The sequence below is a fragment of the Planctomonas sp. JC2975 genome, from assembly GCF_012985205.1.
GTDB lineage: Bacteria > Actinomycetota > Actinomycetes > Actinomycetales > Microbacteriaceae > Humibacter.
The window spans coordinates 2,179,443-2,293,155 of the sequence record NZ_JABEKS010000001.1; the positions used below are offsets into that span (position 1 = coordinate 2,179,443).

The window sequence follows — 113,713 nt, forward strand, 5'->3', positions numbered from 1 at the left end:
ACGACCACCTTGCCCGAGCCCGTGAAGATCAACGGCGCCACCGTCACGTCGGCTCCGACGAAGATCGTCTGGACCGCCGATGCCGGCACCCAGGTCGGCCCCGGCCAGTTCCAGGAGTTCAGTGTTTCGGCAGGCATCGTGCCGAACACCGGAAAGATGGTGCTCCCGGCAACGCAGACCTATTCGGACGGCAGCGTCGTGAAGTGGGACCAGGCGACACCGGCATCGGGCAAGGAGCCGGAGCATCCGGCGCCCACGCTCTACATCAACGACCAGCCACCCGGCGACTCGACCCCCACGATCGTGAGCAGCTCGACCGTACCGGTCGCCTCCGGCGCGTCGACGACGAGCACGCTCGGGATCGGTCTGGGCCTCGGCGGGCTGGCGCTCGGCGCCATCGCCCTCGTGATCTCGGTTCTCGCGCTGACCAGGCGTCCGAGCGCTCAGGCCGCTCCGCGGGCAGATTCATCGGAGGGCGGAGAAGGCTCGGGCGGGGGCGAGGCCTGATGCCGCGTCGGTCTCGGCTTTCGGGAGGTGGATCAGACCACGTACGGGCGACACGTCGCATCCGCCTTCCGAAGAGGCGGAGCCTTGGCGCCGCGGCCGCGGTCGTCGCCCTCGCGGCCGCCGCGGTCGTCGGCGCGCTGACCTCGGCCCCCGCGAGCGCCCACGACTACCTCGTGGACAGCTCGCCGAAGGCGGGATCGACGCAGACGACCCCGATCGACAGCGTTCGTCTCACGTTCGACGACGTGGTGCTCGACCTGGCGACCTCGGGTCCAGGAGCGCTGCTGCAGGTGACGGGTCCCGACGGAGCGTCCACGCACTTCGAGACCGGATGCCCGACCGTGCAGGACCGCAACGTCACGGCTCCTGTGGCCCTCGGTGGCCCAGGAAAGTACCTGGTCACGTGGCAGGTCGTCTCCGCGGACGGTCACGTCGTGTCCGACTCGATCGTCTTCACGTACGCACCGCCGTCAGGAACGACTGTCGCCAAGGGCTCGGCAACGAGCCCGTGCAAGGGTGCTGGAGCCACCAGCACCGCGAAGGCGAGCGCGGGAACAGCGCAGGGGACCGTCGACTCCGGCGCGATCGTCATCGTCGTGGTCATCGCCGTGGCGATCGTCGTGCTCGCGCTGATCGCGGTGCTGGTGCTGGTCCTCACCCGACGGCGCGCCCGGTGAGGCGCCCGCCTCCCCCGCATACTGGAGAAATGCCCATCCATTTCCTCACCGGCGCCACCTCCGGCATCGGATCCGCCCTCGCCCGCGCTCTGCACGGGCGAGGGGACGAACTCCTGCTGCTGGCTCGGAACGACGAACGAGCCGCCGAGCTGGCAGCGGAGTTCCCGGGCGCGAGCACCGTGGTGGGCGACCTCGAACATCCGGAGTCTCTGGCGGAATCCGTCGGTGAGCGGATGCCGACCCGCCTCGACTCCGTGCTGCACGTCGCAGGAGTGGTCGACCTCGGTCCTGTCTCGGCGCTGCCATCCGCGGTGTGGCGGCGGACGCTCGCCGTGAATCTGGAGGCCCCTGCCGAGCTGACCCGCCTCGCGCTGCCGGCGCTGCGCGAGGCATCCGGTCGGGTGGTGTTCGTGAACTCGGGGGCAGGGCTGAATGCATCGCCGCAGTGGGGCGCGTATGCGGCGAGCAAGTTCGGGCTGCGTGCACTGGCTGATTCGCTCCGTGCCGAGGAGCGCGAGGCTGGTGTGCGCGTGACGAGCGTGTACCCCGGCCGGACGGCGACGCCGATGCAGCAGCGGGTGCACGAGCAGGAGGGCGCCGACTACGACGATGCCGACTGGATTCGCCCCGAATCGGTCGTGACAGCGGTGCTGACGGCGCTCGACCTGCCTCGCGACGCTGATCTGACGGAGCTGCGGGTGCGGCCGGGACGCTGAGCCGCGGCGCAGCGACGCCAGGCCGGCCGAGAGTCGGCGTACGAGCCTCGGTCGGCATCACGTGGAGACACGTCAACCTGAGGATTTTGTTGCTGTTCCGGATGACGCCCGCGGCGTACGGTGTGCTCACCGACCATGGCGTCCGAGATCCGTGGCGGCTGCACGACCCAGCCGGTGCCGTGCCTGCACGAGGAGAACGACGACGTCCACCGACACAGCACCGCAGAACCCGGGGATGCTCTGGCATCCCGATCCCGCCGCCCACGACTACGACGCGGCGGCCTCGTATCTGGCCCTGACCATCCGGGCCAAAGACGCACGTCGCATCGCCGACCGGTTGCGTGCGGCGAAATCGACGTCGTTCAAGGCCAAGGACATCTTGCGTGCGTCCGCGCTTCCGCTGCTTCCGCGGGACAATCCGGATGTCGCGAAGCAGCTCGGGCGCATCGCCGTCGGTGAGCCGCTCTCGCCGTGCCTGATCGTGCGCGGCGACCTCGCCGGCGGCCGCCCCGCCCAGATCGCCGACGGATACCACCGGGTGTGCGCATCGAACTACATCGACGAGGACGCTGACATCCCCGTCAGGATCGTCGGACTGTGAGCATCGGATGAGACTTGCGCAGCGTCCCGGCGACAGCACCCGTGTGTATCCCGAGCTCTCCGGCCGGGAGCGCGAGTACGTGCACTCCTTCAACGACCTGCGACTGGAGTGGGTTCGGCTTCTCGCCGAGTTCCTCGGCACATACCTGCTCGTGCTGACGGCGGCGGGCGGCGGCGTGGTGGATGCCCTGACGCACGGCGCCGTGGGATCCGCAGCGGCAGTGACGGCTCCCGGACTCGTGGTGCTGGCCGTCATCCTCGCGACGGGTGCTGTCTCCGGCGCACATCTGAACCCCGTCGTCACGATCGCGTTCGCGTTCCGCACCGATTTCCAGTGGATGCGGGTTCCCGGTTACGTGTTCGCCCAGCTCGCAGGAGCGGCGGCAGCGGCGGCGACGCTCGCGGCGGTCTTCGGCGTGCACGGGGCGGCGGGGCTCACGGTCCCCGGCCCGCAGTTCACCGACACGCAGGCCGCCGTGGTCGAGGGGCTCCTGACGTTCGGACTCGTGACGATCATTCTGGGCGCCGCCTCAGGAGCGCAGAACGTGGGTGCACTCTCGGCCTTCGCGGCCGGCGGATGGGTTGTCCTCGCCGGGTTGTGGGCCGGTGCGGTGAGCGGGGCGTCGATGAACCCCGCGCGATCGATCGGCCCGGCGCTGGTCAGCGGCGACTACGCCCATCTGTGGGTCTACATCGTGGGACCATTCGTGGGATCCGGACTCGCGGTGGCCGCCGCGTTCGGCCTTCGCGGACGCGGCGGCGATGCGGTGTCCAGACGCGCGGCACAGGGCGCGGGACCGAATCGCACGTCTGGCACGTAGCCGTCGCGCAGCGACTGACTCTCCGCTGCCGATCCCTTCATCCGTGCTCGTCCACCGCCTCGGAAGGTGGAGCAGAGGCCGATTCTTCGTGAACGTTCCGTTCCGATTGCTTCTGGACGGACATCCGTAGTTCGGAGTTCGAACGGTCGGACTATATTTGTTTCACATCAAGCAAATAGTTCAGTCGTTACGCCGTTCTGGAGTTCTGTGACCACCGCCACCACACCGCCGCCCTCCCGCGCCCTGTTCACCAAGGACCACCCTCGCTACAAGTGGGTCGCCCTGAGCAACACCACCCTCGGCATGCTGATGGCGACGATCAACTCGTCGATCGTCATCATCTCGTTGCCCGCCATCTTCAAGGGCATCAGGCTCAACCCGCTCGAGGCGGGCAACGTGAGCTACCTGCTCTGGATGCTGATGGGCTACATGCTCGTCACCGCCGTGCTGGTCGTGACGTTCGGGCGCCTCGGCGACATGTACGGTCGCGTGCGCATCTACAACCTCGGCTTCGTGGTGTTCACGATCGGATCGATCGCCCTCGCGTTCGACCCGTTCACCAACGGCGCCGGAGCCATGTGGCTCATCGTATGGCGGCTCGTGCAGGGCATCGGCGGCGCCATGCTGTTCGCCAACTCGACAGCGATCCTGACGGATGCCTTCCCGGCGAACCGCCGCGGCATGGCCCTCGGGATCAACCAGGTCGCCGCCATCGCCGGAAGCTTCATCGGCCTCATCGTCGGCGGTCTGCTGGCCGTCGTCGACTGGCGTGCTGTCTTCTTCGTGAGCGTGCCGATCGGCATCATCGGCACCATCTGGTCGTACATCTCCCTCAAGGAGGTGGGGACCAAGAACCCCGGCAAGCTGGATTGGCCGGGCAACATCACGTTCGCCGTCGGCCTGACGGCACTGCTCACCGCGATCACGTACGGCATCCAGCCCTACGGCGGCAACTCCACCGGATGGACCAACCCCTGGGTACTGGGCGGGATCATCGGCGGCGCCCTGCTGCTCGTCGTCTTCACGTTCATCGAGCTGCGCGCGAAGTCGCCGATGTTCAACATGCGCCTGTTCAGGATCAGGGCGTTCGCGATGGCGAACCTCGCCGGACTCCTCGCATCGGTCGGGCGAGGCGGCCTGCAGTTCATGCTGATCATCTGGCTGCAGGGCATCTGGCTGCCGCTGCACGGCTACAACTATGCGGACACTCCCCTCTGGGCCGGCATCTACATGCTGCCGATCACGATCGGGTTCCTCATCGCCGGGCCGCTCTCCGGCGTGCTGTCCGACAGGTTCGGCGCTCGGCTGTTCGCGACGCTCGGCCTGCTCATCGTGGCGATCACCTTCGTGCTGCTGCTGCTCATCCCGGTGAACTTCGAGTACTGGCAGTTCGCCATCATCACCGGCCTCTCCGGAATCGGATCCGGCATGTTCGGGGCGCCGAACCGCACCGCGATCATGAACAGCGTTCCAGCGAATCAGCGAGGGGCGGCATCCGGAATGGCGGGCACGGTGCAGAACGCCGGGACGTCGCTCTCGATGGGTCTGTTCTTCTCGCTGCTCATCTCGGGTCTCGCCGCGTCGCTGCCGAGCGCCCTGTACGACGGGCTCACCTCGCACGGCGTTCCGTCGGCCGCCGCGCACAAGATCGCCGAGCTGCCGCCGGTGAGCAGTGTGTTCGCGACGTTCCTGGGCTACAACCCGATCGAGAGCCTGCTCGGGCCGACCGGCGTGCTCGCCAAACTGCCCGCCGCAGATGCGGCCACGCTGACGGGCAAGGAGTTCTTCCCCCAGCTGATCCAGAATGCGTTCCACGACGGACTCGCCGTGGTGTTCATCGCGGCGGCGATCATGTCCCTGATCGGCGCGGTCGCGTCCTTCAGCCGCGGCAAGAAGTATGTGCACGCCGACACCGCTCCTGTGCGCCTGCACAACGAGCCCGGCGGAAGTGCGGATGCCTCCGACAAGGCATCCGCTTCCGTCGCCGCGACGGCGGCCGATGCCCCCGCAGCCGCCGTCACGAGTTCAGCCACGGCCGACGCAACCCCGACCGGCGCGCCCTAGGATCGACGGATGCCACGCCCTGACACTCGCACCGCGGACGCCGATTCAGCCGACGTCCACGCGGCAGGCGACCGGGACGAGACGGCAGCGCGCCTCGCGGTCGTCGTCGGACGGATCAACCGCAGGATCCGCGCCGTCGGATCCCACCTCACCCAGGCGCAGCTGTCCGCTCTGTCGAGCATCGCGCGAAAGGGTCCGCTTCGTCCGGGCGATCTCGCCAGGATCGAGTCCATCGGCGCTCCCGGCATCACCCGCCTCGTGGCGGACCTCGAGGCACGCGGACTCGTGGAGCGACATGCGGATCCCGACGACGGACGCTCGTCGCTCGTGACCGCCACGGAGGCCGGGGCCGAGGCCGTGCTGCGCGCCCGGGCCGAACGCGCCGAGCGGGTCGGCAAGCTCATGGCCGAACTGGACGACGACGAGGTGGACGCGATCACGGGCATCCTGGACACGCTGGAGCGAGTGGCGTCTGCGGTGCCGAAGCCCAAGGAGTTCTGACCGGCGGTCAGTGGCGGACGCGGCGCATCTCCTCCGCAAGACCGGGGTTGCCCTGCTGGATGTTCTCGATGATGCGGTCGGTGACCTCTGGCTTCTTGTTCTGGCTGAGCTTGGAGCGTGCGTCGAAGCGGGTGACGAGCATCCGCAGTCCGACAGTGCCCTTCGCGATGCGGCGAGCGCCCGCCTCGTCCTCCGACAGGCTCCTGCCGTGCGGGTAATGCTGCTCGAAGTGGTCGGTGAGCCGCGACAGAACCCGGAAATTCTCCTCTTCGGAGAGGATCTCCGGCGTGCCGTACAGGTGCGCGGTCACGTGATTCCAGGTCGGCACGATGTCGCCGGGCTCGTACCAGCTGGAGGACACGTAATCGTGCGGCCCCTGGATGATAACCAGCACCTCGTGCCGCCCCAGCTCGTGCAGCTCCTCGTCAGGACGACCGAAGTGGCTGAGGATCACGATGTCGTCGCTGTCCTCGTCGAGCAGCACCGGATAGTGCGAGGCGACGAGTCCGTCGGCCGTGTTCGACACGATCGTGGCCCACGGGTTGTTACGGATCAGTCGTTTGACCTCGTTCGGATCCGTCATCAGGTAGTGGGGGGTGTGCCTCATGGATCAAGGAAAACACACGCACCGCGCCCGGCGCTGGTGGCCGTTGGAGGCAGGATGGATGCATGTCGCTCGCACGCAGCAACTTCGCCGACCTGCCGACGCCGTCCAAGGTGGCGGTCGTCGTCGCCGTCATCGTGCAGGTGTCCCTCACCGTCGCCGGGTTCGTCGATCTCGCACGACGCGATCAGGACGAGGTGCGCGGGCCGAAGCCGGTGTGGATCCCTGTGATCCTCGTCAACTGGGTGGGGCCGATGGTCTACTTCCTGGCCGGACGCCGGCGCTGACGGAACGGCATCCGCTCCTGCCTGCACGACGAAGGCCCCGGAGGACGACGGGTGCGTCCTGGCCGGGGCCTTCGTGCTCTGCCGCACGGGGTGCGACTGCCGCCGGTCGCGCGATCGGCCGGCGTCATTCGGCGGGCGGGGGTTACTCGAACGGCCAGAACGGGCGCACCTCGATCTGCCCGAATCGCGCCATGGGGTGCTTCGATGCGATCTCGACGGCATCCTCGACGCTCTCGCACTCGAGCACGTCGTAGCCGGCGATCATCTCCTTCGTCTCGAGGAACGGGCCGTCGGTCACCGAGAGTTCGCCCTGGCGGAGGCGCACCGTCTTGGCGTCCTCCGAAGGACGCAGCCGGCTGCCGTCGATCCACGCGCCCTTCTTCGAGACGAAGTCGCCCCATTCCTGGATGTTGTCCTCCTCGGCCGAGTACGGCTCGGCGTTGGGGTCGGTGGCCACGATCATCATGTACTTCATGGTTGTTCCTCCTGGAAGGTCGGTCACGTAGACGTCGAACGAGGTTCCGCGTTTTCGACAGGGGTCGGGAAGAGGCCTCAGCGGTTGCGGCAGCAGCGTCGGAAGCGGCCGGCCGAACGCTGATCAGCGCGCCAGACCGATGGACGCCCGCGACCCCTAGTGCGAGATCGCGATCAGGATCGCCACCACGATGAGAGTGCCGACCACCCCGGTGGTGAGTCCGAGCCCGAACCACCGTGCCGGGCCGTGCGAGCGCTCCGGTGCCGGCGGCAGCCCGGAGGTCGCTCCTTCGCCGGGCTTCATCGTGACCGGACCGGGAGTGCCCGGCCCCATTCCCAAGCTCATGTCGTCACGATACTGCCGTGGGTCGCCCTTGTCGTCGGTGCTCTCCTGGCGGAACAGCGGTCATGGACCGGGTGACGACGGGCGAGCCGCCCTCACACGCGGTCGACGACCGGCTCCGGCGCATCGGCGGCCTCGGCTGCGAGAGCGGATGTCGTCGGCCGGCTCAGCGACGCTCCCTCGACATCCACGGATGGCACGATCCGCTGCAACCATTGCGGAAGCCACCACGCGGCGCGCCCGAACAGGGCCATGACCGCGGGAACGATCGTCATGCGCACGACGAACGCGTCGACGAGGATGCCGACGGCCAGCGCGAACGCGATCGGCCGGATCGTCGCGTCCCCTTCCACGACACCGTTGCCGAAGACTCCGATCATGATGAGCGCGGCGGCCACGACGACCTTGGCGCCCTGCTGGAACCCGGTGGAGACAGCTCCCCTTGCGCTCTCGTGATGCACGTAGTGCTCGCGCATCCCCGTGACCAGGAACATCTCGTAGTCCATCGAGAGACCGAAGAGCACCCCGATCACGATGGTGGGAAGGAAGGCGAGCAGCGGAGCCGGAGGATCGACGCCGAAGAGGCCGCCGAGCCATCCCCACTGGAAGACGGCGACAGTGACGCCAAGGGCTGCCGCAAGGCTGAGCAGAAAGCTGATCGCGGCCTTCAACGGCACCAGGATCGACCGGAAAACGGCGACCATCAGCAGGAATGCGAACAGAGCGACCAGCCCGAGGTAGAGCGGCAGCGCCGACGCGAGTCGCGCGGAGATGTCGATGTCCACGGCGGTCTGGCCGGTGACCTCGAGCTGTGGGGTCCCCTGCACGGCGTGCCTCAGAGATGGGTCGCGCAGGGCGCCGACAAGCGCGACGGTCGCGTCGTCAGACGGCTCGCTCTTCGGGATCACGGCCACGAGCACGGCATCGCCCTTCGCTCCCGCTGCCAGAGCATGCGCGACACCGGGGGTCGCCCCCACGGTGCGCACGAGCGACTCCGCCTCGGCCGGCGTGGGCGTCGAGGCATACGTGGCGAGCACCTCCAGCGGGCCGTCAGCGCCGGCGCCGAACCCCTCGGCGAGCAGATCGGATGCCTGTCGCTGCGTCGTCGACGACGGCATCGTCCCGTCGTTGCCGAGTCCGAGCCGCAGCTGAGCCACCGGCGCGGCGAGGATTCCGATCAGCACGAGCCCGCCGATGAGGAACAGCACGGGCCGCTTCTGGATGGCGGCCACCCACCCCGCGGCGATCCGTCGCTTGCGCTTCACCTTGCCAGACGCGAGCCGGCGACGAGCGCGGCGACTCAGCAGGCGGGATCCGGCCAGCGACAGCAGCGCCGGCGTCAGTGTGAGTGCCGCGAGCATGGCGACGAACACGGCGAAAGCCGCGGCGAGACCCATCTGGGTGAGGAATCCCAAGCCCTCGACCGCCAGCCCGGCGAGCGCGATGATGACGGTCGCCGCGGCGAAGAAGACGGCGGTGCCCGCCGTCCCGACGGCCAGGGGCAGCGACTCCTGCGGCGACATCCCCTCCAGCAGTTGGCGTCGGTGACGGCTCACGATGAACAGCGAGTAGTCGATGCCCACCGCGAGCCCGAGCAGGATCGCGAGGGTCGGTGCCACCGAGGTGAGGGAGACGAAGGAGGTCGCGGCGTAGATCGCGGTGATGCCCGTTCCGAGACCGACCAGGGCGGAGACCAGCGGCATCCCCGCCGCAACGATGGTGCCGAACGTGATGAGCAGCACGACGAGCGCCACAATGATGCCGGGCAGCTGCGACGACGTGGTGGTCGAGGCGCCGACGGCCCCTGAGGTCGCTGTCACCTCGAGTTGCGGGGAATCCGCGTGATCGACGGCCGCGAGGATGCCCGTCGCCGTCTCCGAGGACAGCTTCGGCGAGTCGAGTTGCACCGTGATGTATCCGATCCGGCCGTCGGCCGAGAGCCCGCCCGCCCTCGGTGCGGCGAACGGATCGATCGCAGAGGACACTCCGGTGACGGCGGAGAGTTGCGTCGTCAGCCGGCTGACGGAGGCGGCATCCGCCGCCGTGAGCGTCTTGCCCTTCGGCGCGGCGAAGACGACCTGGCCGGAGGCGTTGCCGGTGCCGAACATGCGGTCGACGGTGTGCAGCGTGGTGATGGACTGCAGCCCCTTGACGGTGATGTCCGAGTCCAACGGCTTCGCGAACGCCACCATGCTCCCGACGGCCGTGAACAGCAGCACGATCCACGCCGCGATCACCCACCAGCGACGTCGAGCGCTGAATGCTCCCACCGCTTGCCACCATCGAGCCATCGCGCCACTCACCTTCCGGTTCCATCGGAACGGCATCCGCCGTCCTTCGATGTTCTTCGGCGCGGTGCGCGAGCGCCTCGGACCGTGGGTGGAGAGTGCGCGGGAAGGGGTGGAACGCGGGTGGAGGCCGGGTGGAGGCGGCCCTCGACCGAGACGGGCCGGAGTCAGTCGGTCGCGGCCTTGAGCTTGGTCAGAATGAGCGCCACGTTCCCCATGGTGGGCTGCGGGTTGGCGTAGGGATTCGAGTCGGACGGCCAGCCTGTGTAGTACTGGGTCGAGGTCTCGGCGCCCGCCCGGTGCGCGGTCATCGCGATCGCCGGAACGTCTTCGACGAAGATCTTCTGCAACGCGTCGAGCGCCTTCGTGCGGTCTGCGTCGTCGGTCGCGTCGGTGTACGCGGTGAACAGCGACTTCGCCGCGTCATTCTGGTATCGGCCGTAGTTCCAGACGGCTTCCTGACCGATCGGAACGTAGTAGGCCGGGTCGAACATGTCGGCGTAGCTCTCCCACGGGGTGACCCCGCCGTTCGTCCAGTGAATGGCGGCCTGGAAGTTGCCGGTGTTGAGGGAGTCGGTCCACGCGTCGGCTGTGGGGTTCTCGATCGTCACGTTGATGCCGATCGACAGAGCGGATGCCTGGATCAGCGTCAGCCCGAGGTCGTAGTCGTTCCAGCCGGCGGGGGCCGAGATGGTGAAGGCGACGGGCGTGCCGTCCTTGCCGATCAGCGTGTTGCCGTTGTAGGTGTATCCGGCGTCGGTCAGGACCTTCTTCGCGCCCTTCACGTCGATCGAGAACTCTTTGTCCTTGTAGGCGTCGGAGATGAACGAGTCACCGGCTGGTGTCGGAATGCCCGTCACGTTGGTGAGTTCGGGGAAGATCCCCGACTCGGCGACCTTGCTCTCCTTGGCACGGTCGACGACCATGTTCAGCGCCCGACGCACGGCGACGTCGTTGAACGGTGCCTTCTCGTTGTTCAGCACGATGTCGTCGATGCCGAGTCCCGCCGGGTAGTAGACGCGATTGTGGGCCTTGTCCATGTCGATGTAGACGTGCTGGTAGTCGGCGATGAACGTCCAGCCCCACTGTGCTGCGCCGGTGACGAGAGCCGTCGTGAGGGTGTCGTTTCCGCTGTACGAGACGTAGCGCAGCTCCGGAGCGGCGAGCTTGCCGCCCCAGTAGTGCTTGTTGGCCTTCAGGGTGACGGCCTGCGGGGTCCAGCTGGTGAGCACGTACGGTCCGGTGCCGACGGGCTTCTTGACCGGGTCCTTCGTCGGGTCCTTGATCGTCTTCCAGATGTGCTCGGGAACGATGAAGAGTTGAAGCACCTTGACCTGGTTGACGAACTGTCCCGTGCCGAAGGTCACGCTCACGGTGTCGCCGCTCGTGGTGATGTCGTCGTAGGGCAGGCCCTCGGTGTTCAGGGCGGGATTGTCCTTGCGGAGCTGGAGCGAGTAGGCGATGTCCGCGGCTGAGAAGGCCACGCCGTCGGACCAGGTCACGCCGTGTCGGGCGGTGATGGTCAGCTTCGTGTACGCCGCATTCCACTTCCACGACGTGGCCAGCCACGGAGTCGCCTTCTGCGACGGAACCGCATCGTTGATCTCCGCGATCGGCTCGTAGATCGCGTAGCGGTATCCGAGCAACGACGCAGCAGAGGAGTTGAGGAATGGGTTCGAGTTGTCGGACTGCGGACCGTTGGGCATGCCGATGGTCAGGACATTATCGCCCGCGGCGGACGAGGAATCGCTGCCCGAGCATCCGGAGAGCGACAAGCCCACCGCCACGAGGGCTGCCGCCACGACGGCCATGCCTCTGGTGATCTTCATTCCCGTTGCCTCCTTGCACGCGATTCCCCGGCGCACTCGGCGCTGGTGGCGCGCCGGTTCGCCGGCAGGCGGGCTCCGGCGTTTCCGGGCGGAAGCAACGCAGAGTCAGCGCGGGGGTTCGCTCTGCGTCCGGGGGCACGACATTCGGGAATCGTGGGTCTGGCCAGTCAGCGTACCGGGCTCCGGCGCGTTCCGGAACTTGCGGGGTCGCGGATGGTGCGCCAGTTCAGGGCAGCGGCCGACGGCACAGCCGTGCCGCGTCCCTGTTCAACGATGTCGGCCGCGTACGCGATCGCGGTGCGATGGGCGATCTCGACCAGTCGCGCCACGTCGTCGGTGATGACGATCACGGAGAAGCCGAGACGCTCGCACAGCTCGACGATCTGCTCGATGACCCGCGTAGAACACCGTGGCACAGTTACTGACTCGTAAGTAAGTTGACAGTAGCGTTCGAGCAACGCGCACAGGGTCGGGTGTTAAGTTCAACCCGACTACTGAAGGATTGCCGCTGAATCCATTCACAGAGGAGACGACCGTGCCCGACGAAGCAGCCCCCACCGCAGCGGGCGACGCGCAGCCGGGCAACGGCGACGGTCGGTCGGCCGGATCTCAGGACCCCACCGACACTCCCGAGAAGCCGCTCTCGAAGCAGCAAGCCCGTACCCTCGAACGCCGGGAGGCCGTGCTGAAGGCGGCGATGAGCGTCTTCGGCGCACGCGGCTACAACAAGGGTGCCCTCGTCGAGGTCGCGCAGCAGGCGGGCATGACCCACGCCGGCGTGCTGCACCACTTCGGCAGCAAAGAGGGCCTCCTCGTCGCCGTGCTGCGCTATCGCGACGGCGACGCCGTGGACGGGGTCGCCGGACGACCCCAGGTGACCGGTCCGGCGTTCCTCTCCCACCTGCTCGGCACGGTCGAGGAGAACACCCATCGGCGCGGAGTGGTGCAGACGTACGCCGTGCTGTCAGCGGAATCCGTGACAGAGGGACATCCGGCCCAGGAGTACTTCCGCGGACGCCTGACTGGCCTGCGCGCGAAGCTCGCCGGCGTCATCCGCGAGGTGGTGGGCGACGGGCCGACGGACAAGGCCGTCAGCGATGCCGCGAGCGCCCTCATCGCCGTCATGGACGGCCTTCAGGTGCAGTGGCTGCTCGACCCGGACGCGGTCGACATGCCGGGCACGGTCGCGATGATCATGGACGAGATCATCGACCGACTGGCGTCGGGTGTTCCGGCACCCGATGTGCGCGAGCGTGTCGCGCAGTTGCTCGATGACCGAGGGGATGCCGCGACACCCACCGCGTAGGCGGGAGCGCGACATCCCGTGGGGTCCGTGATCGGGTGTGTTCGCGTGTCGTCGTTCAGGCGGCGACGGATCCGAGGTGCGCGCCGCCATCCGTCTCGATGACGGTGCCCGTCACGTTGCGACTCGTGGCCGCGAAGACGACCGCCTCGGCGATCTCGTCTGCCGTGGCAACATGACGCACGGGCAGCGTGGCCGCCGTCTGCGCGAAGAGCTGCTCGCGCACCTCGGCCGGAACGAAGTCCCACCACGGCGTGTCCACGCCGCCCGGGCTGACGGCGTTCACGCGGATCGGTGCGAGCTCGGTGGCGAGCGGTTGCACGAGCCCTTCGACGGCCGCGTTCAACGAGCCGATCCCCGCCGTCTCGCTCATGCCCATGCGGCCGGTGATGGCGCCGATGAGCGTGATGGATCCGTCAGCCTTCAGGTGAGGAATCGCCGCCTGAATGCTCGTGACGGTCGGCCAGTACTTCGCGTCGAAGGCGTCACGAAGGGCAGTCAGTTCGAGGCCCGCGATCGGGCCCATGCCTGCGTTGCTCGCCACCGTCACGATCAACCTGTCAACGGTGCCGAGCTCGGCGAAGAGCGCGTCGAGGGCTCCTCGGTCGCCGGCGTCGACGGAGTGTCCGATGAGTTCGGGATGCTCGGCGGCGACCGCGGCCAACCGGTCGGTGCGTCGTGCTGCGATGTGCACGGTGTCTCCCGCCGCGGCGAGGCGGATCGCCGTCGCGAGCCCGATTCCGGACGTGCCGCCGATGACGAGGGATGTGGATGTCATGACTTCTCCTATTTCGAACCGTTGCGTCTCGTAATGGAGATTAGCATGGCATCGTGGACCACGTGAAGGCATCCGACGAGACGTCCGGTTCTGAAGGCGACAGCGCGGCGTCGAAGGCCGGACGCAAGCGGAGCGAGCAGAGCAGGCTCGCCATCCTGCAGGCCGCGTTCTCACTGTTCGCCGCGTCGGGACTGCAGTCGCTCACCATCGAGGGCATCGCGGCGGAAGCCGGTGTCGGCAAGCAGACCATCTACCGGTGGTGGCCGTCGAAGGCTCACGTGCTGATGGAGGCGGTGGCCGTGAACGCGGAACTCCTCGTCTCCACCGAGGACCGCGGCAGCTTCGAGCTCGACCTGCGCGCCTTTCTCACCCAGTCGTTCGACATCGGACGCACGTCGGGCGTGCGAGAGCTTCTCGCCGCGCTGATGGGACAGGCGCAGGTGGATCCGGCCTTCGGGGTCGACTTCCGGGAGCAGTTCCTGCTCCGGCGGCGTGATGCACTCGCGGTGATCGTCGACCGGGCGCGGGCGCGCGGAGACTTCCCCGACGGCATCCGCCCCGGAACGCTCGCCGACGTGGTCTTCGGCGTCATCTGGTACCGCGTACTGGCCACAGGGGTGGATCCGGACGACGCTCTCGTCGACGAACTGACCGGGATGCTCGCCGGCGGCCGGTAGCAACGGGACGCAGACCGTTAGCAAGGCGTCAGGGACGGCATCCAGGGCGTGTCGATCCCGTGAGGACCGCCGTCGGCGCCGCACCGTCGACCCACAGTGGAATCATGACGACGGCCGGCCATGATGCAGTGCACAGCGCAGCCCCATCGCGGCTGCGGAGGATCGTGGCCGGCCCGCATCCGTGGGGTCGATTCGAAACCCGCGTTCTCGACCGGACCGGTTCAGTGGTGCAGCACGTGCTCGTCATCTATCCGCCAGGCACGAACGATCGGGAGCGTGCCGTGCTGTGGTTCGCGCGCACCTGGCCGTTGGCCGGTGCCCTCGCCGGGATCGGCGCGTTCATGTGCCTCGGCGACCTCGTCCCGTCCGCGGTTCTGACGCCGACGGTGTTCGTCGTGTACGCGATCGGCCTCGCTGTCGCGCTGGTTCCGAGCCGCCGCATCCGCGGGCTCGTGCGCCGCGTCGTGGCGACGGAGGCGCGGGATGCCCGAGCGTGGTGCGTCGACGGACGCATCGACCTCATCCGCCGCGCGGTCGGAACGCTCGACGACCTCGACCGCCGCGCTCGCGAGGGAGAGGTCGACCCCGTCGACTACGAGTTCGAGTGGGGTCGGGTCTACGGCCTACTCCGCTCAGAGTAGGAGCAGGTACTCCGGCGGCCTCATGACGGGCGCTCCTCGCGCGCCGAGAATGGCGCATGACAGGTGCGATCCGTCGAACGAAAGGGGACGCCGATGTCCGCGAATGTGAGCCCAGCCGACGCTCTGGTCGGCCGATCCCGCGAGGCGCTGAGCGCTCTTGCTCTGCAGTTCCTGCTCGGAATGGGCGCCAATCTCGTCGGGAGTCCCGAGGAGAACCACGGCGGAGGCGAGGTCGTCGCCGTCATCCTGCTGAGCCTGCACGGGCTCGTCGGCATCGGCCTCATCGTGGTCGCCGTCAGGGCCTGGACGGCCGCCAGGCGTCACCACCTTGCTGAGCGCACCGCGCTCTGGGCGTTCATCGTCATCATCCTGACGTTCCTCGCGGGAGTAGGAACGATGATCACCGACAGCGGATGGCTGTCCTTCGCCATGTCCGTTGGATTCGTCGTGGCCGCCGCGCTCTACATCGGCGTCGGCGCCGCTGCGCTCACGCGGCAGCGCGTGGCCGCTGCAGCTGGTTGAGCTCGTCGGAACATCCCCCAACGCGACCTGGCGCCGCAAGGCCGGACCGGGGACGAGAAAGCGCCCCGCCTCCCTGTTCCGGGAGACGGGGCGCTGCCATGCAGAGCGTCTGGACAGACTAGGCGACGGACCCCTCTGCGGCCGCGATCACGTCGCTGATACGAGCGTCGCCTGCTGCGACCTCGTCGAACTCCGCCTCGATCTCGGCGCGACCGAGCAACTCGGTCATGCGACGGCGACGCTGACGCGGGATGAGCGTCACGACCGTGCCGCGCTTGCCGGCGCGACCGGTGCGTCCGGAGCGGTGCAGGTAGGTCTTGTACTCGTCGGGGGCGTCGGCCTGGATCACGAGGTCGACGTCGTCGACGTGGATGCCGCGCGCCGCGACATCCGTGGCAACGAGCACCGACACGCGACCGTTCGACAGCTTGTCGAGGTTGCGCTGGCGGCGGGACTGGCTGAGGTCGCCGTGCAGCGAGACCGCGGGGATGCCCGCGTCGTCGAGCTGCTCGGCCAGCTGCTCCGCAAAAGCACGCGTGCGCGCGAAGACGAGCGTCTTGCCGTCGCGGTCCGCGAGCTGCTCGACGATCGCGCCCTTCTCGCGGTGCTCGATGACGAACACGCGATGGTCGATCGTGCCGGACGCCTGGTCCTCACCGGCGACCTCGTGAACAGCGGGCTCCACGAGGAACTCGTCGACGAGGTTCGCGACGCCCGTGTCGAGCGTCGCCGAGAACAGCAGCTTCTGGCCGCCTTCCGCGGTCTGACGCAGGATGCGCTGCACCGGCTCGAGGAAGCCGAGGTCGCACATGTGGTCGGCCTCGTCCAGCACCGTGATCGCGACCTCGCTGAGGTCGAGGTGGCCCTGGTTGATGAGGTCCTCGATGCGGCCGGGGGTGCCGATCACGATGTCGACGCCGCGACGCAGCGCGCCCACCTGGCGCGCCTGCGGAACGCCGCCGTAGATCTGCGTGGTGAACAGGCCGACGCTGCGCGCGATCGGCTGCACCGTGCGGTCGATCTGCAGGGCGAGCTCGCGGGTCGGGGCCATGATGAGCGCACGAGGCGAGCGACCCATGGTGCGCTTGCCGTTCGCCCGGCCGGACTCGGCCCAGAGCTGCATCAGACGCTCGACGAGCGGGGCGCCGAAGGCGATGGTCTTGCCGGATCCGGTGCGGCCGCGGCCGAGCACGTCGCGCCCGGAGAGCACGTCGGGGATCGTCGCCGCCTGGATCGGGAACGGGCTCGATGCGCCGAGCTCGTTGAGGGCACGGACGATGTTGCCACCGAGCCCGAGGTCGGCGAACGTCACGCCCTCGACGTCGGACGCCTCGATCGCCTCGGCCTGGAGCCGCTCGAGCACCACGTCGTCGTTCGGCGTGAAGCCGTGCTGTTCGTCCTTCTTCGGGTAGAAGTCGGAGTCGCGTCGCTCGCGCGGAGCGTCAGAGCGTCGGTCGTCGAAGGACCGACGGGGACGGTCGTCATCGAAACGACGAGCCGGACGGTCGTCGAAGGAACGGCGAGAGCGATCGTTGTCGAAGGAACGACGCGGACGGTCGTCGTCGAACGAACGACGCGGACGGTCGTCGTCGAACGAACGACGCGGACGGTCGTCGTCGAACGAACGACGCGGACGGTCGTCGCCGTAACGACGAGCCGGACGGTCCTCGAAGCGACGGGCGGGGCGCTCATCGTTGTCGAAGCGGCGGGCAGGACGCTCGTCATCCCGACGCGGACGGTCGTCGAAACGACGAGCGGGGCGCTCGCCGCTGTCGAAGCTGCGACGGGGACGGTCGTCATCGAAACGGCGAGCAGGACGCTCGTCGTTGAAGCGACGCGGACTGTCGTCGTCGTATCGACGTGCCGGGCGGTCGTCACGGCGCTGACGGTCGGCGCGCTGCGCCGAGCTCGTCGACGTGTCGAAGGAACGGCGCTCGCCGGACTGGCGGCGGTCGTCACCGTACGAGCGGGTGTCGTCGCGGTTGCCGCGGCCGTGTCCGCGGTCGTCACGGGCCGGACGGCCGTACTGGCCGCGCTCGTCGCGCTGGCCGCGGTATCCGCCGTTGTCGCGCGACGGACGCGAGTACTCGCCGTCGCCACGGGACTCGTCGCGTACGCCGCGGGCACGCTCGGGTGCGTGACCGCGGACGGCGCGGTCGTCGGCCGTCCAGCGGCGCTTCTTGGGGGCATCAGCGTCTTCAGGACGGTATCCGCGGTGGCCGGCGCTGCGGCTGCCCGGCTTGGCGGCCGACTTGGCGCCGTACGGCTTGTGACCGCCGGACTTCTTGGCGTAGCTGGGGTCGAAGTTCGGTCGACCGGCAGGTTTCTTGTTCTTGGGCATGAGGATTCTTCTGGGTTGATCTCGAGTGTGCAGGGCAGAACCCGCGACAAGCCGTCGCGTCCTTGCAGAACCTCGGGCAGGCAGCGACGAACGCCGCCTTCATGAGGACCGTTTTCCATACAGGGCCATCCGCCACGGCGCACATCGACGCAAGAGGTGCGGATCGCACCCGGCGGAACCGGCCCAACAGACTTACAAACCCATCCGCGCGACCGCGCGGTGTCCAGAGCCGACCGATCAAGTCTACAGGACGCGTGCCTGGCAGCCCTCTGGGCGCCGCATCACGCGCGCCGGAGCATCCGCTCGGCCACGAGGGCCAGCACCACGACCAGCACGACCGCCGCCAACTGCACGATCACCGGGTCGACGAGCCCCAGCAGTCCGGTCGAGAGCACGAGCACGGCAGCGACGATGCGCCAGGCGACGTGTCCAAGTCCGAGCGTGAGCCGGTATGCCACATCGCCGGCCAGGAACAGCGCGACACCCGCGGCGATGAACCACGCGAACGGTGCAGGCGCGACGGCGAAGGCATCCGCGAGCGCTCCGTGCAGACCGGATGCCAGGTAGATGAGCCCCACGATCATCACCAGGTGATCGACGTAGTAGGCGGTGACCCCGATGGCAGCCCGACGCTGCGGCGAGGCATCCGTCATCACGGCGACGGCGCGTTCGTCGTCGCCCGTGAAGTAGCACCACCACAGGGATGCGACCACCGCGACAGTCGCGACCGCGCCCACGATCGCTGCGCCGAGCTCGTGCTGCGCCAGCCCGGCCCCCACCGAGACGATCGACTCGCCGAACACGATGATCATGACGGCGCCGTGCCGCTCGACGAAGTGCTCGGGACCGAGCGCGAAACCGACGCGCCGGGCGATCACCGCCGACACCGCGAACAGCACGAACGGTACGAGGAAGAACACCCAGTCGAGCGGCCCCTCGACGAATCCCGACGCGATCAGGCTGAGGGCGGCGAGCAGGTTGAGCGGTCCGACCCGCAGCATGGCGCGCATGCCGCTCGCACCGCCGCGACCGATGAAGAGCCCGGCGTGGATGACGACGACGACCGCGTAGCAGACGCCGAAGACCAGTCCGAGCTCGCCCCACGCATCCCCGATCGTCAACGACATGACCAGGAACGCCGCCATCGCCGCGATGAGAAGCAACCGGCTCAGCACCGTCTGCTCCGCCGCCTGGTTCGTCAGCCAGCAGTACGCGTCGTACATCCACCACACGACCCCGACGGTGATGGCGGCCTGCACGGCGACGACGATCGTCGGATGCTCCACGATCGACTCCGCCACCTGACTCACCGTGTACACGAAGACGAGGTCGAACAGCAGCTCGAGCGTCGACACCCGCGACGCGATGCTGCCGGTCCGTGCAAAGGCGCGAGGTCCCTGCGAGGCTGCGGTCACCACCCCATTCTCGGATGCCTGCACTTCTTCACCGCGACCGTGGCTTACCCTCAGTGCAGTCGTACCTGTCCACCGCAGCCTCACCGTCCGCATCACCCGGCTCCTCCCGCGCCACGCGAACGCAGCCGCCCGCCGAGAACCGAGTCGCCCGTGCCACGAGCACAACGTGCGGATCGCCGCCACCACACCCGCCGACGTGGCCTGATCGTCCCGTTCGCTGCTGCAGCGATCGCGACAGTGGCTGTCGCTGGGATCCTGATCTCCGCACCCCGTGCGCACAGTTCATCCGTGCGCGCCACGACGGCGGCGCAAGCGGCTTCCGGAACCGTTCACGACGCCGTCGCATCACGGACGTCGGGGATCGCGTCGTTCGTCGCGCCGGGCGGAATCCGCACGAGTCGCAACGTGCGATATGCGTCGGCGCCGGACGGCACGCCGCTCGATCTGGATGTCTGCTCGCCGGTGACCGCGGGAACGGAGCGCCCGGCCGTCCTCCTCATCCACGGGGGCGGATGGGCGCGCGGCGACAAGGGCACCACCGCATACCACGCGGTGTGCGAATGGCTCGCGGCCGAGGGATTCGTCACGTTCTCGGCCGACTACTCGCTCGGCGAGCCGGGCCGCTTCCCCGTCGCACCGAACGAGCTGCGCTCCGCGATCGCCTGGATGCGCACGCCGGCGACCACTGTCAGGTACGGCTTCGATCCGGCCCGTATCGGCCTGGTCGGGGGTTCGGCCGGCGGCAGCCTGGCCGCACTGCTGGCCACGGAGGGATCGGGACCGACGGATCGCGGCACCCGCGTCGCCGCTCTCGTCGACCTGTCAGGTCCGGTAGACCTCACCGCGAACGGCCAGTCGCTCGGGCATCCGGGAGCAGGGCTGCAGTCACTCGTGCTCGGCTATCTCGGCTGCGCATCGTTCGCGAACTGTCGGCAGGCATCCGCGGCATCCGCCATCACGCACGTCGACTCGAGCGACCCGCCCGCATTCATCCAAGGATCGGAGCGGGACTTCGTGCCGCACGAGCAAGGTCAGGCGTTCGCAGCAGCCCTCGAACGTGTCGGCGTGCCGACCAGGATGCGAATCGTTCCCGGCGACCGCCATTCGATCGCCGAGCTGGATGCGGCCAGCAGAGCCGCCGTCGCCGCGTTCCTGCACCGCTATCTCGGCTGAGCAGCGGATCGTCGTGGCTGGGTCCCGAGGCGTCCGCCCGGCGGCTCGTGCACTATCTGCGCGAAACGCGGCCGACACATTCCCGACCTAGCATGAACGCCATGCCGGAGAGCCCGTCCACCATCACGATCGGCCTCGAGTCGCCGTACGCGAACGGCATCGAAGAGCTGCTGCGCCTCGGCGCCGAGTACTCGCTCTCGTTGTATCCGCCGGAGGAGTGCTTCCTGCTCACGCCCGCCGAGCTCGACGAGCCGGGTGTGCGACTTTTCGTCGCACGTGATGACGCCGGTGGCGCACTGGCCATGGGCGCCCTCGTCGCACGGCACGACGAGGGAGAGCTGAAGCGGATGTTCGTGCATCCGGATTCCCGCCGCCTCGGCCTCGCCTCACGCATCCTGACCCGGATCGAAGACGCCGCGATGGCGCAGGGGCTTCCCCGCCTGGTGCTGGAGACCGGGCCTCTCCACGATGCGGCGCTGGCCTTCTACCGCCGGCACGGATACGTTCCGATCCCGCGGTTCGGCCCCTACGTCGGTTCGCCGTCGAGCGTCTGCTTCGCGAAGGAGCTCGGGGCTTCCTGAGCCGACGCCCCGAATGCGTGCGCCGTTCCCTCGTGCACAGCGCGCGACCCGGACGCGAACGGGCGCAGCCCCCGGACCCGCACGTGCACACCCGGATCCGGGAGTGCGCGAGGCATGAGTCGTTTCGTTTCCCCCTATCGTGGTGCCGTGGCTCACAACGACGGCCCCGGCGTTCTGGCGTCGGTGCGCGATGACTTCCCCCGCTGGTATCAGGACGTGCTGGAGAAGGCCCAGCTCGCCGACAACGGACCGGTGCGCGGCACCATGGTCATCCGACCGTATGCGTACTCGATCTGGGAGCGGATGCAGGCCGACGTCGATGCGCGCATCAAGCGCACCGGTGCCGAGAACGTGTACCTGCCGCTGTTCATCCCGCAGTCCTATCTCGAGCGCGAGGCGGAGCACGTCGAGGGCTTCAGCCCCGAGCTCGCCGTCGTCACGCACGCCGGCGGCAAGGAGCTGACCGAGCCGGTCGTCGTGCGACCGACGAGCGAGACCGTCTTCGGCGAGCTGATGGCGAAGTGGGTTCAGTCCCACCGCGATCTGCCGATGCTGCTCAACCAGTGGTCGAATGTCGTGCGCTGGGAGCTGCGGCCTCGCCTGTTCCTGCGCACCACCGAGTTCCTCTGGCAGGAGGGGCATACCGCCCACGCGACAGCCGAGGATGCTGCCGCGTACGCGCGCCGCATCCATCTCGAGGTGTATCGCGACTTCCTGCAGGAGACGCTCGCCATTCCCGTGCTGGTCGGGGTGAAGAGCCCCCGCGAGCGCTTCGCCGGCGCGATCAACACCATGACGTGCGAGGCGATGATGGGCGACGGCAAAGCCTTGCAGATGGCGACGAGCCATGAGCTGGGCCAGAACTTCGCACGCGCCTTCGACATCGGATACACGGATTCCGCCGGCACGGTACAGACGTGCTGGACGACCTCGTGGGGGTCGAGCACGCGCATGATGGGCGGGCTGATCATGTCGCACGGCGATCAAGCCGGTCTTCGCGTGCCGCCGCGCATCGCGCCGATCCAGGCGGTCGTCGTCGCCGTGAAGGACGACGAGCGCACCGTTGCTGCGGCATCCGCGATCGCCGATGAGCTCACGGATGCCGGGGTGCGGGTGCGTCTCGACGCGCGCAGCACACCCGGCTTCGGCCGCCGCATCGTCGAATGGGAGCTCAAGGGTGTTCCGCTGCGCATCGAAGTCGGTCCGCGCGACTTGGATGCGCAGCAGGCAACGATCGGCCGTCGCGACGTGCAGGGGAAGACGACCCTGCCGCTGGATCAGCTGCGCACCTCGGTGCCGGTGCTTCTCGACGCGATGCAGGCAGAGTTGTTCGAGCAAGCCTCCCGGCGGCTCGCCGAGAACACCGCCGACGTGGAGACCGTGACGGAGGCGGTCGCCGCTGCGGCCTCGGGCTTCGCTCGGATTCCCTACGCCGCGCTCGGCGAGAGCGGCGAAGACGAGCTCGCCGCGAGTGCCATCACCGTTCGCTGCCTTCAGACCGCTGAAGGCGGCCTGCCGGCCGCCGACACCACGGAGGACCTGTTCGCGATCGTGGGCCGCAGCTACTGAACGGATGCGGAGAACGCGCCATCGGCGCGCTCGGCGCTCAGCTCTGGAACACGGCCTCCGGCGCATTCGCGATCGCGAGTTCGATCGAGCGCACGAACCGCGGCGCCATCTCCGGCAGCTCGCCGACGGCGTACCAGCGCACGTCGATGTTCTCATCGTCTCCGACAGCGGCGTCGCCAGACACATACCGGCAACGGAATACGGTGTCGAGGTACTGCGCACGATCACCGTTGGCGTACTCGATCGGATCCGTGACCACGACCCACACCAGCCGTTCCGGCTCGACGACCACGCTCGCCTCTTCGAGCGCTTCACGTCGCGCGGCAACGGCGGGCTCCTCGCCCGGCTCGACACCGCCGGTGATCGGCGTCCACTCTCCCGTGTCGGAGCGACGCACGAGAAGCACCTGCTCGGTTCCAGCCTCGCCCCGCAAGACGACGGCCGTCGTGCCGCTCAGCCACAGCGGCATCGTGCCGATCTTCTCGCGGAGTGCGACGACGAATTCAGGAATCGGCATGCTTCGAGCGTATGCCAGGCAGAGCCGGCGTCGGGGCGACCCAGACCGCGGTGTACCGCCAGAAGAGCGCGCGGCGGATCGTCACGCCGGGGATCACCGCACGCGCGACATCCGCGATCTCCTCGAGCGTCTCACGCGGTTCGGCCGTCGGAGCCGTCATGCTCTGCGGCGCCGCCTGCACTCTTCGCGGCTGTCGTAGCGCACCCATCACGGGGTTGAGCACCAGGGAGGCCACCGACCACCGCAGGTCGGCAGCGGTCTCCTTCGCCAGCCCGACGATCACCAGGCGTCCTCCCGGTCGCACCAGCGAGCGTGCCTTCTCGAGCGTCGGCGCAAGCGGGAGGTGGTGGAGCACCGCCACGAACGTGACGAGGTCGTAGCCCGGTTCGGTGCGGCCGGGTCGGGGATCGGCTTCCCCATCGTTCTCGGGATCCATCTGGCCAGATCCGTCGAGGGCCAGCTCGTCGAACGTCCCCTCTCGCACGACCGCGGACCGGATGCCGGCCACCGTGGCGCGGGCGCGAGCTGCGGTCTCCGCGTCTGGTTCGATGCCTGTGACGGTCTCCATGACATCCGCCAGCGCGCGCAGCAGGTTGCCCGTTCCGCAGCCCACATCGAGCGCGCTGGTACCGCCGCTCCGACGGACCAGACGTGCCTGCCGCGACACCCAGGGGATGTACGCGTCATTGTGGGACCACGGATGCGCCGCGTTGAAGCGACTCAGGCCGTGGAGCAGGCGCGTCGTGATCGTTCCCACCCGCGGCAGCGTAGCGGTCGGCGGCTACCTCGCCGGAGCAGGCTCCGGCTCGGTCGGCGCGTGCGGCGCGTCATCCGTCGGCGTGGGCTCTGTCCCGCCGGATCCCGGACCACCGGCTCCCGGACCGCCGGATCCCGACCCGTCCGATCCCCCGGACGCTGCGCCGCCCGCCGCGGATCCGCCCCGCTTGGCCTCCCGGCGTGCCCGGCGCCGGTCGCGGGCGCCCTCCACCAGGTTGTAGAGGGTCGGCAGCACGATGAGCGTGAGCAACGTGGACGAGATCAGCCCGCCGATCACGATGATCGCCAGCGGCTGCGAGATGAACCCACCGTGGCCGGTGACGCCGAGCGCCATCGGCAGCAGCGCGAAGATCGTCGCGAGCGCCGTCATGAGGATCGGCCTCAGACGACGGGACGCACCGTGCCGCACGGCATCCGGAACCGACAGCCCCTTCGTGCGGTACTGGTTCACCAGGTCGATGAGCACGATCGCATTCGTCACAACGATGCCGATGAGCATGAGCATCCCGATGAGGGATGCCACGCCGAGCGGCACCTGCGAGATGATCTGCAGACCGATGGCGCCTGTGGCGGCGAACGGGATCGAGATGAGCAGCAGGAGCGGCTGACGCAGTGACTTGAAGGTCGCCACCATGACCACGTAGACGATCAGGATCGCCGCCAGCATCGCGAGCCCCAGCTGCGCGAACGCGGTGCCCTGGTTCGAGGTGACACCGCCGATCGTCGCGGCCGCCCCGCTCGGCAGGTCGACCTTCGTCAGCGCCTCCGACACCTGGGTGTTCGCGGTGCTGAGGTCGTCGCCGACCGGATTCGCCGTCACCGTCGAGCTCTGCAGCCCCTTCTGCGTCGTGACCGTCGCCGGCCCCTTGGCGTCGTGCACATCGGCCAGCGTGGACAGCGGCTGCGGACCGCGCAGCGTCTGGATCTGCAGGTTCTTCAGCTCATCGACCGTCATCGGCTGGTTCTTGTCGGCGATGTAGATCGTGAGCGACGTGTTGTCGATCGACACCGTTCCCACCTGCGTGGGCTGCATGGCCGCCGAGACCTGCGACCCGACCGCGACCTCGCTGAGGCCGTACTGAGCGGCCGTCGTGCGGTCGACGCTCACCGCGATGTACGGCAGCGTCGAGGCGAGGTTGCTCGTCACCTGGTTCACCGAGCTCAGCTTGTCGAGCTGGGTCACCACGGAGTCGGTCGCGGACTTCAGGTCGGCCTGGTTCGAGGCGGTGATGTCCACCTCGATGCTGCTGGATCCGCCGAATCCCGCGTTCGACGACACCTTCACGTCGCCCGGCACGTCGAGGTTCTTCAGCTCGTTCTGCACAGTCGTCTGGAGGGCGTCCTGGTCGGCCTCGGGGTCGGTCGTGATCGAGAAGGTGGCGCTGTTCGCGCCGCCGCCGCCGAAGGCATCAGCCAGCGCACTGCCCGACGTGCCGATGGAGAGCTGCACGGTCTCGATGCCGTCGATCGACAGAAGCTTCTTCTCCACGACGGTGGCCGCGTCGTCCTCCGCCTGCAGACTCGTGCCCGGTTCGAACGTCTGGGTCACGGAGAGCGTGTTCTGGCCGCTGGATCCCAGGAAGTTCGTCTTCATCAGCGGTGCGAGTGCGAGCGTTCCGCCCAGCACGAGCACGGCGACGATGATCGTCACCGCCGAGTGCTTCAGCGTGAAGTTGATGATCGGCAGGTAGCCGCGCTGCAGGCGGGACGGATGCTCGAGCTCGTCGTGGCCGCTGGCCACGGCATCCGCGATCGACATGTGGCTCGCAGCGTCGTCCGCCGCGAACTCCGCCTGCCTGGCGGCCTCCGCCTCACGGAACGCCGCCTGCTCTGCCGGGCTCCCGGCCGCGGCGGCGACCTGCACGGCAGATCCCTCCGCACCGGCCTGCCCTGCGGACGCCCCGGAGCTGACCACCCCGCCCTTCTTGGCGGCCTTGGCAGCTCGCTTGGCCGCCTTGCGTTCATCCCTCGCGGCCTGCTTGGCGGCACGCCTCTGCAGGGTGGCCGGCTTCGGCGGACGCACGAGCCAGTACGCCAGCACCGGCACGATCGTGAGTGCCACGAGCAGCGACGAGAGCAGCGCGATGGTCACGGTCACAGCGAACGGCCGGAACAGCTCGCCCGTCACGTCGCCCACGAAGGCGATCGGCAGGAACACCGCGACGGTCGTGATGGTGGACGCCGTGACGGCGCCAGCCACCTCGCGCACGGCGGCGATGATCGTCTTGGCCCGGTCGACGCCCGCGACCATGTGTCTCTTGATGTTCTCGATGACGACGATCGAGTCGTCGACGACACGGCCGATCGCGATCGTGAGACCACCGAGCGTGATGATGTTCAGCGTGTAGCCGCTCGCCCACATGCCCAGGAACGTGATGAGCACCGACGTGGGGATGGAGATGAACGTGACGATCGTCGACCTGATCGACAACAGGAAGATCAGGATGATGATCACGGCGAACGCAAGACCGAGCAGACCCTCTTCGGCGAGCGAGTTGATCGACTGCTGAATGAACGGGGCCTGGTCGAACACCGTCGTGAACTTCGCGTTGTGCCCAAGGGACTTCTCGAAGTCCGATGTCTGCTTCTTGACCTCGTTGGAGACCTGCACCGTGTTGGCCGTCGGCGTCTTCGTGACGGCGATGGTGAGCGCGGGCTTGCCGTTCACGCGCGAGATCGAGGAGGTGGGGTCATCCGTGATGGCCACCGTTGCGACGTCGCCGATCGTGTGCACGGCTGGCGTCTGTGCTGCCTGCGCGGCTGCCGCAGCCGCGGCGCTCTGCGACGACGATGCCGATCCCGTCGACGGTCCCGTCGCGCTAGACCCCGAGGCTGCCGAGCCAGAGGCCGACCCGGCAGCGGACCCGGATGCCGACGCCGCACCCGAAGCGGAGCTCGACGACACGAGTGGAAGCGACGCGATCTGCTCGACCGACGTGATCGTGGATCCGGCCTGCACGTTGAGCGTCTTGCCGTCCGCCGTGATGGATCCGGCCCCGACGAGCACGCCGTTCTGCTGCAGTGCCGTCGTGATGGACTGCGTGCTCACGCCGGCCGCCGCCATCTTCACGGGGTCCGGCGTGATCGTGACACGCTGGCCGACGGCGCCGATGAGCTGGGCGGAGGCGACGCCGTCCATCTTGGTGATGTCCGGCAGCACAAGACGTTTGATGTCGGCGGCGAGCTGCTTCTCGCTCTCGTCGCTCGTCACCGCGAGTTCGATGATCGGCAGATCGGAGATGCTTCCCGCGAACACCTGCGGCTTCACGTTGGCGGGCAGGCGGCCCGAGATGTTGTCGATCGCCTGGTTGATCTTCTGCTCGGCCGTGTCGAGGTCTGATCCGTAGGTGAACTTCGCTGTGATGAGCGACTGGTTCGTGCTGCTCACCGCCGACGTGCTGTCGAGGTTCGGCACGTTCTGGATCGCGGACTCGATCGGAGTGCTCACATCGTTCTCGACGACCTGAGGCGAGGCGCCCGGATACGTGGTCACGATGACCAGCTCCGGGAAGTCGATCGACGGCGTCAGCTCCTGCTTCAGGTTGGTGAGGGCGATGCCGCCGAAAACGGCGACCACGATCGTGACGAGCGCGATGAGAGCACGGTTCTTCATGCTCAGAACGGCAAGGGAGTGCACGTGCGAATCCTTAGAAGAGTGAGATGACGCGATCTGCAGGACGCCGGCATCCCCGCCGACCGGGCGATTATCGCACCCGCGGCTGGACGGTTGACACCCGTCAACTACCGGGCACGGTGTAGTGTCCGCTAGCCTCCTAGCAAACGGCTCGGTTCATGGTCGCCCGAACGGCTCTGTCAGTGCTCGTCTCGCAGTAGTTGGTCTCGCAGCGGTCGGTTCCGTGAGGATCCGCCATCCGCGTGGGACGCACAGGGTGAGGAGTCCTCGTGGCGGATGACGACTGGATGACGCCCGGCGAGAGCGCTCCCGCCGCGGCACCGACGCCTCCCGGCGCGCGGACCGGCAAGCGCTCGCGGCGAGGGATCGCGCGGCACGGACGCCTGCGGCGGCATCCGTGGTCCACCGCAGGCAAGATCGTCGCGTCGGCAGCGACAGTAGCGCTGGTCAGCACCCTCGGAATCGTGGGGGTGGCTGCGGCGAACCTGGTGAGCGACGCGCCGCCTCCCGTGCATCTGGTCGGCCAGACGGCGGGACCCATCCCGGACATCGGTGCGCTGCAAGGCGGGATGAACATCCTGATCGCCGCGAGCGACTCGCGCACGGACCAGGGCAGTGACTACGGCACCACCGACGACAGCTCGGGCATCGGGCTCAACGACGTGACCATGCTGCTGCACCTCGCGCAGGACCACACGCACGCCGAGGTGATCAGCTTTCCGCGCGATCTCATGATCGAGTTCCCGCGATGCCCCGACGGCAACGGCGGCTGGAACAGTGCGATGTCGAAAGCGCAGCTCAACTCCTCGCTCGCCGACGGCGGCCTCCCGTGCACCGTGGAAGTCATCAAGCACCTCACCACCCTCGACATCCAAGCGGCAGGCCTCATCAAGTTCGCCGGCGTGGTCGCGATGTCGAACGCGGTCGGCGGCGTGACGGTGTGCATCGGCGGCGACGGGATCGACGATCCGGATGCCGGCAACCTGCAGCTCCCGCCCGGAAATGCCACGCTCCAGGGCGAGCAGGCTGCGCAGTTCCTGCGCAGCCGTCACGGCGTCGTCGGCGGGAGCGACCTGTCGCGTATCAGCAACCAACAGGTCTTCCTCTCCGCGTTGGTGCGCCAGATCTTGAGCGGTGACACCCTCTCCAATCCGGTGAAGCTGTGGGGGCTGGCCAAGGCCGCGGTGTCCAACATCCGACTCACGGACAACCTCAACAACCCGACGAGCCTCTACCAGCTGGCCTTGGCGCTGAAGGGCCTGAGCTTCGACGACATCACGTTCGTGCAGTACCCGGTGCTCACCGATCCCGACAACGACCAGCGCGTGGTCCCCGACGAGGACTCGGCGAAGACGCTCACCGACGCCATCGCCGCTGACCAGCCGCTCGCGCTCACCGGCGGAACCGGGCAGGGATCCGTCCAAGCGTCGGGATCCACGGATCAGCCCGCGGCGACTGCGGCACCGACCGCATCGAGCATGGCTCCGGCCGGCACGCCGGCGCCCGCGGCAACACTGAGCGACAACGTGAAGGGTCAGACGGCGGCAACCCAGACCTGCTCGAACGGCGACGGCTAGCCCGGTGGCGCTCAGACGACCGCGGCGAGCAACCCCGCTTCGGGGAGCGGATGCCGTGCAGCCGCCGGCCACGCCCGCTGCAGCGCAGAGACCGCTCGTTCGACGTCGCTCTCGGCGTACGTGATCGGGATGCGAAGGAACCGCTCGAATGCGCCGTCCACGCCGAACCGCGGTCCGGCAGTGACCAGGAGTCCCTCGCTGCGCGCAGCAAGTGCCAGCTGGGAGCTCACCGGTGCGCCGATGTTCACCCAGAGCGCCAACCCGCCGTGCACATGCGGCACGACCCAGTCCGGGAACGCCTCCGCGATGACGCGCTCTGTTGCATCGCGGCCCGCACGAAGGGCTCCGCGCCGCTCCGCGAGCACCCGGCCGTAATCCTCGAGCAACTCGGCGACCACGAGCTGGTCGAGCACGGGCGTTCCGAGGTCCATGTTGACGCGCACGGCATGCAGCCTGCGGATGACGGATCGCTCCGCGCGCACCCAGCCCACCCGGAGCCCGCCCCACATGGTCTTGCTCGCCGACCCGAGCGTGATCACCTGCGCCCCGCCTGCAACGGCCGCGAGCGGCGGGAGCGTCTCCGGGCGGTCGATGTCCAACTCGCCAGGGGTCTCGTCGGCGATCACGACGGTGCCCTGCGCGGCGGCGGCATCGAGGATCCGTCGCCGCACGGACGCCGTCATCGAGCGGCCCGTCGGGTTCTGGAAGTCGGGCATGACGTAGGCGACGGCGGGTGACGTGCGGCGCACGACCGACTCGAACGCGTCGACATCCCATCCGTCGAGCGAGTCCACGGAGACCGGGGCCGTCACGAGACGCGCGCCGGCCGCGGAGAGCGCGTCGTACGCGTGCGGATACGTCGGCACCTCGATCAGCACGCGATCCCCGCGGCTCACCAGAGCCCGGCCGATGAGCGTGATCCCCTGCTGAGCGCCGACGGTGACGAGCACCTCGTCCGGATCGGTCGGCAATCCGCGCTCCGTGTAGCGACGGGCAATGGCGGCCCGCAGCGCCGGCTGGCCGATCGTGTCGTAGCCGGAGTCGCCGAGCAGAGGCGTGAGCGATTCGGATGCGCGGCGCACGGCATCCGACATCATCGACGGGGCGGGGAGCGCCGCCTTGGTGAAGTCGAGCAGACCGGTCGGAGGCGCGGGCGAGGTGGGTGCCGTGCCGGGGATGACGGTCCGCGTGCCGGATCCCTGCCTGCTCACTGCGAAGCCCTGATCCCGCAGCCGTTGGTATGCGGCGGTCACCGTGGTGCGACTCACCTCGAGCTGAGCGGCCAGTTCGCGCTCGGCGGGTAGGCGCACGCCGGAGAGCAGGCGACCGTCGATCACGAGCAGACGGATGCGATCGGCCAAGGCCTCGTAAGACGGCCCGGCATCGCGCCACTGGCCGAGCAGGTCAAGGAGAGACCGGGAGCTGATCGACGTCGATGCCATCAAGCCACTTTAACCGAATTGGCTCTTCAAGGAAAGGCCAATCCTCGGATTGGATACCTAGCATGCAGCCAATCCAGCTTCCTGTGTCGCGCTCCGGCGATCGGCTCCGGGGCGTCCGCCCGCTCGTCGAGCGTGCGCAGACGGGTGTTCGGACCGAGAGCGTTGAAACCAACGGGGTCGGTACGCACGGTGTCGGTACGCACGGTGCTGGAACGCACGGCGTTCCCACGCACGGTGTCGGTACGCACGGTGCTGGAACGCACGGCGTTCCCACGCCGGGCGATCGGAAGCCGGATGATCGGGCTCTGAGCGATCGAACTCTGGCGCGCGCACGAGCCTTTCGCGCGCGAGCTCTGCACGTTCGGCCGCTGAGCGTCCGTCCCGCGACGCGGGCTCGTCGGATGACGCAGCTGCTCGCCGGCCTGTTCCTGTACGGCTTCGCGATGGCGACCATGATGCAGGCCACCATCGGCATCGAGCCGTGGGATGTGCTCGCGCAGGGGATCATGCTGCACACCGGCATCCCGTTCGGCCTCGTGACCAACCTCGTTGGCGCCGCCGTGCTGCTGCTGTGGATCCCGCTGCGCCAGCGTCCTGGGCTCGGAACGGTGCTCAACGTGCTGCTGATCGGGCCGTCTGCGCAGTTCGGCCTGTCGGTCATTCCGCAGCCGAGCGAACTGTGGGCGCGCATCCTGCTGTTCGCGGGCGGGCTGCTGCTCATCGCCGTGGCATCGGGGCTCTACATCGGCGCCCAGTACGGGCCTGGTCCGCGGGACGGCCTCATGACGGGCCTCCACGCGCGCACCGGGAGACCGATCTGGCTGGTGCGCTCGGCCATCGAGGCCGCCGTGCTGCTCGTCGGCTGGCTGCTCGGCGGCAACGTCGGATGGGGCACCCTCGCGTTCGCACTCTGCATCGGCCCGCTGGTACACGTGACGATCCCGCTGTTCGCGCTGCGGATCCCGGATGCCGCCCCCGGCTCCCCCGACGACGCCCGCCTCATCGAGTCCGACGCCGCATCCCGCGGCCGCACGCGCTCTCCGGAGCCCTGGGCCTTCACTGCCCGCCGCTGACCCGCCCGAGACCCGATCCCTCTCCGCGAGGGTGCCCGCGCCCGCCATTCACGCGAAAGTGCCCGCTCCTCCTCCCGAAAGTGCCCGCTCCTCCTCCCGAAAGTGCCCGCTCCTCCTCCCGAAAGTGCCCGATTCTCCTCTCGAAAGTGCCCGATCCTCCTCCCGAAGGTGCGACTTTGTCAGGGGAGACGCGCGGCTCTCTCGCGACGAAAAGACACACTCTCGGGAGAAGAAACAGGCACCCTCGCGCGGAGTTACGGGCACTTTCGCGAGGAGAAGCGGGCACCCTCGCGAGGAGTTACGCGCACTTTCGCGAGGAGTTACGCGCACTTTCGCGAGGAGTTACGCGCACCTTCGGGAGGAGGAACGGGCACCCTCGCGGGGTGGGCGGTGAAGTGCGGGGCTACAGCTGCCGGTCCGCGTAGACGCGGAACGCGTCGCGCACGAACGTCGCACCCTCGGTGCCGCCGTAGTTCGCGGCGAACCGCTCGTCGGCGACGTACATGTCGCCGTATCCGAGCAGCACCTCGCGGCCCATGGTCACACCCGTTGCAGGCGCGGCCAGGTTCAGCCAGTCCACGTGACGCTGAACGATCTGCTGCACGCGGTCATCCGCCGGGTCGGCGCCTTCCGCCTTGGCCGACGCGTAGTCGGCGGCGATGTCGAGGTGCTGCTGCTGGAACTCACGCTTCTCCGTCTCGCTCTTCGACCGCCACCAGGCATCGCTCTTCGCGTACGCCTGGCTGCCCCAGCGCTCCTCCACCTCCTCTTTGTATTGCGTGTGATCGAATCCGTCGAATGCGTTCTCGGCCATGATCGCCTCTCCCTTCTGCAATGCGTCGATCGTGGATGCCACGGATGCCGCCTGCCGCGCCAGCCGGTCCTGCTCGCTCTTCAGCCAGTGCAGGTGGTGCCGGAGCGCAACGGTCTCGTCCTGCTCGCGGCCGAGCACGGCCGCGATATCGGCGAGCCCGAGTCCGAGGTCGCGCAGCAGCAGGATCCGCTGCAGCCGCACGAACGCCCGTTCGTCGTAGTAGCGGTATCCGTTCGCGCCGATCCGGCTCGGCTTCAGCAGCCCGATGTCGTCGTAGTGACGCAGCGTGCGGCTGGTGGTGCCGACGAGCCTCGCGAGGTCCTGGATGGAGCGCTCGGCGAGCGGTTCGGCATCCGTGTCATCCGTCATGTCTTCGACGGTAGAGGTTGACGTTGCGTCAATGTCAAGCGGAATGGCGAACGGATGTCACGCCGACGCCGCAGTCCGGAACACGGGCCACCACACTTCGGTGCGCCAGGCGTCGGGATCCGGTGTCTGAAGGCGCGAGACGAGGAAGTCCTCGCGGATCGCGCCCGTCACCCCGATGGCCCGCGAGGCGACGAACGAGCCGGCCTCGGCGTACGCGGTGTCGAGATCGTCGTGCGTTCCGGTGTGCAGCAGCACGGCCCACTCCCCGCCTGGCACCTCATACCAGTCGGCTCGTCCCGGCACCGCGCCGGCTGCGGCGCCGACCGCGACCCCATCCCCGTGTCCGTCACCGTCCCCGTGTCCGTGTCCGTGTCCGCCCCGGTCTCCCGGCGTCGCCGAACGTTCGAACGGCACGAACGCGACGAGCTCCCCCACGTCCTTCTCGAAGACGTCCTCGAAGAAGAGCGCGCCCGGCACTCCGGGCTCGCCGAGGCCCAGCTCCTTCCCGGTGGCGAGGATCTCGGTGACCGCGCCGGCGACGAAGGCGAGCGCATCCGCGAGGGACGTCCTCGCACTGATGGCCAGCGCCTGCATCGGTGCCGTGGACCGGAACTCGATCTCGCGTTCGCCCCGCTTGACAGGCTGGAGCAGCGAGCGGAGGGATGCCACAGCCGAGCGCGTCTGCGCCAACTGATCCTCCATCCGCGAGAGATGGTCCGCAATGGCGGCGTTCCTGGCCTCGACGTCCGGCGCCGAGACCACCTCGCGCACGGCATCGATCGGCATGTCGAGGTCGCGGAGACGCCGCACCACCTGCGCGACGGGCACCTGTTCCGTGCTGTACCGGCGGTATCCGCTGTCCGGATCGATGTCAGCAGGCTCGAGCACCCCCACGTCGTGGTAGTACCGCAGCGCCTTCACGGTGAGGTGCGTCATGCGGGAGAAGTCGCCTATGGAGACGAGAGTGTGCGCCACGTCGACGATCCTCGCATCCGGATGCCGACCCAGCGACGAGCGCGACCGTCGCCCCTCGCGCGTGGAGATCATCGGGCACCTCCGGTGTGTGCTGCACGGGTTCCCCGCGGAAGAAGGAAGGTGAGCACAAGCGCCAGGGCCGCGACGACGGCGAGCGGCTGCAGGCTCGAGGCGAAGGCATCCGCGACTCCTGATCCGCCTGGCGCCGAACCCAGCATGCCGAAGAACACGGTGCCGACGACGGCCACGCCGAGCGCTCCGCCCACCTGCTGCATGGTGGAGAGCGCTCCGGAGACGATCCCGGCATCCGCCGCGTCGGCCGTGCCGAGCACGAGACCGGTGGACGGCGGGATGCTGAGTCCCTGCGCGGCGCCGCAGAACACCAGGCCGACGAGCACCCACGCCACATCCGCTCCGGTCAGCGCAACGACGGCGAGCGCGGTGAAGCCGATCAGGTTCGCGACGCTGCCGAGCACCAGCACGAGACGGCCGAGTCGAGCGACGAGCCGCGGCACGAGCGCGACCGCGACGAAGTACGGGACGGCGAGCCCGAGGAACACGATCCCGGACTCGAGCGCGGTCAGGTCGCGGCCGAGCTGGAGGTACATGGTCAGCACGACGTAGAACGACGCCTGTCCGCACCAGAAGACGAGTTGCCAGAGAAGCCCCCACCTGAACGCCGGGGTGCGCAGCAGCATCGGCGGGAACATGGGCGCCCCGCCGCGGGACTCGAGGCGGCGCTGCTGTGCGAAGAAGACGGCCACGAGAACAGGGACGAGCGCGAAGCTCACCCACACCCAAGGCGCCCATCCGCTGTCGCGTCCTTCCACCAGAGGCAGCACCAGCGCGACGATGGCGGCCGTCATCAGCACGACGCCCCCGACATCCAGTCGACGGGCGATTCCGCGTGTTGCCGGCACGACGAACGGGGTCAGCACCAGGGCGAGGATGCCGATGGGCACGTTGATCGCGAAGATGGAGCGCCATCCGAGTCCCCAGAGGTCGGCGCCAACGAGGAGTCCGCCGATGATCTGGCCGGCGGCGGCCCCGATGCCGAGCACCGCGGCATACAGCCCGATCGCTCGTGCGCGAGCCGGCCCGTGGAAGACGGATCCGATCATCGCCATCACACTGGTGGTCACGAACGCCGTCGCGACCCCCTGCACGAATCGCCCGATCACCAGCACCTCCGCGTCGGCCGCGGCCGCGCACACCACCGACGCCGCGACGAACACCGCGATGCCGATCACGAAGGCGCCGCGCCTGCCGAAGCGATCGCCTATCCGCGCTGCGGTGAGCAGCGCGGCCGCGGTCCCCAGGGAGAACGCCGCGACGAACCACTCCACCGAGCCCTCGCTCGCATGAAGCTCCGCCTGCATCGAGGGCAGCGCGACGTTGACGATGAAGAAGTCGATGGCCGTGATGAACGTGCCGATGAGCAGTGCGCTGAGGGCGCGCCACGGTGGCCGGGGGACGGCATCCGTCCTGTCGTCGGTCTCGAGCGCGAGTCGTGAGCTCTCCGCATCGGGGGACGGTTCCCTGTCAGGGGACGGTCCTGTATCGAGGGACGGTCCTGTTCCGATCGCGGTGTCGGTCGCGCTGTCGAAGGCGGCCGCGATCTCGGTGTCGTGAGTTGTCATGACACCGTTCTCGAGCCTCCCGTCGGGGGAGAGTCAAGCGGTTCCGCTCAACTTCCCTCTGGGGCGACATCGGGCAGCGTGCTGCCGAGGAATCCGGATGCCGCGTGCACCTCCGCGACGAGCACTCCCGCAGCGACGGCCGGGTCGCCCGCCATGATCGCCGTCGTCTCCTCGACGCCGGCGCCGAACACACCGACTCCGGAGAGATCGCCGCCGTCGCGCACCGGCAGCACGATCGAGAGGATGCCCGCGTCACGCAGCTGCATGTTCCTGCGTCCGTGCTCCCAGATGATGGCTCGCGCGCCGGGGGATCCGAACTCCGGTCCGGGATGCAGCAGCACCACCGTGTACGGCCTCGTCTCGGTCAGCGTGCGGCGCATCTCGTCGTCGTCGATTTCGCGCAGTTCCGGAATCCCGCTCACCATGACCTCCTCGCAGCAACGTCTGGCACAGCCTCCGTCAAGCCTGCCGTCGCCGCAAGGCTCCCGCTCGCTCCCGGGACGCGGGCCGGGCGCCGATCCGAGGGCTGGCGTGAAACCCGACGACACACGACACAGATCGGCCTTGCGCGATCGCTAAACGCGATATATCGTGTTTCTCGTCAGTCGCGATATATCTCGATCAACGTCGAAACCGAACCGACGACATCCCACACGAACCAAGCGACGCCCACCGACAGCCCCCAGGCACGACAGGCACCGCCAGACGAAAGGCAGAAGACCATGGCACAGGAACGCTGGCTGATCATGCCGGGCGACTCGAAGACGATCGATCTCGAGATCGTGCGCAAGCTCAAGGTGAGCCTGATCGGCGGTCAGGTCGACGTCATCGGCCACGACGACCCCTCCGCCCGCGTCGAGGTGACCAACGTTTCCGGCAAGGAGATCAAGGTCTCCATCGACGGTGACGTGCTCGAGGTCGACCACCCGCAGTGGCGCTGGGACAACTTCATCGAGGTGTTCCGATCCTGGCGCGGCAAGGCGGAAGCGGATGTCACCATCCTCGTTCCGCGAGACGTCGCCCTCACGCTCGGCGTCGTGTCCGCCACCGCCCTCGTCAGCGGACTCGTGACCGACGCGAAGCTCAACACCGTCAGCGGCGAGATCACCACGGACGGCGTGATCGGCGACCTCGACCTCAACACGGTCAGCGGAGAGCTGACGACCAGGGACCACCGCGGCGAGGTCGCGGCGCACACCGTCTCCGGCGACATCACCGTCTCGGGCAGCGTGCCCAAGTTCAGCGTCGACAGCGTGAGCGCGAACGTCTACCTCGATCTGTTCGACGTGCCGTTCGACGTGCGCACCAACTCGGTCTCCGGTGACGTCACGATCCGGCTCGACGACTCCGTCGGCGTGCGCTACCGCATCAACACGGTCAGCGGCGTGGCCCACCTCGACGGCACCACCATCGTGCGCGGTTCGATGGGCAAGACGTTCACCCATCAGACCGGATCGCTCGAGGGACGCTGGCTCGACCTGTCCGTCAACTCCGTCTCCGGCAACCTCTCGGTCGTCCGCCGCTCCGCCGGAGCCTCGACCTGGGCCGGGAACGCAGGAACGGATGCCGCGGACGGCGTCGCATGACACCCGCAGTCTTCTCCCACGGCAGCCTCCGGCTCTACCTGCTGAGCCTGCTGGACGAGTCCCCCAAGCACGGATACGAACTCATCCAGGCTCTGAGCGACCGCTTCGGCGGCACCTACAGCCCGAGCGCCGGCACGATCTATCCGCGCCTGTCGAAGCTCGAAGAAGAGGGACTCGTCACCAAGACCACGGTCGGCCGCAAGACGGTGTACGCCATCACCGATGCCGGACGCACGGAACTGCAGACTCGGGCATCCGAGTTGGACGACATCGAGAACGAGGTCACGGACTCACTGCGCCGCATGGCCGACGAGGTGCGGGCCGGGGTGAACCAGGCGATGAAGAGCCTGCGCGCCGACCTCGCTGCTGCAGCCCGCGACGCGAAGCGCGATGCCCAGGCCGCAACGGGCGGGGGTGCCCCGAAGGATGCCACGCCCGACCCGCGCGCCGAATCCCGCTTCGCCCTCCGCCAGGCCGAGATCGTGCTGAACGAGTTCCGGCAGCAGGTGCGCGCGGACCTGCGCCGCGCATCCGGACGCACCGGCATCCCGGATGCCGCCATCACCGAACTGCGCGACGGCCTCACCCGCCTGCGCACGGAACTGCTGGACCGCCTGCCGCTCTGAGCGCGGTTCACGCGAGGCACCGCGTCCCTTGTCCCGAGCCGCCCCTTCCTTGTCGATCCACCCCGCGGTTCACGTGAAGAGCTGGGTGGATCGACAACAGAATGCGGGCTCGAGCGACCGCGGCAAGACGGAGGACGGGGAACCGGGCGCGCACATCGGACCGACGCGCCGGGCCTCGCTCGGCACGTTCACCCTTCAGCGACTCTTCGGTTCACACCGTCGGCGCGAGGCGGCGCGGGTCACGCCGTGCGGCCGACTGGTCAGGCCGCCCGCCCGGTCTCTGTCACGGTGCCATTCGGGCAACGCAGGAACACGTGACCCTCCGACTTCTCCGTGTTGTGACCGGCCAGCGGCAGCCCGCACAACGGGCAGGCCGTGCTGTGCGGCGGCTCGGCGTCGTAGGGGCCGAGCGACGCCGGCCCCAGAAGCGGGACCAGCTTGCCGTCCAGCCACTCGACCGCCTGGGTCAGACCGTGCGCGTGGACCGTTTCGCCACCTGTTCGTCGTGGCATGCCTTCAGGGTAGGTCGGCGTCCCCGGCCCGAACCCACCCTTTTGCGAACCGTGCGGCGACGTCGGATCGCCGCCGACGCGGAATCGGTTCGAAAACCCGTTCCGAACGGGCATTTCGTCCCCGAATCCGAGCGCCCGCCGTTACAACGCTGTACGTTCGCTTGACACCGCGACGCGCCGACTTGACAGTCATTAGGCAGGTAGTAGTGTCGTCCCTCGTGACAAATGAGGGGAAGGTCCCCGGGCTCGATGGTCGCTCTGCAAAACGGTGGCTGATCGGGGATCCCCTACCCAGCGAGAAGCTCGAGGGACAACTCCTCCCCAAGCACCTGGCACTGCCGATCTTCGCCAGCGACGCACTGTCCTCCGTGGCCTACGCTCCTCAGGAGCTCATGATGGTGCTGCTGGTCGGCGGCACCGCGTTCCTCGCGTTCTCCCCGTGGATCGCGCTCGCCGTCGTCGTGCTCATGCTCACCGTCGTCGCGTCGTACCGCCAGCTGGTCAAGGCGTATCCGTCCGGCGGCGGCGACTACGAGGTGGCGCACAAGAACCTCGGCGAGAAGGCCGGGCTGATCGTGGCATCCGCTCTGCTCGTCGACTATGTGATGACCGTCGCCGTCTCGGTCGCCAGTGGCGTGGACAACATCATCTCCGCATTGCCATGGCTCAGCGGGTTCCGCGTCGAGCTCGCCGTCGCCTTCGTCATCCTCATCGCGGGCATGAACCTGCGCGGCGTGCGCGAGGCCAGCAAGGCGTTCGCCATCCCGACCTACGTCTTCATCGGGTCGATCGGCGTGATGGTCGCCACCGCGCTCATCCGCACGGCGCTCGGCTTCGCGCCGGTCGCCGAGTCAGCCGGCTACGAGGTGAAGGCCCAGGGCCTCGCCCAGGCCGCCGTCGTACTCCTTCTTCTGCGCGCCTTCTCGAGCGGATGTTCCGCCCTGACCGGTGTCGAGGCCGTCGCCAACGGTGTGCCGGCGTTCCGCACGCCGAAGATCCGCAACGCCCGCACCACGCTGCTCCTCATGGGCGGCATCGCCATCTTCCTGTTCGCCGGGCTGATGGCCATCGCGCTGATCAGCGGCGTGCACTACGCGGAGAATCCGTGCGATCTCATCGGATGGAAGGGATGCAGCACACAGCCGCAGCGCTCGCTCATCGCGCAACTGGCATCCGCGACGTTCGGCAACAACTCCATACCGTTCTTCATCGTGCAGGCGGCAACGGCCGTCGTCCTGCTGCTGGCCGCCAACACGGCGTTCAACGGATTCCCGCTGCTCGGATCCGTTCTCGCCCGTGACTCCTACGCCCCCAAGGCGCTCTCCACCCGCGGCGACCGCCTGGTCTTCTCGAACGGCGTCATCGCGCTGGCGCTGGCGGCGATCCTCCTGCTGGTCATCTACCAGGCCAACCTCACCAACCTGATCCAGCTGTACATCATCGGTGTGTTCGTCTCGTTCACACTCGGCCAATCGGGCATGGTGAAGCACTGGATCGGGATGCTGCGCGACAGCGATGCCAGGCGGCAGGCGAAGGATCGCGGCACGATCATCCGCAGCATGTCGATCAACGCGTTCGGTGCTCTGCTCACCTTCAGCGTTCTCGTCGTCGTGACCATCACCAAGTTCACGCACGGTGCGTGGCTGGTGTTCATCATGATGCCGATCCTGTTCCTGCTCATGATGGGCGTGAACCGCTACTACCGCGACGTGGCCAAGGAGGTCGAGGTCGACCCGACGACGACCTTCGGCGCGAGCGGCGACCATGCGATCGTGCTCGTCGGCAAGATGCAGAAGCCGGTGCTCAAGGCGCTCGACTACGCGATCGCCGCCCGTCACCAGTCCATCGAGGCCGTGCACCTCTCCGTCGAGGAAGAGTCGACGGATATCCTGCAGCAGCAGTGGCACGACATGAACATCCATGTGCCGCTCACGATCATCGAGTCGCCGTACCGCGACTTCGGCGTTCCGCTCGCGAAGTACATCAAGCACCGCCGCGAGGAACACGGATCCGAGGTCACAACGGTGTACCTGCCGCAGTACATCGTCGGCCACTGGTGGGAGTCGTTCCTGCACAACCACCGTGCCCGCCGCATCTCCAAGCAGCTCATGCTGATCCACGGCGTGACGATCGCCCTCGTGCCATGGCTGCTGGACTCGTCCGAGCTGATCTATGGACGCCGCTCTCGTCCGCTGCCCGGACAGGATCGCCGCGGCGAGCCGATCCGTGCCATCCCGCGTCGTCCGCTCGCTCCTGCCGTGCCGAATGTCTCGGGGCGCGGGCGCCGCGATGCTTCGGCGCAGACCGGATCCGTCACGGATGCCTCGGGCAAGGTTGCCCCGCGCGGCGCGGACACGACGGGTACGGACACACCGCCGACTCAACCGGACACGACGAAGTCGCACTCGCACGCCGGCCGTCACTGAGCGCTGCGCACTGCGCACTGCGCACTGAGCGTTGAGCTACCGAGCCGGACAGCGCTGAGCCCGGGGCGAGTCGCGACCCAGTGACAGGTCGCCGCCCGAGACCGGCCATCGACGATCTCAGGACGCGTCGGGAACAACGGGCGGGTGGGACGACCGCACCACGAGTTCCGGGGTGACGAGACGGTGCCGGCTGGTGTCGGCACCGCTGTCCGTGAGCAGTTCCAGCACCGCGTGCGCCACGTCGTCCAGCCTCTGGTCGACGCTCGAGAACCCCATCGCCGTGGAAACCGGCGTGTTGTCGAATCCCACGACGGGAAGGCCGCCCTGCGTCTGCACCACGGCGCCGAGCGCGAGGCTGTCGCTCGCCGCGACCACGGCTTCAAGGTCGCCGACGCGGCCCGCGAGCCGGGAGGATGCCTCGCGCGCCGCCGCCACCGTGTCGACGGCGTTCTCGCGCAGCCGGTCGAGATCGTGATCGAGTCCGGCCGCGGTCATGGCATCCTGCCAGCCCCCAGCGCGCTCGTCGCCGGTCCCGGAACCGGATGGCCAGCCGAGGAACCCGACCCTGGTGAACCCACGTGCCAGCATCGACTCGGTGGCGGCTCTGACGCCAGCCCGTCCGTCGACATCGACCCACGAGTGACGGAGGTCGTTCATGTCGTCGATGCCCCACGGACGTCCGAACGTGACGAACGTCTGACCGTGGTCGATCAGCCACTCCGTGCGCGGATCGCCGTAGAACGTCGAGGTCAGCACGAACGCGTCGACGTCGGACCCGTCGACGAGGCGTCCGAACTGACGGATCTCGTCCTCGGGGCTGGTCGCGGTGAACAGCAGGATGCGCAGGCCCACGGCATCCGCCTGCTCGGTGAGCGCGTGCAGGAAGCGGTCGAGGATCGAGCCGGAGATGCCGTCGACCATGGGATCGAGCCGGATCCCGATGGTCGAGCTCTTCTGGGTGCGCAGACGCCGTGCGGAGGCGTGCGGCCGGTAGCCGAGGGTCTCGATGGCCCGTTGCACGCGCTCCCTGGTGTCCGGTCGCACGATGTCGGGCGAGTTCAGCACATTCGACACGGTCTGCCTCGAGACGCCGGCCACGCGAGCGACATCGTGCACGGTGGGCAGCTTCGGCATCGAGTGAGCTCCTTCGCAGCGACGGCGGGGCGCGGCCTTGACAGGACATCCAGCGCCGAATTAGTTTGACGGTACACGCATTTGAACGATCAAACCAACTGTCCACAGTGAATTTGATCGTTCAAGTCGCGGGCCGATGGCATTGCGTTCAGACTCCGCAGCAGACCAGGCGACGAAGCCTCGACGGACACCCCCGGCACGACGACAGCACGGCCGAGAGCTCATCAGCCGTGACAAAGCACCAAACCATGCACACGAGGAGTCTCACCATGCAAAGACGCACACGATGGTTGGCATCGGGCGCACTCGCGGTCGCCACGGCGCTCGCACTGAGCGCCTGCGGTTCCGGATTCAGCAGCGGCAGTTCCACGACAGGGGCGCTGTCCTCGTCGAACAAGTCGCTCACCGTGATGATCGGCTCGAGCGGCGACGCCGAGACGAAGGCGGTGACGAATGCCGTGGCCTCCTGGTCCAAGTCCTCCGGCACCGGCGCCAAGGTGGTCGCCGCCAACAACCTCGACCAGCAGCTCGCCCAGGGCTTCGCGGCGAAGAAGCCGGCCGACGTGTTCTACCTCTCCACCGGATCCCTCGCCGGATACGCCTCCAACGGATCCCTGCTCGCGTACGGCGACCAGCTGAAGAACAAGTCGGACTTCTATCCCTCGCTCGTGAAGAGCTTCACGTACGACGGCAAGCTCTACTGCGCACCGAAGGACTTCTCGACGCTCCAGCTCATCGTGAACAACGACGACTGGAAGGCAGCGGGCCTCACCTCCGCCGACTACCCCAAGACCTGGGATCAGCTCGACGCCGTCGCGCAGAAACTCAGCACCGGGGGTCGGACCGGCCTCGTGGTGAGCGGCCAGTACGAGCGGCTGGGCGCCCTCATGGTGCAGAACGGCGGCAACCTGATGAACGCCACCAGCACGAAGGCGACCGCGAACAGCAGCCAGAACGTTCAGGCGCTCGACTTCGCCAAGAAGATGCTCAACGACGGCGCGATGAAGTTCGCCGCGGATGTCGGAGCCGGGTGGGGCGGCGAGGCGTTCGGCAAGAACCTCGGCGCGATGACCATCGAGGGCAACTGGATCTCGGGCGCCATGCAGTCCGACTACCCGAGCGTGAAGTACACGGTCGTCCCACTGCCGTCGGGATCCGCGGGAAAGGGAACTCTGCAGTTCACGAACTGCTGGGGCATCGCCGCCGACAGCCCGAACCAGAAGGCCGCCCTCGGCCTCGTGGAGAAGCTGACCAGCACGAGCGACCAGCTCGCCTTCGCGAAGGCGTTCGGCGTGATGCCCTCCATCCAGTCGGCCGCCGCCGACTGGAAGAAGCTGTACCCGCAGTACACGCCGTTCCTCGACGCGGCCTCGTACGCCGAGGGCGTCCCGACCGCGAAGGGGGCGTCCGACGTGGTGGCCGATCTGGACTCGAAGCTGGGTCAGCTGAAGACCGGCGATCCGCAGGCGATCCTCGACACTACGCAGAAGAACCTCGAAGCGCTGCTGAAGTAGAGCCATGACGGCGACCACTGCAGGGCGGACGCGTCGCGCCGGATTCGGAGGGATCCGGCGCGGCGAGGCCGCATCGGGCTGGCTCTTCACGGCGCCCGTGCTGATCATCCTCGGCGTGTTCCTGGTGATCCCGGTGCTCATGGCGCTCTGGGTGAGCTTCTCCGACTGGAACGGCAACGGGAGCCCGTTCTCGTCGGGAGTGCACTTCGTCGGGACCGAGAACTACTCGACGATCCTGATCGGCGGCGGCCTCGCGGAGAGCGACTTCGGCACTGCGCTGAAGAACAACGTCTGGTACGTGATCTTCGTGGTGCCGCTGCAGACGGCCCTGGCCCTCGCTCTCGCCCTGCTCGTGAACCGAACGATGCTCAAGGGCCGCGGCTTCTTCCGCACCGCGTACTACTTCCCGTCGGTGACGAGCTCCGTCGCCATCACCGTGCTCTGGCTGTTCCTCTTCAGCACGACGGGAACCGTGAACCAGATGCTCGCCTGGATGGGCATCTCGGGGCCGAACTGGTTCAACGAGCCCAGCGGCCTGATCCAGAACGGGCTCGCGGCGATCGGCATCCATCAGGGTCCGGCGTTCCTCACGGGCAACACCTTCCTCGGCGTCTCGTTCTGGGACTGGCTCGGCGGCCCGTCCGTCGCGATGTTCGCGTTCATCGTGATGGCCGTGTTCACGACGAGCGGCACGTTCATGCTGCTCTTCGTCGCGGCGCTGCAGAACCTCAGTCCCGACATCGACGAGGCCGCAATGGTCGACGGCGCGAACGGCTGGCAGCGGTTCTGGCGGGTCACGCTGCCTCAGCTGCGGCCGACACTGTTCACCGTGCTGACCCTCGGCCTCATCGGATGCTGGCAGGTCTTCGACCAGATCTACACCGGCACCCAGGGCAATCCGGCCAAGACGACGCTCACGCCCGCGTACCTCTCGTACCAGAGCGCGTTCCAGAACCAGGCGTGGGGACAGGGTGCCGCGATCGCCTTCATCCTGTTCGTGATCATCGTGGCGTTCACGCTGCTGCAGCGCTGGATCCTGAGCGAGAAGAAGGTCTCGCGGCGCCGCATCCGCGCCTACTCGCCAGAGATGGCGGCCAGGGCGCGCGCGACGAACGGGGCCGAACAGACGAGAGGTGCCGCGCGATGACGACGACTCATGCCCCGCTGGTGGCGGCCCAGGCGAGGGGCGACAACGAGCCCCGCACCGGCCGCAGGCCGGAACGACGCAGATGGACGGGACGTTCGATCACGGGTCGCGTCGTGCTCTACGTGCTGCTGATCGCCGTCGCCGCCGTGTACATCTATCCGTTCCTCATCCAGGTGGCCACGTCGTTCAAGACGGATCCGGATGCCGCCGCGAACGCGGCCTCACTGATTCCGCAGACCTGGACGACGGCCGCGTATCAGAAGCTGTTCCTCAGCTCGGACTTCCCGCTCTGGTTCAAGAACTCCGTGATCGTGACGGTCTTCGTGACTCTGGGGCGGGTGTTCTTCGACTCTCTGGCCGGCTATGCGCTCGCGAGGCTGCACTTCCGCGGCCGCAACGTGGTCTTCGCCGGCCTCGTCGCGGTGATGAGCGTGCCGCTCGTTGTGCTGCTCATCCCGAAGTTCCTCGTGATCAACACGCTGGGCATCTACGACTCGTACACGGGCATGATCCTGCCGCTGCTCGTGGACGCCGCAGGAGTCTTCATCATGAAGAACTTCTTCGAGTCCATCCCGGTGAGCGTGGAGGAGCAGGCGCGGATCGACGGAGCCGGCACGTTCCGGCTGTTCTGGTCGGTGGTGCTGCCGATGGCGACGCCTGCGCTCATCACCATCGTCATCCTGTCGTTCCAGGGATCGTGGAACGAGCTGAGCCACTTCATCATCTCGACGCAGAGTCCGCAGCTGACCACCTTGACGAAGGGCGTCGCATCACTCGCCAGCGGGCAGCTGAGCCAGGGGACGCAGTATCCGCTCAAACTGGCCGCCGCCGCCATCATGACCATTCCCGTCGCCATCGTCTTCTTCATCTTCCAGCGCAGGATCCTCAATTCCAGCGAGGGCGCGGTGAAGGAGTAGGCGCCGAGACCGCCGAAGGAAACCATGCAACAGAACCGACAACCCTTCCTCAACGACCAGGTCATCGTCCTGCGCGCGCCGACCCAGGTGTGGAGCGACCGCGGCGGCGATGCCGGACGGGAGAGCATCCACGGCCTTTATCACGGGGACGTCCGCGTGCTCGCCGGCGTGAACCTGACCGCCGACGGCGAGCGCCCGGAGTGGATCTCGGTGGCGGCGCACGGGGCATCCGGCGCCACGTTCACCGGGGTGCTGCGGCACCTCGACGGCGATGGCGCGGATCCGCGCGTTCGGATCGAGCGGGTACGAGAGGTGACGGCCGACTCCGTGGTGGAGCGGATCGTCATCCGGTCAGCGCGCGACGTGCCCGTGCGCACACGCATCACCGTTGAGCTGCGCCCGGACTTCGCGCCCATGCAGGACGTCAAGGCCGGCATCCGCCGGGGCAACATGTCGACGGCCGAAGAGACGGCATCCGGTGTGCGGTGGACCGGCGGCGCGACGACGGCAGAGCTGCGGGCACGGGACGCTGAACTGCGCCCGACGGAGTCCGGAGTCACCGCCGAGTGGGACGTGCTGCTCGCCCCCAACGGGTCGACGACGCTGCTCTGGCGCATCGACCTCTCCGACGCGGACGCCGTGGTCTCCGGCGCGATCGGTGATCCAGCGTGGAGCGATCTCACCATCAGCACCGGCGACTCCCGCCTCTCCCGCTGGGTGACCACCGCGCTGTCGGATCTCGACGCCCTGCGCATGACGTCGGCTCTGGCTCCCGGCGAGGAGTTCCTGGCGGCGGGCGCTCCCTGGTTCTTCACGCTGTTCGGCAGGGATTCGCTCTGGGCTGCGCGCTTCCTCCTGCCCGTGTCGACGACGCCGGCGCTGTCCACGCTCCGCGTGCTGGCGGCGGCGCAGGGCACGAAGACGGATCAGGAGACGGCGGAGCAGCCGGGCAAGATCATGCACGAGCTGCGCGCCACCGAGCTGAACCTGGAGGGCGGCCACAGCGGGAGCATCACCCTGCCGCCGCTCTACTACGGCACCATCGACGCCACCCCGCTGTGGATCTGCCTGCTGCACGACGCGTGGCGATGGGGCGAGCAGGAGGACGAGATCGCCTCGCTCCTTCCGCACCTCGAGGCGGCGCTGGCGTGGATGCGAGACCACGGCGACAGCGACGGCGACGGCTTCCTCGAGTATGCGGACACGACAGGACACGGACTCGCCAACCAGGGCTGGAAGGACTCCGGCGACTCGATCCAGTGGCGCGACGGCACGCTCGCCGAAGGACCCATCGCGCTCTGCGAGGTGCAGGCCTACGCCTACGAGGCAGCCGTGCACGGCGCCGACCTGCTCGACCGCTTCGGACGTCCAGGAGCCGCGGAATGGCGCGCGTGGGCCGCCGCGCTCGCCGAGCGGTTCCGAGAGGCGTTCTGGGTCGACGACCCGGAGGGCGGCCGGTATCCGGCCGTAGCCCTTGACGCCGGCAAGCGCCGCGTTGACACTCTCACGAGCAATATCGGACACCTCGTCGGCACGGGCCTGCTCAACGCCGAGGAGGAACGCGAGGTCGCCGACCGGCTGACCTCGCCGCGACTCGATTCCGGATTCGGGCTGCGCACCATGGCAACCGATTCGGCCGGATACTGGCCGCTCAGCTATCACGGCGGTTCCGTGTGGGCCCACGACACAGCGATCGCCATCGCCGGGCTGGGACGCGCCGGCCTCGCGGACAGATCCGACGGCCTCGTCGATGGTCTTCTGCGCGCGGCCGAGCGCTTCGACTTCCGGATGCCGGAACTCCACTCGGGCGACGCCGCTGCGCAGACGACCGCGCCGGCCCCCTACCCGGCCGCGTGCCGGCCGCAGGCGTGGTCGGCGGCCGCGGCGGTAGCCGTGCTGACCACCCGGCTCGGCCTCCGGCCGGATGGATCCGACCTCGTTGTCGCACCCGTCCCTGCCGCCGGCAGCATCGACGTCCGGGGAATCCGCGTCGGACGGCACCGTTACGCCGTGCGGGTCGCAGACGGCGTCACCGAGGTCGCGGAACTGGACCCGGACGCGGCTGCCTCACGGTAGGGGCAGCAACAGGGCCGGGTGCGATGGCCGATCGGCACCTCCCGGCCCCGGTCGTTCAGGTCCGCGCGTCCCGCGTGCGGGCTCCGGCCGAAGCGGATCGGGCCGGCTCAGAGCATCGCCATGATCTGGCGGGCGATGATGCGGCCCGATCGGTTCGCTCCGACGGTGGAGGCGAAGGGGCCGTATCCGGCGAGGAAGACGCGCGGATCCGTCCACACCTGACCGGACTCCACGGACACCCCGCCCTCCTTCTCGCGGAGCTTGAGGGGGGCCAGGTGTCGGAGCTCCGGGCGGAACCCGGTGGCCCAGATGAGGGCATCCGCCGGGGTGAACGATCCGTCGCGCCAGCGCACGCCGTCGGGCTCGATGGACGCGAACATCGCTCGCTCCTTCAGCACTCCGCGCGAGATTCCAGCAGCCACCTTGCGCGTGAGCGGAACTCCGGTGGCGCTCACGACGCTGGGGAGGGCCTTGCCGGCGCGGGCAGCGGCATCAGCATCGCGCACGGCGGCGATGCCGCCTTCGATGGTGCGCACGTGCTCGGTGCTGTAGTCGATCGGACGTCTGGATGCCCAGGAGACGCTGCCCGCGATGTGCTCCAGTTCGAGCAGGAAGCCGACCGCACTCGTGCCGCCGCCAACGACGACGACGTTCTGACCGCGGAACTCCTCAGCAGAGACGTAGCCGTTGGTGTGCACATGCCGTCCGCGGAATGTACTCGCGCCCGGATAGTAGGGGACGAACGGCGAACCCCACGTACCCGTCGCATTGACGAGGATCTGGGTCGCCGTCGCGCCCTCCGAGTGGTGCACGACGAGGTCTGCGCGACTGTTCCGCACGTCGGACACGACGATCGGACGATGCACCTTGAGGTCGAAGTGATCTTCGTATCGGCGGTAGTAGCCGGAGACGATGTCCTTGGCCGGCAGCGTGCGATCGGCGTTCTCGAAACTGAGGCCAAGCTCGTCCATGCCGGGGAGGTCGTTGACCTTGTGGGCACTGCCCAGACGCAGCGCATCCCACCTGAATTGCCACGCGCCACCCGTGACGGGACCGCGATCGAGCACGACGAAATCGACGTCGGGCTCGAGCTGGAAACGCCGGAGGTAATAGGCGACAGCGAGGCCGGCTTGGCCGGCGCCGATGATCACCACCTGGGGGCGGGCGGGGACTTTGGACACGGTATATACCATCATGCCCTGCTGGGACGGCAGCCCAGGCCGACGAGTGCCCTCATGCTAAACTGGCCGCTAGTTTTTATTTCCCATCCATAGTCCCGAGTGAGCGTTATCCGCCCCGGGCCTGTCATCGTGAGGGGGTCTCGCATGGGGCGCGGCCGTCAGAAGGCGAAGCACACGAAAATCGCTCGTGAGCTGAAGTCCTACAGCCCGACTGTGGACTACAACAAGCTCGAGGAAGAACTCACAGGTCACGCGCACGACGATGATCGCTACGCGGCCTGGGCAGACTACGAGCCCGACGGCTACCAGTCAGAGGACTACGACCACCGGGAGCGCTCGGCGGGCTGATCCGCGTGCATACCGCAACGCGCATCCTTCCGGGTGCGCGTTTTGCGTTGCGGGGACTGCCGACGGGTTCACTGCTCGACCTGACGATCGTCGAGCGGTCCGACGGTTCGGCTGAAGGACCGGTTCCGACGAGTTCGACCGCCGGTTCGACTCGACCGACGGTCTGGGTCAGTCGCGGTGCGACACCTCGCCGATGTGCAGGGTGGCACGCGGTCGCGACATGAAGACGTCGACGTCGTCTTCGGTGTCGACGGCGAATCCGAAACGCTCGTAGAGCCGACGTGCCCGGCTGCCCTGGAGCACGTTGAGGCGATGCGGGCGGGCGTCCGTCTCGGGAGCGGATGCCGCGCCGGCGGATCCCTCATCCGTCTCGCCCGCAGACACTGCCTCCGTCGACACAGAATCCACCGGTACAGCTCCTGCAGAGCCAGATTCTGCAGACAACACCGATGCCAGCACCGACGTTCCGACGCCGAGCCCTTGTACTGCAGGGTCGAGGTAGAAATGCTCGATCCAGATGCCGTCCCCTTCGGGACGGACCGTGACGGATCCCACCGGCTCGTCGTCCACCAGGATGACCGTGGTGAGTTCCGGGTGGAACGCGTCGCGCAGACGCCGGCGCACGCGCACCTCGTCGTAGCGGCCGAGTCGGGTGAGGTCGTCCCTGAGCACGACCGCCCTCAGCTCCGCGATCCAGTCGAGGTCGTCGAGCGTGGCGGCGCGGAGTGCGATCTGCATGCTCCGACCTTAGGTGGTGCGCCGGCACGGATCCGACGCGACTGCGGACACCAACGGCTCGCGTTGCGGTCCGCTGGCGACGACACGGTGGCGGCGGATGGTGCCGAGGGAGGTCAGAGCCAGCCGTTCGCCGCGGCTTGCGCCGCGGCATCCGCTCGGTTGCGGGCACCCGTCTTGCCGATGGCCGCCGACAGGTGGTTGCGCACCGTGCCCTGGGAGAGGTGCAGTTCGCGTGCGATCTCGTTGACCGTGCCGCCTCGGGCGGCGACTCGCAGCACCTCGGTCTCGCGCTGGGTCAGCGGCGAGACGCCTGATGCGAGCGACTCAGCGGCGAGCGCCGGATCCACCACGCGCAGTCCCTGCGCCACCCGTCGCACAGCATCGGCGAGCTGTGCCGCCGGGGTGTCCTTGACGACGAATCCGCTCGCGCCGGCCTCCATGGCGCGGCGCAGGTATCCGGGCCGTCCGAACGTGGTCACGATGAGCGACCTGCAGGCCGGGAGCTGCCTGTGCAGCTGTTCGGCGACGGCGAGGCCGTCGAGTCCCGGCATCTCCACGTCGAGGAGTGCGACCTGCGCGTTCGTCTCCCTTGCGGCATCCAGCACCTCGTCGCCGCGACCCACCTGGGCCACGACCGTCAGGTCGGATTCGAGCTCGAGGAGCGCCGCGAGCGCGCCGCGCACCAACGCCTGGTCGTCGGCCAGCAGGAGCCGGATGCTCTCGGTCACGACACGTCTCCGCTGCGCCGCAACGGTCGCGCGGAAGGTCCTCGACCGGTTGCGACGCGCACCGCCACGACGCTGCCGCCGTCCTCACCGGGTTCGATGCTGAATTCGGCACCGACCCGTACTGCGCGCTCGCGCATGCCGTCGACGCCGTTGCCTCGCGCAGTGCGCTGGTCGGACTGAACGGCGACCACCGGCATCCCGATTCCGTCGTCTCCGATGATGATGGCCCTCTTCTCCAGTGCGACCCAGCAGTTCTTCGCGCGCGCATGCCGCACCACGTTCGTGATGGACTCGCGCAGCACCCACGCGAAGGTCTCGCGCAGCTCGGGCGCCACCACGTCGGTCGAGGTCGGCAGGTGCGGCACGATATCCGCGGCCACGAGCGCTGCGTGCGCCGCCGACAATTCCGTCTCGAGCGTCATCGCGCGGTACCCGGCGACGGATGCCCGCAGGTCGGCCAGTGCCGCACGAGACAGTCTCTCGATGTCGGCGAGCTCCTCTTCCGCGCGTTCCGGCTCCCGCGACACGAGGCGCCTTGCCAGCTCGCTCTTCACCGTCACGACGGTGAGGGAGTGGCCGAGCACGTCGTGCATGTCGCGGGCGAACCGTTCGCGCTCGTCCACGACCGCCAGCCTCGCGATCTCGCTCTGAGCATCGCGCAGCCGTTGCACGGCCTGGATCTGCTGTGCGAAGGCGAACATCATGACGCCGATCGATGCAGTGAGCGCCACCGAGTACCAGTAGTCGGCGAAGGTTCCGGTCAAGACGATCACCGTCAGCTGGGCGATGACGATGACGAGGATGGTCAGCAGCGTGAAGGCTCGCGGCTGCCAGCTCATGGCCGACATCACGGGCACGAAGATCCACAGCCAGATGACGTTCTCGCCGATCATCGGGATACCCAGACAGGTGATCGCGATGAAGACGGCATACGATGCCGCGGCCACCGGCCACGGCCTGCCCCAGATCAGCGGTGGGGTGACGACGTAGATCGCGGCGATCAACGCGATGAGCGCCGTCATCAGGATGCCGGCGACGACCGGAGGCTTGTTGCTCCAGATCAGGACGATCGGGATGACGAGGTAGATGAGTCCCCAGATCGAACCCCAGTACCACTTGCGCGCACCCGGATGACCGAGCCGCGCCTTGGTCTCCGCCCACCAGCCGATGCGTGAGACCCGCGCGATTTCCGTAGGGCCGAACGGCGGACGCGGATGATCCAGTGAGGCGGGCTCGCCCAGGGTGGGCGCACCCCGAACAGACGCATCGTGAGCGGATGCATCATCGGCGTCGGCAGCGCGCTTGGCGGTCACGCAGTTCAGCGTAGGCTCCACGGACGCCGGATCTCCGAGGTCGCGCGCGCCGAACGGCACATCCCACGATTCGGGGATGTGCCGCTCGGACCCAGTCGGCTCGGGATTCGGAGCCATGTCGAGTGCTGACCTCACTGGCGCGCCGCGTCACGGCGGTAGCGCCAGACGACGAGCGCTCCGAGAACCAGCGTCCAGGCGACGAGCACCAGCACGGGGGCGAGGACGTCGCCGGAGAGATGGGCGCCCATCTGACCCAGCCGGTTGAGCCAGTACGACGGCACGAACTGGGAGATGTCCGTCATCCAGCTGGGCAGTACCGAGAGCGGCACCCACAGGCCGCCCAGGATGGCTAGCCCGAAGAAGATCACCATGAAGAGCGGCTGTGCGAACTGAAGTTTCGCGAACTGGCCGATCAGCACGGCGATGAACGCGAACGGGATGACGCCGAACCAGAGTCCGAGCGCCGCCATCGCCCAGCCGGCGAAGCTCAGCGCTGGGTGGAAGACCAGCACCGAGATCGTGATGATGACGAGGATGCTGGCCAGCGCCACGACGAGCGCCGCGGTGACCTTGGAGACGAGGTATCCCATACCGCTCAGGCGGGTGAGCCGCAGTTGACGGTTCCAGCCGACCGATCGTTCCGCGACGATCGAGAACGCCTGGCCGAGCGCGGCCATCATGCCGCCGTAGCCGGCCATCTGCACGGTCGTGACGACGATCCAGGGGAGGCCGGTGACGTGGTCGACCGCGCCGCCCGATCCGTAGATGCTGCCGAAAAGCAGAAGCATGCCGATCGGGAGGAGGAAGGTGAAGACCAGGGAGGCGACGTTCCTCAGTTGGCGCAGGGACTCGAGTCCCAGGTAGGTGATGCTCATGAGCGGTCTCCGATCAAGGTCGATTCGTCTGTCGGCTGTCGCCGCTGGTCGAGCATGTCGCGCTCCCTCTGGTCGAGGTCTAAACCGGCGTCCCTGGAAGTGGTTCCGACGAGCTCGACCGGCGGTGCGGTGCCGGCATTCGTCGTCAGCGCGAGGAACGCGTCGTCCATGGAGTGGGCCGTCACCTCGATGTCGTGAACGTCGTCGTGGTTCGAGAGAAGTGTGCGGAGGGCTGCATCGGGGTCGTCGCTCACGATGGTGAGCACGTCTCCCCTGCGGTCGACCGTTCGTACGCCGGGCAGCTCGTACAGCTCGGCAGCGGCATCCGCTGTCCAGGCGAAGTCGAACGTCGCGCGGATGCGACGCCCGGCCACCACCGCCTTGACCTCGGCGGGTGCGCCGTCGGCGACCACTCTGCCGTCTGCCAGCATCACGATGCGGTCGGCGTAGGCATCCGCTTCGTCGAGGTAGTGCGTGGCGAAGACCACCGTGCGGCCGGCATCGGTGAACTCACGCATCGACTGCCAGAACGTGCGGCGGGCCTCGACGTCCATGGCGGCCGTCGGCTCGTCGAGGAAGATGAGGTCGGGGTTCGAGACGATGGCCACCGCGAACCGCGCACGCTGCAGCTGCCCGCCGGACAGCTTGCGCACCTTCTGCTTCGCGATGTCGGCTACCCGGGCGCGCTCGAGCGCTTCCTGCACGGGGAGCGGATGCCTGTGCGCGGCAGCGATGAGCGAGACTGCCTGCCGAACGGTGAGGTCGGGCAGGAGCGCACCGCCCTGCAGCATGGCCCCGACGCGTCCCTCGTCGATGGCGGATCGCGGATTCCCGCCGAACAGTGTGGCGCTGCCTGCGGTCGGCGTGGCGAATCCCAGGGCGAGGTCGATGCTCGTCGACTTGCCGGCGCCGTTCGGGCCGAGCAGGGCGACCACCTCCCCGGACTGGATCGTCAGGTCGATGCCGTCGACCGCCGTGATCGACCCGAAGGTCTTGCGCAGGCCCGTCAACTGGATGACCGGGGCCTCGATGGCTGGTGTCGTGTTCACGCTTCTCATCGAAGCGCTCGGCGGATGCCGACGCCTCGGCCGCGCATCACCTCACGGCCGTGACATTTGTCACTTACCGGTCCGACGGCACCATGAAGACGGTCCAGTCCTCGTCCGCCCAGCTGATCGGTGCATCCGGATCCTTGCGGTTCAGACGGTACGACGGATCAGCATCCCGGCGCATCCGCACCGACGCGTGCACCATCGCGTCATCAGGGATGCGACGGTGGGTGGTGCCGATGAGGTGGTAGGCCCACGGATCCTTGTTCACGCGGTTGGCTCCGTCGGCGAGCCCCTCCACCACGCTGCAGAACTTGCGGTACTGGGCATCCCAGGCTCCGTCGCGGAGCAGGAAGTCGCGGCCGGCGCCCTCGAAGACCCACTTCAGGGCGATCCTCGCCAGGTCGTTGTTGTCGAAGGTTCCGCCGACGTCGCAATGCACGCCGGAGAACCACACCTCCTCGAACCGCGGATTCGGCTTTACCGGCGAATAGCGGAACTGCAGTCGCCACTCGTCGATGGCGACTGCGTGCCTGAGCTTCTTCACGTTCGACAGGTTGTAGGTCTCGGCCCAGTCCAGGTTGCCGAGTCCGCCGAACCACGACTCGACGGTGTCCCAGATGCCGAGGTACTCGACGGGGACGGCGTGGATGTCCCGCTCCCCGAGGCTGGTCAGGAACTCGTCCGGTGCGCTGCCGGGAGGAGCGGCGACGGGCTGTCCCTGCGTTCCCCAGCACAGGGCATCCGCGAACTCCTTCGCCTCGGCTGCGCGCGCGTCCCTCGCCTTCTGAGTGCGAACGGGCTTGACGTACTCCTTCACCGCGTACTCGACGAGGTTCTCGGAGCCGGCGCGGAGCATCCCGGGCCGCGCCAGCATTCCTGCCAGGGCACGCGCCGTGTACGCCCCGCGGCTGAAGCCGAAGATGTACACGCGGTCGCCCGGCCGGTACCGATCCATCAGCCAGGCGTACGCCTGCGTGACGTTGGTCTTCATGCCGAGGCCGAACGCCAGACCGCACAGACGCGAGAACGCCTTGCCGATCTTGCCGACAGCGCCCGCCGCAGGCAGCGTACCCACACCGGGGTCGTAGTACGCGAGCTGCTCCTTCGGATGATCGAGGTCGAGCATCATGAAGACCTTCGCCGCGTTCGTCGGATGGCTGTCGAGCAGATTGTTCGTGCCGTCCAGGCAGATCACGATGTTCTTCGGCGGGGGCGCCACATCCTGCGCCGCCGGATCGCCGCCCGTGTTCGGTTGTACGTCGCTCACGATCATGACGCCCCCCTCGCCGCCAGTCTCGGGGTCATCATAAGAACGACTGTGCGACGGATGGGACCCCCCTGAACGTGGGGCGTGGGGCGTCTATGCAGCCGGCTTGCGCGCCTCCAGCAGGATTCGCGCACTGTACGAAACGAACACGCCGTCACGGCGGATGATCGCATCCAGCTCGCGGAGGCGTTCGCGATAGCGCTCGACCGTGAAGTCCGGAACCGTCCACACCACCTTGCGCAGGAAGTACACGACGGCCGCGATGTCGAAGAACTCGATGCGCGTGCGCTCCTCGCGCAGGTCGATGAGCTCTAGCTCTGCCGACTCCGCCTTGGCGCGCAGCCAGTCGATCGTCGACACGTCATCGCGTGGCTGCGGACCCATCAGGAACTCGTACAGCTCGCTGTTCGATCGATCGCCGATCTGCTGCGAGAGGTAGATCCCACCCGGCATGAGTACCCGGTTCACCTCGTCGAAGTCCGTGACGACCGGGTGCCGGCTCACAACCAGCGCGAAGCTCGCGTCACCGAACGGCAGCGCGTCATCCTCCTCCGACGCGATCACGGTTCCGGCGAAGGGCGCGAGAGCGGCCCTGGCCAGCGGCACGTTCGGCGGCCAGCCCTCCGTCGCGGCCACGACGCCGGGTGTCGGATCCGCTCCGCGAAGGATCTCGGCGAAAACCTCACCGCCGCCTGTCTGCACGTCGAGCACGCCTGCGACCTCGCTCGCGCGAGCGGATGCCAGGCGCGCGTATCCCCAGCTCGGTCGTTCCTCGGTGGCCCGCCCGTCGAACCAGGAGAAGTCCCAGCCCTCGGTCGGTACCGCCTCGCCCTCGGCGATCAGGGTGTCGAAGTCTGCGGACTGCCGGTTGTCGGTCATCCGGCCATCGTGCCATCGCGGTGGCTTGACCCCCCACTGCGATCGGGATGTCGAGGCCGATGCTCACGCGCGCCCGTCGGCTTCACTCATCGGAGCGTGCGCGTCGGCTCGCCGCATCGATCAGCGCGGAGACCTCCGCCGCCGGCCGGATCCCGAACCAGCGCTCCGCATTCGGGCGCGACTCCTCCGTGAGCCGGGAGTACGGCGCAGGGTCGCGGCCGGAGGCGCGCACGGCGGCATCGAGCGCATCACGGACGAGCCAGACGTCCACAGGATCCGGTTCCGCGTTGGCCAGCGCCTCGCGCACGCGTTCAGCATGGATGCCGAGCGCGTCGGCGATGCGCTGCTCACTCCATCCGCTGAGCTTCAAGTTCTGACGCAACTCCAGCCGGGTCTGCTCCAGCTCGGACCGATTCAGCGACATTGTGGCCCCCTCCACGACGACTGTTTCCAGCCTGCCATTCGAGTGCCGGATGCGCGACGAACCCGAGGTTCCGAGAACAGGTCGGGCGTGGCGGCGAACTGCTGCTGCGACCTGGCGCTGCAGGCGGCCGCGAGCGAACACGGCGTACCGACCCAGTACGGTTGACGCGTGCCGACGCTGCTGCAACTGGACTCCTCGATCGATCCCGTGACCTCGGTGTCGCGCGAGTTGACGGCGCGGTTCGCGAGGGCGTGGGCCTCAGCCGGATCCGACCGCACCGTCGTCGTGCACGACCTCGTCGCGGATCCCGTGCCGCACCTGGCGCACGAGTCTCTGCACTGGGCGCCCTCTTTGCGTGGCGCGAACGCCCCGGAGCTGCCCCGCGAGCAATCGACGCAGGATGCCGTCATCGCCGAGCTCCTCTCCGCCGACGTGCTCGTGATCGGCGCCCCCATGTACAACTACTCGGTGCCGTCCACGCTGAAGACGTGGATCGACCACGTGCACGTCCCCGGCGTGCTTGCGCCGTTCGGAGCGGATCCCGTCCAGCCGCTGAAGGGCCGGCTCGCAGTGATCGTCACCGCGCGCGGCGGCATCTACGACGAAGGCACCGAGAACGAGGGACGCGATCACACCGTGCCGCCGATCGACCTGATTCTCGGCGACGCCCTCGGCATGCGGATCGACACCGTCGCGGTGAGCCGCAGCCTGTCACGCACCCTGCCGGGGCTGGCGGGCGAGCGCGAGCGGTTCGAAGCCGAGCTGTCTGCCGCCAGGGAGCGGATCGACGCGCTCGCGGCATCCGCCTGAGCGCCGAGCGACCGGGGACCACGACAGGGCCGTGCTTGCGCGATCGGTCGCCGATCGCGAAGCGGAGGTCAGTCTCCGAATGCCCCGACGAGACGGACGGCGCCGCCGTCAACGCCCTTGGCGCCCTGCTCGTAACCCTTGACGTCGTGCTCGGCCGTCGACACCGTTCCCACCTGCCACGCCGGGATGCCGTCGACCGCGAGCGTCGAGACGACGGATGCCGCTGCATCCGCTTCGACGACGGCGAAGAATCCGACGCCGAGGTTCCAGGTGCCTTCGGCACTCTCGAGGCTGGTGCCCGCGAGATCGCTGAGCACGCGGAACACCGGAGACGGCGACCACGTGGAGCGGTTGACATCGACCCAGGATCCGCGCGGCAGCACCCGCGCCAGGTTGGCGGCGATTCCCCCGCCGGTCACGTGCGAGAGCGCGTGCACGGACGGGCCGCTCGGCGACGCCAGCACGCGCAGCAGCGGGGCGGTGTAGAGCCGCGTCGGCTCGAGCAGGGTCTCGCCGACGACACCGCCGAACTCGTCGAGACGGTCGGTGAACGCGATCTTCCGCTTGGCGAGGACGTGGCGCACGAGCGAGTACCCGTTGGAGTGCAGGCCCGAGCTGCCGAGAGCGAGCACGACGTCGCCGTTGCGGACCTTCTCCGGGCCGAGCACGGCATCCGCCTCGACGACGCCGGTGGCGGCACCGGCCACGTCGTAGTCGTCGGGGCCGAGAAGGCCAGGGTGCTCTGCGGTCTCGCCGCCGACCAGCGCCGTGCGGGTCTCCGAGCAGGCGGCCGCGATGCCGCGTACGATGTCGGCGATGCGCTCCGGCACGACCTTGCCGCAGGCGATGTAGTCCGTCATGAACAGCGGGCGGGCTCCCACCACGACGATGTCGTCGACCACCATGCCGACGAGGTCCTGGCCGATGGTGTCGTGCTTGTCGAGCGCCTGGGCGATCGCCACCTTCGTGCCGACGCCATCGGTCGACGTGGCCAGCAGTGGCCGCCGGTAGCCGCGCAGAACGGATGCGTCGAAGAGTCCCGCGAATCCGCCGACGCCGCCGAGCACCTCCGGTCCGTGCGTCTTGGCCACGGCCGACTTCATGAGCTCGACCGCGAGATCGCCCGCGGCGGTGTCGACGCCGGCCTCGCGGTAGGTGCTGGTGGAGTTCTCGGTCACGGATCCAGCCTAGTTGCGGGAGTTCGGCGCATCGGCCGCACCGTCTCTCGCACGCTCGATGGCCGTGAACGCCAACCCGAGCGTCTCATCGAATCGGTGCGGCGCAGGCGCACCGAACCCGACCACCATCGCCGGATGCCGGGGCGCCCGCCGTGCCTCACCAATCGCCCGAGCCGCTCCAGGCGCCCGGAACGTGCGGAGGCCGGCGAGCGCGAGGCCGACGGCATCCGCTTCCCGGCTGACATGCTCTTCGCGGATGCCGTCGGGCAACTCGAGCAGGCACTGCAGACCGGCTGCCATGCCGGTGACTCTGGCGGCCGGCATCCGCTCCTCGACGAGGTGCTCGACCCGCCGGCGTCGATCGCGGTAGCGTGCGCGGGCGCTGCGGACGCTGCGGTCGTAGTCGCCGTGTTCGAGGAACTCGGCGAGCGCGAGTTGCGTCAGCGCCCCCGGCCTCGCGCCGTCCAGTCGGCGCTGATCGGCAACCGCAGTGACGAACCCACCGGGCAGAACGCACCACCCGAGCCCGATGCCGGGACCGAGGGCCTTGCTGGCCGTTCCGATGAAGGCCACGTGATCGGGGGCGAGTGATTGCAGGGCGCCGACGGCACGGCGATCGAAGCGGAACTCCCCGTCGTAGTCGTCCTCGATGATCAGCGCACCGGTGCGCTCCGCCCAAGCCGCGACCGCTGCGCGGCGCGCGGGACTCAGTGCGACACCGGTCGGGAACTGGTGGGCCGGGGTGAGCAGCACGGCGTCGACGCAATCCGCGACGCGGCCTCCGTCGCCGAGCCCGTCGACGACGGCGCCCGAATCGTCGACGGGCACCGGAACCACCTCCAGGCCCGAGGCGGCGAGGATGTCGCGATGCACCTCGTGCCCGTACTCCTCGACCGCGACGCGGCGGGCTCCGCGCGCGACGAGGGCCATGGCGATCAGTCGCATGGCATGGCCGGCACCGTGCGTGACGTGCACTCTCGAGGGCTCGACGACGACCCCCCTCGCGCGGCCCAGATACGAGGTCAGTGCCTCTCGGAGCTCCGGCAGGCCGTGCGGATGCCCGTATCCCAGCTCGGAGGCGGGCGCCACCAGGAACGCGCGGCGGAGTGCGGCCGTCCACGCCTCGCGTGGGAAGAGAGTGGTGTCCGGGATCCCGGCGCGGAGATCGAACGTCGGGTCCGGCGCGACACCGACGGATCCGGCCTCGTCCGCGGCGTCGGCCCCACTGCGCCCATCCCGCGTGCGGGTGCTCCGTTGCACCGATCCGCCACGGGCGTGCGCCCGCGCGCCGCGCTCGGCCTCCACGCGCCTCCCGGACTCGACGTCGCGCGATGAGGTCCTCCGATCGACGATCCGCGCCGTCGAGGCCACCCACGTGCCCGCGCCGACGCGGGATTCGAGCCATCCCTCGCCGACCAGCCGCTCGTAGACCTCGGCGACGCTGTTCCGCGCGATGCCCAGATCCACGGCAAGACCGCGGGATGCCGGCAGCCGGACACCGCGCACGAGGCGCCCGTCTCGGATCATGTCACGAAGCGCGGCCTCGAGCGAGTCCGTCTTGCGTCGCGGATCTAGGACGAGGTGCAGATCCCTGCCGAGATTGGCCCAGTCGTTCGCCATGACAATGGACTCTATCAAGGAGCCACTCCCGAGTATGTTGGACCACATGAGCAGCGAACCCATCGTCCTTCCCGACATCCGCTTCGACTTCGACGCACTTGCCCCCAAGTTCTCCCGCGCGCTGGCGCACCTCGACCACGCTGCCGAACTGGAGCTCGACGCCGTCGGCATCCCCGTCGGCCTGCGGAATCTCGTGAAGCTGCGTGCCTCGCAGTTGAACGGCTGCTCGTACTGCGTCGACATGCACTCCCGCGACGCACGCGACGCCGGCGAGTCCTTCCAACGCATCGCAGCCGTCGCCGTGTGGCAGGAGGCCCACTTCTTCACCGCACGCGAGCGAGCTGCCTTCGCCTTCACGGATGCCGTCATCCGCGCCTCCGAGACCCGAGTGCCCGACGAGGTGGTCGCCGACGCACTGGCGGTCTACTCGGAGACCGAGGTCTCCGCACTGCTCGCTCTCCTGGTGTCGATCAACGCGTGGAACCTGGTCGGCGTGACTGCGCGGTGCTGGCGCGCTGAGCCCGAGGCGGCAGCGGAGGACGCAGCGACGGCCCCGGTCGCAGAGTCTGAACCGGCGGTGACGGCAGCCGTCTAGCGACGCTCGACGCGGGCCGCCATCACGCGCCGACCGCAGCGGCCCGGCGGTGAGCCAGGAACTCCTCCCAGGTTGCCGTTCCCCGCTCCGCGCCCTTCGAGATGATCGCGTCGTGCAGCACGGCCTTCGCAGCGCCGCCGGGGAGTCCGACGGACATGATCAGTCGGTGACGGCCCTCGGACCTCAGATACTCGCGGACCAGCTCGTGCGAGGTGTACACGCGCGGGCCGCCCAGCTCCGGCACGTATCCGGCCGGCGCTCCCTCGGCGAGCGCGACGAGGCGGCCGGCCACCTCGTTCGCCGCGATCGGCTGTACGCGCAGCTTCTTCGGCAGCGGCACGACGGGCAGCTTCGCCACAGATTCCGCCACCGGCAGCACGAGCTCGAAGAACTGCGTGGCGCGCAGTGTGGTGAACGGGATGCCGGACTTCTCGATCACGAGCTCTCCCTCGCGCTTCTGCGCGAAGTACTCGAACATCGCGTGATCCGTCTTGGAGTGCACCGGGATGCGATCCGCACCTGCGACCGAGATGTAAACGAGGTGGCGGATACCGGCCGCACGTGCTGCCTCGACCAGCCGGCGGGCCTTCTCGCCATCGCCCTTCTGCGATCCGGCGCAATGGATGATCGTGTCCACGCCGGCGACGGCATCCGCGACTCCGCTGCCGGTTTCGAGGTCGCCTGCGACGTACTCGACGTCGTCGCGGGGACCGGAGCCGCGCCGGCTCACGACGCGCACCGTGCGCCCGCGGTCGCGGAGGCGATCGACGACCATCGTGCCGAGAGTGCCGGCACCACCGGTGACCAGCACGAGGCCGTCTGCGTGGTCTGCGGAGGATCCGGAGGCAGACGAACCGGGGATGGACGAGCTCATGATGTGCCTTTCGTCGTGCGTCGAGGCGGTACCAGCGGTGCCGGTTCGACGCGATTCGATGTCTTCACCAGGCCGATGCGCCAGCCATGCAGAATGTGACACAGGACCACGAGAATGTTCACCGTGACCGACGCAGCACTGCTCGAACCGACCTTCACGGCGCTGCGGCCGCGTCTGCGATCCCTCGCCTACCGCATGCTCGGCTCGTTCGCCGACGCCGACGACGCACTGCAGGAGACCTGGCTGAGCGCGTCTCGCGCCGACGTCTCGGAGGTTCGCAACCTGGACGCCTGGCTCACGACCGTCGCCGGCCGCATCTGCCTGATGATGCTGCGATCGCGTCGCACGCACGGCGAGACCTCCCTCGACGAGGCGCTCGCGCCGGGCAACGACATGCGCATTCCGGATGCCGTGATCGTCTCCGACGCCCGCTCGCTGCCCGAGGCCGCCGCCGAGGCCGCCGAGACCGTCGGGCTCGCGATGCTCATCGTGCTGCAGGAGCTGACGCCGGATGAGCGGCTCGCCTTCGTGCTGCACGACACCTTCGCCGTTCCCTTCGACGACATCGCCGAGGTGCTCGGCGCCACGCCGGCCTCGGCGCGCAAGCTCGCGAGCCGCGCGAGGACGAAGGTCGGCAAGGCGCCGGCGCCGGATCCCGATCGCACCGCGCAGCGCTCGGCGGTCGACGCGTTCTTCGCTGCCGCGCGCGATGGCGACTTCGACGCTTTGCTGCGGGTGCTGCATCCGGATGTCGTGCTCCGCGCCGACGGCGGCACCCTGCGGGCATCCGCCACCGGTGTGCTCCGTGGACCGCGGAACATCGCGGGCCAGGCGATGATGTTCACATCGCTGTCGCCGTACCGCAGAAACGCCTGGATGAACGGTGCCGCGGGGGTCACGATCGTCGGCCCGCGCGGACCGATCTCCGTGATGGCGTTCACCGTCGTCGATGGACGCATCGTGGAGATCCAGGTGCTCGCGGATCCGGAACGCCTTAACGAGCTGATCCCGGCCGACGTGCTCGAGTCGGCGCCGAAGGAGTGATCGACTGCGGGTCGCCGACCAGCGGATGCCCAGGCACCACCGTGAGAGACTTGTCCAGCCCGAGATCGCGGGCGCATCCCCACTCTCAGGAGCACACTCCAGCATGTGCGGCATCGTCGGAATCGTCTCGACCGAGGCGGTCAACCAACTGGTCTACGACAGCCTCCTCCTTCTGCAGCACCGCGGACAGGACTCCACCGGAATCGCGACAGCCGACGGCAACGTCTTCCACATGCACAAGGCACGAGGCCAGGTGCGTGAGGCATTCCGCACCCGCGACATGCGCTCGCTGATGGGCAACATGGGCCTCGGGCACGCGCGCTACACGACCAAGGGCGACGCGGCCAATGAGCAGGAGGCGCAGCCGTTCTACGTGAACGCGCCGTACGGCATCATCCTGATCCACAACGGCAACCTCACGAACACGCGCGAGCTGGCCGACGACCTGTTCCACATCGACCGTCGCCACATGAACTCCACCAGCGACACCGAGATGCTGCTCAACGTGCTCGCCACTGAGCTGCAGGGCCAGATCACAGGACTCGACTTCAGCCCCGAGCAGGTCTTCGACGCCGTCACGCAGGTGCACGAGCGTGTGGAGGGCGCCTACGCCGCCATCGCGATGATCGCCGGGCAGGGGCTGCTCGCCTTCCGCGACCCGTTCGGCATTCGTCCGCTCGTGCTCGGCCGTCGGCCGGCTGGGCTCGTCGGAGACGAATGGATCGTGGCGTCGGAATCCGTCGTCCTCGAATCCATGGGCTACGAAGTGGTACGGGACGTCGCCCCCGGCGAGGCCGTGTTCATCACCCTCTCCGGCGAGCTGTACTCCCGCCAGTGCGCCAAGAACCCCGTTCTCGTGCCGTGCTCGTTCGAGTACGTGTACCTCGCGCGCCCCGACTCGGTGATGAACGGCATCTCCGTGTACGAGGCGCGCCTGCGTTTGGGCAACCGCCTCGCCGACACCATCGCCCGATATGCGCCCCTCGGCGACATCGACGTCGTCATGCCCATCCCGGACTCGTCGCGACCCGCGGCATCTCAGGTGGCGCAGAAACTGGGCATCGAATACCGCGAAGGCTTCTACAAGAACCGCTACGTGGGACGAACGTTCATCATGCCCGGACAGGCTCAGCGCAAGAAGAGCGTGCGCCAGAAGCTCAACGCCATGTCCAGCGAGTTCAAGGGCAAGAACGTGCTCATCGTCGACGATTCCATCGTGCGCGGCACGACGTCCAAGGAAATCGTCGACATGGCCCGCGCCGCCGGGGCCAACAAGGTCACGTTCACGTCCGCTGCACCGCCCGTGCGCTTCCCGCACGTCTACGGCATCAACATGCCCAGCCGCCACGAGCTCATCGCCGCCGGACGCAAGATCCCGGAGATCGCGCTGGAGCTCGGCGCCGACAGCCTCATCTACCAAGAGGTGCGCGACATGAAGGATGCCATCCTCGAGGGCCAGACCGCCGTCACCGACCTCGAGATGAGCTGCTTCACCGGCGACTACGTCACAGGAACCGTCACCCCGGAATACCTCGAGTGGGTGGAGCGGACGCAGCTGAGCTGATTTCGGCGCCGGTCCCCGCCCGGCACCGCGCAGTCGGCTGCCTGCGGGGTCGCGTTTGTCGCGGCGTACACGCCGCCGCGACGTGGAGCGTGGTGCGTTGCCGAGATGGCCGGCTTGTCTCGGCTTCTAGCGGCCGACGTCGGCGAGGTTCCACTGAGGGCTTGAGGGCGCCGCCGATCTAGCCGACTCGCTGGCCCGGCATGCCGAAGTCGGCTGACTGCAGGGCTGAGATTGTCGCGGCGTACACGCCGCCCCGACGTGGAGCGTGTTGCGTTGCCGAGATGGCCGGCTTGTCCCCTCTTCTAGCGGCCGACGTCGGCGAGGTCTCGCTGAGGATCCGAAGACACCGCGTGTGAGACGGACGGACGAGCTCGTGCGTCTGGAGTCCTGAACGGAGCGAACCTTTGGATTCTGAGAAAAGTCGTCTCAAGTTGCGAAATCGTTATAAACGTGATCCGTGGGGGTGAAATCCCCGAGATTCCGCGGAAGTAGGGCTCCCAGGAATCTCGGATGACCTGTGGACGAGCTGTCCAGAGCCCCTGCGTAACGTTGCGCGGGTCGTACGCGGGCGGCATCCCGACCCGAAACTCCACGGCCAACCGACCAGGTCGGACCGAGGGATACGCCAGCTGACGACCACCCGAAACCGTTGAAGACCGCGGAGGGTGCGCCGCCGCCCGAAGGTGTGCGAACCGGAGCTTACCCGGTACGTGTCTTTCGTTCTGCCGTGCGCTCGCCGCATCGATGCCGCCTTGGCCGCGGATCCGGGTGTCCAGCCCGCACGGGACCTTCCGGCAGCATCAGCCGGCCGTATCCCGTTGCCCCGGTGAGCGTGCGCGTGAAACGGGGTCGACCACGCGGGGAGGCTCCGAGCAACGGAACAACGTGACCTTCCTCAACCGCATCGCCCCCGACAGAATCCGCAACTCCCTCTCTTCGCTTTCCAGCACTGCAGTTCGCCACCGCCGCCCGCTGCGCTTCACCGCCGCGGCCGTTCTCGCGGTCGCCGCGGTCGTCACCCCGATCGCCGTGCAGAGCGCCAACGCAGCGACACCCTCATCGCATTCGAGCTCCGCCGACGGCATCGCCGCCCAGCTCTCGTTCAAGTCGCTCGCCTCCGCCAAACTCACCGCCGACCAGGTGAACGGCAAGGCGGACCTCACGCAGCTGAAGGCCGCGATCTCTGCGCTCGAGAACAACTACTCGTCGGATCCCGCCGTGCTGACCAAGCTCTCCAACACGGCCGACGCGGCTGTCGTGCTCGCGAAGGCCACCGTGGCCGGCTACGACGCCGGCGCGCAGATCGCACAGGCCGCCGCCGAGAAGGCAGCGGCAGAAGCAGCGGCGAAGGCCGCAGCAGAAGCGGCAGCGAAGGCTGCCGCCGAGGCGCAGGCCAAGGCCGCAGCGGATGCAGCAGCATCCTCCTCGTCGTCGACCTCGTACTCGTCGACCGCATCCGTCTCTGTATCGCCCGGTTCCGCACAGGCGATCGCGAAGTCGATGGCGGCCAGCTCGTACGGCTGGGGCGACGACCAGTTCTCCTGTCTGGTGAGCCTGTGGAACCGTGAGTCCGGCTGGTCGACCACTGCCGGCAACGCGAGCGGTGCCTACGGCATCCCGCAGGCGCTTCCCGGCTCGAAGATGGCCAGCGCTGGCCCGAACTGGCAGACCGACGCCTCCACCCAGATCGCCTGGGGCCTCGGCTACATCAACGGTTCGTACGGATCGCCGTGCGCGGCATGGGGCCACTCCCAGTCCACCGGTTGGTACTGAGCAGCGCCATCACTGACGGTCCGACCGCATGACACTGAGTGCGCGCGTTCCCTCCGGGACGCGCGCACTTGTGCATCTGCCGCTGCGTGACCGCGTCGTGCGCAGACTCAGCACCCGATACGCACTCAGCGTGACGTCGACGGACTCAGCGCCATCCGTGTGGCTGTTGCCGCTCACCGTCGTGGCGTACGCGGTGCCGATCCCGTGGATCGTGTCACTCTCCGCCCGAGCACTGGAGACGGAGAGATCAGCGGGACGTCGGTCCCTGATCCTGGGCGGGTTCGCCGCTGTCGCGGCCGGCTACTTCGCTCGCGTCCTCGCCGTCGACTGTGTGCGAAGCGATCGGCTCGTCGTCGGCCTCGGAAGGAAGTTCGCCGAGGTCGGGGAGGTCGACGGTATTGTCAGCAACCGGCTGCCGCACGTCGATGTGGTCGGCGATGACCGTGCGCTCCGTGTGCTTGGTGGCTGCCGAGGCGATGATCGCGGCGAGGGCGCCCAGCCCGACTCCTACGGCGACGGCGGCGAGCAGCACGAATCCGAAGACGGTGTTGCGGTCATAGCCGGCGCCCTGAGGCAGCGAATAGGTCACGATGAAGGCGGCGACGGCGAAGACCGCGCCGCCGAGGATCATGAACCGGCCGTACCGCGGTGTCCGCCGAACGCGCACGCGCTGCTCCGACTCCACGACGGCCTCCTCGCGGATCGGCTCGCGATCGGATCCCTCGTCCCGTCCGTCCGATGCGCTCGCTCCACTCCGATCGGATCCGTCTCGATCCGAGGGGACGATCTGCTCGTGGGCGGCGTCGCCGCCGGCACCGGTCGCGGCATCGGCGGAGTCTCCGGCGAACGGAGTCCGGCCGGCATCGTTCAGGGGGTCGTGGGGCACGAATCCATTGTCGCGCATCGCAGCGAGGTCGACCTGTGAGGAGAACTGCCGCCGCCTCAGTGCGGGCGGTACACCGGCAGCACCGGCTCCAGGGTGGCGCGCGTGCCGGAGGCGTGCACGACCCCGGCAGCGACGGCCTCTGGCCACGTGGTGCGGCCGGTGGCGAGGGCGAGCCAGGTGGCGGCATCCGTCTCGATGACGTTGGGCGGAGTGCCGCGTGTGTGCCGAGGACCCTCGATGCACTGCACCGCACCGAACGGGGGCACCCGCACCTCCACCGAGTTGCCGGGCACCTTGTCGGCGAGCGCCTGCAGCAGGTATCGCACTGCGGTGGCTGTGACATCGCGCGCGGCGGATGCCGTCAGCGCGGCGGACACCGCCGACATGCCGTCCGCCTCGGTGATGCGTGCTCTGGCCATCCGTCCATTGTGCCCGGGTGCACCGACGCCCCTCGTCGCCGGCAGGAGGCGAACTGCTGATCCCCGCCGATCAGCCGGTCGCGATCACGGTCAGAGTCGGACGATGACGGGCGCCGGAGGCGTCCTCGCTCGTCAGCACGCTGAACGATCGCACGTGGGCCACAGCACCGGCGAGCAGCACGTGGTCGATCGGCATTCCGAGAAAGGCCGGCAGTCGCGTCGGCCAGGTGCCGACGGATGCCGCTCCCATCGTCGTCGCGACATCGCGGCACCGACCGAGGCCCGGACCGCCGAAGTCGTCCACGCTCGCGTTGAAGTCGCCGGCGACCAGCACGGATCCGGACCCGCAGCGCTCGGACACCCAAGAGAGGTCATCCCTCCAACGTGCGATGCCGGCCGGTGTGGGGATCGGCGAGTGCAGGGCGACGATGGTCGGCAGCCGTGACGACGACGGCTCGAGCACGATCGTCGTGTCGGCATCCGGCCCGGCGATGACCCCCGGATACCCGGCCCCGAGGCCCGGTGAGAGGAACACGGCGACCTGCGCGCTGGGCGACGTGCCCGAATACAGACGGAACGGGGCACCCTGGGCGTCGAACGCCGCCAGATAGGCGGACCCCGTCGACGCGATCTGCGCGTCGGGCAGCACCACGACGTCCGCCCGTTCCCGCGCCGCCAACGCCGCCACGACAGACGGCTCGACGAGGCCGCCGTTCGTGTTCCACTCCAACACCCGAAGCTGCCCGACTCCCGCCGCGGGAGGCGGGTCGGTCGAGAAGCCACGGAACACCACGACGGGGAGATTCAGGATCGACACGACGAGCAACGCCGTCGCGATCGGGAGCAGTGGGCGTCCCACACGAGTGAGGCAGCAGAGCGCCAGTACCACTCCAAGGGCCAGCGCGGCGGCCGTGATCGCGGTGCGCGCCGGGAGCAGCGCGCTGATCCCGAAGGCGCGACCCAGACCGACGGTCGGCGCGACGGTGAGCAGAACGCCCGCACTCGCCGCGATCGCGGCGACCACGAAGGCGAGCACCCAACGCCATCGGCCGCGGGCCGGCGCCACTGTCGTCGCCCTCGGCAGGGAGGGCGGTCGGCGCGCGGAGGCCGGGGATCTGGATGCAGTCGTCGACGCGGCGCGGCGGGGCCGCTGCGAGCCCGTGCGCTGACGGCCGCGGGATCCGCGCGTTGCAGGGGAAATGCGTCCTACTCCCTGTGCTGGCGGAACCAGCCGACGAGAGCGTTGGCATGGCCGTGGCCCATGCCGAACTCCTCCTTGAGGTAGGCGACCTGGTCCATGTGCTTGCGATCGGCCACCGACTCGAGCTGCGTCATCCAGTAATCGATCGGCTTTCCGTACTTCTTCTCGATCGACGGGAAATACGATGCCGGACCGCTGACCTTCTCTTCCGCCATGCAGCTCATTGTGCCCGAGGCAGCCGACAGGTCATCCGTCGAAGAACAGGCAGGAACGGCCTTCTCTGCGAGGGAGCGCGGAATGTGGGGGTCGAGCGCGCGGACCGTCATGTCGATGGACGGTGTGCCGGAGGCCATCGCGACGGGCTGGGCGGGGATCGGCACGCCCTACCATGGGCAGGTGAGGATTCTCGTTCTGGGCTCCGGCGCGCGTGAGCACGCCATCATCCGCGCGCTGCTTTCCGAGGATGCCGATCACGACATCACCGCGGCCCCCGGTAACGCGGGCATCGCGGAAGACGTGCGCACCGTCGGCATCGATCCGACCGACGGCGTCATCGTCGCCTCCTATGCCGAGAAGAACAACATCGACCTGGTGGTCGTCGGTCCGGAGGCTCCGCTCGTCGCCGGCGTCGGTGACGCGGTGCGGCAGCGCGGAATCCCCGTGTTCGGCCCGGGCGCCGATGCAGCGAAGCTCGAGGGTTCGAAGGCGTTCGCCAAGCGGATCATGGAGTCCGCCGGCGTTCCGACCGGCCGTGCAGAGGTCACCGCCACCGTCGAAGAGGCGAGCAGCACGCTGGACCGCTTCGGCGCGCCGTACGTGGTGAAGGCCAACGGTCTCGCGGCGGGCAAGGGGGTGCTCGTCACGAGCGACCGCGACGCTGCGCTCGCCCACGCGACAGAGTGGCTCGAGCACGGAACGGTTCTCGTCGAGGAATTCCTCGACGGCCGCGAGGTGTCATTGTTCCTTCTCAGCGACGGCGAGCACGTTCTCCCGCTGTCGCCCGCCCAGGACTACAAGCGCCTCCTCGATGGCGATGAAGGCCCCAACACCGGCGGCATGGGTGCGTACTCGCCCGTTCCGTGGCTCGATGAGAACTTCGTCGACGAGGTCATCGAGACCATCGCCCTGCCGACCATCCGTACGATGGCTGCCGCCCAGACTCCGTTCGTCGGCCTCCTCTACTGCGGCCTCATCGTGACGGATGCCGGCCCTCGCGTCATCGAGTTCAACGCACGCTTCGGAGACCCGGAGACGCAGGTCGTGCTGCCACGACTCGTAACGCCGCTCTCCGGGCTCCTCTTCGCCGCCGCGACGGGCGGGCTCGGCGGCCTTCCGCGGCCGGAGTTCGCGCTCGACGTCGCCGTCACCGTCGTCCTCGCCAGCGAGGGATACCCGGCCGCACCGGTGACCGGACGTCCGCTGCTGGGGCTGGATGCGGCATCCGCGGTGCCCGAGGTTCAGGTGCTGCACGCGGCCACCGACGTGAAGGCACTGTCGACGGATGCGACCTCCAGCTGGTCGACGGAGACCCTCGTCGCCACCGGCGGGCGGGTGCTCAGCGTGGTGGCCCTGGGATCCACCTTCGACGAGGCCCGCGAGCGCGCCTACGCCGCGATCGGATCCATCACCCTCGAGGGCGGCCAGTACCGCTCGGACATCGCCGCCTCCGTCGCCCCCGCGGCGCACTGACCACGGCGCACTGAGCCGGTGGCCTTCGGGCTCGGGCGCGCATCCACGACGATGCGCGACTCCGGCGCGAACGTGCCTCAGGCTCCTTCCGGCGGATCGGCGAGGAGCGCGACACGCTCCCCGAGATACGCGTCGAACGGTGTGAGTGCGGCCGGATCCGACGTGTTCCACCGCACGGAGGCGATACCGTCGTTCACGGTCAGCGGTCCGGATGCCCCGATCAGGCTCGCGTCGAGCGCGACCGGCCGAGCGTCGAAGTTCACGCTCTCGCCGTGCCGGAAGTGGCCGCGGTAGGCGGCCACCCGCAGCTGGCGGCGGCGCTCAGCAGACTCCGCGATGAAGGTGGGACGTCCGGGCTCGGCCGGGCGCGTGAGCGATCCGGTCGCGTAAAGGCGGGGCTCCGGCACTGTGGCGAGCGACCCGGCGCCGTGCCCGGGTTCGTCATCCACCTGCTCGCCGGACGCCTCGCCCGCGGCGTCGCCTGGCACGCCGAGTAGGAGCACCCCGAGACGCCAGACTGTGCCGAGCGGGCGCAGCCGCTCGGCACGGGGCACGAGCATGACACGACCGGCTGGTACGTACTCGGCGAGCGCCTCGGTGCGTGCGCCGGCCCGGGTGAGGCGGGTGACGGCATCCGTCAGTGCAGCGCGGACGTGTGCGATTGCGGCATCGTCGGCCGGCGTAGGCGTTGATTCGTTCAGGATGGCGTCTCTGCTTCGTGCTCGGAGGAGAACGTACGCGCCGGTTCCGTCTCGCGATCGACGAGCCAGTCTTCGATGAAGTCGTCATCCACGCGACCGAACGCGACGAGCCCCGCACCGACGAGAAGCGCCGCCCCCCAGGCCACCCACGCGGCGTTCGTCACCTCGACGATCGCGTGGGCACCGAATGCGATGCCGATGAAGACGGCCGCGCCGGCGAGATTGACCAGCCCCCTGGCTGCAGACCCGAAGCGGGGGATCGGGATTCCCGTCGCCCGCCGGCAGGCCAGCGACAACACGACGTTGAAGACGGACAGGATCAGCAGGCCGAAGGCGATGACGGCGGATTGCCCGAGAGCCACGAGAAGAGTGCTGGCGGCAATGGAGAGAGCCTGCCCGACGCGGTACCACCACGGCGACCGATAGGGACGCTCACGCGATTGCCCGCCTCGTTCCGCCGCCTGCACTCTTGAAGCAAAGCGGGGCACGGAGCATCCGTCAAGGCCGCGCAGCGCCGCGGCTCAGCCCAGCAGCCGCTTCACGTACGCGTTGCCGAAGACGCCCTTCGGGTCGTACTTCGCTACGAGGCCGCGGAAGTCGTCGAATCGCGGATAGAGCGACGGCACGACGTGCTCCGTGTCGAGGAAGAGCTTGCCCCAGTGCGGACGCGCACCGAGCGGGAGCAGCGCAGCCTCGACCGCCGGCAGGACCGCCTCGACCGCCTGCTGCTCGCGCTTCCAGGTGAAGTGGATGCCGAGCGCATCGGTCCCGTACGCCGAGCTCAGCCAGAGATCGTCGGCGGCAACGGTACGCAGTTCGGTGACCTGCAACAGAGGAGCGATCTGCTCCGCGAGGGGCAGTAACGCGCGGATCGCATCGACCGCACGCTCGCGTGGCACGAGGTATTCGCTCTGGATCTCCTCGCCGTTCGAGGGCGTGAACGCCAGCTTGAAGTGCGGCAACCGGTCGTACCAGGGTCCAGGAACACCGAACTGGTCGGTGCAGGCCGTTGCGTCTACGTTGGGGAGCGGATGCCGCTTCTCACGTGACTGGGCGGATCCGTAGAACGTCTCGGGAGCCGCGGCGAATCCGTCGCCGACGCGCTGCTTGAACCAGACCTGCTGCACGCCGCCGACCCATCCGGTGAACATGCTGACGCTGTACGCCGCCGACGTGATCCCGTCGAAGTTCTCCAGCACCGTGTCCCAGTCGAGACCGTCGTAGACGGTCTGCGCCACCTCGAAGGTCGGCACGATGTCGAGCGTGACGGCCGTGAGAATGCCGAGAGCCCCGATCCCGACGACGGCACCCGCGAAGTCCTCGTCGCCTCGGCTCAGTGTGCGGAACTCGCCGGATCCGTCGACGAACTCGATGCCGTTCACCACAGCGGCGAGGTTCACGTTGCGGTCACCGGACCCGTGAGTCGCTGTGGCGATGGCTCCGGCGACGGAGATGTGCGGGAGCGAGGCGAGGTTCGGGAGCGCCCAGCCGGCGGCATCCAGCTGCAATGCCACATCGCCGTACCTGGCACCGGCGGACACGGTCACCGTTCGTGCGTCCTCGTCGAGGTCGAAGCGTTCCGGGAGCGACGCCGTCACCAGCTGCGTGCCCGTGGTGTCGGCGATGTCGTTGAAGCAGTGGCGCGTGCCGAGCGCACGCACCGTCGATCCTGTCGCGACAGCGGCCCGAACGGCCGCCTGCACCTCCCCGACGGACGACGGATGCGCCACCGCGCTCGCCGTGTAGGTGTAGTTGCCTGCCCAGTTGGTGCCCGCCGATTCGGCCACGTCGCCTCTCCTGCCTCGCGGGTGCCCGCGGATGTCTGCGTCAGTGCAGGCGGACGGATGCCGCCGCACGGGTTTGTAGTGAGTTAGAACAATTGTGCACGATCAGTGCCTCACGCGCCAGAGCGATGGATCTCCCGCCGTCGAACGCCGACCCAACCTGCGGGCCCTCTCACTCTCTTGATCACTCTGTCAGGCAATCGCCACATGAGAGCGACTCACGATGGAGTCGGTGGATCGGGACCCGCTGCGAAGGGACGTGCATGAGCGAGAACGAGTCGCGGAGCCCTGCGCGGCGCAGGTCTTCGTCCACGCAGCGACCCCTCGAGGGGATCGCGCGCCACGGACGACTGCATTCGCACCCGTGGACCACCTTCGGCAAGGTGGTGGCATCCGTCGTCGCCGTCACCGTCGTCAGCGTGCTCGGGATCACCGGGGTCGCCGCCGTGAATCTCGTGAGCACGACCAAGCACTCGGTGCACCTGGCAGGCGAGGCGGCCAACGGAGGTGCCATTCCGGACATCGCAGCGCTCAAGGGCGGGGTGAACGTGCTGATGGTGGCGTCGGACACGCGCACCGGACAGGGCAACGCGTGGGGCACGTTGGCGGACAGCGCCGGCATCGGCAACAACGACGACAACGTGCTGATCCATCTCTCCTCTGATCACACCAGGCTGACGGTGGTGCAGTTCCCGCGTGACCTGGAAGTGCCGATCCCGTCGTGCACCACCTCGTCCGGCGGCACGGTCGACGCCCAGGACCAGGCCATGCTGAACACCACGCTGTCCGAGGGCGGCCTGTCGTGCGTGGTGAGCACGATCCACGCGCTCACCGGGGTGAACATCCCGTTCGCGGGACTCGTCACGTTCGACGGCGTCGTCGCGCTGTCCAACGCGGTGGGTGGCGTGCAGGTCTGCATCGGCGGTGCCGGAATCCATGACCCGAACACGAGCCTGAACCTCGATCCGGGCGAGGTGACCCTTCAGGGCCAGAACGCAGCCGAGTTCCTGCGTACGCGGGACGGCCTCGTCGGCGGATCCGACCTTTCCCGGCTGAGCAACCAGCAGGTGTTCTTCGGCGCCTTGGCCCGCACGGTGATGAGTGCCGGCACGCTCACGAACCCCGTCAAGCTGTGGGGGCTCGCCAAGGCCGCGACCAGCAACATCACGCTCTCGGACAGCCTCGACAACATCACGACGCTCTACCAGATCGCGTCGGCGATGAAGGGCCTGCAGTGGAGCAACATCACCTTCATGCAGTATCCGGTGTTGGCGGATCCCGAGGACTCGAACCGGGTGATTCCCGACGCGGAATCCGCTCAGGCGTTGGACCAGGCCTTGGTGAACGATCAGCCGGTGCAGCTGACGGCCGGCGCAGGCGAAGGATCCGTCACGACGTCGACCACCCCGATCACGCAGCCGAGCGCGGCATCGACTCCTGCCCCTTCCGCCTCGTCGAAGTCGCCGGCGAAGTCCACGCCCGCGAGCTCGCCGTCGTCGACGTCGAGCCCCGCATCGACCGCCGTGACGCTCGGCAGCAACGTCTACGGCCAGACGGCGGCGACGCAGACGTGCTCGAACGGAGCCGGATAGCGCGCGGTCAGCGCGAGTCCTTCTTCGCCTGACGACGGGCGCCCATCGCGCGCGTGCCGGCGTCCCGCTTGACACCACCCGTCGTCTTCTGGTGCGAGCGGGCAACGCCGGGTCCGACGCCGGCCGCGGGCCCTGCGGCGAGATCCGGGCCGGATCCGCGGCTACGCACCGCATCGAGTCGCTCCGTGCGCAGCTCGACGGCGGCCTGCCTGGCGACCACCGCGATCTGCTTGCTGACCCGGGCGAGGGCATCCTCGAACACCTCGGCCTTGTCGCGATCGCGCTGGTTCTGGGCGTACGCCTTACCTCGGGCGGCGACGTCGTCGACGCGCGCCGCCGCATTGCGCCGGTAGATGCCCGTGTACTTGTTGCGAGCACGGCGGATGCGGCTGTGCAGCTCGAGCAGCTCGTCCTCGTCGAGTGCCGCCAGCGAATCCTTCTCCGTCTCTGCGACGAGGGTGAACTCGCTCTCGCTGAGCGTTCCGATCATGGCGCGACGCATGTCGGCCCCTTTCCCCCTGCCGGTTCCCCACGAGCCGACGTCTCATCCTGACACGATCGCCGGGCGCGGGACCATGGAGTTCTGGTCGCTGGGGCGATCCGCCGACGACAGCCGATGGCGGTGTGCTCGGTAGCATGAGCGGGTGACCGCGCAGACTCTCCCCGGCTGGAACCACGTGTACTCGGGCAAGGTGCGCGATCTCTATGTTCCGCAGGGGACGGCATCCGTCTCCTCTGCCGAAGCTCTGCTGGTGGTCGCCAGCGACCGGGTGAGCGCCTTCGACTTCGTGCTCGAGCCGGGCATTCCGAGCAAGGGCGAGCTGCTGACCACGTTGTCACTGTGGTGGTTCGACCGGCTCGACGACGTGCCCAACCATCTGATCGCCGACCATACGGCCGACGGCGCCGAGCGCATCCCGGCTGAGGTCGCTGGGCGAGCGATGCTCGTCAAGCCGCTGGACATGTACCCGATCGAGTGCGTCGTTCGCGGCTATCTCACCGGCACGGGCTGGCTCGAGTACCAGAAGTCGCAGAGCGTGTGCGGTATCCCGCTTCCGGCCGGACTGCAGAACGGCGACCGTCTGCCCGAGCCCATCTTCACTCCTGCATTCAAGGCGCAGCAAGGCGAGCACGACGAGAACATCAGCTTCGAGCGCACGACCGAACTCGTCGGAGCGGATGCCGCCGCGCAGCTTCGCGACGCCTCTCTCGACATCTATCGCCGCGCATCCGCCATCGCAGAGGCACGCGGGCTGATCCTGGCGGACACGAAGTTCGAGTTCGGCGCCGACAAGACAACCGGCGAGCTCACACTCGCCGACGAGGTGCTCACCAGCGACTCCAGCCGTTACTGGGATGCCGCCACCTGGCGCACCGGGTCGACCCCTGCCGAGCGCATGGCCAGCTTCGACAAGCAGATCGTGCGCGACTGGCTGTCGGCCAACTGGGACAAGCAGGGCGTTCCTCCCGAGCTGCCGCAGGATGTCGTGCAGCGCACCGCGGCCCGTTACCGCGAACTGCTCGAGCGCCTGTCGGGCGACTGACGTCGCGGCCACGCAACTGTGCGACGCGTGGCGTCCGCGCGGACCCGGGCTGGTCAGAGGCTCGGGTATCCGCTGATCGGAACCGGGAGCCCATCACGCCAGGTGCGCGAAGAGCTCCAGTAGCACCACGAGGATCCCGAGCCCGACGACGACGCCGAGCACGAGCAGGGACTTCCACCACGCGAGGTGCGCGCTCCCGACCGCGCGCCACACGATCACTCCCAGCGTGATCAGGAGCACGATGATCGACGCCCGGAGCGCCGCACCGGCGGTGATGACGTGCGCGATGGCGAGCACGAAGAGGATCGCAGGCACCAGGATCGCGAGGAGCGCACGCAGACTGACCGCGAGCATACGCGTGAAGTCGCGGCGGCCCGGCAAGGCGTGGTGCACAAGCATGTAGGACACGACGTCCGACGTGAACCCGGCGAGGAGCACGCCGACGACCGTGACGACCAGCGTGAGCAGCGCACCGGCCGGATCGACCGCCACGCCGTGTCCGCTCATCGCCATCAGCACGGCGATGGCCGTGAAGGTCACGTAGATGCGTTCGCGGAGCCGGTCGCCCGACTCCCGCAGCTTCTCCTCGGATGCGCCGGCCGCGGCATCCTGCGTCGCTTCGCTCATGTTTCAGTCGTACCCGCTGCGCGCTCCGGACGCGAGGGATGCGAGCGGGGAATCAACCCGCTGCCGATTTAGTTGTAGGTGCAATGAATACGACGCCGGACACCGACCACCTCGCCGCGGACACCGCGATGGGCGCCGTGACACTGCTCGTCGGCGACCTCGACGCGATGACGGCGTACTACAGGGATGCCGTGACGCTGCGGGTTCTCTCCGCGGAAGGCGAGCGCGTGGTACTCGGCAGGGGCACGACGCCCGTCGTGGTGCTGCAGCACAGCCCAGACCTGCGCCATGCGGCGCCGCGGTCGGCTGGGCTGTTCCACACGGCGATCCTGTTCGACTCGCGCGCCGCCCTGGCCGCCGCCGTGTACTCGGTTGCCGTGCACGCGCCCGGCACGTTCACCGGCAGCTCGGACCACCTCGTGAGTCAGGCGTTCTACTTCACCGATCCCGAGGAAAACGGCGTCGAGCTGTACTGGGATCGCGACCGCACCCAGTGGAGCTGGACCCACGGACGCGTCGAGATGGACACGATCTTCCTCGACCCGAACGAGTTCCTCCGGGAGAACCTCACGGAGGAGGCCATCGAGGAACCGGTCATCGGCGACGCATCCGTCGGTCACGTGCACCTGTCCGTCGGCGACGTCGCCTCCGCTCGCGAGTTCTACGTGGACCGCCTCGGATTCGACACCACGGCCGAGCTCGGCGCCTCCGCGCTGTTCGTCAGCGCCGGTGGATACCACCACCACATGGCGATGAACACGTGGAACAGCCGCGGCGCAGGTCGGCGGATGCCCGCGCTCGGCCTCGGCCGCGTGGACATCGTGCTGCCCGCCTCGGACGACCTCGGCTCGGTGGCCGAGCGGATGGCGCACTTCCGGGTAGCGGTGCGCGACGACGGGCAGACGCTGAGCTTCGAGGATCCGTGGGCGAACGCGATCCGGCTGACCACCCGCTGAGTCCGTTCCGCGCTCCCCGTCGACCGGAAGAAGCAGCTATCGCGCCATATGGGCACCACAGCACACCTTGACGGGCGCTGCAGCGCGCACATGGCGCGATAGCGGCGGGGCGGGCTTCCTCAGCTCTCGACGGGCTCCGGCGCCTGGTTCACGACGGGTGTGCCCTGCGTCGCCGACCACTGGCCGGTGTCGCGCGGACGCACGAAGAACAGCACGACGACGGCACCGATCAGCGCGGCGGCTGCGGGCAGCAGCATCGTCTGGGCCATGGCATCCGTGAAGGGCTGCGCCACGACGGCGGGCAGCTTGCCTCCGCCGAACTGGGCGCCGTTCGCCGAGGCGTGCAGCCCGTTGGCGGTCAGCCGCGCCTGGAGCAGGGCGGCGATCGCCGCGCTGCCGAGCACGCTGCCGATCTGGCGGACCGTGTTGTAGATGCCGGCGCCCGCGCCGGCCTGACTCGTCGGCAGGTTGTGCGTGGCCGTGACCGACAGCGGTGCCCAGATGAACGCGTTGGCGACGCCGAGCACGACGCTGGGCAGCAGCAGGCGCGGCCAGAGGTCGACGTTCGGGTCGAGCCAGGCGGAGTACCAAAGCAGGCCGATGACCATCACGAAGAGCCCGAAGAAGGCCAGGTAGCGCGGGTGCATGCGGTCGACGAGACGCCCGACGACCGGTGAGAGCGGCAGCACGACGAGCGCCATCGGCACCATCAGCAGCGCCGACTGGGTCGGGGTGAATCCGAGCACGAGCTGCGCGAAGAAGATCAGCGGCAGCGACATGCTGGAGACGGTGAATCCGACAGTGCTGATCGCGAAGCTGGCGAGCGAGAAGTTGCGGTCGCGGAAGAGCTTCAGCGGCATGAGCGGCTCCCCCTTGTTGACGGCCTGCCACACCACGAACGCGGCGAGCACGACGATTCCGGCGATGATCATGCCCCACACGGTGATGGGTCCCGTGATGGTGCCCCAGTCGTACGTCTCGCCCTCCTGGATGCCGAACACCACGAGGAAGAGTCCGACTGCGCTGAGCACGACGCCGAGGATGTCGAACGAGTGCTGATGCGTCGGCAGCTTCGGCACCAGGATCATCGCCAGGATGAACGCGACCACACCGACCGGAACGTTGATGAAGAAGATCCACTCCCAGCCCAGGCCGTCGACGAGCACACCGCCGAGCAGCGGGCCGACGAGCATCGCGACGCCGGAGGTCGCGCCCCACAGCGCCATGGCGCCGCCTCGCTTGTTCGGCGGGAAGGTGCGGGTGATGACCGCCATGGTCTGCGGAGTCATCAGCGCTGCACCGAGTCCCTGCACCACGCGGGCGGTGATCAGCATCTCGATGGTGCCGCTGAGGCCGCACCAGAGCGATGCCCCCGTGAAGAGCACGAGCCCGATCAGGTACATGTTCTTGGGGCCGAATCGGTCGCCGAGACGGCCCGTGACCAGGAGCGGCACGGCGTAGGCCAGAAGGTACGCACTCGTGACCCAGATGACCGAGTTGATGTCGGTCTTCAGGCCGACCATGATCTTGGGGTTGGCGACCGACACGATGGTCGTGTCGACGAGGATCATGAAGAATCCGATGACCAGCGCCCAGAGCGCCGGCCATGGACTTCTCTGCTTGTCCATGATGTCCATTTCTGTGGTTGTGACTGAGTCTTCTGTGATGGCTGAGGGGTGCGGTCGAGAGGATTCGAGTGGATGCCCGGCTCATCCGGTGCTCCACCGCTCGAGTCGCCGCGGCGACACCGTGCGAATCCCTCTGCTCAACCGACGCGCAAAGGGGCGTCGGATCGACCACTCACCAGTCGATGGTTCCGTTTTCGAGTTCTCCGATGAGGTTCTCGACCCATGCGGTCTCCGCCTCGACGATCACACGCAGATACGAGGCCTCGAGCCAGTACTTGCGCTCGAGGTTCTTGCCTTCGACATGGTCCACGGAGCGTCCGACGAGTTCGAGCTGAGCACGAAGCTCGAGCACGCGTTTCTGCAGGAGCTTGATGACCGTCTCACGCGGGAGGTTGTGCGCCTCGGCGATGGCGAGCGGGAACTCCGGATACTCGTACTTCCACTCGGAGAGCATCTCGGTGATGCGCTCCAGCATGCGGTCCTGACCGGCGTCCGTGATCTCGTACGTCGTGCGCTCAGGACGATTGCCCTCGCGCTCAGTGCCCGTCGCCCGCACGAATCCGTCCTTCTCGAGCCGCTCGACCGTGTGGTAGAGCGATCCAGGGCGAACCTTGACGATGCGATCCTCCGAGCGCGCGATGAAGGTCTGGAACATCTCGTAGGGATGCTTCGGGCCCTCGATGAGAAGACCGAGCACGGCGAGCCCCAGGGGGGTGAGTGTCGCCATCCGGATCCTCCGACTGAATTATTCGGTGTGAATTATTCCAGATGGAATATACAAGCCGGAATAAACGGATGTCAACCCGGCGCCATCAGCTCATCGAGCGAACCGCGGATACGGCGCGATCCCCACGCGCGGAGTACCACCGGCCGCCGCCGCGGCCAGTGCCTCGGACGCCTCCTCGAGCCCGAACACCTGCCCGACCAGGGCTGCCAACGGCACGCTCTGCCAGCACTCGACCGCGAAGTCGACCGCCCGCTCCAGCTGGCCGGACGTGTAGTGGTCCACGCCACGGAGGGTGAGCATCCGTGAGGTCAGCGCGGCCGGTTCCAGCACGAGCTCGCCGTCCGGGACACTCGATCCGGCGAGCACGACCACGCCGCCGGCATCCACGGACTCCACCAGTTCCCGCACGGCTGTGCCGGCACCGGACGCCTCGATCGCGATGCGCACGGTATCCCCGCGGCGGCCCATCCTGTGCAGGGCCGACTTCAGCGAACCGGACCTCGAGACAGCGGCGGGGTCGGTGACGGCATCCGCTCCGAAGGCGAGAGCGAGCTCGCGACGGTCGGCACGCGGCTCGCTCACCACCACGCGAGCACCGGCGCGCGCGGCGAGCGCGGTGACGACGAGGCCGAGCATGCCTGCGCCGGAGACGATGACGACCTCGTCGCACAGGGCGACGACATCGCTCGCGGCATCGAGAGCGGCAACGGCCGTGGCGCCCGCGCAGGAGAGCGGCGCGAGCACCTCGGCAGGCACGGAAGCCGGAACGGGCACGATGGCCGTTCCCGCGCGCACGTGCACGTGGGTCGCGAATCCGCCGCTGAGCTCCCAGCCGCGGCGCATGCGCTCGTGGCCGTAGCGCTGTGCGGTGAGACAGAGCTGGGGCAGCCCGCGGCGGCAACGGATGCACCGCCCGCACGACACGGTCTGCGACCACACCACCCGGTCCCCGATGCCGAGCTTGGCGCCCGAGCTCGTCTTCGCCCCTCGCGCGACGTCCACCACCGTTCCGACCTGTTCGTGTCCCAGCACGAGCGGCGTGCTGGCCGTGCGGTCTCCGCGGACCGTGCGCAGATCGGATCCGCAGACGGTCGCGAGCTCCACCGCCACCAGCGCGTCCCCTGGCGCGAGCCGCACTCCGGGCACGGCAACGGCGAGGTGTCCGTGCCCGATCCCCTGCCAGACCATCGCGGTGGCGGCGGGGAAGGAGGCCTGGCCGGTCGGGGCAGGAGCTTCGAGGAGGCGCGACATCCGCTGCGGATCCCTCAGCCGTTGAGGTCGTCGTCGCCGGGGCGACCGGCGTCGGGACGGGAGTCGTCCGCAGGTTCGTCGACAGGTCCATCGTCGGACTCGGCGACCCCGAGCAGCGCCGGGAGGTCCGCGATGCTGTCGATGACGGCATCCGCTCCCGCCTGGGTCAGCGCGTGCTCGTCGTGCGACCCGGTGAGAACGCCCACCGTGACGCCGGCACCCGCAGCCAGACCGCTCTCGATGTCGGACACCGTGTCGCCGACGACGATCATCGTCTCGACCGAGGAGGCCTGTGTGCGCAGCAGCGCCGTGAGCGCCATGTCGGGGTACGGCCTGCCGCGACCGACGTCCTCCGAGCACAGCACCACGTCGACCAGCTGCTCCCAGCCGAGCGCGTCCAGAATGCCCTGCATCGTGCTCCTGCTGAGCCCGGTGGTCAGCGCGACCCGCACACCGCACTCACGGAGACGGCGGATGGCGGCCTCCGCCCCTGGCACGGCGTCGATCCCCTCGCGGTCCGCGAGGTCCGCGAACGCGTCCTCGAACTCGCTCGTCGCGCGGCCCGCCTGGTCGGCGTTCTCGGCCAGGTCGCGGAAGACGTCCGCTTTGGCGCGGCCGATATTGTCGCGCACGAAGCACAGGGCACGGATGCGCTCCTCCGCGGTCGTCGCGATGCCCGAGCGGATGAGCGCCCGCTCGTAGGCTCGCTCGACGAGTCCGTCGTCGACCACCGTTGTGCCAGCAAGCGCCAGCACAACGAGCTCGACCTCGATCTCGTCCACCTCGTCGAGGTCGTCGATCTCCTCGTTGGGCACATCGTCGAGGTCGCGGAACAGGAACTCCTCCGCGGTGCGACGACTCGTGGTCACGGCGTCGTGTGTGCTCATCCCCTGCCCTTCGCGCCCGTTCGAGGCATGGCGCAGTACACCCGCGCCCGCACGCCGACGTTATGCATCCAGGCCGAACGAGCCCCTATCGCATGGTTGACGGAGGGTTAACGGATGCGGATGCTTGCGCAGCAGGACGCCCAGCCGCGCGCCGGTAGAATCGAGGCATCCACTTCGACCCCAGGGAGTCCTCCGTGCCCACCATCGTTGTAGACGTCATGCCGAAGGCGGAACTCCTCGACCCGCAGGGCAAGGCCATCGCCGGCGCCCTTGCTCGCACCGGACGCGGCACGTTCGACGTGCGGCAGGGCAAGCGGTTCGAGCTGAGGACCGATGCCGCGGTCACCGACGAGCTGCTGGCGACAGTCCGCGAGATCGCCGAGGACGTGCTCTCGAACGGCGTGATCGAAGACGTCGTCGGCGTGCACGTGGTTGACGACGCGGCTGCCGAGAGCGCGGTGGCGTGATGCGCATCGGCGTCGTCACCTTCCCAGGATCCCTCGACGACCGCGACGCCCAGCGCGCCATCCGCACCGCTGGTGCAGAGGCGGTCGCCCTCTGGCACGGCGACCACGACCTGAACGGCGTGGACGCCCTCGTGCTGCCCGGCGGGTTCAGCTACGGCGACTACCTGCGCTGCGGTGCCATCGCCAGCCTGTCCCCGATCATGAGCGAGGTCATCGACGCCGCGAACAAGGGGATGCCCGTGCTGGGCATCTGCAACGGCTTCCAGATGCTCACGGAGGCGCGTCTGCTGCCGGGCGGTCTGATCCGCAACGACCACGGCACGTTCATCCGACGCGATCAAAGCCTGCGCGTCGAGAACACCTCGACCGCATGGACCAACGGATTCGCCGATGACCAGGAGATCGTCATCCCGCTGAAGAACGGCGAGGGCGAGTACGTGGCATCCGCCGAGACGATCGAGCGTCTCGAAGGCGAAGGCCTCGTCGCGTTCCGCTACCTGGGGGTCAACCCGAACGGGTCGATCAACGACATCGCCGGTGTCACGAACGAACGCGGAAACGTGGTCGGCCTCATGCCGCACCCCGAGCACGCGACCGAGCCGGGATTCGGTCCCGACACGGATGCCGCCATGCGGTCCGGCGTGGACGGCCTCACGTTCTTCGCCTCGGCGATCGCGGCGCTGCAGGCCGCGTAGGTACCGCCGCGCGACCTCCCGACGAGTGCACAGGCACCCGGTCGTAACATAGCGACAGAGTGTCCCGTACTCGTCCTGGGAGGAACTCATGGCAGTCGCGCTGCTCGATCGATTCGAGCCGCTGTTCAGGCGGCTCGACCGTGTCGCCGGCGGTCGGCAGTGGCAGGTGCGCGTCGCGGACGAGCTGCTGAGGCATCCGCGCACGAAGCGGACGTTCGTCGCCATCGCATGGCTTCTCGTCGTCGAGTTCCTGATCGGGATCGCTGCGGTTGTGGTGGCGCTCGTGCTGGCGGCGGACGGCGTCCCTGTGCAGTGGTCGGTGTGGATGCGCACGGTCGTCGTGCTGGGCATGACGGCGACCCTGTTCTACTTCGCGTGGCGGGCATCACTCGGGTACTACTGGGGATATTCGCGGCTACGGCTCTTCAGCAAGATCTTCCCTGTGATCACGCTCGTGTTGGCGGCGATTCCCGGACTGTATCCACTCTGGATGGTGACCGAGCAGATCGTGTTCAGCCTCATCCTGATCGGCGTCGCCGACTACCTCGACTCCGACCACATGCGCTCGGTGTTCCCGCGGCCGGCGCGCGCCGGCGCCTGACTGATCGCGGCGCGGCGGCCTTCATGTCATCCACAGGCCTGGGCGTTGCGCGAGTTCTCTCGCCATCGTCTGCGCAGCCAGCCTCAGTCCGGTCGAAGTCGGGTTGCCGGCCGGCCCTGGCCGCCGCGCCCCTGGACTCCGCCGCGAGGAACTCGCCGCACTGGCCGGGGTGAGGGTCGACTACACCGTGCCGACGGGACCTCCGTGGCGGACGCGGAGGCGTTCAACACGGAGCGGTGAACGACGGATCCGGGAGGGCGCGGACCGAGCACCCGCCCTCCAGACACCATCGCTCATCGGCCTCTCCCAGGCGGGTCCCCAGCGGCAGTCGGCCAGGTAACCGCCGGTAGACTGGACGGCGTTCCGCGCCTTCGTCTGCGCATGCTCAAACACAAGGAGTCCGTCGCGTGACAGAGCCTTCCGTCTCCGCATCCGCTCTCGACACCGTCGACAACGCCGCCGTCACGCCGGAGAAGGAGCAGCCGTACGCGGCGCTCGGGCTGAAGGACGACGAATACGCGCGCATCCGCGAGATCCTCGGACGCCGACCGACGAGCGGCGAGCTCGCCATGTACTCGGTGATGTGGAGCGAGCACTGCTCGTACAAGAGCTCCAAGAAGTACCTGCGTCAGTTCGGGCAGAAGGTCACGCCCGAGATGAAGAAGAACCTCATGGTCGGCATCGGCGAGAACGCCGGCGTGGTGGATGTCGGCGAGGGCTGGGCGGTGACCTTCAAGGTCGAGTCGCACAACCACCCGAGCTACATCGAGCCGTTCCAGGGCGCCGCGACCGGCGTCGGCGGCATCGTGCGCGACATCATCTCCATGGGTGCCAGACCGGTCGCCGTGATGGACCAGCTGCGCTTCGGCAAGATCGACGAGGCCGATACGGCACGCGTCGTGCACGGCGTCGTCGGGGGCATCTCGTTCTACGGCAACTGCCTCGGCCTGCCGAACATCGGCGGCGAGACGTACTTCGACCCGGTGTACCAGGGCAATCCGCTCGTCAACGCGCTCTCGGTGGGCGTGCTGCGACACGAAGACCTGCACCTGGCCAACGCCTCGGGCGTCGGCAACAAGGTCGTGCTCTTCGGTGCGCGCACCGGCGGAGACGGTATCGGCGGGGCATCCATTCTGGCGTCGGACACCTTCGCGTCCGGCGGTCCGACGAAGCGGCCGGCGGTGCAGGTCGGCGACCCGTTCGCCGAGAAGGTGCTCATCGAGTGCTGCCTCGAGCTGTTCGAGAAGAAGCTCGTCGAGGGCATCCAGGACCTCGGGGCGGCGGGCATCTCCTGCGCGACGAGCGAGCTGGCGTCCAACGGCGACGGCGGCATGGTCGTCGACCTCGATCGGGTGCTGCTGCGCGACCCGACGCTCACGGCGGAGGAGATCCTCATGTCGGAGTCGCAGGAGCGCATGATGGCGGTCGTCACGCCGGACAAGCTCGACGCGTTCCTCGCCGTGACGGCGAAGTGGGATGTCGAGACCAGCGTGCTCGGCGAGGTCACCGACACCGGTCGGCTCATCATCCACTGGCACGGCGAGAAGATCGTCGACGTCGACCCGCGCACGGTCGCGGTCGACGGTCCTGTGTACGACCGGCCCGTGGCCTACCCGGCCTGGATCGACGCGTTGCAGGCGGATTCCGCGGTCTCGCTGGCACGGCCGGACGCATGCACCGAGGACGGTCGCGAGCAGTTGCGCGACCAGTTCCTCGCGCTCGTCGGATCCCCGAACCTCGCCGACAAGAGCTGGATCACCAACCAGTACGACTACTACGTCGGCGGCAACACGGCGCTGTCCTTCCCCGATGACGGCGGGATGATCCGCGTCGACGAGCAGAGCGGCCTCGGCTTCGCGATCGCCACCGACGCCAACGGCCGCTACGGCCAGCTCGACCCGCGTCAGGCCGCACGCCTGGCGCTCGCCGAGGCGTACCGCAACGTCGCGGTGACCGGCGCAATCCCTGCGGCCGTCACCGACTGCCTCAACTTCGGATCCCCGGAGAACCCCGAGGTGATGTGGCAGTTCTCGCAGGCGGTCGAAGGCCTCTCCGATGCCTGCCTCGAGCTGGGCATCCCGGTCACCGGCGGCAACGTGTCGTTCTACAACCAGACCGGTGACACCCCGATCTTCCCGACGACGGTCGCCGGCGTGCTCGGCGTGATCGACGACGTCGCCCGCCGCATCCCCTCCGGATGGCAGGATGCCGGCGACAACATCTATCTGCTCGGCGTCACCCGCGAGGAACTCGACGGATCCGCCTGGGCCGGCACCGTGCACGGCCACCTCGGCGGACGACCGCCGGCCGTCGACCTGGATGCCGAACGCCGCCTCGCCGACCTGCTGCAGGCCGGATCGATGGAGAGCCTCATCGCCTCCGCACACGACCTCTCCGACGGAGGTCTCGCGCAGGCCCTGGCCGAATGCGTGCTGCGTTTCGGTGTCGGCGCCCGCGTCTGGCTGACCGAGATCATGGAGCGCGACGGAGTGGGCGCCGCGACCGCCCTGTTCTCCGAGTCCACCGGACGCGTGATCGTGTCCGTTCCGCGCGAGGACGACGTGAAGTTCCGCGGCCTGTGCGAGGGCCGCGACTACCCGGTGCTGCGCATCGGCGTGACGGATGCCGTCGTCGGCGAGCAGTCCGTGCTCGAGGTGCAGGACGTCTTCACTGTCGGACTCGAGGAGCTGCGGGCATCGCACCAGGCGACGCTCGCCGAGCACTTCGGCCCGGTCGTCGGTCAGGCACCGGCGCAGGAGTACTACACGCCCGGCGCGTAACGCACTGTCCACGGCCTCGCGCCACCCCATCGCGTCACCAAATTGCTGGCCCATGTCGTCCCTTCGCGCCGGGAAGCGACCACACGGGACAAGAACTCGCAGATGCGCGGAGCCGGGGGCGAGGACCTCGCGGGAGCGGAGCGCCGCCGCGCGCGTCAGCGAGCGGCGTCGGTGGGACGCGACCACCGCATGGCGAACGAGGTCGGCGCGACGAGCCGCTCCCGCGCCGCCCATTCGCGGTACGCCGACGGCGAGCCGCCGACGATCTCGGAGAACGTGCGGCTGAAGGTGCCGAGGCTGCTGAATCCGACGGCCATGCAGACGTCGGTCACGCTCGCCTCGCCGTGCCGTAGCAGGAACATCGCCCGCTCCACGCGTCGGCGTTGCAGGTACCGGTACGGCGTCTCGCCGAAGACGCGTTTGAACTCCCGGATGAAATGGGCTCGCGTCATGTAGGCGAGTGCGGCGAGCTGCTGCACGTCGAGCGGCTCCGCGTACCGGCGATCCATATGGTTGCGCGCACGCAGGAGACTCAGGTTCACGGATTCGTTCTCACGGCCCACACGACCAGCGTACGGAGCGAGCACTTCTGGAGAAGCCGCCCGCCCTCCCCGCTGCCTAGGGTGATGCTCGATGGCCGACGACAAGCCCGACGGCCAACCACACGAAGGAGCCGATCATGCTGACCCGTAACAACCTGTCCTCGATCTACGTACTGGATCAGGACGAAGCCCTGACGTTCTACACCGAGGTACTCGGCCTGGAGGTCGGCGCCGACATGGACTTCGGACCGATGCGATGGCTCACGGTGCGTGTCCCCGGCGACCAGAAGGAGATCCTCCTGGAGCGGCCGGGTGCCCCTGCGCACGACGAGATCACCGCGGCCCAGGTCCGCGACCTCGTGACCAAGGGTGCCGGCGGCGGATGGCTGGCCTTCACCACCGAGGACGTGCAGGGCATGTTCGAGAAGGTGGAGGCCTCCGGCGTCGAGATCACTCAGGAGCCGATGGAGCAGCCGTACGGCACGGACTTCGCGATCCGGGATCCGTTCGGCAACCACATCCGCATCGGCTCCCTCAAGCAGTGGGATCAGCAACACTGACCGTAGGACACCGCGCAACAGCACCCCACGAGACAACCCAGGAGACACCGTGGCCACCTTTCACACCGTCCTCGAGTCGACCGGCGGTCGCAACGTCGGCATCGTCGTTCCCGAGGACATCGTCCTTCGCTTCGACCGCGGCAAGCGAGTGCCCGTCATCGTCACCATCGACGGCGGTTACACGTACAGGACCACGATCGGCGTCATGGGCGGTCGGTACCTCGTCTCGTTCAACGCGGAGACCCGCAAGAACACCGGCCGAGAGGCCGGCGACACGGTCGAGGTGACGCTCGAGGCCGACCCGGATCGCTGAGCACGGTGATCCCGCACAGGCATGCAGGCAGGATCAGCGCCGCCGTCCGACCCGCGTCGCCGTGCCAAGCGCAAGCAGCGTGAGGACCGTCCCGAACGCGAAGACCGCTGTGTAAGGCCATGTGCCGCCGACAGCCGTGAGCGACGTGAACACCAGACCGGCGACGGCGACGGCGGATGCCGCACCCACGGCATCCGCAATGGCCTGCGCAGAACTGTTGAAGCCCTGGTCGTCGCGGTTCGAGTAGCCGAACATGAGCACCGTGAGGCGCGGCAGGGCGATGCCCATGCCGAAGCCGGCGAAGATCCACACGCCGAACAGGATCCACGGTGACAGCCCGAGAGCGGCGATGAGCGTGGTGCCGGCGACGCCGACCGCGATGGACAGAACGCCGAGCGCGACCCATCGCGCATTGCTCACCCTGCTGCCGACCTTGCCCTGCACCCACGATCCACCTGACCAGGCGATCGCGCCGCCGGTGAGCGCGAGACCGGCGATGGCCGGTGACAGCCCGTATCTGTCGATCAGCAGGTAGGGAACGTACACCTCTGCGGCCAGTTCGGCACCGGAGATGAGGATGCGCGTGAGCAGGACCGAGGGCAGCCCGCGTGCCGCCAGGAGCGTGCCGCGCGGCATCAGGGGACGCACGGCCACTGCGAGCACGACGGCGGCCACCACGAGCGTGATCCAGCGCAGCAGTTCGCCGAACTCGGTCGCGAAGCCCAGGATCAGCACAGCGGATGCCGCAACGACCGACCACACGATGCGGGATGGCTGCCACGCGACGTCGTCGTTGCGCTCGTCCGGGATCCCGACGAGGACCCGACGGATCATCAGCAGCCCGAGCAGCGCGACGACGATGACGCCGAGGAAGATCCAACGCCATCCGACGGTCTGCGCGACGACGCCCGCCAGGAACGGACCGACGAGCGACGGGATGACCCACGCTGTCGAGAATCCGACGAACACCATGGGCTGCAGTCGGGACGGGTACCACCGTGCGACCATCACGTAGAGCGCGACCGTGAGCGCTCCGCCGCCGAGTCCCTGCACGAGACGTCCCGCGACGAGCACGAGCATGTTCGGTGCGAGGCCGGCGATCGTCAGCCCGGCAACGAAGAGCACGACGGAGATGACGAGCGGTGTCGACGGCCCTCGTCTGTCGCACCAGGAGCCCGCGACGACCATGCCGACCACGCTGATGGCCGTCGATCCGGAGAACGCGAGCGTGTAGAGGGATGTCCCGTGCAGTTCCCTTGCGATCACCGGCATGACCGTGGTCACCGCCATCGCCTCGAACGCCACGAACAGCACGAGCGCGCTCATGCCGATCGTGATCCAGCGATACCGGCGTCCGAGGACGCCTTCGTCGGGCGCAGTATCCGCAGGGCTCGTCGCCGTGTGCGACGCATGCTGCTCTGCGGATCCGTGCGTCGACGCCATGGGATTCGACGTTACCTGCGCGTCGCCCTGCCCGGACGGCGATGCGGCATCGCGGGTCGTTGCATCCGTCTGCGTGCTCATGCGATCGACGCTAAAACCTGAAGCGCGGTTGAGGTCAAGGATTCCGGCGCGGAAAACCTCATCTATTGTTGAGGTCACCTGCAGTCGGAGGTCGCTGAATGGAGGAGGCTGGCCCATGCCCCAGATCACGGGCGGAACGCACCGCGAGCTGAGCGTCGGCGAGCTCTCGGAACGCAGCGGCGTCGCGGTTTCCGCGCTGCACTTCTACGAGCGCAAGGGCCTCATCTCGAGCGAGCGCACCGCGGGCAACCAGCGACGGTACCGGCGCGACATGCTGCGGCGCGTGGCGTTCATCCGCGTGTCGCAGCGGGTCGGGGTGCCGCTCGGCGAGATCCGCGACGCTCTGGATTCGCTGCCTGAGGGCCGCACTCCGACCAAACGCGACTGGGCACGGCTCTCCTCGCACTGGCGAGAGGCCCTCGACGCACGCATCGCAGCGCTCGAGCACCTGCGCAACGACCTCACCGGTTGCATCGGATGCGGATGCCTCAGCCTGCGCACCTGCTCGCTGCAGAACCCCGACGACTCCCTCGGCGACACGGGCGACGGCACAGGCCCCCGCCGCTGGGACGACGCGGATGCGGACGCGGACTCCGAGCTCACGCATACCGCCGATTGAGGGACACCCTGCCGGTCGAGCCCGTCGAAGCCGGCCGGCGTCACACACCGCCCGTCACGGTGTGCCCCGCCCTCACACCTCGAAGCGGATCCCGGTCGCCGACTCCGCGAAGGACCACACGCGCCGCGCGATCGCGGGATCGGCGACGGTGGCCGTCGGATCCTGCCGCGACGGGTCGCCCTTCGCGCGCCACCTCGGGCCCCAGTACGAGCCGCCAGGGGCATCCGCTCTGGTGGCCGCTGCGAGCACCGGCCGGGCTCCGCGCTCCTTGCTCTGCGTGAACGGAGCCTGCAGCGAATCGGCGAACACGGTGCCGCGCGACGGCTCGTTGACGCCAGGGATGCGCGGCGTTCGGCCGCTGATCGAGTAGCCGGGATGCGCGACGACGCTGCTGGCGTCGAGTTCGGCTCGGCGCATCCGTCTGTCCAACTCGAAGCCGAACGACTCCACGGCGATCTTCGACTGCGCGTACGCCCGCCACGACGAGTAGTTGCGTTCGAGCTGCAGGTCGTCGACCAGGAAGGAGCTGAGCCGGGTGACCACGCTGCCGAGGCTCACGACGCGGGCCCCTGGCGAGCGCCGTAGCACGGGCATCAGCCGTGCCAGCAGTGCGAAATGTCCGAGCAGGTTGGTGGCGATCACGACCTCGTTGCCGTCGACGGACGTCTCGCGGTGCTGCGGCGGATGCACCATCCCGGCATTCGCGACGACGATGTCGATGCGGTGGCGGCTCGCCAGGGCTTCTGCGGCATCGGCGACGCTCGCCAGGCTCGCGATGTCCAGCGGAAGGATCTCGACGGATGCCGTCACCCCGTCGGCAGCGCACCGTGCGCGAATGGCGCGCGCAGCGGCATCCGCTCGTGAGGTGTCTCTGCAGGCCAGCACGACATCCGCTCCGGCTGCCGCGAGCGCCGCAGCGGTGAAGAACCCGACGCCCTTGTTGGCGCCGGTGACGACGGCCGTCTTGCCCGTCTGGTCCGGAATGGTGAAAGCGGTCACGGTCGACGCGACGCCCCTCGTTCTACTCGGAGGCGGGGGCCGCGCCCGCCTGCACGTGGTGGTGGATCACCTCGGCGACCACGAAGTTGAACCATTTCTCGGCGAACTCCGGATCGAGGTGGCTGGCTTCGGCGAGCGCCCGCAGCCTGCGGATCTGGTCGCGCTCGCGCTGCGGATCCGCGGCAGGCAGCCCGTGCTCGGCCTTCAGCGCGCCGACGCGCTGCGTGAACTTGAACCGCTCGGCGAGCAGGTGGATCAGCGCTGCGTCGATGTTGTCGATGCTCTCGCGGATGCCGTGCAACGTCTCGATCGCGCGGGTGCGGTCATCCGACTGGTCGTTCTCGGGCATGAGTCGAGGGTAGCGGCTGGACCTTGCGGCAAGATTCGCCGAAAGGCTGCGTCTCCGACGGTGTGGCCGCCGGGAGTGACGCGGGGTCACCGGGGTAGCGTTGACGCATGCTGCCGTTGGTCACGCCCGCCCGTGCCCTGACGCCGGCCGAGTCCGAGCGCACCGCACGCCAGCTCACCCTGCAGGCCATCGGGGACGAGGGTCAACGCCGTCTCGCGAACGCCAGGGTGCTCGTGCTCGGCGCAGGTGGACTCGGCGGCCCCGCCCTGCTCGCCCTCGCCGCTGCCGGGGTCGGAACCCTGGGAATCGTCGACGACGACGTGGTCGAGGCGTCGAACCTGCAGCGCCAACTCGCACACGGCGTCCCTGACGTCGGCCGTTCCAAGGTGGACAGCGCCGCGGATGCCATCGCCCGCATAGCCCCCGAATGCCGCGTCTACCGTCACCGCGAGCACTTCGACGAGTTCACCGCTCCGCACCTTCTGGCGGACTACGACATCGTGCTGGACGGCACTGACGACTTCCCGACGAGGTACGCGGCTGATGCCGTTGCCGCCACCGCCGGCATCCCGCTCGTGTGGGCGGTCGTCCTCGGCTTCGACGCCCAGGTGACGGTGTTCTGGGCGAATCCGAACGACGGATCCCCCGGAGTCCGCCTCACGGACCTCTTCCCCGTTCCGCCTGCGGACGACGGGGCGACCTGCTCGGTGGCCGGCGTGCTCGGCCCCCTCACGGCGCAGGTCGGCTCGCTCATGGCGGCGGAGGCCGTGAAGCTCATCACCGGCGCCGGCACGCCGTTGCTCGGACGCATCCTCGTGGTGGATGCACTGCGCGCCACCTACCGCGAGGTGCCGCTGAGGTCCGCGCGGCGCGTCCAGGAGCCAATCTCGGGAGTGACACCACCGCCGAGGCGGGTCGCCGAGGGCTCCGGCCGTCAGCCGACGCTTGACGGATACCCCCAGCCGACGCCTGCCAGGTCGCCCCAGCCAACGCCTGCTGGGCCTCCACAACCGTCGCGCGCCGAACCCCCGACCAGGTCCGTGCCGGCCGAGCCGGTCTCAGCGTCCATCTGGCACTCGGCCGCGGTCGACGCGAGCTCGCGAGCCAGGGTCACGCAGAGTTTCCCGACCTCGCTGGATGCGCCGTCCCGCGAATCCGAGGACGCGCGGCAGGCAGCGGCCAACGTCGCCCCTGCCGATCGCACCGTCGAGGTGGCCGAGCTGGCCGAACGCCTCGCGAGCAGAGCGGCCGGCGGTCCGGATCTCGTGCTGCTCGACGTGCGCGAGCCGGCGGAACGAGCGGCTCGGAGCATCCCAGGGTCCATCGGGATCCCGGTCGGGCTGCTCGACCGGGCATCGGTCGCCGACCTGGACCGTCGGCTGCCCGTCGTGGTGCACTGCCAGTCCGAGGCACGTGCGCGCCGCGCCGCATCGACGCTTGCCGAGCTCGGATTCGCCGACGTCTCGGTGCTCGCCGGCGGCATGAAGCGCTGGAACGAGGCCCAGTGACGGCACACCTCGACACGATCGAGGCGCATCAGCAACGCGCGCTCACGATCGTCACTCCGCTCGCGCCCGTACGCCTCCCGCTGCGCGACGCACTCGGCCTCGTGCTCGCGGAGACGCTGGAGAGCCGGCTGGACATCCCGGTGTTCGACAACTCGGCCATGGACGGCTACGCCGTGCACCGCGACGACGTGCTGCAGGCAACGCCGGCAGCTCCCGTCACGCTGCGGGTGACGGGAGACATCCCGGCAGGCAGCGCGCTCGATCCAGGCATCGACAGCGGCGAGACCGTGCGCATCATGACCGGTGCGCCCATCCCGAGCGACGCGGATGCCGTGGTGCAGCTCGAACACACGGATGGCGGCGTCGACGTGGTCGCGGTGTCGACGGCGCCGTGGCCCGCCGCCCACATCCGCCGACGGGGAGAGGATGTCGCTGCAGGCGACACCGTGCTGGAAGCCGGCGTGCGCCTGACCGCGTACCGCGTCGCCGCAGCGGCGGCTGCCGGTCACAACAGCGTGCTCGTTCGCCCAGCGCCCCGGATCGCCGTGATCGCCACCGGGAGCGAGCTCCGTGAGCCGGGAGACTCGCTCGAGCGCGGCCAGATCCCCGACTCCAACTCATTCCTGATGGCCGGGCTGGTCGCCGAAGCCGGCGCACTGGCGGTGCGGATCGCGCACGTCGGGGATGAGCCGTCCGAACTCGCGGCCGAGCTTCAGAGCTGCCTCGACCTCGGCGTCGACGCGGTACTGCTCTCCGGCGGCGTGAGCGTCGGAGCCTACGACGTCGTGAAGAACACGCTCAGCGCTTCGGGCTCGGCTTCGGGCGGCACGCCTTTGGAAGCGACAGTGGGCTTCCACCAGGTCGCGATGCAGCCGGGCAAGCCGCAGGGACTCGGCACGATCGGCGACGGCACCCCGGTGTTCGCGCTTCCCGGCAATCCGGTGTCTGTCGCCGTGTCGTTCGAGATGTTCGTGCGACCGGCCCTGCTGAGCATGCAGGGAGCATCCGAGGTGCATCGCAGGCGTGTGACAGCGTTCGCCGCCACCGGATGGACCTGCCCTCCGGATCGTGCTCAGGTGATGCCGATCGTGTTCGAGAGGGCGGGAGCCGAGCAGGCGGAAGCATCCGGTGATCCCGCCATCAGGGTGCGTCCCGCGACGCACGGCGGATCCGGATCGCACCTCGCTGGCGGCCTCGGCCGGGCGGAGGGGTACGCGGTGGTGCCCGCGGACGTCGACGAGGTACGTGTCGGCGACGCGCTCAGTGTCATGGAGGTGCCGTCATGACGGATCAACCCTTCACGCACCTCGACGGCAGCGGCAACGCACGCATGGTGGACGTGACGGCCAAGCAGCCGACCATCCGCAGCGCGACGGCGATGGGGCGCGTGGCGTGTCCGCCTGCGGTCGTGGCTGCGCTGCGCGACGGATCCGTGCCGAAGGGCGACGTGCTCGCGGTGGCGCGGATCGCCGGCATCCAGGCCGCGAAGCGCACCGCCGAGCTGCTGCCGCTCGCGCACGTCATCGGCGTGCACGGCGTTGTCGTCGACCTGAACGTGGACGACGATGGCGTGGCGATCACCGCGACCGTCCGCACCGCCGACCGCACCGGGGTGGAGATGGAGGCGTTCACGGCCGTCTCGGTTGCGGCGCTGGCGATCGTGGACATGGTCAAAGGTCTCGACAAGCATGTGTCGATCCACGACGTGCGACTCGAGGCGAAGTCCGGCGGCAAGTCGGGCGACTGGCGACGCGAGAGCTGAGACGCATCCCGCCACGAGCCCGCTGCGCGGTCGCGGTGGGAGGATGACGACAGACCCGATTCAGCTCAGGAGGATCCCGTGCCGAACGACCAGAAGCCGAAAGACGAGCAGTCGAGCAAGCTGCCGCCCGAGGCGCTCGACGACTGGACGGCGGCCATCGCCGCGGAACTCGGCATCCCGAAGGAGTCCGTGCCGATCGGTGACGTGCTGCAGTTGGCGAGCACCGTCGCGCACGGAGTCGCACGTCCGGCAGCGCCGCTCACCGCGTTCATCGTCGGGCTCGCTGTCGGGTCTGGCAAGGGGACGGCATCCGATCTCATCGCGCTGACGAGCTCCGTCGCCGAGAACTGGACGGCTCCTCAGTGACACGGGTGCGGTACTTCGCGGCGGCAGCAGAGGCCGCTGGACGCGACGAGGAGGAGCTGCCGGTGGCATCCGTTGGGGCGCTGCAGGGCGCGATGCTCACGGCGCATCCTGCGCTGGGCGCGGTGCTCACCCGCTGCGCACTGCTCGTGGACGGCAGGCGCGTCGACGACCCGTGGCATCCGCTGTCGGACGCCACGACCGTGGACGTGCTGCCGCCCTTCGCAGGCGGCTGAGCCGCCACCGCCGGTTGGGCCGCCACCGCTGCGCGGAACGCAGCCGGAGATCAGGAAGAGACCCCGCCCAGCCCGACCCAGCTGTGCGAGCCGTCGGCCTCGAGTTGCTTCTTCCAGACCGGCAGCTCGTGCTTGACGGCCTCGACGAGCTCCCTGCACACGTCGAACGCGTCGCCCCTGTGTGCGCTCGCGACAGCGCACACGATCGCGACGTCGCCGACGGATAACCGCCCGATGCGGTGACTCACGGCGATCCGCACCTCGGCTCGTTCGCCGACTGCCACGCGCTCCGCCAGGTCGGCGAGCACGCGGGCCGCGTCCGGATGCGCGCTGTACTCCAGCGCCACGACTACGCCAGCGGCGTCTGGATCGTGATCGCGCACGATGCCGACGAAGGTCGCGACGGCGCCCATCTGCGGCGATTCGACGAGGGCGACGTGCGCGGCGAGGTCGAGGGGGTCTGCGGAGATCTCCGCGCGCAGCACGGCCATCAGTGGTCGCCTCCGTCGAGTTGGTCGATCAGGTGGGCAAGCAGCGGGAGCAGCACGTCAAGGCCGTCGGCGACCCCGCCGGACGAGCCGGGGAGATTCACGACGAAAGCGCTCGGTGCACCGTCTCGTCGTACGATCCCGGCGAGGCCGCGGGACAGGACAGCTGTCGGAACTGCGGATGCCCCGCGCCGCCGCAGCGCCTCCGCGACGCCCGGCAGGTGCTGGGTCAACACGGGCTGCGTGCCTTCTGGCGTCAGATCACGCGGCCCCACTCCGGTGCCGCCGGTGGTGATCACCACGCGAGCACCGGACCGCAGGAGCGATTCGAGGCCGCCGGTCACGGCATCCGCTCCGTCGGGGATCACTGTCGCGTCGGCGACCTCGTACCCGGCGTCGCGCAGCCGTGCCACGATGACCGGGCCCTGCTCGTCCTGGCGCACGCCGCTGTGGGCACGATCGGACACGGTCACGACCGCCGCACGGATGGCGCGGTGCTCATGCGTGGATCGCGCCGCGTGGGCCTCACCGTGGTGAGGCTCCGCTGCAGAGGACTCGGCAGTCATGACTCAACGTTAGGCCGCCCGGAACCGCAACCGCTCCCCGGACTCGACGGAGTCCGGGGAGCGGTGAAAGCGTGCCGTCCTACTCGGCGACCGCCTTGTCAGCTGCCGCCTCGATCATGGTGCCGGACAGCGCCGTGTAGGCAGCCGTCCACGCCTCTTCGACCTCGGGAGTGAAGTCGTCGCCGAGGCCCTTCGACAGGGTCGCAAGCAGTGCAGCACCGACGGTCGGGTAGTACTCCGGCTTGACGCCGTAGCCCACGTGACGGGCACCGAGGTTCGCGACGACGCGCTGCGTCGAGTCCCAGTTCTTCAGGCCGTTCACGGCCATGCCGAGCATGGTCATGAGCTTCTTGCGCTGCTCGGTCATGTCCTCGGTGAACAGCGGACGCAGCGACGGGTCGCGCTGGAACAGCTCGTCGTAGAAGATGATCGCCGCCTGGTCGGCGATGGGTGCCACCTTCGCGAAGCTGCTCTGGACGAGTTCGACTTGTTCGTTGTTCATCAGGGGGTCCTCATCTCGTTTCCGTTCGCATCCGCCCGGCTGCGGATGCGGGCTCCACACGGCCGCGCAGACGTCCTCACGCCACGAGGCCGCCGTTGCCTCTTGTTCGCCCGCGCATCACGATGTGTGACCGGCTGCTCACCCCGGGGGAGGTGGTGCGTGAGCCGGAGCGGACCGCCACACACACTACGGCGCCCCGCGCACGAGGGACAAGTGCGCCGGACGCCGGGCGAGGCGTGCTCGCCCCGCCGTGCCGTTACTCCGCCGCCACCGTCGGCTCTGCGAGCACCCTGGTGAGCACCGGACGAGTGGCCAGCAGCCCGAGCCACACCACCAGGATGCCGCCCGCGATGCTCACGGCGATGATCAGCAGCGACACGGGGGCGAGCACGAGGGCGATCCCGGCGAGCGGCAGCACGACGACGACGGCGACGACGGCGGATCCGATGGTCACGATGCGCAACGGCGACAGCACGGCGCGGACGCGGGCTCCGTTCATGGTCTTCACCGGCATCCCGAGGCGGTCGAGGCTGACGTACAGGTCGCGGCGGTCCAAGATCGCGGAGGCCTGACTCACGCCCACCGAGCACGCCACCATGAGGAACGAGATCGCCAGCGTGATGAAGACGCCCGTGCGGATGTCGCCCATCAGCACGGCCTGGTCGTGCGGCATGCGGTCCGCGCTCACGGCTCCGACCATGGCGAGCGCCGTTCCAGCGAACACAGCGATGAAGCACGTCATCGACACCCCTGCCACCTGCCGCCAGGCCGCCTTCGGCGACTCCAGCACGGAGCGCGCGGCGATGAGCCGCTGAGCGGTCGTGGCGTGACGCAGCCCCGACTGGGCGAACTTGCGGATCACGAACGGGCCGACGAGCCCCAACACCGCGTTCGCCGCAACGAACGCCGCGGCCAGCACGAGGATGACCGTGAGCACCCCGCCCAGCAGGCTCTGGTTGGCGACGCAGAAGATCACGGCCGCCAGGATCACTGCGCCGATCACGACGCGGATCCACCGCGGCCGGGGCGCCGTCTGCCGGGTGCGGACCCCGAGCGGCGACACGATCACGCCGCGCAGTCCGATGGCAGCGCTGATGCCGGCGAGCAGGCCGACGCCCACGATGACGGCGAGCACGATGAGCGGATCGAGCAGCAGCGCGAACGCGCCGATCGGCTGCCCCCGGAACGGGATGAGTCCGACGAGCGGGGTGAGCACGAGATAGAGCACGGTGCCGCCGATAGCCCCGACGACCGCGAGCACGATGGATTCGAGCACGGTGAGCCTCGCGACGAACGCGGTGGTCGCGCCGAGCAGGCGCAGGGTCGCGAGCCGGTCGTCCCTCCGACGCGCCGAGAGCCGCGCGGCAGCCCCGCCGAGCGAGGCCAGCGGCACCAGGAGCAGAGCGGACGCGAAGATCGCCAGTACCTGGTACGTGAAGCCCATCTCGTCGTGCCAGCGGAAGAACGACATGGCACCGGCGAGCGTCATGAGCAGCAGCGCTGTCGCGATGCTGAAGGCCACGATCGGCAACAGCAGCGCTGAGCGACCGGATGCCCCTGGCCGCGCCAGCAGGCGGGCGACGGTGAGCGTCTTCATCGACCGTCCTCCGTGACTCGCTGCGCGGTCTCGACGTAGTCCATTCCGGCCACCTTCGACCTCGTCTCGACGATGAGGCCGTCGCGGAGCCGCACCACGCGACTGCAGCGGGCGGCAACGCCCTCGTCGTGCGTGACGACGACGAGCGTGCGACCGCGGCCTGTGGTCGAGCCGATGAGGGCATCCATCACCTCGGACGACGTCGCGGAGTCGAGCGCGCCCGTCGGCTCGTCCGCGAAGACCACGAGAGGTTCGATCACCTGCGCGCGTGCGACGGCGACGCGCTGGGCCTGTCCTCCTGAGAGCTGTCCGATGCGACGCTGCTCGAGGCCCGCCAGGCCGAGCGCCGCGAGCCACTGGGCCGCGCGCTGCTCCGCCTCCGCGCGCGGCACGCCTCGCAGCATCAGCGGGAGGGCCGCGTTCTCGATGGCTGTCAGCTCCGGGATCAGCAGTCCCTGCTGGAAGACGAACCCGAACGACTCCCTGCGCAGAGCCGACCGGCCGCTGTCGCCCAGCTCACCGACGGACACCGCGCCCGTCGGGCCGTGCAGGGCGACCCATCCGCTGTCGGGCGTGAGGATGCCGGCCAGCACGTGCAGGAGCGTCGACTTGCCCGATCCGGATGCGCCCATGATCGCCAGTGCCTCCCCGGCGTGCACGTCGAGCGTGACCCCTGCGAGCGCGTGGGTGTCACCGTAGGACTTGGTCAGGGCCGAAGCCTCGAGAATCACGGTCATGCGTCCAGCCTCCCCCGCGCCTTCACGCTGCGCGTCAGGCGTGGGGTTGATACCGGCGGGAAGGGCATCCGTCGAGCGGATGAGGCATCAGGAGACCGAAGGTGGAGTCGCGCACCGCTGGTCGAGCTCAGTCGGCGACAGGCACCAGGCACGTGGGCGAGCCGGTCTGCACGGTCGTCTCGAGAACGGGCATCCCGTCGTCGAGCCGGAACACGGCGATGTCCTCGCTCAGCTGGTTGGCGACGTAGAGTCGGTCGTCGACCTGGAGGTGATGACGGGGCCAGTTGCCGCCGCAGGAGACCTGCGCGACCGGATCAAGGCGGGCACCAGCATCCGTCACCTCGAGCACGGCGACGACATTCGCGCTGCGCACCGTGACGTGCACGTGCCGATCGCCGTCGAACGAGATGTGCGCGGCAGCGTTGCCGTTGCGGTCATGCGGAAGCACCGCCGGAACCACGGATGTCACCCCCAGCGTCTCCGGATCGAGCACAGCCACCTCGATGGAGTACTCCGTCACGACGTAGACGTGACCGCTGGGATGCCGCACCATGTGCCGCGGACCGCTGCCGAACGGCAGCACCGTCTCGGCGACGGGAACGAGCTCCGCACCCTCTGCGCGCCAGACGCGAACAGTGTCGTGACCGAGATCCGTGGTGAGGATGCGTCCGTCGGGGAGGAACATCGACGAATGCGCGCGGCTCGGCCGCGGCTCCTCGGCGATGTCGCGATACGGATCGACCGATGCCGGCACCTCCGTCTGTCCCACGATGACGCCGGTGCGGTCGAGCTCGTAGACGAGGACGCGTCCGTCGCCCCAGCAGGTCGCCACCGCGTACCGCCCGTGCGGCGCCACGGCGACGTGGCACACCGCCTCGCCGGCCGGCCAGGCGTCTCCGAGCGGCGCGAGCTCGCCGGAATCCGTCACCCGGAAGGCCGCGATGCGACGTGCGAACTCCTCGACGACGTAGACGACGGGCAGCGTCGGATGCGTTGCGACGAACGACGGCGAGTCGACCGTTGCGGCGGTGCGGATACCCGCGATCGCCCCGTCGTCCGCGAGCGCGACGCGCGCGATTCCGCGGCCGTGACCGCCGGAATCCGCCGTGTACGTTCCGAGCCAGAGCGAAGTCGTCATGTCTCCAGTGTGCCGGACCGGCCGAGCTATCGGGCCGCGCGCGGTCCCGCAGTCGCGTCAGGCTCTCAGCCGCCGAGGAGCCCCCGACGGAACCCTTCGGCGACGGCGGACGCCCTGTCGCTCACGCCGAGCTTCGCGTAGACGCTGAGCAGGTGCGTCTTCACTGTGCCCTCACTGAGGTGCAGACGGGCACCTGCGGCACGGTTCGTCGCACCTTCGGCCACCAGTGCGAGCACCTCGAGCTCCCGCGGGGTCAGCACCCCGGCATCCGCGGTGCGCACCCGACCCACGAGGCGCGAGGCGACGGATGGCGCGAGCACCGCGTGTCCCGCGACCGCGGCGCGCAGGGCCCTGAGCAGCTCCTCTCGGGGCGCATCCTTCAGCAGGTATCCGGTGGCGCCGGCCTCGATGGCCGGCAGTACGTCGGCATCCGAGTCGAACGTCGTCAGCACGACGACCCGGCTCGGGATGCCCAGCCTCGCAAGCTCACGGATCGCCGCGACCCCGTCGGTGCCCGGCATCCGCAGGTCCATGAGCACGACGTCGGGCGCGAGCATGCGTGCTTGCGCGACGGCCTCCGCGCCGTCGGATGCCTCGCCGACCACCTCGACGTCGGGCGCGGAGGCGACCATCCCCACGATCCCGTCCCTCACGACCGGATGGTCGTCGACCACGAGCAACCGGATCGCGGTCGCTGACTCCTCGACGCCGGCACCGGATGCTTCGGCACCCGCCCCGCCGCTCACGCCGGCACCTGCGCCCGCACCGCCGTGCCGTGCCCGGGGCGGGACTCGACGACGAACGCGCCCGCGACGGACTCGATGCGCTCCTGCATGGCGACGAGCCCGTAGCCGCCCGATTCCGGATCCATCTCGCGCCGCTGCCCCTCACCGGGATCGAAGCCGCATCCGTCGTCGCGCACCTCGAGCCTCGAGCCGTTGGAATCCGAGCGCAGCGTGAGCACGACTCTGCGTGCCGACGCGTGGCGTTCGACGTTCGCGAGCGCCTCCTGGGCGGTACGCAGAAGTGCGACCTCGGCATCGGTCCGAAGACCCGAAGCGTCACCGTGAGTGCTGACATCCACCTGGATTCCGGTGCGAGCGGTCCAGACGCGCGCCACGTTCCGCAGCGCATCCGGCAGCCGAACGGCGTCGAGCGCCGCGGGACGCAGGGCGTTCACGGAGCGCCGAGCCTCGGCGAGGCCGTCACGGGCGAGGGTGAGGGCCGCGTCGGTGTGACGACGTCTGCCTTCGTCATCCGTCGCCTCCTCGCCCGCCTGAAGCTGTGTGACGATGCCCGCGAACCGCTGGGCGAGCGTGTCGTGGATCTCGCGTGCGAGCCTGGCCCGCTCGCTCTCGGTAGCAGCCTCCTGCAGCCGCTTCTCGCCGAGCCTGAGCCCGACGGAGAGCCCGCACATGACGACGACGTTGAGGGCGATGACGCCGACTCTTCCGACGAGTCCCGCCGGATCGTTGCCGAAGCTCGATGCCTGCGCGACCCCTGCGACCACCGCCGTCGCACCCACCGCGAGAAGTTCCCACGGCCACTCGAACAGCGAGTACGCGAAGGAGAACGTCGCGATCGTCAGGAACCCGAACCAGCCGCTGAGCAGGACGAGCGCGAAGTTGAGGGCGAGCATGCCCACCATGAACACGACGATCCCGGCAGGATGGACCCGCCACGGTGTCGGCAGGGTGCGCATGACCAGCACCCAGATGGCCGTCGCTGCGCACAGCACGAGGGTCGGGATCAGGCGGTCCGGTTGTCCGCGCTCCACGATGATCGTGGCGATCACGAGGAGCCCTAGAACCACGTAGGGCTCGATCGCGAGCACTTTTCGCCAGCGAGGGTCGGGCAGCACGCTGACGACCCTACGCCTCGCGGCGGGAGAGGGCGGCCGTGCGCGGGAGGAAGAGCAGGATGACGGCCGGCAGCAGAATCGCGCCGCACAGACCCTGCTCGATGCGCACCCATCCCGGCAGGAAGCCCGGAATGGACACGATCACGATGATGGCGGCGAGCACGACCGGCGTGATGATCCGGAGCCGGATCAGCGCCGAACGCGATCCCCGCGTGGCACGCGCCATGATGGCCAGCAGCACGGCCGCGCTGCCGAGCACGAGGGAGCAGCGGATCCAGACGGCGGGATCCTGGGCGTTCCCGAGCGCGGACAGCACGCCGATCGCCACGATCATCGCGGCGCTGACGCCGAAGTACACCGCGAGCAGCGTGCGCACGGGGCGGAGGGCGGCACGCTGTCGACGCGCCTGGTCTGAAGTGGTTTCGACTGTCTCGGTCATGACTCCAGCGTCGCGACCGGCGCCGCCCAGCGGATCGACCGATCGGCTGGGCTTCGACACCGATCGGTTGGTGCCGCCGGCTCAATCCACGGTCGCCGCTGTTCCCACGTAACGTCCGGTCGGTCGCAGCCGCAGTGGACGCTGCCCGTACTCGTCGATAGCGTGCGCGATCCATCCGGCGCAGCGCGCGACGGCGAAGATCCCTGCGCCGGCATCCGCAGGCATGCCGGCCGCCGTCGTGAGGGCGGCCAGAGCCAGATCGACATTCGGATGCCGCCCCGTGCGCTCCCGCACCTCCTCCGCGAGCCGATCCACGGCATCGATCACGCGTGGACCGCCGTTCAGTTCTGCGACCAGCGGAAGCAGGATGCGTGCCCGCGCGTCGATCCCGGGGTAGAGGGGCTGCCCGAACCCGGGCGCCGGGCGACCGCTGCGGGCGAGCGTGCGGGCGAGGGCGGTGCCGGCATCCGCTCCGTCGAGCACGAGGCCGATCAGCTCGGAAGCCGATCCGCTCGCGTTTCCGTGCAACGCCGAGTCGAGCGCACCGAGTCCGCTCGACACCACCGCGTACGGCGTCGCCCGAGCGGATGCCGCGGCCCGCGCCGCGAGCGTCGACACCGCAAGATCGTGGTCCACGAGGAGCACGAGCGCCGCGCTCAGCACACGCGCCTCGACCTCCGTCGCCGTTCGCCCCGTGAGCGCGCGCCACAGCAGCTCCGCAAGACGGTCGTGATCCGTCGCAGCTGCCGCCGACGGGTCGCGTGCAGTCGTGAGGGTCGCGACGACTCCGCCGATGAGGCGCTCGGCCGCCGCGCGCACCGCATCCGCACCGAGGTCGTGGCGGGTCGGATCCAGAGCGCCCAGCACCGGAACGGCGACCTGGATGCGATCGAGGGCTGTGGCCTCTGCCGGCAGTGTCGAGACGGCCGCGCGTGCGGCCCGGACGGCAATCGGATCGGTGGCGAACCGCGCACCGGATCCGGGCCCGTCGGCGGCCTCGGCCGCCGGGCTCCAGATCCACCTCGCGATGTCCTCGTATGAGTGGCCGACGGCCAGGGCCGCGGCAGGGATCCCGCGGAGGTACAGCTCGCCATCCTCGATGAGCGCGATGTCGGTGTCCAGGACCATGAGCGGCGAGCCCGGCGCCGCTGCATCCGCCGGCCGGACAGGGCCGGCACGGCGGGACGACGCGAACGCCTCGATCTCCAGCGGGTCGAACGACGATCCGCTCGCGTCGCGGTCGCGAGTGAGGAGTCCGCGAGAGACGTACGCGTAGAGCGTCTGCGGCTTGACGCCAAGGCGAGCGGCGGCCTGGGCCGCGGTGAGGCGCGGCAGTGCGGCGTCCATGGTCCCATCATATTGATTTGATCAACGTTGACGGAACAGTGATCAAGTCGCACTCTGGAGACATCAGTAAGGAGTCCGCCATGTCCCCCACCACACCGGGCGCGATCGCGTCGTCCACCTCGAGTCGCCCCGCGGCGACGCCCGGCCCTGGACCTGCAGCAACCGCATCGGCCACCTCAGCTTCCGCCGCGGTCCGGTCGGGCACCCCCGCCCCCGCAGCCGTGGCGCCTGTCGTCGTTCCGCGCGGCCTGGCCGGTGTCGTCGTCGCGGAGACGTCGATCGGCGATGTGCTCGGCACCGAGGGTCGGTATCACTACCGCGGCCACGACGCCATCGAGCTGGCGGCTGCCGGCGACTTCGAGGCAGCCTGGCAGCTGCTGGTGCTCGGCACGCTTCCCGAAGCGGATGCCGCCGCTGCCTTCCGCGATCGCGTCGCCGCCCTGCGCACGCCGCCCGCTGCGGTGCTGGCGTTCCTGGAGTCCCTGGCCGACCCGCGAGAGCCGTCATCCGTGATCGACCCGCTCCGCGGACTGCAGGCGACGCTGCCGGTGCTCGCCGCCGTGCGCGATGCCGCGCCGCTGTACGACCTGGATGAGGCGGCCCGCGTCGAGGAGGCGCTCGTGGTGGGCGCGGTGGTGCCCAGCATCCTGGCGGCATTCCATCGCGCGTCTCGCGGGCTCGACCCGTTCGTCCCTGAGCCGATGCGGCGCACCGAATCGGACCCGCAGAGCGAGGCGGACCGGCACGGAACGGCACAGGGCGCCGTCGCCGAGTACCTGCGGCTGGTGACGGATCGCGAGCCGGACGAGCGCGCCGTCCACGCCCTGAGCGCCTACCTCGTCGCCACGCTCGACCACGGATTCAACGCGTCGACGTTCACGACGCGGGTCATCGCATCCACGGGCGCGGACATGGCCTCGTGCATCGTCGGCGGACTGGGAGCCCTCTCCGGACCGCTGCACGGCGGCGCCCCGAGCCGGGCGCTCGACGCGCTGGACGCCGTGGCAGGCGAGCTGGACGGATCGGTCGACGGATCCAGGGCCGACGCCATCGAGCGCTATGTGCGCGGCGAGCTCGCGGCCGGACGTCGCCTGATGGGATTCGGCCACGCCGTGTATCGCACCGCGGATCCGCGTTCGCGCCTCCTGCGGCGGATCGCGCTCGACTTCGGCGGCCCTCGGGTGGAGCTCGCGGTCGAGTACGAGCAGACGGCGGAGCGCCTTCTCGCTCAGCACAAGCCGGGCCGCGACCTGCACACGAACGTGGAGTTCTACGCGGCGGTCGTGCTCGAGCAGTGCGGGATCCCGCGCGAGATGTTCACGCCGACGTTCGCGATGGCGCGCGTCATCGGATGGACGGCCCACGTGCTCGAGCAGGCACGGGACCGCAAGATCATCCGCCCCTCGTCGCGCTACGCGCCTGCGACCTCGGCACCCTGAGGGATCACGACGGCCGAGACCCGGGTCACCCCACGTGTCGGAACAGGCGGTTGCCCGCGGCGGTCAAGGCGGCTCCGGCCGCCACGATCCCGAAGCTCCCGCCGATGTACGCCACCTCGAGGTGACGCCCGTGCTGCTCGGTCGTGGCGTAGATCACCACGAACGCGATGAGGGACACCAGTGCGCTGATGCCGGCGATCCACCAGAGCGGCTGGAGTCCCCTGCACGATCGCGTCACGGGTGGAACGCCCCAGGCAACGAGGACGGCGCCTCCGAGGCATCCGCATGCCGCTACGAGCAAGTACGCTGCGACGACGTCACTGGGTCTGTGCCACTGACTGATGAGCGCGAGCACTCCCGTCAGCACGGCGAATCCGCCACCCAGCACAGCGGCCAGATGGCGCCATTGCGGTGCGGTGACCAGGAAGACCGCGAACGCAGCAGCCGCCGCGACCGTCGTATGCCCTGACGGGAATGAATTGTCGAAGACGTTCGTCGCGCCGGTCTCCGGACGGCTGAGGAACAGGTACTTGGAGAGCTCGGCCAGAGCCGTCGCGGCGCCGACGGCGACCACCGCGACCACGAGATGCCGGTAGCGGCGGCCGATCAGGGCGATCACCACGGTCAGCACCGCACCGAGCCCCAGCGCGAGATACGGCTCGATCGTGAGGAACGCCTCAGAGACGGCGACGAACCCGCTGTGCTGATCCGCAGCGCCGTTGAAGGCCCGCTCGTCCACGATCTGTCCCGTGTATGTGCGCACGAAGAACAGGTACACGGCGACGAACGCCGCGATCAGCCCGGCCGCGCACCACAAGAAGGTGCTGATGCGTGGCGTGCGGTTCACGGGTCCAATCCTCGTATCGCGACTCATGGGCGGGCTGGGAACGGCCTCCGACTGGCGTGGCGGCGATGACGGCCGAGCCGAGCGGATGCCGGCTCCGGCTCTGCAGACCGTCCGGTGATCCGCGCAGCAAGAGTGCAGCCGGCCGCCTCAGCCGACCAGTCTCTCAGTCGATCAGGTCGTGTCGAACGACGATGGCATCTCGGGCAGGGCCGACGCCGATCGCCGAGATGCGGGATCCGCTCATCCGCTCCAGTGCGAGCACGTAGTCCTGCGCGTTCTGCGGCAGGTCTTCGAAGTTGCGGACACCCTGGATGTCCTCGCTCCAGCCCGGGAACTCCTCGTAGATCGGCACGGCGTGGTGGAAGTCCGTCTGGGAGGACGGCACCTCATCGAAGCGCACGCCGTCCACGTCGTACGCGACGCATACCGGGATGCGCTCCAGCCCTGTGAGGGTGTCGAGCTTGGTGAGCACGAAGTCCGTCACGCCGTTGACCCGCGTGGCGTAGCGGGCGATCGGGGCGTCGTACCAGCCGGTGCGACGCGGACGCCCGGTCGTGGTGCCGAACTCGGCGCCGCGCTGCCGAAGCCACTCGCCCTGCTCGTCGTCGAGCTCCGTCGGGAACGGACCGGCGCCGACACGCGTCGTATACGCCTTCACGATCGCGATCACCCGCTCGATGCGGTTCGGACCCACACCGGATCCGGTCGCGGCGCCGCCCGCCGTGGACGACGACGACGTGACGAACGGATACGTGCCGTGGTCGACATCGAGCATGGTCGCCTGACCCGCCTCGAAGAGCACCTGCTTGCCGTCGTCGAGCGCATTGTTCAGCAGCAGCGACGTGTCGGCGACCATCGGACGAACCCGCTCCACGTACGAAAGCAGATCGTCGACGACCTCGTCGACCGTGATCGCCCGACGGTTGTAGACCTTCAGCAGCAAGTGGTTCTTCTGGTCGAGCGCGCCCTCGACCTTCTGGCGCAGGATGCCCTCGTCGAAGAGATCCTGAACGCGGATGCCCACCCGGTTGATCTTGTCGGCGTACGTCGGTCCGATACCCCGGCCCGTTGTGCCGATCTGGCGCTTGCCGAGGAAGCGCTCGGTCACCTTGTCCATGGTGCGGTGGTACTGCGTGATGATGTGCGCGTTGGAGGAGATGACAAGGCGCGACACGTCGATTCCCCTGGCGACCAGCCCGTCCAGCTCCTCGAACAGCACCTCGAGGTCGACGACGACGCCGTTGCCGATGACCGGAGTGACGCCCTCGGTCAGGATGCCGGACGGCAGCAGGTGCAGCGCGAACTTCGCGTCGCCGATGACCACCGTGTGACCGGCGTTGTTGCCGCCGTTGAACTTGACGACGTAGTCGATACGACCACCCAGAAGATCGGTGGCTTTGCCTTTACCCTCGTCGCCCCACTGAGCACCGACGATGACTGTTGCGGGCATGCTGACCTGCTCTCTGTCCTTTTTCGCGCGCCGGTCTCCACACGGCGCGCCGCAGTCGGGAGGGTGCGCCGTTGCGTTCGGCGCCGTCCACGCCGCCGCCTCGTGGCGCGTTCGCACCAGCGAGAGAACAGCCAGTCCAGCCTACCGGGGTCTGGCCGTACGACTCACTCCTGCGCCCGGCACGCCCGCCTGCGCTCCCGTACCGGCACAGAGGGGCCGGCTGTGGACGCGACGTCGCGAAGTCTCGAGGCAACGGGGAAAGGTGCGCCCTACAGGGAAGAAGCGAAGTCGGCGACGGCGGATGCCATGGCATCCGGTTCCCAGCGATGCCTGGCGCCACCAACGGTCACCGCGCGACCGTTGGGCACGGCGGATGCGATGGCGGACGCGGATGCCGCCATGGCAGGCCGCGTGACGACGCCCGTCATGGCCAGCACCGGCACCGTGATGTCCGCGAAGCGGCCGGCGGGGATCGCCTCACCCGCCCAGGCGATGGCGTCGGCGTCGGAACGCTGGGACGGGACGGTCGCGAGGATCTCCTCGAACCGCGGCGAGGCCTTGAGCTGTTCGAGCCGCTCGGGCGGCAGGTCCTTCATGTAGTGCTGGAGGGCACCGAGGAGGTCGCCGGCGTCGATGAGTTCGCCGAATCCACGGGCCCAGGCCGTCGTGTCGTCGCTCTGCTGCACGGGGGCCTCCCAGAGCGCGAGTCCGTCCACGGCCAGCCCGTCGACGGCGGCTCTCAGCGCCAGCACGCTCCCCGATGACTGCCCCCAGAGCACGGCGTGTCCGCCGGAGACGTCGATCAGTGCAGCGATGGCCGACAGCTCGCGATCCAGGGTGAGCGTGCCATCAGCCACGCTCTCGCCCCGTCCGACCCGGTCGTACAGGATGGTGCTGATACCCCGCTCCGCCATGAGATCCGCCGTGATCGCGGGAGTGGGATCCGACGCCCGGTAGGGACCGGCGCCTGCGATGAAGATCACCGGACGCCCTTCGCCCCGCACCTCGTACGCCACCCGATCGCCGGCTTCCGTGGTGACCCACCGGGTCTCGACCTGCTGGGGTTCCGTGTTGTCCGTCACCGACTCATTGTCCACCGCTGCAACCACAATGCCGTCAACCTGTGGTTGACGGCAGGCGCGCGTCAACCTAGAGTTGACGCATGGCTGATTTCCCCGTTTCACTCGACAACCTCATCGCGTTCGTCGAAGCCCTCCACGCGGACGCCGATCCGCTTCGTCACCTCTCCGACGCCGTCACGATCTCGAACCGGGTGCAGGGCCAGGCGGACGCCCTGATCGGATACTTCGTCGACCAGGCGCGCCGCTCCGGCGCATCCTGGACCCAGATCGGCGAGAGCATGGGCGTCACGAAACAGGCCGCGCAGAAGCGGTTCGTCGCCAAGGCGCAGGAGTACGGACTCCCGGCCCCGTCATCCGCTCCCTTGCAGCGCTTCACGCAGCGCGCCCGCAGCGTGCTGGTTGCCGCGCGAAGCATGGTCGACGACGGCGAGGTCGAGCCGCGACACCTGGTGGCGGCGCTGCTCACCGAGCCGGAGGCCGTTGCGGCCGTCGTCATCCATGAGCTCGGCGTGACGGATGACGCACTCCTGGCCGCGATGAACGTTCCGTCCGACCGACTCGAGAAGCCCGCAAAGGCCTCACCGCCCGACGGCGAGGAAGCTGTGCGGTTCGGCGACGCGGCGAAGCGCCTCCTCGCACACGCGCTGGACGTCGCCCTCCACTACGGGCACAACTACATCGGCACGGAGCACCTGCTGCTGTCGGCGTCGTCCGAGGGGCCGACCGTCGAACCGCTCGCCGCCCTCGGCCTTGATTCCGACCGTCTCAGCGCGGCCGTCGAGGCGAAGCTCGAAGCGATCATGAAGACGCTGAAGGTGGCGCGAGACGCGACGTCCTCTGAATGAGCTCGGGGCCCTGGCCGCCGGCTCCGGGGCGGTGCGCAGCGGTGTTACGGCCGTGCGTACTGGCAGCGAGCCCGGCGCCCCTCAGTCCTCACCGCGGATGACGATGGACTCCGTCGGCGGCGCCGGGTGGTGCACGGGGATGGGAGCGGTACGCGAGGCCTCGATCTCGGTCGCCGCTGTCGGGTCGAGGCGCTTGAGCAATTCCGCGAAGCGCGCCGCCTCGTCGGCTTCGCCCAGGGCATCCGCAGCTCGGGAGAGCACGTAGATCGATCGCAGATAGCCGCGGTTCGGCTCGTGCGACCACGGAACCGAGGGGTTGCCCGTTGCAGCCTGGTCCCCATCTGCTGCTTGCTCGAGTGCCTCCGTGCCCCGGTGGTAGCCGACGAGGGCGTACGCGTAGGACTCGAGCGGGGCATCCGGATCGTAGACGGCGTCGGCGAGCTTCGCCCAGGCGAGGCTCGAGTGCGGGTACCTCGCCACCACGAGCTTCAGCACGCGCGGCTCTCCGCCTGCGTCGAGGAGTTCGATGACCGCATCGCGCTCGACGGGAAGGCGGATGGCGTTGTCGGAACTCTGGGCGTCGGCGGTCATACGGCCATGGTAGTCAGAGCGCTGCGCGGTTCCTGAAGGCGTGCGCCGGCAAGGCTCAGCCCAGCAGGAGGGCGCCGGTCAGGCCGATGGTCGCCACGAGCACGGTTGCGAGCACCGCGAGCAGCAACGGCCGGCCACCGACCTTGACGAGCTTGCGGATGTCCACCCCTGCTCCCAGCGCGAACATCGCGGCGGCGAGCAGGGCGCCCTGCGCCGTCTTGGCCGCATCGAGCACGGGCTCAGGCACGATTCCGACCGAGCGCAGCACCACCATGACGACGAAGGCGAGCACGAAGAGCGGGATGATCGGCGGACGCTTGCCCGCGGCATCCGCCCCGCTTCGACGAAGCTGCACCACCGAGACGATCGCCATCATCGGGGCGAGGAGCAGCACCCGCGCCAGCTTGACGACGACGGCCACGGCGAGCGCGCCGCCCCCGATGATGCCACCCGCCGCGACGACCTGAGCGACCTCGTGCGTCGATGCGCCCGCCCAGAGGCCGGCTTGCGTGCTGCCGAATCCGAGCAGCGAGCTGACGAACGGGATGAAGGGGATCATCAGCGTTCCGAACACGACGACCAGGGCCACGGCTGTGACGACCTCTTCGTCTTTGTCCGTCTGGATGACGCCGTCGACCGCTGCAACTGCCGCGGCACCGCAGATGGAGAATCCGCCCGCGATGAGGATGCGCTGCGTGAACGGCACCCCGAGCCACTTGCCGATCAGCAGGGTGCCGCCGAAGCCGATGCCGACCACCGCGACGACGAGCAGGATGACGCCCCACCCGAGCCCCAGGATGTCGCCGAGAACGAGCTGCAATCCGAGCAGCACGATGCCGAGCCGCAGCAGCTTCTTGGCGGCGAATGCGAGCCCTGCCTCCAGCACCGACGGCACGGGGAGCGTGTTCCGCACGAGCACGCCGAGGATGATCGCGATCAGCGTCGCGCTCATCACAGGAACGAGGGATGCCACGACCAGCGCGATCGCCACGGCGACGGCGCAGACGGCGAGCCCTGGGGCGACCCGCAACGTGCCGCGCCACAGCGTGACAGGCATCGCCTGCAGAGCACTGGACGGCGGCAGCGTCACTCGCTTCCGGCGTGCGGACGCGGGCGCCGACGCCTCTCTGGGCGGTGCGGCAAGTGGTGTGGTTCGGGTCACCATTCCAGCCTCCGTCGGCGCATCGGAGCGCGGTAGACGCCGGATCCGCATGACGACATATCATTTCGATATGGCAAGCAATGGCGGTGGCCAGGTGAGTGCGTCCGGCGAGGTGCAGCGGTTCCGCGGAGCCGAGCGTTGGCCCGACCTCGCCGTGCTCGAGCTGCTCGTCGCCGTCTCGGAGCACGGAAGTCTCAGCGCAGGCGCCCGAGCCGTCGGAATGGCGCAGCCGAACGCATCCCGAGCCGTCGCCGCCTGGGAGAAGAGCCTGGGGGTGCGCGTGCTCGAGCGGTCGCCGCGGGGCTCGCGGCTCACCGCCGATGGCGACGTCGTCGTCGACTGGGCGAGCGGAGTCCTGGATGCCGCCACTCGCCTCCGCACCGCCGTCGACGCACTGCGCCGCGAACAGAACTCCCATCTGACCGTGGCGGCGAGTCTCACGGTCGCTGAGCACCTCATCCCGGTGTGGCTGACGGCGCTGCGTCGCGAGTACCCCGACCTCGACGTCGGGCTCCTCGTGCACAACTCGTCGGAGGTGTTCGACCTGGTGAGGGCCGAGCGGGCCGATGTCGGGTTCGTCGAGACGCCGCGCATCCCTCGGGATGTGCGACGCATGACCGTCGCGCACGACCGGCTCGTCGTCGTGGTGGCGCCATCGCATCCCTGGGCGAAGCGGACGCGACCCCTCGGGCCCGCGGAACTCGCGGCGACACCGCTGGTCGTGCGCGAGGCCGGATCCGGCACCAGGAACACGCTGGAGGATGCGCTCGCGCACTACCAGCGTCCGGTTCCGGCACTGGAGCTCACGAGCAACGCCGCAGTGCGCGTCGCCGTGGCGAGCGGAGCTGGGGCAGCGGTGCTCAGCGAGCTCGCCGTCGAATCCGCGGTGCGCAGCGGAGACCTCGTCGAGGTTCCCCTGCACGGCCTCGACCTCGCGCGCTCGATCCACGCGGTCTGGACGGATGCCGCGACCCTGCACGCGACGGCCGCGGAGCTCGTACGCATCGCGCGCCGACGGCTGGCCGCCTAGCGGCGGCTTCAGGGAACGGTCCGGCTCTCGTGGTTGGTCGTCTCGAACGGCCTGACTCCCCCGCAAATGGGGGCGTGTCCAGCAATTGTCCAGGTCGCACAATGAATCCATGGCCACCGGTGTGGGTGCCATCCGCACGCCCGACCAGCGACTTCGGGTTTTCGTGAGCTCGACGCTCCGCGAATTGGAGCCCGAGCGCAAAGCCGCGCGCGCCGCGATCGAGCGCCTCCGGCTGGCGCCGGTGATGTTCGAGCTCGGTGCCAGGCCGCATCCGCCGCGCTCGCTCTATCGTGCGTACCTCGACCAGAGCGACGTCTTCGTCGGCCTCTACTGGGAGCGCTACGGATGGGTGGCGCCCGGCGAAGAGGTGTCCGGCCTCGAAGACGAGTACAACCTCGCCGATCCTGCGATGCCCAAGCTCATCTACATCAAGGCGTCCGAGCAGCGCGACGAGCGCCTCGGGCGACTGATCGACCGCATCCGGTTGGACGACAACGCGTCGTACATGGCATTCGACTCCGACGAGCAGCTGGCCGAACTGCTCGAGTCCGACCTGGCCACTCTGCTGGCCGAGCGGTTCGACGACAGCCGTCTTGCGCATCCGGATACCCGAACGGCCTTCCCCGCGCCACCCGTTGAGCCTGCGCCACCCGTCAGCCCTGGGCTTACCGACGTCGCAGCGCCCGTCGCGGCCGCACAGGAGCCGGCACCGCTGCACGCGGCGCGGCCGCTGCCGCAATCGTTCGCGCCGCTCGTCGGTCGCGCCCGCGAGGTGGCCGATGTGGTCGAGCTGCTGCGTGACGGCAGCGATCGGGTGATCACGCTCGTCGGCCCCGGCGGCGTCGGCAAGAGCCGACTCGCGCTCGAGGTGCTCGATCGGGCGCAACGCGATTTCGTCGACGGCACTTATTTCGTGCCGCTGGAGAACGTGCTCGAACCCGACCTTCTGCTGCCGACCATCGCGTACGCTCTCGGCGTGCGCGACACAGGAGAGGTGTCGCTCGAGGAGCGGCTGGCGATCGTGCTGTCCGGCAAGCGCGTGCTCATCGCTCTCGACAATTTCGAGCAGATCATCGACGCAGCACCGACCCTCGTGCACCTCTACTCGATCGCGCCGTCGGTGTCGTTCCTGGTGACCAGTCGCACGGTCCTGCGGGTGCGAAGCGAACGGGTCTACGAGCTCGACGGCCTTGGCGTCGCCGACGACGACGCCTCGAGCGTCGATTCGGCCCTGCGATCGGATGCCGTGCAATTGTTCGTCGCACGTGCATCGGCCGTGAGCCCGGAGTTCCGGCTGGACCACTCGAACGCGGCGACCGTCGCCCGCATCTGCACCACGCTCCAGGGCCTTCCGCTGGCGCTCGAGCTCGCTGCAGCGCGGATGCGCGTGCTCACCCCGCAGGGCATGCTCGAGCGGCTGGACAAGCAGCTCCCGCTTCTGGTGGGATCCGCCAGGGACATGCCGGAGCGGCAGCGCACGCTGCGCAGCACTATCGAGTGGAGCACGAACCTGCTCGGCGGGGCGGAACGCGCCCTGCTGTTCGACCTGTCCGTGTTCTCCCTGCAGTTCACGCTGGAAGCGGTGGAGGCGCTCGGCGAACAGCGGTCGTGGGGAGGCGCCGAACTCGAGGGACTCGATGCCCTCATCGACA

113 protein-coding genes and 1 pseudogene (2 of these 114 only partly in view) are annotated in these 113,713 nt (G+C 68.8%); 51 read left to right on the plus strand and 63 right to left on the minus strand.

From position 1 onward, the window contains the following. From HII28_RS09800 to HII28_RS09830, 7 genes are all read left to right on the plus strand, one after another. A protein-coding gene (locus HII28_RS09800) for a YcnI family protein (protein WP_170025233.1) crosses the window boundary here: on the plus strand, positions 1 to 507 show its 3' portion. 264 nt of this gene lie to the left of the window's left edge; the window shows 507 of its 771 coding nt (coding positions 265-771); its start codon lies beyond the left edge, outside the window; the stop codon is at positions 505 to 507. Then, positions 507 to 1,184, plus strand: coding sequence for a copper resistance CopC family protein (locus tag HII28_RS09805; RefSeq protein WP_170025234.1), 678 nt, complete (start codon positions 507 to 509; stop codon positions 1,182 to 1,184). The genes HII28_RS09800 and HII28_RS09805 overlap by 1 nt, the downstream gene beginning before the upstream one ends. A 29-nt stretch (positions 1,185 to 1,213) precedes the next feature. After that, positions 1,214 to 1,900: an SDR family oxidoreductase gene (locus tag HII28_RS09810; RefSeq protein ID WP_170025235.1), complete on the plus strand. Its 687-nt coding sequence runs from the start codon at positions 1,214 to 1,216 to the stop codon at positions 1,898 to 1,900. Positions 1,901 to 2,135: 235 nt separating this feature from the next. Next, positions 2,136 to 2,501 carry a hypothetical protein gene (locus HII28_RS09815; RefSeq protein WP_170025236.1) on the plus strand — a complete coding sequence of 122 codons (366 nt, stop codon included), beginning with the start codon at positions 2,136 to 2,138 and terminating at the stop codon, positions 2,499 to 2,501. Between the two features lie 7 nt (positions 2,502 to 2,508). Further along, positions 2,509 to 3,321 (plus strand): aquaporin, encoded by an 813-nt coding sequence (locus HII28_RS09820; protein ID WP_170025237.1) that lies wholly within the window; start codon positions 2,509 to 2,511, stop codon positions 3,319 to 3,321. A gap of 207 nt (positions 3,322 to 3,528) precedes the next feature. Beyond that, positions 3,529 to 5,385, plus strand: coding sequence for an MFS transporter (locus tag HII28_RS09825; RefSeq protein WP_346769253.1), 1,857 nt, complete (start codon positions 3,529 to 3,531; stop codon positions 5,383 to 5,385). 9 nt (positions 5,386 to 5,394) lie between these two features. Beyond that, positions 5,395 to 5,886 carry a MarR family transcriptional regulator gene (locus HII28_RS09830; RefSeq protein ID WP_170025238.1) on the plus strand — a complete coding sequence of 164 codons (492 nt, stop codon included), beginning with the start codon at positions 5,395 to 5,397 and terminating at the stop codon, positions 5,884 to 5,886. Between the two features lie 7 nt (positions 5,887 to 5,893). Here the strand turns inward: HII28_RS09830 and HII28_RS09835 are convergent, their stop codons facing one another. Next, on the minus strand, positions 5,894 to 6,493 hold the full coding sequence (locus tag HII28_RS09835) for an FMN-binding negative transcriptional regulator (RefSeq protein WP_170025239.1): 600 nt from the start codon (positions 6,491 to 6,493) through the stop codon (positions 5,894 to 5,896). 62 nt (positions 6,494 to 6,555) lie between these two features. Between HII28_RS09835 and HII28_RS09840 the strand changes: the two genes are divergently transcribed. Beyond that, positions 6,556 to 6,777 (plus strand): PLD nuclease N-terminal domain-containing protein, encoded by a 222-nt coding sequence (locus HII28_RS09840; protein ID WP_170025240.1) that lies wholly within the window; start codon positions 6,556 to 6,558, stop codon positions 6,775 to 6,777. A gap of 142 nt (positions 6,778 to 6,919) precedes the next feature. Here the strand turns inward: HII28_RS09840 and HII28_RS09845 are convergent, their stop codons facing one another. The 5 genes from HII28_RS09845 to HII28_RS09865 form a co-directional block, all read right to left on the minus strand. Next, complete coding sequence (locus HII28_RS09845; RefSeq protein WP_170025241.1) at positions 6,920 to 7,252, minus strand: YciI family protein; 333 nt, start codon at positions 7,250 to 7,252, stop codon at positions 6,920 to 6,922. 156 nt (positions 7,253 to 7,408) lie between these two features. Beyond that, the gene (locus HII28_RS09850) at positions 7,409 to 7,597 is read right to left on the minus strand and encodes a hypothetical protein (protein ID WP_170025242.1); all 189 of its coding nucleotides are present in this window, start codon (positions 7,595 to 7,597) and stop codon (positions 7,409 to 7,411) included. Between the two features lie 92 nt (positions 7,598 to 7,689). Then, the gene (locus tag HII28_RS09855; RefSeq protein WP_170025243.1) at positions 7,690 to 9,885 is read right to left on the minus strand and encodes an MMPL family transporter; all 2,196 of its coding nucleotides are present in this window, start codon (positions 9,883 to 9,885) and stop codon (positions 7,690 to 7,692) included. A 164-nt stretch (positions 9,886 to 10,049) separates the two neighbouring features. Further along, entirely contained in the window at positions 10,050 to 11,711 is a 1,662-nt protein-coding gene (locus HII28_RS09860; RefSeq protein ID WP_170025244.1) for an ABC transporter substrate-binding protein, read from the minus strand. 167 nt (positions 11,712 to 11,878) lie between these two features. Further along, complete coding sequence (locus tag HII28_RS09865) at positions 11,879 to 12,127, minus strand: hypothetical protein (protein ID WP_170025245.1); 249 nt, start codon at positions 12,125 to 12,127, stop codon at positions 11,879 to 11,881. A 119-nt stretch (positions 12,128 to 12,246) separates the two neighbouring features. On the opposite strand from HII28_RS09865, the gene HII28_RS09870 reads away from it, so the two are divergent. Then, positions 12,247 to 13,017 (plus strand): TetR/AcrR family transcriptional regulator, encoded by a 771-nt coding sequence (locus tag HII28_RS09870; protein ID WP_205864615.1) that lies wholly within the window; start codon positions 12,247 to 12,249, stop codon positions 13,015 to 13,017. 55 nt (positions 13,018 to 13,072) lie between these two features. Here the strand turns inward: HII28_RS09870 and HII28_RS09875 are convergent, their stop codons facing one another. Continuing rightward, entirely contained in the window at positions 13,073 to 13,792 is a 720-nt protein-coding gene (locus HII28_RS09875; protein ID WP_170025246.1) for an SDR family oxidoreductase, read from the minus strand. A gap of 53 nt (positions 13,793 to 13,845) precedes the next feature. Here HII28_RS09875 and HII28_RS09880 point away from each other — a divergent pair, with 53 nt between their 5' ends. From HII28_RS09880 to HII28_RS09890, 3 genes are all read left to right on the plus strand, one after another. Next, positions 13,846 to 14,469, plus strand: coding sequence for a TetR/AcrR family transcriptional regulator (locus tag HII28_RS09880; RefSeq protein ID WP_205864616.1), 624 nt, complete (start codon positions 13,846 to 13,848; stop codon positions 14,467 to 14,469). Positions 14,470 to 14,573: 104 nt separating this feature from the next. Then, positions 14,574 to 15,110: a DUF6611 family protein gene (locus HII28_RS09885; protein ID WP_170025247.1), complete on the plus strand. Its 537-nt coding sequence runs from the start codon at positions 14,574 to 14,576 to the stop codon at positions 15,108 to 15,110. Between the two features lie 93 nt (positions 15,111 to 15,203). Then, the gene (locus tag HII28_RS09890) at positions 15,204 to 15,632 is read left to right on the plus strand and encodes a hypothetical protein (protein WP_170025248.1); all 429 of its coding nucleotides are present in this window, start codon (positions 15,204 to 15,206) and stop codon (positions 15,630 to 15,632) included. Between the two features lie 118 nt (positions 15,633 to 15,750). Here HII28_RS09890 and HII28_RS09895 read toward each other — a convergent pair whose 3' ends face one another. Both HII28_RS09895 and HII28_RS09900 read right to left on the minus strand, forming a co-directional pair. Beyond that, positions 15,751 to 17,973, minus strand: coding sequence for a DEAD/DEAH box helicase (locus HII28_RS09895; RefSeq protein ID WP_170025249.1), 2,223 nt, complete (start codon positions 17,971 to 17,973; stop codon positions 15,751 to 15,753). 281 nt (positions 17,974 to 18,254) lie between these two features. Continuing rightward, entirely contained in the window at positions 18,255 to 19,388 is a 1,134-nt protein-coding gene (locus HII28_RS09900; protein WP_170025250.1) for a low temperature requirement protein A, read from the minus strand. 288 nt (positions 19,389 to 19,676) lie between these two features. Between HII28_RS09900 and HII28_RS09905 the strand changes: the two genes are divergently transcribed. The 3 genes from HII28_RS09905 (at position 19,677) to proS (ending at position 22,711) form a co-directional block, all read left to right on the plus strand. Further along, the gene (locus HII28_RS09905) at positions 19,677 to 20,561 is read left to right on the plus strand and encodes an alpha/beta hydrolase (protein ID WP_170025251.1); all 885 of its coding nucleotides are present in this window, start codon (positions 19,677 to 19,679) and stop codon (positions 20,559 to 20,561) included. A 101-nt stretch (positions 20,562 to 20,662) separates the two neighbouring features. Then, positions 20,663 to 21,142 carry a GNAT family N-acetyltransferase gene (locus HII28_RS09910; RefSeq protein WP_170025252.1) on the plus strand — a complete coding sequence of 160 codons (480 nt, stop codon included), beginning with the start codon at positions 20,663 to 20,665 and terminating at the stop codon, positions 21,140 to 21,142. A gap of 147 nt (positions 21,143 to 21,289) precedes the next feature. Continuing rightward, entirely contained in the window at positions 21,290 to 22,711 is a 1,422-nt protein-coding gene (gene proS, locus HII28_RS09915; RefSeq protein ID WP_346769254.1) for a proline--tRNA ligase, read from the plus strand. A gap of 37 nt (positions 22,712 to 22,748) precedes the next feature. Here the strand turns inward: proS and HII28_RS09920 are convergent, their stop codons facing one another. Genes HII28_RS09920 through HII28_RS09930 form a run of 3 tightly spaced genes read right to left on the minus strand, consistent with a single transcriptional unit; the run spans position 22,749 to position 27,642 of the window. Beyond that, positions 22,749 to 23,228: an NUDIX domain-containing protein gene (locus HII28_RS09920; RefSeq protein ID WP_170025254.1), complete on the minus strand. Its 480-nt coding sequence runs from the start codon at positions 23,226 to 23,228 to the stop codon at positions 22,749 to 22,751. Then, entirely contained in the window at positions 23,215 to 23,985 is a 771-nt protein-coding gene (locus tag HII28_RS09925; RefSeq protein ID WP_205864617.1) for a methyltransferase, read from the minus strand. Before HII28_RS09925 ends, HII28_RS09920 begins: the two co-directional genes overlap by 14 nt. Before the next feature lie 24 nt (positions 23,986 to 24,009). After that, entirely contained in the window at positions 24,010 to 27,642 is a 3,633-nt protein-coding gene (locus HII28_RS09930) for an efflux RND transporter permease subunit (protein WP_346769255.1), read from the minus strand. A 266-nt stretch (positions 27,643 to 27,908) separates the two neighbouring features. Here HII28_RS09930 and HII28_RS09935 point away from each other — a divergent pair, with 266 nt between their 5' ends. Next, positions 27,909 to 29,216, plus strand: a complete 1,308-nt coding sequence (locus HII28_RS09935; RefSeq protein ID WP_346769256.1) for an LCP family protein — start codon at positions 27,909 to 27,911, stop codon at positions 29,214 to 29,216. A gap of 11 nt (positions 29,217 to 29,227) precedes the next feature. Here the strand turns inward: HII28_RS09935 and HII28_RS09940 are convergent, their stop codons facing one another. Further along, positions 29,228 to 30,658: a PLP-dependent aminotransferase family protein gene (locus HII28_RS09940; RefSeq protein ID WP_170025255.1), complete on the minus strand. Its 1,431-nt coding sequence runs from the start codon at positions 30,656 to 30,658 to the stop codon at positions 29,228 to 29,230. A 401-nt stretch (positions 30,659 to 31,059) separates the two neighbouring features. On the opposite strand from HII28_RS09940, the gene HII28_RS09945 reads away from it, so the two are divergent. Then, entirely contained in the window at positions 31,060 to 31,731 is a 672-nt protein-coding gene (locus HII28_RS09945; RefSeq protein ID WP_205864618.1) for a hypothetical protein, read from the plus strand. Between the two features lie 403 nt (positions 31,732 to 32,134). Here HII28_RS09945 and HII28_RS09950 read toward each other — a convergent pair whose 3' ends face one another. The 4 genes from HII28_RS09950 to HII28_RS09965 are packed head-to-tail and all read right to left on the minus strand — an operon-like array spanning position 32,135 to position 35,954. Then, the gene (locus tag HII28_RS09950; protein WP_170025256.1) at positions 32,135 to 32,914 is read right to left on the minus strand and encodes a MerR family transcriptional regulator; all 780 of its coding nucleotides are present in this window, start codon (positions 32,912 to 32,914) and stop codon (positions 32,135 to 32,137) included. A 57-nt stretch (positions 32,915 to 32,971) separates the two neighbouring features. Then, complete coding sequence (locus tag HII28_RS09955; protein WP_170025257.1) at positions 32,972 to 33,961, minus strand: MerR family transcriptional regulator; 990 nt, start codon at positions 33,959 to 33,961, stop codon at positions 32,972 to 32,974. Beyond that, positions 33,958 to 35,529, minus strand: a complete 1,572-nt coding sequence (locus tag HII28_RS09960) for an MFS transporter (RefSeq protein ID WP_170025258.1) — start codon at positions 35,527 to 35,529, stop codon at positions 33,958 to 33,960. The genes HII28_RS09955 and HII28_RS09960 overlap by 4 nt, the downstream gene beginning before the upstream one ends. Before the next feature lie 47 nt (positions 35,530 to 35,576). Further along, the gene (locus HII28_RS09965; RefSeq protein WP_205864619.1) at positions 35,577 to 35,954 is read right to left on the minus strand and encodes a hypothetical protein; all 378 of its coding nucleotides are present in this window, start codon (positions 35,952 to 35,954) and stop codon (positions 35,577 to 35,579) included. 297 nt (positions 35,955 to 36,251) lie between these two features. Here HII28_RS09965 and HII28_RS09970 point away from each other — a divergent pair, with 297 nt between their 5' ends. After that, positions 36,252 to 37,115 (plus strand): DUF4097 family beta strand repeat-containing protein, encoded by an 864-nt coding sequence (locus HII28_RS09970; protein WP_170025259.1) that lies wholly within the window; start codon positions 36,252 to 36,254, stop codon positions 37,113 to 37,115. Further along, positions 37,112 to 37,741: a PadR family transcriptional regulator gene (locus tag HII28_RS09975; protein WP_170025260.1), complete on the plus strand. Its 630-nt coding sequence runs from the start codon at positions 37,112 to 37,114 to the stop codon at positions 37,739 to 37,741. The genes HII28_RS09970 and HII28_RS09975 overlap by 4 nt, the downstream gene beginning before the upstream one ends. A 260-nt stretch (positions 37,742 to 38,001) precedes the next feature. Here the strand turns inward: HII28_RS09975 and HII28_RS09980 are convergent, their stop codons facing one another. Continuing rightward, a complete protein-coding gene (locus HII28_RS09980) occupies positions 38,002 to 38,253 on the minus strand; it encodes a hypothetical protein (RefSeq protein ID WP_170025261.1) in 252 nt (83 codons plus the stop codon). A gap of 218 nt (positions 38,254 to 38,471) precedes the next feature. Between HII28_RS09980 and HII28_RS09985 the strand changes: the two genes are divergently transcribed. Continuing rightward, on the plus strand, positions 38,472 to 40,679 hold the full coding sequence (locus HII28_RS09985) for an APC family permease (RefSeq protein ID WP_346769258.1): 2,208 nt from the start codon (positions 38,472 to 38,474) through the stop codon (positions 40,677 to 40,679). Between the two features lie 117 nt (positions 40,680 to 40,796). Here HII28_RS09985 and HII28_RS09990 read toward each other — a convergent pair whose 3' ends face one another. Continuing rightward, on the minus strand, positions 40,797 to 41,813 hold the full coding sequence (locus HII28_RS09990) for a LacI family DNA-binding transcriptional regulator (protein WP_170025262.1): 1,017 nt from the start codon (positions 41,811 to 41,813) through the stop codon (positions 40,797 to 40,799). 269 nt (positions 41,814 to 42,082) lie between these two features. On the opposite strand from HII28_RS09990, the gene HII28_RS09995 reads away from it, so the two are divergent. From HII28_RS09995 to HII28_RS10010, 4 genes are read left to right on the plus strand one after another with little or no spacing between them, the layout of a single operon-like run. After that, positions 42,083 to 43,327, plus strand: coding sequence for an extracellular solute-binding protein (locus tag HII28_RS09995; RefSeq protein WP_170025263.1), 1,245 nt, complete (start codon positions 42,083 to 42,085; stop codon positions 43,325 to 43,327). Between the two features lie 4 nt (positions 43,328 to 43,331). After that, positions 43,332 to 44,474 (plus strand): sugar ABC transporter permease, encoded by a 1,143-nt coding sequence (locus tag HII28_RS10000; protein ID WP_170025264.1) that lies wholly within the window; start codon positions 43,332 to 43,334, stop codon positions 44,472 to 44,474. Further along, the gene (locus HII28_RS10005; RefSeq protein WP_170025265.1) at positions 44,471 to 45,391 is read left to right on the plus strand and encodes a carbohydrate ABC transporter permease; all 921 of its coding nucleotides are present in this window, start codon (positions 44,471 to 44,473) and stop codon (positions 45,389 to 45,391) included. The genes HII28_RS10000 and HII28_RS10005 overlap by 4 nt, the downstream gene beginning before the upstream one ends. Positions 45,392 to 45,415: 24 nt before the next feature. Further along, positions 45,416 to 47,467, plus strand: coding sequence for a glycogen debranching N-terminal domain-containing protein (locus tag HII28_RS10010; protein ID WP_170025266.1), 2,052 nt, complete (start codon positions 45,416 to 45,418; stop codon positions 47,465 to 47,467). A 107-nt stretch (positions 47,468 to 47,574) separates the two neighbouring features. Here HII28_RS10010 and HII28_RS10015 read toward each other — a convergent pair whose 3' ends face one another. After that, on the minus strand, positions 47,575 to 48,648 hold the full coding sequence (locus HII28_RS10015; protein WP_346769259.1) for an NAD(P)-binding domain-containing protein: 1,074 nt from the start codon (positions 48,646 to 48,648) through the stop codon (positions 47,575 to 47,577). A gap of 144 nt (positions 48,649 to 48,792) precedes the next feature. Here HII28_RS10015 and HII28_RS10020 point away from each other — a divergent pair, with 144 nt between their 5' ends. Further along, positions 48,793 to 48,996 carry a DUF3073 domain-containing protein gene (locus tag HII28_RS10020; protein ID WP_170025267.1) on the plus strand — a complete coding sequence of 68 codons (204 nt, stop codon included), beginning with the start codon at positions 48,793 to 48,795 and terminating at the stop codon, positions 48,994 to 48,996. Between the two features lie 168 nt (positions 48,997 to 49,164). Here the strand turns inward: HII28_RS10020 and HII28_RS10025 are convergent, their stop codons facing one another. The 8 genes from HII28_RS10025 to HII28_RS10060 form a co-directional block, all read right to left on the minus strand. Further along, positions 49,165 to 49,734, minus strand: a complete 570-nt coding sequence (locus HII28_RS10025; RefSeq protein WP_170025268.1) for a GNAT family N-acetyltransferase — start codon at positions 49,732 to 49,734, stop codon at positions 49,165 to 49,167. A 113-nt stretch (positions 49,735 to 49,847) separates the two neighbouring features. Beyond that, on the minus strand, positions 49,848 to 50,462 hold the full coding sequence (locus HII28_RS10030) for a response regulator transcription factor (protein ID WP_170025269.1): 615 nt from the start codon (positions 50,460 to 50,462) through the stop codon (positions 49,848 to 49,850). Further along, the gene (locus HII28_RS10035; RefSeq protein WP_346769260.1) at positions 50,459 to 51,775 is read right to left on the minus strand and encodes a sensor histidine kinase; all 1,317 of its coding nucleotides are present in this window, start codon (positions 51,773 to 51,775) and stop codon (positions 50,459 to 50,461) included. Before HII28_RS10035 ends, HII28_RS10030 begins: the two co-directional genes overlap by 4 nt. Before the next feature lie 131 nt (positions 51,776 to 51,906). Beyond that, entirely contained in the window at positions 51,907 to 52,650 is a 744-nt protein-coding gene (locus HII28_RS10040; protein WP_170025271.1) for an ABC transporter permease, read from the minus strand. Further along, entirely contained in the window at positions 52,647 to 53,699 is a 1,053-nt protein-coding gene (locus tag HII28_RS10045; RefSeq protein ID WP_346769261.1) for an ABC transporter ATP-binding protein, read from the minus strand. Before HII28_RS10045 ends, HII28_RS10040 begins: the two co-directional genes overlap by 4 nt. Before the next feature lie 73 nt (positions 53,700 to 53,772). After that, a complete protein-coding gene (locus tag HII28_RS10050) occupies positions 53,773 to 54,975 on the minus strand; it encodes a DUF2235 domain-containing protein (RefSeq protein WP_170025273.1) in 1,203 nt (400 codons plus the stop codon). An 87-nt stretch (positions 54,976 to 55,062) separates the two neighbouring features. Beyond that, positions 55,063 to 55,848: an SAM-dependent methyltransferase gene (locus HII28_RS10055; RefSeq protein ID WP_170025274.1), complete on the minus strand. Its 786-nt coding sequence runs from the start codon at positions 55,846 to 55,848 to the stop codon at positions 55,063 to 55,065. 82 nt (positions 55,849 to 55,930) lie between these two features. After that, positions 55,931 to 56,272, minus strand: a complete 342-nt coding sequence (locus HII28_RS10060; protein ID WP_170025275.1) for a DUF2316 family protein — start codon at positions 56,270 to 56,272, stop codon at positions 55,931 to 55,933. A 168-nt stretch (positions 56,273 to 56,440) separates the two neighbouring features. Between HII28_RS10060 and HII28_RS10065 the strand changes: the two genes are divergently transcribed. Beyond that, positions 56,441 to 57,082, plus strand: coding sequence for an NAD(P)H-dependent oxidoreductase (locus HII28_RS10065; protein ID WP_170025276.1), 642 nt, complete (start codon positions 56,441 to 56,443; stop codon positions 57,080 to 57,082). Between the two features lie 68 nt (positions 57,083 to 57,150). Here HII28_RS10065 and purM read toward each other — a convergent pair whose 3' ends face one another. Both purM and HII28_RS10075 read right to left on the minus strand, forming a co-directional pair. Continuing rightward, positions 57,151 to 58,260: a phosphoribosylformylglycinamidine cyclo-ligase gene (gene purM, locus HII28_RS10070; RefSeq protein ID WP_170025277.1), complete on the minus strand. Its 1,110-nt coding sequence runs from the start codon at positions 58,258 to 58,260 to the stop codon at positions 57,151 to 57,153. Between the two features lie 9 nt (positions 58,261 to 58,269). After that, entirely contained in the window at positions 58,270 to 59,880 is a 1,611-nt protein-coding gene (locus HII28_RS10075) for a PLP-dependent aminotransferase family protein (protein WP_170025278.1), read from the minus strand. A 46-nt stretch (positions 59,881 to 59,926) separates the two neighbouring features. Between HII28_RS10075 and HII28_RS10080 the strand changes: the two genes are divergently transcribed. Then, entirely contained in the window at positions 59,927 to 60,475 is a 549-nt protein-coding gene (locus tag HII28_RS10080) for a carboxymuconolactone decarboxylase family protein (protein ID WP_170025279.1), read from the plus strand. Positions 60,476 to 60,497: 22 nt separating this feature from the next. Here the strand turns inward: HII28_RS10080 and HII28_RS10085 are convergent, their stop codons facing one another. After that, positions 60,498 to 61,349 carry an NAD(P)H-binding protein gene (locus HII28_RS10085; protein WP_170025280.1) on the minus strand — a complete coding sequence of 284 codons (852 nt, stop codon included), beginning with the start codon at positions 61,347 to 61,349 and terminating at the stop codon, positions 60,498 to 60,500. A 123-nt stretch (positions 61,350 to 61,472) separates the two neighbouring features. Between HII28_RS10085 and HII28_RS10090 the strand changes: the two genes are divergently transcribed. The 3 genes from HII28_RS10090 to HII28_RS10100 all read left to right on the plus strand — a co-directional run bounded on the left by HII28_RS10090 (position 61,473) and on the right by HII28_RS10100 (position 65,730). Continuing rightward, on the plus strand, positions 61,473 to 62,393 hold the full coding sequence (locus tag HII28_RS10090) for a sigma-70 family RNA polymerase sigma factor (protein ID WP_346769262.1): 921 nt from the start codon (positions 61,473 to 61,475) through the stop codon (positions 62,391 to 62,393). Positions 62,394 to 62,496: 103 nt separating this feature from the next. After that, positions 62,497 to 63,957, plus strand: coding sequence for an amidophosphoribosyltransferase (gene purF, locus HII28_RS10095; protein ID WP_170025282.1), 1,461 nt, complete (start codon positions 62,497 to 62,499; stop codon positions 63,955 to 63,957). Positions 63,958 to 64,842: 885 nt separating this feature from the next. Then, on the plus strand, positions 64,843 to 65,730 hold the full coding sequence (locus tag HII28_RS10100) for a lytic transglycosylase domain-containing protein (RefSeq protein ID WP_346769263.1): 888 nt from the start codon (positions 64,843 to 64,845) through the stop codon (positions 65,728 to 65,730). Positions 65,731 to 65,977: 247 nt separating this feature from the next. On the opposite strand, the gene HII28_RS10105 is transcribed toward HII28_RS10100, so the two are convergent. From HII28_RS10105 to HII28_RS10120, 4 genes are all read right to left on the minus strand, one after another. After that, on the minus strand, positions 65,978 to 66,616 hold the full coding sequence (locus HII28_RS10105; RefSeq protein WP_170025283.1) for a hypothetical protein: 639 nt from the start codon (positions 66,614 to 66,616) through the stop codon (positions 65,978 to 65,980). Positions 66,617 to 66,672: 56 nt separating this feature from the next. Then, positions 66,673 to 67,035: a sterol carrier family protein gene (locus HII28_RS10110; RefSeq protein ID WP_170025284.1), complete on the minus strand. Its 363-nt coding sequence runs from the start codon at positions 67,033 to 67,035 to the stop codon at positions 66,673 to 66,675. Positions 67,036 to 67,105: 70 nt separating this feature from the next. Beyond that, positions 67,106 to 68,101: an endonuclease/exonuclease/phosphatase family protein gene (locus tag HII28_RS20225; protein ID WP_170025285.1), complete on the minus strand. Its 996-nt coding sequence runs from the start codon at positions 68,099 to 68,101 to the stop codon at positions 67,106 to 67,108. A 140-nt stretch (positions 68,102 to 68,241) separates the two neighbouring features. Then, the gene (locus tag HII28_RS10120; protein ID WP_170025286.1) at positions 68,242 to 68,451 is read right to left on the minus strand and encodes a DUF4287 domain-containing protein; all 210 of its coding nucleotides are present in this window, start codon (positions 68,449 to 68,451) and stop codon (positions 68,242 to 68,244) included. A 181-nt stretch (positions 68,452 to 68,632) separates the two neighbouring features. On the opposite strand from HII28_RS10120, the gene purD reads away from it, so the two are divergent. Continuing rightward, the gene (purD, locus tag HII28_RS10125) at positions 68,633 to 69,925 is read left to right on the plus strand and encodes a phosphoribosylamine--glycine ligase (protein ID WP_170026066.1); all 1,293 of its coding nucleotides are present in this window, start codon (positions 68,633 to 68,635) and stop codon (positions 69,923 to 69,925) included. A 77-nt stretch (positions 69,926 to 70,002) separates the two neighbouring features. On the opposite strand, the gene HII28_RS10130 is transcribed toward purD, so the two are convergent. From HII28_RS10130 to HII28_RS10140, 3 genes are all read right to left on the minus strand, one after another. Next, a complete protein-coding gene (locus HII28_RS10130; RefSeq protein ID WP_240977315.1) occupies positions 70,003 to 70,485 on the minus strand; it encodes a hypothetical protein in 483 nt (160 codons plus the stop codon). 137 nt (positions 70,486 to 70,622) lie between these two features. Then, positions 70,623 to 71,114, minus strand: a complete 492-nt coding sequence (locus tag HII28_RS10135) for a hypothetical protein (protein ID WP_170025287.1) — start codon at positions 71,112 to 71,114, stop codon at positions 70,623 to 70,625. 33 nt (positions 71,115 to 71,147) lie between these two features. After that, complete coding sequence (locus HII28_RS10140; RefSeq protein ID WP_170025288.1) at positions 71,148 to 72,413, minus strand: D-arabinono-1,4-lactone oxidase; 1,266 nt, start codon at positions 72,411 to 72,413, stop codon at positions 71,148 to 71,150. 260 nt (positions 72,414 to 72,673) lie between these two features. Here HII28_RS10140 and HII28_RS10145 point away from each other — a divergent pair, with 260 nt between their 5' ends. Continuing rightward, a complete protein-coding gene (locus tag HII28_RS10145) occupies positions 72,674 to 74,002 on the plus strand; it encodes an LCP family protein (RefSeq protein ID WP_170025289.1) in 1,329 nt (442 codons plus the stop codon). A 7-nt stretch (positions 74,003 to 74,009) separates the two neighbouring features. Here the strand turns inward: HII28_RS10145 and HII28_RS10150 are convergent, their stop codons facing one another. Continuing rightward, positions 74,010 to 74,504, minus strand: a complete 495-nt coding sequence (locus HII28_RS10150; RefSeq protein WP_240977316.1) for a hypothetical protein — start codon at positions 74,502 to 74,504, stop codon at positions 74,010 to 74,012. A 142-nt stretch (positions 74,505 to 74,646) separates the two neighbouring features. Between HII28_RS10150 and HII28_RS10155 the strand changes: the two genes are divergently transcribed. Beyond that, positions 74,647 to 75,546: a phosphoribosylaminoimidazolesuccinocarboxamide synthase gene (locus tag HII28_RS10155; protein ID WP_170025290.1), complete on the plus strand. Its 900-nt coding sequence runs from the start codon at positions 74,647 to 74,649 to the stop codon at positions 75,544 to 75,546. Between the two features lie 93 nt (positions 75,547 to 75,639). Here the strand turns inward: HII28_RS10155 and HII28_RS10160 are convergent, their stop codons facing one another. Beyond that, a complete protein-coding gene (locus HII28_RS10160; RefSeq protein WP_170025291.1) occupies positions 75,640 to 76,173 on the minus strand; it encodes a hypothetical protein in 534 nt (177 codons plus the stop codon). Positions 76,174 to 76,256: 83 nt separating this feature from the next. On the opposite strand from HII28_RS10160, the gene HII28_RS10165 reads away from it, so the two are divergent. Further along, positions 76,257 to 77,129 carry a VOC family protein gene (locus tag HII28_RS10165; protein ID WP_205864620.1) on the plus strand — a complete coding sequence of 291 codons (873 nt, stop codon included), beginning with the start codon at positions 76,257 to 76,259 and terminating at the stop codon, positions 77,127 to 77,129. 119 nt (positions 77,130 to 77,248) lie between these two features. On the opposite strand, the gene HII28_RS10170 is transcribed toward HII28_RS10165, so the two are convergent. The 4 genes from HII28_RS10170 to HII28_RS10185 all read right to left on the minus strand — a co-directional run bounded on the left by HII28_RS10170 (position 77,249) and on the right by HII28_RS10185 (position 81,622). Continuing rightward, complete coding sequence (locus tag HII28_RS10170) at positions 77,249 to 78,757, minus strand: DHA2 family efflux MFS transporter permease subunit (protein WP_170025292.1); 1,509 nt, start codon at positions 78,755 to 78,757, stop codon at positions 77,249 to 77,251. Positions 78,758 to 78,929: 172 nt separating this feature from the next. Continuing rightward, positions 78,930 to 79,484: a PadR family transcriptional regulator gene (locus HII28_RS10175; protein ID WP_170025293.1), complete on the minus strand. Its 555-nt coding sequence runs from the start codon at positions 79,482 to 79,484 to the stop codon at positions 78,930 to 78,932. A 90-nt stretch (positions 79,485 to 79,574) separates the two neighbouring features. Next, entirely contained in the window at positions 79,575 to 80,735 is a 1,161-nt protein-coding gene (locus HII28_RS10180) for an alcohol dehydrogenase catalytic domain-containing protein (RefSeq protein ID WP_170025294.1), read from the minus strand. Between the two features lie 14 nt (positions 80,736 to 80,749). After that, positions 80,750 to 81,622: a phosphonatase-like hydrolase gene (locus HII28_RS10185; protein WP_170025295.1), complete on the minus strand. Its 873-nt coding sequence runs from the start codon at positions 81,620 to 81,622 to the stop codon at positions 80,750 to 80,752. Positions 81,623 to 81,816: 194 nt separating this feature from the next. Here HII28_RS10185 and HII28_RS10190 point away from each other — a divergent pair, with 194 nt between their 5' ends. The 5 genes and pseudogenes from HII28_RS10190 (at position 81,817) to purL (ending at position 86,165) form a co-directional block, all read left to right on the plus strand. Next, the gene (locus HII28_RS10190) at positions 81,817 to 82,089 is read left to right on the plus strand and encodes a phosphoribosylformylglycinamidine synthase subunit PurS (RefSeq protein ID WP_170025296.1); all 273 of its coding nucleotides are present in this window, start codon (positions 81,817 to 81,819) and stop codon (positions 82,087 to 82,089) included. Next, positions 82,089 to 82,784: a phosphoribosylformylglycinamidine synthase subunit PurQ gene (gene purQ / locus HII28_RS10195; protein WP_170025297.1), complete on the plus strand. Its 696-nt coding sequence runs from the start codon at positions 82,089 to 82,091 to the stop codon at positions 82,782 to 82,784. The genes HII28_RS10190 and purQ overlap by 1 nt, the downstream gene beginning before the upstream one ends. Before the next feature lie 88 nt (positions 82,785 to 82,872). Further along, a complete protein-coding gene (locus HII28_RS10200; protein ID WP_170025298.1) occupies positions 82,873 to 83,385 on the plus strand; it encodes a hypothetical protein in 513 nt (170 codons plus the stop codon). Positions 83,386 to 83,449: 64 nt separating this feature from the next. Continuing rightward, positions 83,450 to 83,575, plus strand: a pseudogene (locus HII28_RS20230) (XRE family transcriptional regulator); the annotation flags it as partial. A gap of 217 nt (positions 83,576 to 83,792) precedes the next feature. Then, entirely contained in the window at positions 83,793 to 86,165 is a 2,373-nt protein-coding gene (gene purL, locus HII28_RS10205) for a phosphoribosylformylglycinamidine synthase subunit PurL (RefSeq protein WP_170025299.1), read from the plus strand. A gap of 155 nt (positions 86,166 to 86,320) precedes the next feature. Here the strand turns inward: purL and HII28_RS10210 are convergent, their stop codons facing one another. Then, the gene (locus HII28_RS10210) at positions 86,321 to 86,728 is read right to left on the minus strand and encodes a helix-turn-helix transcriptional regulator (protein ID WP_346769264.1); all 408 of its coding nucleotides are present in this window, start codon (positions 86,726 to 86,728) and stop codon (positions 86,321 to 86,323) included. 116 nt (positions 86,729 to 86,844) lie between these two features. On the opposite strand from HII28_RS10210, the gene HII28_RS10215 reads away from it, so the two are divergent. After that, positions 86,845 to 87,267, plus strand: a complete 423-nt coding sequence (locus HII28_RS10215) for a VOC family protein (RefSeq protein ID WP_170025300.1) — start codon at positions 86,845 to 86,847, stop codon at positions 87,265 to 87,267. Between the two features lie 49 nt (positions 87,268 to 87,316). Next, positions 87,317 to 87,580 (plus strand): DUF1905 domain-containing protein, encoded by a 264-nt coding sequence (locus HII28_RS10220; protein ID WP_170025301.1) that lies wholly within the window; start codon positions 87,317 to 87,319, stop codon positions 87,578 to 87,580. A 33-nt stretch (positions 87,581 to 87,613) separates the two neighbouring features. On the opposite strand, the gene HII28_RS10225 is transcribed toward HII28_RS10220, so the two are convergent. After that, positions 87,614 to 89,104 carry an MFS transporter gene (locus HII28_RS10225; RefSeq protein ID WP_240977319.1) on the minus strand — a complete coding sequence of 497 codons (1,491 nt, stop codon included), beginning with the start codon at positions 89,102 to 89,104 and terminating at the stop codon, positions 87,614 to 87,616. Between the two features lie 115 nt (positions 89,105 to 89,219). On the opposite strand from HII28_RS10225, the gene soxR reads away from it, so the two are divergent. After that, entirely contained in the window at positions 89,220 to 89,723 is a 504-nt protein-coding gene (soxR, locus tag HII28_RS10230) for a redox-sensitive transcriptional activator SoxR (protein ID WP_170025302.1), read from the plus strand. Positions 89,724 to 89,795: 72 nt separating this feature from the next. On the opposite strand, the gene HII28_RS10235 is transcribed toward soxR, so the two are convergent. Further along, positions 89,796 to 90,722 carry an SDR family NAD(P)-dependent oxidoreductase gene (locus HII28_RS10235; RefSeq protein WP_170025303.1) on the minus strand — a complete coding sequence of 309 codons (927 nt, stop codon included), beginning with the start codon at positions 90,720 to 90,722 and terminating at the stop codon, positions 89,796 to 89,798. A 22-nt stretch (positions 90,723 to 90,744) separates the two neighbouring features. Next, positions 90,745 to 91,071, minus strand: coding sequence for a chorismate mutase (locus tag HII28_RS10240; RefSeq protein WP_170025304.1), 327 nt, complete (start codon positions 91,069 to 91,071; stop codon positions 90,745 to 90,747). Between the two features lie 107 nt (positions 91,072 to 91,178). Between HII28_RS10240 and HII28_RS10245 the strand changes: the two genes are divergently transcribed. The 5 genes from HII28_RS10245 (at position 91,179) to HII28_RS10265 (ending at position 94,940) form a co-directional block, all read left to right on the plus strand. Then, positions 91,179 to 92,579 carry a ThiF family adenylyltransferase gene (locus HII28_RS10245; RefSeq protein ID WP_170025305.1) on the plus strand — a complete coding sequence of 467 codons (1,401 nt, stop codon included), beginning with the start codon at positions 91,179 to 91,181 and terminating at the stop codon, positions 92,577 to 92,579. Next, on the plus strand, positions 92,576 to 93,865 hold the full coding sequence (gene glp / locus HII28_RS10250; protein WP_170025306.1) for a gephyrin-like molybdotransferase Glp: 1,290 nt from the start codon (positions 92,576 to 92,578) through the stop codon (positions 93,863 to 93,865). The genes HII28_RS10245 and glp overlap by 4 nt, the downstream gene beginning before the upstream one ends. Then, positions 93,862 to 94,341 carry a cyclic pyranopterin monophosphate synthase MoaC gene (moaC, locus tag HII28_RS10255; protein ID WP_170025307.1) on the plus strand — a complete coding sequence of 160 codons (480 nt, stop codon included), beginning with the start codon at positions 93,862 to 93,864 and terminating at the stop codon, positions 94,339 to 94,341. The genes glp and moaC overlap by 4 nt, the downstream gene beginning before the upstream one ends. A 78-nt stretch (positions 94,342 to 94,419) precedes the next feature. After that, positions 94,420 to 94,707, plus strand: coding sequence for a DUF6457 domain-containing protein (locus HII28_RS10260; protein WP_170025308.1), 288 nt, complete (start codon positions 94,420 to 94,422; stop codon positions 94,705 to 94,707). After that, a complete protein-coding gene (locus tag HII28_RS10265) occupies positions 94,704 to 94,940 on the plus strand; it encodes a MoaD/ThiS family protein (protein WP_170025309.1) in 237 nt (78 codons plus the stop codon). The genes HII28_RS10260 and HII28_RS10265 overlap by 4 nt, the downstream gene beginning before the upstream one ends. Before the next feature lie 50 nt (positions 94,941 to 94,990). On the opposite strand, the gene HII28_RS10270 is transcribed toward HII28_RS10265, so the two are convergent. The 10 genes from HII28_RS10270 to HII28_RS10315 form a co-directional block, all read right to left on the minus strand. After that, positions 94,991 to 95,431, minus strand: coding sequence for a molybdenum cofactor biosynthesis protein MoaE (locus tag HII28_RS10270; protein WP_170025310.1), 441 nt, complete (start codon positions 95,429 to 95,431; stop codon positions 94,991 to 94,993). Beyond that, positions 95,431 to 95,994: a MogA/MoaB family molybdenum cofactor biosynthesis protein gene (locus HII28_RS10275; protein WP_170025311.1), complete on the minus strand. Its 564-nt coding sequence runs from the start codon at positions 95,992 to 95,994 to the stop codon at positions 95,431 to 95,433. The genes HII28_RS10270 and HII28_RS10275 overlap by 1 nt, the downstream gene beginning before the upstream one ends. Before the next feature lie 79 nt (positions 95,995 to 96,073). Beyond that, positions 96,074 to 96,496 (minus strand): globin family protein, encoded by a 423-nt coding sequence (locus tag HII28_RS10280; protein WP_170025312.1) that lies wholly within the window; start codon positions 96,494 to 96,496, stop codon positions 96,074 to 96,076. Positions 96,497 to 96,752: 256 nt separating this feature from the next. Beyond that, a complete protein-coding gene (locus HII28_RS10285) occupies positions 96,753 to 98,093 on the minus strand; it encodes an FtsX-like permease family protein (RefSeq protein WP_170025313.1) in 1,341 nt (446 codons plus the stop codon). After that, the gene (locus tag HII28_RS10290) at positions 98,090 to 98,830 is read right to left on the minus strand and encodes an ABC transporter ATP-binding protein (RefSeq protein WP_170025314.1); all 741 of its coding nucleotides are present in this window, start codon (positions 98,828 to 98,830) and stop codon (positions 98,090 to 98,092) included. The genes HII28_RS10285 and HII28_RS10290 overlap by 4 nt, the downstream gene beginning before the upstream one ends. 127 nt (positions 98,831 to 98,957) lie before the next feature. Further along, positions 98,958 to 99,968 carry a beta-propeller fold lactonase family protein gene (locus HII28_RS10295; RefSeq protein ID WP_170025315.1) on the minus strand — a complete coding sequence of 337 codons (1,011 nt, stop codon included), beginning with the start codon at positions 99,966 to 99,968 and terminating at the stop codon, positions 98,958 to 98,960. Positions 99,969 to 100,033: 65 nt separating this feature from the next. After that, entirely contained in the window at positions 100,034 to 100,714 is a 681-nt protein-coding gene (locus tag HII28_RS10300) for a response regulator transcription factor (RefSeq protein ID WP_346769265.1), read from the minus strand. Further along, a complete protein-coding gene (locus tag HII28_RS10305) occupies positions 100,711 to 101,829 on the minus strand; it encodes a sensor histidine kinase (RefSeq protein ID WP_170025316.1) in 1,119 nt (372 codons plus the stop codon). The genes HII28_RS10300 and HII28_RS10305 overlap by 4 nt, the downstream gene beginning before the upstream one ends. A gap of 10 nt (positions 101,830 to 101,839) precedes the next feature. Next, positions 101,840 to 102,268: a hypothetical protein gene (locus HII28_RS10310; protein ID WP_170025317.1), complete on the minus strand. Its 429-nt coding sequence runs from the start codon at positions 102,266 to 102,268 to the stop codon at positions 101,840 to 101,842. An 81-nt stretch (positions 102,269 to 102,349) separates the two neighbouring features. Further along, entirely contained in the window at positions 102,350 to 103,615 is a 1,266-nt protein-coding gene (locus HII28_RS10315; protein ID WP_170025318.1) for a citrate synthase, read from the minus strand. Positions 103,616 to 103,695: 80 nt separating this feature from the next. Here HII28_RS10315 and HII28_RS10320 point away from each other — a divergent pair, with 80 nt between their 5' ends. After that, positions 103,696 to 105,054 (plus strand): citrate/2-methylcitrate synthase, encoded by a 1,359-nt coding sequence (locus tag HII28_RS10320; protein ID WP_170025319.1) that lies wholly within the window; start codon positions 103,696 to 103,698, stop codon positions 105,052 to 105,054. A 25-nt stretch (positions 105,055 to 105,079) separates the two neighbouring features. Here the strand turns inward: HII28_RS10320 and HII28_RS10325 are convergent, their stop codons facing one another. The 3 genes from HII28_RS10325 to HII28_RS10335 all read right to left on the minus strand — a co-directional run bounded on the left by HII28_RS10325 (position 105,080) and on the right by HII28_RS10335 (position 108,433). Continuing rightward, on the minus strand, positions 105,080 to 105,901 hold the full coding sequence (locus tag HII28_RS10325) for a phosphatase PAP2 family protein (RefSeq protein ID WP_170025320.1): 822 nt from the start codon (positions 105,899 to 105,901) through the stop codon (positions 105,080 to 105,082). A 163-nt stretch (positions 105,902 to 106,064) separates the two neighbouring features. Further along, positions 106,065 to 107,351: an adenylosuccinate synthase gene (locus HII28_RS10330; RefSeq protein ID WP_170025321.1), complete on the minus strand. Its 1,287-nt coding sequence runs from the start codon at positions 107,349 to 107,351 to the stop codon at positions 106,065 to 106,067. 269 nt (positions 107,352 to 107,620) lie between these two features. After that, entirely contained in the window at positions 107,621 to 108,433 is an 813-nt protein-coding gene (locus HII28_RS10335; RefSeq protein WP_170025322.1) for an alpha/beta fold hydrolase, read from the minus strand. Between the two features lie 80 nt (positions 108,434 to 108,513). On the opposite strand from HII28_RS10335, the gene HII28_RS10340 reads away from it, so the two are divergent. Then, the gene (locus HII28_RS10340; protein ID WP_170025323.1) at positions 108,514 to 109,278 is read left to right on the plus strand and encodes a Clp protease N-terminal domain-containing protein; all 765 of its coding nucleotides are present in this window, start codon (positions 108,514 to 108,516) and stop codon (positions 109,276 to 109,278) included. Between the two features lie 81 nt (positions 109,279 to 109,359). Here HII28_RS10340 and HII28_RS10345 read toward each other — a convergent pair whose 3' ends face one another. Together HII28_RS10345 and HII28_RS10350 are read right to left on the minus strand one after the other, a co-directional pair. Then, complete coding sequence (locus tag HII28_RS10345; RefSeq protein ID WP_170025324.1) at positions 109,360 to 109,869, minus strand: DUF3151 family protein; 510 nt, start codon at positions 109,867 to 109,869, stop codon at positions 109,360 to 109,362. 55 nt (positions 109,870 to 109,924) lie between these two features. Next, complete coding sequence (locus HII28_RS10350) at positions 109,925 to 111,034, minus strand: putative sulfate exporter family transporter (protein WP_240977323.1); 1,110 nt, start codon at positions 111,032 to 111,034, stop codon at positions 109,925 to 109,927. Between the two features lie 67 nt (positions 111,035 to 111,101). Here HII28_RS10350 and HII28_RS10355 point away from each other — a divergent pair, with 67 nt between their 5' ends. Together HII28_RS10355 and HII28_RS10360 are read left to right on the plus strand one after the other, a co-directional pair. Continuing rightward, on the plus strand, positions 111,102 to 112,061 hold the full coding sequence (locus HII28_RS10355; RefSeq protein WP_170025325.1) for a LysR family transcriptional regulator: 960 nt from the start codon (positions 111,102 to 111,104) through the stop codon (positions 112,059 to 112,061). Positions 112,062 to 112,170: 109 nt separating this feature from the next. Next, a protein-coding gene (locus HII28_RS10360) for a DUF4062 domain-containing protein (RefSeq protein WP_170025326.1) crosses the window boundary here: on the plus strand, positions 112,171 to 113,713 show its 5' portion. The gene runs 1,166 nt beyond the window's last position; only the first 1,543 of its 2,709 coding nucleotides appear in the window; its start codon is at positions 112,171 to 112,173; its stop codon lies off the right edge, out of view.

Coding starts and splice junctions, on each gene's coding strand:
- HII28_RS09805 (WP_170025234.1), top strand. CDS start 507: ATGCCGCGTCGGTCTCGGCTTTCGGGAGGTGGATCAGACCACGTACGG.
- HII28_RS09810 (WP_170025235.1), top strand. CDS start 1,214: ATGCCCATCCATTTCCTCACCGGCGCCACCTCCGGCATCGGATCCGCC.
- HII28_RS09815 (WP_170025236.1), top strand. CDS start 2,136: ATGCTCTGGCATCCCGATCCCGCCGCCCACGACTACGACGCGGCGGCC.
- HII28_RS09820 (WP_170025237.1), top strand. CDS start 2,509: ATGAGACTTGCGCAGCGTCCCGGCGACAGCACCCGTGTGTATCCCGAG.
- HII28_RS09830 (WP_170025238.1), top strand. CDS start 5,395: ATGCCACGCCCTGACACTCGCACCGCGGACGCCGATTCAGCCGACGTC.
- HII28_RS09835 (WP_170025239.1), bottom strand. CDS start 6,493: ATGAGGCACACCCCCCACTACCTGATGACGGATCCGAACGAGGTCAAA.
- HII28_RS09840 (WP_170025240.1), top strand. CDS start 6,556: ATGTCGCTCGCACGCAGCAACTTCGCCGACCTGCCGACGCCGTCCAAG.
- HII28_RS09845 (WP_170025241.1), bottom strand. CDS start 7,252: ATGAAGTACATGATGATCGTGGCCACCGACCCCAACGCCGAGCCGTAC.
- HII28_RS09850 (WP_170025242.1), bottom strand. CDS start 7,597: ATGAGCTTGGGAATGGGGCCGGGCACTCCCGGTCCGGTCACGATGAAG.
- HII28_RS09855 (WP_170025243.1), bottom strand. CDS start 9,885: ATGGCTCGATGGTGGCAAGCGGTGGGAGCATTCAGCGCTCGACGTCGC.
- HII28_RS09860 (WP_170025244.1), bottom strand. CDS start 11,711: ATGAAGATCACCAGAGGCATGGCCGTCGTGGCGGCAGCCCTCGTGGCG.
- HII28_RS09875 (WP_170025246.1), bottom strand. CDS start 13,792: ATGACATCCACATCCCTCGTCATCGGCGGCACGTCCGGAATCGGGCTC.
- HII28_RS09885 (WP_170025247.1), top strand. CDS start 14,574: ATGACGACGGCCGGCCATGATGCAGTGCACAGCGCAGCCCCATCGCGG.
- HII28_RS09890 (WP_170025248.1), top strand. CDS start 15,204: ATGTCCGCGAATGTGAGCCCAGCCGACGCTCTGGTCGGCCGATCCCGC.
- HII28_RS09895 (WP_170025249.1), bottom strand. CDS start 17,973: ATGCCCAAGAACAAGAAACCTGCCGGTCGACCGAACTTCGACCCCAGC.
- HII28_RS09910 (WP_170025252.1), top strand. CDS start 20,663: ATGCCGGAGAGCCCGTCCACCATCACGATCGGCCTCGAGTCGCCGTAC.
- HII28_RS09920 (WP_170025254.1), bottom strand. CDS start 23,228: ATGCCGATTCCTGAATTCGTCGTCGCACTCCGCGAGAAGATCGGCACG.
- HII28_RS09940 (WP_170025255.1), bottom strand. CDS start 30,658: ATGGCATCGACGTCGATCAGCTCCCGGTCTCTCCTTGACCTGCTCGGC.
- HII28_RS09945 (WP_205864618.1), top strand. CDS start 31,060: ATGACGCAGCTGCTCGCCGGCCTGTTCCTGTACGGCTTCGCGATGGCG.
- HII28_RS09950 (WP_170025256.1), bottom strand. CDS start 32,914: ATGACGGATGACACGGATGCCGAACCGCTCGCCGAGCGCTCCATCCAG.
- HII28_RS09955 (WP_170025257.1), bottom strand. CDS start 33,961: ATGATCTCCACGCGCGAGGGGCGACGGTCGCGCTCGTCGCTGGGTCGG.
- HII28_RS09960 (WP_170025258.1), bottom strand. CDS start 35,529: ATGACAACTCACGACACCGAGATCGCGGCCGCCTTCGACAGCGCGACC.
- HII28_RS09965 (WP_205864619.1), bottom strand. CDS start 35,954: ATGGTGAGCGGGATTCCGGAACTGCGCGAAATCGACGACGACGAGATG.
- HII28_RS09970 (WP_170025259.1), top strand. CDS start 36,252: ATGGCACAGGAACGCTGGCTGATCATGCCGGGCGACTCGAAGACGATC.
- HII28_RS09975 (WP_170025260.1), top strand. CDS start 37,112: ATGACACCCGCAGTCTTCTCCCACGGCAGCCTCCGGCTCTACCTGCTG.
- HII28_RS09980 (WP_170025261.1), bottom strand. CDS start 38,253: ATGCCACGACGAACAGGTGGCGAAACGGTCCACGCGCACGGTCTGACC.
- HII28_RS09990 (WP_170025262.1), bottom strand. CDS start 41,813: ATGCCGAAGCTGCCCACCGTGCACGATGTCGCTCGCGTGGCCGGCGTC.
- HII28_RS09995 (WP_170025263.1), top strand. CDS start 42,083: ATGCAAAGACGCACACGATGGTTGGCATCGGGCGCACTCGCGGTCGCC.
- HII28_RS10000 (WP_170025264.1), top strand. CDS start 43,332: ATGACGGCGACCACTGCAGGGCGGACGCGTCGCGCCGGATTCGGAGGG.
- HII28_RS10005 (WP_170025265.1), top strand. CDS start 44,471: ATGACGACGACTCATGCCCCGCTGGTGGCGGCCCAGGCGAGGGGCGAC.
- HII28_RS10010 (WP_170025266.1), top strand. CDS start 45,416: ATGCAACAGAACCGACAACCCTTCCTCAACGACCAGGTCATCGTCCTG.
- HII28_RS10020 (WP_170025267.1), top strand. CDS start 48,793: ATGGGGCGCGGCCGTCAGAAGGCGAAGCACACGAAAATCGCTCGTGAG.
- HII28_RS10025 (WP_170025268.1), bottom strand. CDS start 49,734: ATGCAGATCGCACTCCGCGCCGCCACGCTCGACGACCTCGACTGGATC.
- HII28_RS10040 (WP_170025271.1), bottom strand. CDS start 52,650: ATGAGCATCACCTACCTGGGACTCGAGTCCCTGCGCCAACTGAGGAAC.
- HII28_RS10050 (WP_170025273.1), bottom strand. CDS start 54,975: ATGATCGTGAGCGACGTACAACCGAACACGGGCGGCGATCCGGCGGCG.
- HII28_RS10055 (WP_170025274.1), bottom strand. CDS start 55,848: ATGACCGACAACCGGCAGTCCGCAGACTTCGACACCCTGATCGCCGAG.
- HII28_RS10060 (WP_170025275.1), bottom strand. CDS start 56,272: ATGTCGCTGAATCGGTCCGAGCTGGAGCAGACCCGGCTGGAGTTGCGT.
- HII28_RS10075 (WP_170025278.1), bottom strand. CDS start 59,880: ATGGCGAACGACTGGGCCAATCTCGGCAGGGATCTGCACCTCGTCCTA.
- HII28_RS10080 (WP_170025279.1), top strand. CDS start 59,927: ATGAGCAGCGAACCCATCGTCCTTCCCGACATCCGCTTCGACTTCGAC.
- HII28_RS10085 (WP_170025280.1), bottom strand. CDS start 61,349: ATGAGCTCGTCCATCCCCGGTTCGTCTGCCTCCGGATCCTCCGCAGAC.
- purF (WP_170025282.1), top strand. CDS start 62,497: ATGTGCGGCATCGTCGGAATCGTCTCGACCGAGGCGGTCAACCAACTG.
- HII28_RS10110 (WP_170025284.1), bottom strand. CDS start 67,035: ATGGCCAGAGCACGCATCACCGAGGCGGACGGCATGTCGGCGGTGTCC.
- HII28_RS10120 (WP_170025286.1), bottom strand. CDS start 68,451: ATGGCGGAAGAGAAGGTCAGCGGTCCGGCATCGTATTTCCCGTCGATC.
- HII28_RS10130 (WP_240977315.1), bottom strand. CDS start 70,485: ATGCTCGTGCCCCGTGCCGAGCGGCTGCGCCCGCTCGGCACAGTCTGG.
- HII28_RS10145 (WP_170025289.1), top strand. CDS start 72,674: ATGAGCGAGAACGAGTCGCGGAGCCCTGCGCGGCGCAGGTCTTCGTCC.
- HII28_RS10150 (WP_240977316.1), bottom strand. CDS start 74,504: ATGCGTCGCGCCATGATCGGAACGCTCAGCGAGAGCGAGTTCACCCTC.
- HII28_RS10160 (WP_170025291.1), bottom strand. CDS start 76,173: ATGAGCGAAGCGACGCAGGATGCCGCGGCCGGCGCATCCGAGGAGAAG.
- HII28_RS10165 (WP_205864620.1), top strand. CDS start 76,257: ATGAATACGACGCCGGACACCGACCACCTCGCCGCGGACACCGCGATG.
- HII28_RS10170 (WP_170025292.1), bottom strand. CDS start 78,757: ATGGACAAGCAGAGAAGTCCATGGCCGGCGCTCTGGGCGCTGGTCATC.
- HII28_RS10175 (WP_170025293.1), bottom strand. CDS start 79,484: ATGGCGACACTCACCCCCCTGGGGCTCGCCGTGCTCGGTCTTCTCATC.
- HII28_RS10180 (WP_170025294.1), bottom strand. CDS start 80,735: ATGTCGCGCCTCCTCGAAGCTCCTGCCCCGACCGGCCAGGCCTCCTTC.
- HII28_RS10185 (WP_170025295.1), bottom strand. CDS start 81,622: ATGAGCACACACGACGCCGTGACCACGAGTCGTCGCACCGCGGAGGAG.
- purQ (WP_170025297.1), top strand. CDS start 82,089: ATGCGCATCGGCGTCGTCACCTTCCCAGGATCCCTCGACGACCGCGAC.
- HII28_RS10200 (WP_170025298.1), top strand. CDS start 82,873: ATGGCAGTCGCGCTGCTCGATCGATTCGAGCCGCTGTTCAGGCGGCTC.
- HII28_RS10215 (WP_170025300.1), top strand. CDS start 86,845: ATGCTGACCCGTAACAACCTGTCCTCGATCTACGTACTGGATCAGGAC.
- HII28_RS10225 (WP_240977319.1), bottom strand. CDS start 89,104: ATGAGCACGCAGACGGATGCAACGACCCGCGATGCCGCATCGCCGTCC.
- soxR (WP_170025302.1), top strand. CDS start 89,220: ATGCCCCAGATCACGGGCGGAACGCACCGCGAGCTGAGCGTCGGCGAG.
- HII28_RS10240 (WP_170025304.1), bottom strand. CDS start 91,071: ATGCCCGAGAACGACCAGTCGGATGACCGCACCCGCGCGATCGAGACG.
- HII28_RS10245 (WP_170025305.1), top strand. CDS start 91,179: ATGCTGCCGTTGGTCACGCCCGCCCGTGCCCTGACGCCGGCCGAGTCC.
- moaC (WP_170025307.1), top strand. CDS start 93,862: ATGACGGATCAACCCTTCACGCACCTCGACGGCAGCGGCAACGCACGC.
- HII28_RS10270 (WP_170025310.1), bottom strand. CDS start 95,431: ATGGCCGTGCTGCGCGCGGAGATCTCCGCAGACCCCCTCGACCTCGCC.
- HII28_RS10275 (WP_170025311.1), bottom strand. CDS start 95,994: ATGACTGCCGAGTCCTCTGCAGCGGAGCCTCACCACGGTGAGGCCCAC.
- HII28_RS10280 (WP_170025312.1), bottom strand. CDS start 96,496: ATGAACAACGAACAAGTCGAACTCGTCCAGAGCAGCTTCGCGAAGGTG.
- HII28_RS10285 (WP_170025313.1), bottom strand. CDS start 98,093: ATGAAGACGCTCACCGTCGCCCGCCTGCTGGCGCGGCCAGGGGCATCC.
- HII28_RS10290 (WP_170025314.1), bottom strand. CDS start 98,830: ATGACCGTGATTCTCGAGGCTTCGGCCCTGACCAAGTCCTACGGTGAC.
- HII28_RS10295 (WP_170025315.1), bottom strand. CDS start 99,968: ATGACGACTTCGCTCTGGCTCGGAACGTACACGGCGGATTCCGGCGGT.
- HII28_RS10310 (WP_170025317.1), bottom strand. CDS start 102,268: ATGACCGAGACAGTCGAAACCACTTCAGACCAGGCGCGTCGACAGCGT.
- HII28_RS10315 (WP_170025318.1), bottom strand. CDS start 103,615: ATGGACGCCGCACTGCCGCGCCTCACCGCGGCCCAGGCCGCCGCTCGC.
- HII28_RS10320 (WP_170025319.1), top strand. CDS start 103,696: ATGTCCCCCACCACACCGGGCGCGATCGCGTCGTCCACCTCGAGTCGC.
- HII28_RS10330 (WP_170025321.1), bottom strand. CDS start 107,351: ATGCCCGCAACAGTCATCGTCGGTGCTCAGTGGGGCGACGAGGGTAAA.
- HII28_RS10340 (WP_170025323.1), top strand. CDS start 108,514: ATGGCTGATTTCCCCGTTTCACTCGACAACCTCATCGCGTTCGTCGAA.
- HII28_RS10345 (WP_170025324.1), bottom strand. CDS start 109,869: ATGACCGCCGACGCCCAGAGTTCCGACAACGCCATCCGCCTTCCCGTC.
- HII28_RS10350 (WP_240977323.1), bottom strand. CDS start 111,034: ATGGTGACCCGAACCACACCACTTGCCGCACCGCCCAGAGAGGCGTCG.
- HII28_RS10355 (WP_170025325.1), top strand. CDS start 111,102: ATGGCAAGCAATGGCGGTGGCCAGGTGAGTGCGTCCGGCGAGGTGCAG.